Origin of the sequence: Ewingella allii (assembly GCF_044430645.1) — a bacterium.
GTDB lineage: Bacteria > Pseudomonadota > Gammaproteobacteria > Enterobacterales > Enterobacteriaceae > Ewingella > Ewingella allii.
Window position 1 is genome coordinate 167,991 of the sequence record NZ_JAWUDN010000003.1, and the last position, 115,343, is coordinate 283,333.

Sequence of the window (115,343 nt, forward strand, 5' to 3'; positions counted from 1 at the left end):
TCAAGCAAAGCAGCGGCCTAAACCGCTGCTTTTTTTGTTATTGATGAAGTTAGAAGGTGATGCAGACTTTACCCAAGTGCTGGCCAGATTGCAGGTGCAGGAAGGCTTCGCGGCTGTTTTCGAAACTATAAATGCTGTCCACCACCGGCGTGATTTGTCGGTCGCTGAACCAGCTGAGCATGGCTTCAAGCATTTCGCGTGAGCCGGTCTCGATCCCCTCAATGCGCAGGTTTTTGAAGAATACCTGTGACACGTTGAAGGTCGCTTCTAGGCCGCCGGTCAGGCCGACGATGCAAATGACGCCATAATGCGCCGCGGCCTTCACTGAGTGGTGCAACGTTGAGGCGCCGCCGATATCCACCGTGACATCGGCCCCTTTGCCCCCCGTTAATGCCAGAACATCCTGGCTCCATTCCGGCCGCTGCTGGTAGTTCACCGTGGCGTGCGCGCCCATGGCTTTGAGGCGTTCAATCTTCGCATCTGAGCCTGACGTCGCAAGAACTCTAGCTCCCGCAGCCAAGCCTATCTGTAAGGCGAACAGGGAAACACCGCCGGTTCCCTGAACCAGCAGCGTGCTGTCCGGGCCGAGCTTGCCGGCGCGCTGCAAGGCATGCCATGCGGTGAGCCCGGCGGTCGGGAAGGTGGCAGCCTGAGCGTCGGTCAAATAGTCAGGGGCCAGAACCAGCGACTCGGCATTCAGCACGCGATACTCGGCCAGTACGCCGTCTACCGCCACACCGCCCAGTGAGCCTCTGGAGTTTTCCTCGGTCATCGGCCCGGCAATCCAATTGGGCAAAATGGTGGTGATGACGCGATCGCCGACGGCGAAACGGGTTACGCCTTCGCCCACTTCCACCACCCGTCCTGCTCCGTCGGAACCCGGCACGCGGCCCGGCGTTGGTCGCCAGTGCCCGTTACCCGTGGCGACCAGCAAATCACGGAAATTGAGCGAAACCGCGCCCATCTTCACCATCACCTCGCCGGGGCCGGGCGATGCCGGTTTCTGGCGTTCGACAATGCGTAAATCATCCAGCTGGTAGCTATCGGCAATCTCAAGCTGTTTCATTTTTCATCCCGTAATTTGTTATTTATAAAGAGAGTAGGTGGAGATTATTATCTTCACAAAAGGGGCGGCATAATATGCAGATAGCAAGGCGATATGGACTCAAAGCTTATTTAAGTAACGTTATTTGGCTATGAATCCTTTTTATTAAAAATAAGCGGGTTTGGTATAAGGCAGAGGAAAAATGAATATTGATAAAATCGACCGATTGCTCTTAAAACTGCTGGCGCAGGACGCGAGACTGTCGATTAAATCCCTTAGCGAGCAGGTGGGGTTATCGGCTCCGGCAACCGCTGAGCGGGTACGCAGGCTGGAAGAAAATCATATTATTGAAGGATTTAGTATCACCATCAATCTTGAAGCACTGGGTTATCCGCTGATGGCGATAGTGCGCGTTAAGCCGCTAGCTGGGCAGTTGCACTATGTGCAGAAGCTGATTCAGCAGATGCCAGAATGCAGCGAGTGCGACAAAGTCACCGGCGAAGATTGCTTCGTGATGCGCCTACAGGTCCGGTCAATGCAGCATCTCGATGAGATCCTGGATCCTATTGCTGATTATGCGCAGTGCAACACGTCGCTGGTTAAAGCTACGCCGGTAAAGCGTCGCCTGCCCCCTCTTTAATCACCTTGAGGGTGAGCACTAACTAAATAGATCAACTGCCATCATCAAGGCTATGCTCAATCTTGATGAACACCAATGAATCCTATAACAGAGGGCAGTGATCCATGTCGGAAAATAACTATCAGCCTCCAAAGGTTTGGGTATGGAATCAACAAGATGGCGGTAACTGGTCGAAGATAAATCGCCCGATTGCTGGTCCAACGCACGAGAAAGTGTTGCCAATCGGCAAGCACCCGTTGCAGCTCTATTCGCTGGGTACGCCAAACGGCCAAAAGGTGACGATTTTACTGGAAGAGCTGTTGGCACTGGGCGTGACCGAGGCGGAATATGACGCGCACCTGATTCGCATTGGCGAAGGCGATCAGTTCTCCAGCGGCTTTGTGGAAGTGAACCCGAACTCGAAAATTCCGGCGCTGTTTGACCACTCGGCAACGCCGCCGATCCGCGTTTTTGAATCTGGCGCGATCCTGTTGTATCTGGCAGAGAAGTTCGGCCATTTCTTGCCAAAAGAGATTGCTGCGCGCACTGAAACCCTGAACTGGTTGTTCTGGTTGCAAGGCTCTGCGCCTTATCTGGGCGGCGGTTTCGGCCATTTCTACAACTATGCGCCGTTCAAAATTGAATACGCCATCAACCGCTTTACCATGGAAGCGAAACGCCAGCTCGACGTGCTGGATCGCCAGTTAGCCAACCATCGCTTTATTGCGGGTGACGAGTATTCGATTGCGGATATTGCGATTTGGCCGTGGTACGGCAGCCTGGCGCAGGGCGGCCTGTACGACGCCGCTGAGTTCCTTGATCTCAAATCCTACAAGCACTTCCAGCGCTGGGCCGAAGAAGTGGCCAACCGCCCGGCAGTGAAACGCGGGCGCAAGGTAAACCGCACCTTCGGTGACCCGGCAGACCAACTCCACGAGCGCCATGACGCCTCGGATTTTGATCTGCGTACTGAAGATAAACGCCAGCCTAAATAGAGACTTAGCCGTTGCGCTGCGCGATATTGTCGCGCAGCGCAACGATCTCCTGATTCAGCCGCTGTAACTCTTTCAACTCCAGATTCGAACTGCAAAACAGCGTTTCGGACAGGCGAATCGACTCTTCTTCCAGCTGCTTTCCTTTGTCCGTGATGGAAATCATCACCTGACGCTCATCCTGCGGATTGCGCACGCGCTCAATAAAACCTTCATTTTCCAAACGCTTAAGTAACGGTGTCAGGGTACTGGTTTCCAGCGCCAGAGTGTCACCAATGCCGCCAATCGACTGCTTCCCCTGTTCCCAAAGTACGTTTAGCACCAGATATTGCGGGTAGGTCACGCCCATGGCATCAAGCAGGGGCTTGTACAGCCGCTTGATGGCGATAGAGGTCGAATAGATGGAATAACAAAGCTGCTCCGCCAGGCGGGGACGATGTGTCACGGGGGGCTCCTTTAGCGTCGGACTATGCACCATCATACCATTGCGGGTAAATATTTATCTATCGCGATAACAAATAGCTTGACACCTAAGCCAATGCTGATAGTTTTAACTTCAATTTAGTTATCGCGATAAACAATATTGCGATAACTAAATAGGTATCCCTTATCCAACCCTAAAATGAAGGAAATCATCATGTTGAAGAAAACCCTGACGACTCTGGCGGCTGGTCTGGCACTGGCTTTTGCGGCACAAAGCGCGGCATTCGCTGAGCCTGTAAAAAATATCGTGTTGGTCCACGGCGCTTTCGCGGATGGTTCTGGCTGGCAGGCCGTAACCAAAATCTTGGACAAGGCTGGTTATCACGTCTCGATTGTGCAAGAACCGCAAACCTCGCTGGCCGATGACGTCGCCGCGACGCGCCGCATTTTGGGCCAGCAGACGGGGAAATCTTTGCTGGTAGGGCATAGCTACGGTGGTTTTATCATTAGCGAAGCAGGGCAGGACCCGTCAGTCGCCGGGCTGGTGTATATCGCCGCTTTCCAACCCGAAAAAGGCGAAACGCTGGCAGGCCTGTCGGCAAAAATTCCTCAGGCGACTCAAGGTATTGCACAAACTAGCGACCACTTCTTATACCTGAAACCTGAGGTCTACCACGCCGACTTCGCCGCCGACCTGCCAGCCGCCCAAGCCAACTTCATGGCCCGTTCACAGGTGATGCCAGCCGCCGCTATCTTCGGCACCCCGGCCGCTGAACCGGCCTGGAAAACCAAACCAAGCTGGGCATTGGTCGCAACCCAGGACCGCGCCATCAATCCAGACTTAGAACGCTTCATGGCAAAACGCGCCGACAGTAAAGTGGTTGAAGTGAAAGCCAGCCACGCCGTCTTCGCCTCACAGCCGCAAAAAGTCGCCGAGCTGATCGAGAAAGCCGCGCAAAGCTTGTCGAAGTAATTGGGGTGATTTAGCTTTCCCAAGGCCCCAAACAAAAGCCCCAAATTCGGGGCTTTTTTGTGTCTTAACGCTGATGCCATTACCCCAGACGCATCGACAATTCGACGTCGTCGGCGAAGGGGACGGAGAGGTATCCGCTGTTCTCGGCGCGGATGTAGGTCAGGAACTCCGGGCTGTCTTCGGCGTCGTCGGCGATGATCAGCGCGCCCGGTTTCAGGCGGCTTTCCACCAGATTTAGGATATCCGGATAAAGTGCTTTGGCGCCGTCGAGCAGCAGCATGTCGATGCTTTCCGGCAGGTCGACGCTCAGGGTTTGCAGCGCGTCGCCTTGGCGGATATCCACCAAATCGCTGACCCCGCCAGCTTGCAGGTTTTCTCTGGCGCGCATCACTTTCGAAGATTCGAATTCGCTGGTGATCAGCAAGCCGCCGCCGTTGTCGCGCAGCGCGGCCGCGAGGTGCAAGGTGGAAATGCCAAACGAGGTGCCGAACTCAACGATGTTTTTGGCATTGCTCGAGCGCGCCAGCATGTAGAGCAGCGCGCCGGTTTCGCGCGATACCGCAAGGGGGAAATCCTTCAGCATACTGTACAGATTGACGTATTTGGTTTTGCTTTGCTTGAGGCGTTTTCGCTCGTCGTCAGACATGTTGAGCAGCGCCGGATCGACTGCCGGTAAGTTTTCTCGCGCCTCGGCAAATAAGCGATCAAGTAGGGGTGCCAGTGGGGCGGAAGTCAGAGTATTCATGGCTTATTTCCAGTCTGAGATTGAGTGCGACGTTGCACGCCACTATAATATGACGAATTATTCGCATTTAACTATTCGCATTCCGAGACCCCGATGACTGAACGCCGCGCCCCACAAATTTCATCAAGAAAACAACCACTTCAGGCGAGATCGACCGAGCTGGTGGCGACTATCCTGACGGCGGCTACTCAGGTTCTGGCGAAGGAAGGGGCGCAGCGTTTCACTACCGCGCGGGTGGCGGAGAAGGCCGGGGTGAGCATCGGCTCGCTCTACCAATATTTCCCCAATAAGGCGGCGATTCTGTTCCGTTTGCAGCGCGACGAGTGGCAGCAGACCACCGATATGCTGCGGAGTATCTTGAATGATGATGAGAAAACGCCGTTACAGCGGCTGCGCAACTTGGTCCACGCTTTTATTCATTCGGAGTGCGAAGAGGCTGAAATGCGCGTGGCGCTCAATGACGCCGCGCCGCTGTATCGCGATGCGCCAGAGGCGCAGGAAGTGAGGGTGAAAGGGGACGCCATCGTCGACGTTTTCATGCAAAAAGCCTTGCCCGACGCCAGCCCCGAGACGCGCGCACTGGCAGGCGACCTGATCACCAACGCGCTAAGCGCCACGGGTAAACAGTTCTCCGAAACCCCGCGCACTGCCGCAGAAATCGACACTTATGCCAATGCCATGGCCGACATGTTCTGCGTTTATCTGGCTAGCCTGCAAAAATAGCGCGGCTACGAGAGGTGGCCGGAGCCGAACTCGCCCGAGTCATACAGGCTGCGAATGGTGTGCTTCAGCCATTTCAGCTTCGAGCTGTAAGCATTGCGTTTATGCCAAATCATGGTGAAAGGGATAATCAGCTTGTCCTGATGCGCTTTGGCGAGGGGAATGGGCCGGGTGACCAGGCCTAAATTCAGCTGTTGGGCGTAGCGCCCGCAATAGCTCGGCGCGGTCGCCAGCATGGTATGGCCGGGCTGGGCCGCCATAAACAGCGACTGCTCGAAGCTCGGCAGGGTCAGCGACACGCTGCGCTGTGTGCCCATCTCTTGCAACACATTGTCCAGCGCCCAGATCTCGCTATGTTCCCAAAAAACGCCGATATGCGCGTATTGCAGGAAGGTTTCCAGATTCCACTCTTGCTGCAAAGCCGGATGATCCTCACGCAAATAGACCACCGGCAGGTCGCTGAATAACACTTCGAAATTGACGAAGTTGGGCAGTAAATGCAGTGACTCTCTGGAAAGCGGATGGCTCTCCCGCCCGGTAAAGCCAATGTCCGCCTCGCCGCGAATAATCGCCTCCAGCGAGCCGTCATCCCAGTTTCGTACCTTGATTTTGGCCTCGGGATACTGCGCGTAAATACGCTGGGAAAGCTGGTTGAACATCAGCAGCATCAGCGGCGACTCAATCACCAACTCGAATTTCACCCCGCGCGGGATCTCATGGCCCTGCTTATCGGCAATCAGCCCGCAGAGCAGCAGCCAGTCCGCCAGTTCCGCCTCCATGCTCAGCGCCAGCGGCGTGGGTTCCAGCCCCTGCGGCGTTTTGATAAACAGTCGATCATCAAACCAGGTTCTGAGTTTATTTAGCGACTTACTGACGGTTGAAGGGGTGACGTTTAGCCTCTTCGCCGTTCTGGAGACGCTTTTTTCCTGCAACAGCAATTGCAGAATAAACAGCAGATTGAGGTCAAGTCGCGCCAGAGACTTCTTCATGTGGTTTCGCCTGAGGGGAAGTAGGGACCCATAATATGAGGGCCGCGCTGAAAGCTCCACCCGCGATGAGGATCACCAGTAGCATGTTGAGTGCCTGAACCCCCAGCGCGCCCATCAGCCAGATGTACAGCGCTGAGGTACAGACCTGCGTGATGCCTAGCAGCGAACTTGCCATGCCTGCCCGCAGCCTGAAAGGGCTGAGGGCCTGACTCATGGTCACGCCAAAACCCAGTGAGAACGCGGCGCAAATCAGCACAAAGCCCAGCAGCTCGGCGCGCACCGGCAGCAGGGCTTTTTGCGCCGCCAGCAGCACTAAGGCGGCGCCGACGAACATAGCCTGCGCGGTCAGCATCAGGTGCTTCTCTTTGAAGCGCGACAGCCAGTAAGGCGTTGAAAAAGCAGAGATCATGCTCACAAGCGCGGTCAGCGCCATTACCAGCGAGTACTGGCCGCGACTAAATTCTAGCTGTTCCATGACTAAAAAAGGTGAGGCGTTCACATAAGTTAGAATGATGGTGATGCCCAGCGTGGTGATAATTAACCGGCTGATAAAAAAGCGCTGGTTGAAATTTTCATTTGAAACCGGCTTCTGGCGTGGCGTATCGGCTTTGGCGGTGGCTCTTTCTGGCAGCGACTCGGTGAGCACCAGCGAGCAGAGCAGAAACACCAACAGCCCCATTGCGGCCATAGTGAAGAACAGGCTGTGCCAAGGAAATTTGAGCATAATCAGGTAGCCGACCACCGGCGCAATAACCGGAATAATGCAGGTCACGCCGTTAATGACAGACAGCACTTTGGCGCGGCGGCGGTCGTCGAGGGTGTCGCGCAAAATCGCAAAAGCCACTACATAGCAGGAGCCTGCGCCAATCCCCTGAATAAACCGGGTGAGCAAAAATATCTCACTGCTGGTCGCCATGCCCCCAGCCAGCGAGGCCAGCATAAAGACCAGCGAGCCAAAGAGTGTAAGGGGTTTACGCCCGTAGCGGTCTGCTACACCTCCGGCAATCAGCATGGTGGCGGCCATGCCTGCCAGATAAACCGAAAAGGCGATATGCAATTGCGGCTCGGTAGCATGTAAATCCTGAGCAATTTGCGGCAGGCCGACCAAATAGAGGTCAATCCCCGTGGGATAGAGTAAAACCAGAGCAAAACTACAGAGCAAAAATCTAAGCATAGTGACCTCACAACAACGTTGTGAGGAAGATAGAGAGGGGAGCGGCTGGCGGCTAGTGGCTTTTACGACAACGGGTTTTTCCATTGGCGACATAGGTGAAGCGCGGCGAAGAATCGGCTAATCAGCTTATTTGCAGATAGCTTACTCTTTGGCGTACAGATAAATCGAGGCGCGGGACACGCCCAAATGCTGCGCCACGGTATCCATTGATTTTTTCACTTCCAGCAGGCCATTTTCCTGCAACTCGCGCATCAGCAGTTTGCGTTCGGCAGTTTTCAGCGCGCGCGGCGTGGACGCCAGCCGGGCAGCAAACTTATCGATATATTGCCGAATAGCCTCGGTGCCCGCCGGACCCAGCGTCTCGCTCACGCTGTCAGTCGCGATGCTGGTGAACTGCGCCAGCGCGCTCTGCATGCCGCGAAACAGCGTCATATCGACGTTGATGCAGAGCGCGGCGATGTACTTCCCTTGCGGATCTTTAATGCCGATCGAGGTGCTTTTCGCTGGCCTGCCATCCGCGAATTTATTGGCGTAATTGGTGATAAGGCTCGGGTAATCGGGGGAAGCGATACGCGCCAGCCCCATCTCGGTGGTAGGTTCGCCAACCTGTCGGCCGGACAAATTATTGTGTACCGCAATGATCGAATGCTGCGGGTCGCGAAGATCGTGCAGCACCACTTCGGCAAAGGGCGCAAAGGTTTCTCCTAACCCTGCGGCTACCGCGTTGAGCTGGTCGAGTAGCCACTTCTCTGACGATCCTGACATAATTTTTCTCTTGGTTTCCGGCCGGGATGGGCTGATAAGTTATCTATAATTAGATTTTTCGTCAAACTTACAGGCTACAAATATAGACGTTATGTCTAATTTTATATATTTTGTCTTTTCATCCCGCTGACCCTAGGTAGAGAAAAATGAGTGATGTTGCCTTGCCTGTTTATGCTGATGTTGCTGCCGCTGCCCACCGAATCGAACCCTATGTGAGAAAAACCCCGGTCATGACATCACGCACCGCCGATGAAGAGCTGGGAGCCAAGCTATTCTTCAAATGTGAAAACTACCAGCACATGGGCGCTTTTAAATTTCGTGGCGCAATGAACGCCCTGTTGCAGTTTAGCGATGAGCAGAAGCGGGCGGGCGTGGTGGCGTTTTCATCGGGCAACCACGCGCAGGCCATCGCGCTGTGTGCCAGAATGCTGGGGATCCCTGCGACCATTTTGATGCCGAAGGACGCGCCGCAGGCCAAAATCTCTGCCACCGAGGGCTATGGCGGCAAGGTGGTGTTGTTTGACCGTTATACCGAAGATCGCGAGCAGATCGGCCGCGATCTGGCGCAAAAGCACGGCCTGACGCTGATCCCGCCTTACGACCATCCGCACATAATTGCCGGGCAGGGCACGGCGGCCAAGGAGCTTTTCGAGGAAGTGGGCGAGCTGGACGCGCTGTTTGTCTGTCTGGGCGGCGGCGGTTTGCTCTCCGGCTCGGCGCTGGCTGCGCGGGCGCTTTCACCAAATTGCCGGGTCTACGGAGTCGAGCCGCTGGCGGGTAATGACGGTCAGCAGTCGTTTCGCAGCGGCAAGCGGGTGAAGATTGAAACGCCGAAAACCATTGCCGATGGCGTGCAGACGCAGCAACTGGGCCATCAAACTTTTGAAATCATTCGCCGCAACGTGGACGACGTGCTGACCGTCACCGATGAGCAACTGGTGCAATCTATGCACTTCTTCGCCGAACGCATGAAGATGGTGGTAGAGCCGACCGGCTGTCTGGGCCATGCCGCCGCGCGCACGGTGAAAGAGCAGCTTGCAGGTAAACGAGTCGGGGTGATCATCAGCGGCGGCAATGTGGATATCGCCCGCTACTGTCAGCTGTTGGCCGGGGTTAACTGAGGCTAATTCGACATTGAAGAGACAAAAAAAGCGCTGAACCCGGCGCTTTTTTTGTCTCTTCAGGACAGCCTCAATACTTCTGCTGGAACATGCGCAGCAGGCCGCCGACGTGCCAGCGCAGGTGCTGCTCGGCGTCGGCGTCTCGCCCTTCGCGCAGCATGGCGACGAAATCCTCATGATCTTTTTGCGAACCCGACAGCTCCTCAGTGGTTTTCGCGAGGCGGTTGAGCAGGGCACGGATGCGATTGATGATGTTGTGGTAGGCGTAAATCAGTTCTTGATTCTGGCTGAACTCAATCAGGGCCATGTGGAAGCCGGCGTCGGCGGCGCGGAAGCTGTCTGGGTCGCCATTTAACGCTTTGTTGCCGAGCTTAAGCTGCTTTTCCAGCGCGGCAATCAGGCCTTGGCGGTCACGCGCCAGCGCAATGCCTAAAGCACCGGACTCTAAAATCTCGCGCATTTTGCAGGTTTGCTGCATCTCTTGTTCATTGAACTGGAAAACGTAGGTGCCGCGCTGGGGAATGATTTGCACCAGACGCTCGGTTTCCAGCTTTTGCAGGGCTTCGCGCACCGGGGTGCGGCTCACTTGCAGCTTACTGGCAATGTCGTTTTCGGAAATCAGCGTGCCTAATTCAATTTCACCATTGACGATCAGCTCGCGGATTTGGTCCGCCATCCTGAGTGCTAGCGACTGCGGGCGAACGATTTTTTTCATGGTCCAACTGGCGGCGCTTTTCCCTGTACTCATGACGTGGTGTGCCTTTACAACAAGAATCCGAAGAGGAAGAAATACTTACATGCTTGCTTCTTATATGCAAGTTTACCCCGGCCAATGTGGGCGCTAGTACCGGCCACCGCCCACATGTCCGATTAAGCGGGGAAAATCAGCGTCTCTTTGTGAATATTCTCACGGTTCAGCGCCATGCCCATCCCCGGCGTTTCCGGCACGCGAATCACACCGTTTTCCGGCACTAATGGGGATTGCAGGAAGTGCTGGTGGATGTCATTCCACTTCACCAAATACTCCTGAAACGGCGTGTGGATTGGTGATTGGGTGACGGTGAAATGCGCCGTGGCGATGGTCGAATGGCCGTGCGGCACCACCTGTAGATCATGCATAGTGGCCGCCGCGGCGATCTTCAGCGTCTCGGACAGCCCGCCGCACCAGTAGATATCGGGCTGGATAATATCCAACACCTGAGCGTCGAAAAAGCGTTTGAAGCCCCAGCGGGTGTACTCGTGCTCGGCGCCGGCCATCGGGATACTCAGTTTGTCTTTCAGGCGGCGCATGCTGTCGAGGCGGTCGGCCATCACGCACTCTTCCAGCCAGCGCGGGCGATACTGCTCGATAGCCTGCGCCAGCTCCATCACGTAAGTGACATCCATCGACTGCCAGCAGTCGAACATCAAATCATAGTCTTCTCCCACCGCGTCGCGCAGCGTTTTGACCAGCTCAATGTTCTGTTTCAGCCCTTCGCGGCCGCTCATGCTGCCGTGGCGGAAGAACCATTTCTGCCCGCAGTAGCCCAGCGATTTATAGTATTGCGCGCGTTCGCGCACCAGCCCGAGATCTTGCACCGAGAAGCCGAGCATGGAGGCGTAAACCGGAATGCTTTCCCGCGCCGAGCCGCCGAGCAGGCGATACACCGGCTGCTGCATCCACTTGGCGCGCAGGTCCCACAGGGCGCAGTCCACGGTGCTGATAGCCATCATCGCTTCACCCTGACGGCCGTGCACCAGCGCGCGATGCATCTGATCCCACAGGCGCTCACTGTCGCGCGGATCCTGGCCAATCAGCAGGCGGCGCAGGTGGCTGGCGATGATCGAGGCAATAGAGCGCGGGATCGGCCCGGCCAGTCCGTCGACGCCTTCATCAGTGGCGATCTCCAGATATACGGTGCTAATGGCAAAGCCGTCTTTAAGCTGCTCGCCGCCCTCGTGGTCATCGCGCACGCGGTAGTCGGCATAGATATCCAGCGGGCGAGCCAGCCGCTCCTCCCAGATTGGGCCTTCTGTGGGTAAGACGCCTTCTAGCTGGCGCAAACGCACATCAATAATCTTCATCAACAGACTCCTTTTGGACTTTTCAATTTTTCAGCGTTAGGACTTTCATCGCGCTGGGAAGGGGTTTTCCACAGGCGGAAAATCAGGGTGAGGGTCAGCACGGAGAGTAGCGCCATGGCCGCCAGCCAGAAGAACCCTGCGTTGTAGTTGCCGGTTTTGTCGCGAATGGTGCCGATGATCCACGGGTTGATCACGCTGGAAAGGTTGCCGAGCGAGTTGATCATCGCGATACCGCCCGCCGCGACCGAGGCGGAAAGGAACTGTGAAGGCAGTGACCAGAATACCGGCATCGCGCCGAAGAAGCCGAACGCCGCGCCGCACAGGAAGGTCATGCGCACCAGTGGTTCGCTGAAGTAACCCGCGCCCAACAGGCCAAACATGGAAATAAACAGCGCCAGATAGTTGGCTAACAGCCTTGAGCCGGGGCGGTCAGAAAGCTTGCCGAGCAGCAAAATGCCCGCCAGCCCAAACACATAAGGAATGATGGTGACGAAGCCCGTCTGGATATGGCTCAGGCCGGTTTCGCTCACAATACTTGGCAGGAAGGTGCTGATCGCGCCGTTCAGGTTGGTCAGCCCGTAATACGCCAGACAGAACAGCAAAACGCGCGGACTAAACAGCATTTTCAATAAGTTACCGTGCTTACGCGGCGGCAGCAGGTTGCGCTCCGCCGCCAGCGTCGTCAGCAGCCACTGCTTCTCATCTGCGGCTAAAAATTTGGCGTCTTCCGGGCGATTGGGCAGGGTGAATAGCACCACAAAGGCCAGCACAATGGCCGGTAAGGCTTCCAGCAGGAACATCCACTGCCAGCCTTTCAGCCCCAGCAGGCCGTGCATTTCCAGCAGCATGCTGGAAATAGGCGTGCCGATGATCAGCGCCACCGGAATACTGGCCATAAAGGAGGAGACGATGCGCCCGCGCCACGCAGCCGGGAACCAGAGTGTCAGGTAGAAGACGATGCCCGGGAAGAACCCGGCTTCTGCCGCACCCAGCAGGGCGCGCATCACGTACAGGCTGTTGTCATTCCAGACGAACATATGCGCGCCAGAGATGATCCCCCAAGTGAACATAATGCGGGCTATCCACCAGCGCGCGCCGACCTTCTCCAACGCCAGATTGGAAGGCAGCTCAAGCAGGATGTAGGGGATAAAGAACATCCCGGCCGCCAGCCCGAAGGTCGCTGCCGTCAGCCCGATGTCGGCATTCATGGTCAGGGCCGCGATACCAATGTTGGCGCGGTCGATAATGGCGATGAGGTATCCGGCGACCAGTATCGGCAGGAGCCGCCAGGAGAGTTTTCTAATAACCTGTTTTTCCATAGAAGAATCAGCAAGTTGCATGTTCATTACCCTTATTTTTAGGATTCTTAATTGATCCACATCTTGTATGTGAGGTACTTGCATACAAGTTTGAATAATGAACAGAGATCACTGAAGGATCAACGGGCAAAGTTGCAGATTTAGAGCTGAAAGGATTTAGCAGAAATTTAGTGAAATGGGCTGAGAGCACAAGCCTTTAGAGGCGCTGAAGGGCATGACGTTCGATTCGCACTTATTACATTCGCGGCTGGAACATATCCTGCTTCTCAGCCAATTAACGGGCGCGAATCGCCGAATTACAAGCTCTTCATAACCATAAACAATTGCTTATTTCCTATCCTTTATTGTCAGGGTAATGTTATCAACGAGTACCTGTTTTCGTAGCACAAACGCGCGACGTATTAATCGGAAAATTAGGGTGAATAATAATGAACAGTTATCTGACGGTGGCGGCCATTGCAGGGACAATCAGTATCGGGGCGATGAGCCCTGGGCCAAGCTTTGTTTATGTCGCGCAAAACGCGATTGCGAAATCTCGTAAACACGGGCTGGCGACAGCGCTGGGGACGGGGACCGGCGCGGCGATTTTCGCCATCATCGCACTCTTAGGGTTGCAGGCATTTTTACTCGCCGTGCCGCTGGCATACTGGGGTTTGAAGGTGTTTGGCGGGCTGTATTTGCTCTATCTGGCCTATAAAATCCTTAAACATTCTAAAGATCCTATGGTGGTGGAAACGGCCATAGCGGGGCAGTCTAAGCCGCGCTATTTGAAGACCTTCCGCGACGGGTTATTTACTCAGTTAAGTAACCCTAAAACGGCGGTAGTCTTTGCCAGTATCTTCACCGCGCTGCTGCCCGCGCACATTCCGGCTTACTATTATGTTGTCCTGCCTTTAGTCTCTTTTATTATCGACGCAGGCTGGTACTCCTTCGTGGCTTATGTGCTGTCGGTTGAGAAATCGCAAAAAGCCTATATTAGATTCAAGACGGTGATTGACCGCATGGCGGGGACCGTTTTAATGCTGTTAGGCTTAAAATTGATCCTTTCCAGCAAATAAATCCAAGATTAAGAACAACATAAAACAGCAAAGGCCGCCGAGGGATGCTCACTCAGGCGGCCTTTTTGTATTGATATCAGGGCTTACTGGAAGAAAATATCGCCAGATTCCGCTTTAGTGATGGTGCCGTCGGAATTGGTGATAAGTGCGTAGTTGCCGCCGATGTAGGTCCAGTGAGTGTCTGGCGTCGGCGCTGGCAGATTGCGCTTTTGCCATTCAACAATTTCATAAGGCTTGGTGCGATAAAGCGCCGGCACTTTGCTGCCGATCGAGTATTGAATTGAGTCGCTGAAGAACGATTGGATCTCATGTGAGTTTGACGCGGCGTTGGCGGCCTGAGCGGACAACAGCGTGAAAGACAAAGCAGAAGCCGATAACAAAACCCATTTAGAAAGACGCATAGTGTATCCCGTTTAAAACCATTAACCGTGGCAATAGTCATTCGTGAAGCAGTGCTTCATCTGTAGACAGGATAATAGCGAGAAAAGCACCTCAGGACGGGGCGTTTAATTGTGTCGAAATGCAAATGCTGGTGGTAAGAGCTATCTAGTCGAGCAAAATGAAAAGCCGCCAGCTAGCCTAAAAAAGGGAGCTGGCGGATTAGTATTACTCAAGGCCGAGACGATGACTGACAGTTTCTTTCACGATACTGACCAACTCGGGATCCATGTACTGATAATCGTCGGGAATATCTAATACATGGACCGACTTGTGCTCAAGAAAACGAGGAAAATCAGCGACAAGACGATTCTTATGTTTCTGCTCCATGGTAAAAACCACGTCAGCCCACTTCAGCATGTCTGCCGTAACGCTTTTTTTGGCGTTACGGCTGGTTCCGGCGGACTTCACCGATAGACCAGGGTAATTACGCCAAACCTGTTCAGCTGTCGGGCTGCGCCATTGATTCCGGCTACAGATGAAAAGAATATTCATAGTTACCTTAAATCTCATCCTTGGCATTCAGTAATCGCTGAGCCTTGGTTATTCGTGGATATTCAATCCCTAACTGAGCTGCACGCGCCAATTTTATTGAACGTATGGCGGAATTAACTGGCTGGGCAAGGGCAATATTCTCGGCAAACAATATATGTTACAGGTGAATTACTTTAATCCACAGGTCATCGCCGCCCTCAATCATGCACAATAACGTTTCAGTCGTCACCGATTCCCCGTTCTGGTCGGCTGGGAAATTATCCTCTTCGGCTGGGTTCACGCCTTACCTTCTCTCTACTCCTTTTTTGCGACTCGACTATTATTTCCAGCTTGAGACAAAGTTTTGAGGCTTATTACGGTAAGTCAATGTGTTATCGGGAATAATGAATCTCACCTGCGTGATGGACGCGCCGCTGAAACTGGCTAAAGGAAAGGATGTGAACAGTAACGTTTCTCTATTTACCAATAAGAAATTTGCCTGGATGGGGGCCGCGTTTTGTTGTTTGCTGTGGGGCAGTGCTTACCCGGCGATTAAAAACGGTTATGAGATTTTCCAGATAGCGACGGACGATTTGCCGGGCAAAATTGTCTTTGCGGGTTACCGTTTCATCATTGCGGGCCTGCTGCTGCTGGCATTTGCTTTTTTACAGGGCAAACCTATTGCGCGCTTATCGCGCCATCAGTACTCACAGCTTGCTGTACTGGGCGTAACCCAGACCGCGCTGCAATACATCTTCTTTTACATAGGGCTGGCTTACACCACGGGCGTTAAAGGCTCGATTATGAATGCCACCGGCACCTTCTTCAGCGTTCTGCTGGCGCACTTTATTTATCAGAATGACAAACTCAGCATCAACAAGGTGGTGGGCTGCGTACTGGGCTTTGCCGGGGTTATGGTGGTGAACTTCAACAGCCAGCTGATGGATTTTAGTTTTAGCTGGATGGGCGACGGCTTCGTGGTATTAGCGGCATTTATCCTCTCTGCCGCCTCGCTCTACGGCAAACGCATCTCGCAAACCACCGATCCGACGGTGATGACCGGCTGGCAGCTGGGCATTGGCGGCGTGGTGTTGACGCTGGGCGGCTATGCCTGCGGCGGCACGCTAGAGTTTCACGGTTGGGAATCAGCTGCGATCCTCGGCTATCTGGCGCTGTTATCCTCCATCGCCTTCGCGCTGTGGAGCCTGTTACTCAAGCATAACCGCGTCGGGATGATTGCCCCGTTTAACTTCTTAATCCCGGTCTCCGGCGCAGTGCTCTCGTCGATTTTCCTGCAAGAAAGCATCTTCGAATGGCGCTACGCCATCGCGCTGGTGCTAGTGTGCTTTGGGATTTGGCGAGTGAACGTGGTGCGTCAGCGCCGATGAACAGCGCTTGCGCTGTGCCCGAAGGTGTGAGTCTCAGGATGAGACGAATAATCGAACCAAGGACATGGGGGGTCTTCAAAACTCGTGCTTAAATTGGTGTAATTTAAACAACTCATGGTTAATTTGTCATGCTTTCTTGCGTTCTTCAACAAGTTGCTCAGGTGTCGAGATAAGAACTGACAGTATATGTTTCCATTGCCCTATAACCTCGAAGTCGAAGTGAATCGCCACGGGTTCATAGCTCCCTCCTGAATCTGTGATATCCTATGACAAATTAAATTGCTTTAGACTTAGTTAATGATTAATTTCCATATTTACCTGCATCAATTATTTATTATGTCTAATGAATAATTAAATCTATTTATTATGCAACATGAAAAGCGCTCTCTCTCAATGTGTTATATTAATAACAATTAGCTTATGGTATTTAGTTGCGATATTTTTTCATTTTATGAAAGCATCCAGATGATGAGATAAACATAAGAATTGTTTTCAGCAGTGGTAAATGCTTAACGACACCCATTGAAAATCGAATAGAAAAATGGGAAGTTTTAGATAAGGCGTTGGTACACAAGGAGTTCGCGGATCTCCGGCGCAGGGAAATAACGATAATGTTACGGGGAAATGACGGAAGATTCTGACCGTTGATGGCAATACATAGCATTCTTGAGAAAATGAAACCGTAACTATAGTCGATTATATTCATGAGCGTGTTTTTTCATCGAATAATCATTTTAAATAAAAATAACAGAAAAAGCACAATGAAATTTATTGTATTGATGATTCCCAATTCAAGATTTTTTCTTATAACTGCTATGCAATAACACAAGATAAAAAGCACTACAGAAACAATGGGCAAAGTTAAGGCATAAATTAAGTAAAAATAGTTTTGCATAGGATCTTTAAGTACATATCCTGTTATGAAAAAAAATGATGCCATTGCAATATATAGCTGCGATAAGGAAAATAAAATTTTAGAAAAAGTTAGCATGATTGTAAGTTATTCCTGTTATTGCCGGGGAGGGGAGATCTAGCGATGCTAGGTAAATTAATTGCCTTGGTCAATGAATCTAATGTAGATTGGTTTACCGTTAATCTCTCCTGTGATATCACTACCTAAAGTAGATACCCTCAGCCCAACATAAAATAAACGATCTTCCCATGAAATACACCCTCCGATTGAGCCATTCAAGCAAATTTCATTATCGGCTATCCAAAATTTAACGTCTCCGCTATGTTTGATATGTCCAATATTGTTTTTAACAAAAAGAACATCATCACACTCATCTGTAAAGGGATTCCATTTTTCGATAATTTCTTTGCTATTTTTTTGCCAGAACTTTTTTTGTGAATAATGAGAAATTGGCACATTATCAACTAAAATAACAGTGGACTTGCAATCCTTACTCCAAATTTCACTGTGCTCTGTAGTTTGATAGATTTTATTTATATATCCTTGGCGCATATAGAACGTATAGGACATATAAAATGCACCAAAAAGCAATGCAATGATGATTGCTTTAAAACTTTTCATTCCGTTATCCTTCTATCCAAATACTGAATTTTGATTCATTGATGAAAGGCTTAAAGCCATAACTTCTGTATCGCTGAAGAATAAACCAAGAACAAAACCAAGGAGAAAGTTCGAAGATTTTCCCATTTAAATCAGCAATATCCAATCCGAAATGATCCTGAATCTGAAATGTTAATCGTGCTTTAAAAATCTTACGATGAAATCCACCAGTTTCAGTTTCCATAATTTCGAAATCATCAAGATATATCTTCGTTGAGTATGTATCATGGATGGTTATACCCAAGCCGTTGAACCAATCAAAATCTGTGAATTTTGGAAGAGTAACTTGCTCCGCAATGTCTGATGTAATTTTATTAATATCATTACTTTTAAAAATTTTATATTCATTGCCATAAAATATTTTCTGCATAATTTTTTTAATTACATCAACGCATTCTTTAGTAGTTTTATGCTCCAGAAATGCCTTGTTCAGCAATCCGTGTTGCATTATCCCACCTTCATTTTTTCTGAATTTTTCAAGCATGATCTTGATAAGGGGGGCATACTCACCACTTGCCGTCCAGAAAGCCATGCTGTCCATGCTGGCGAAGTGCTCATCCACTGTTTTGTTAAAATTAAACAGGTTGATCTTAAATTCTTCACCAAATACGTTTACCCGGTTCAGCTTCCCCTGCGCCAGTATCTGATCTTTGGATAAATCCCCGTAACGCATATCGTCAGCAGTAAAATCATTCATCATATTTTTTGTACTATAGATGAGTCGACGCTCTGCTTTTTGTAGCTGGATCATCAGGCCGCGAGGGTCGAAATGCCAGACCAAACCCGTTAGCTCCTTCTGAGTGTCCACAGGGAGTTTATCGAAAAACGACAGCGCCTTCGCATGCTCCCTCAGCTCGGTGTAGCTCTTCTCAGTCATGGGTTCAGGCAGCGAGTCATTCGGTGCTTTCAGCCATGAAAAACGTGTATCGAACGACGCAAAATCCCACTCAAGAGGGAATTTACAGACAAACCGGATAAAGTCGGTATCCTGCTTTTCCCGTGCTTTCTTCATTGTGGCGGAATTGCACTGACCGTCTGGAGTTGCGTCATCATCAATAAGTGCCCAACCCGCCCAGTCAGGGAAATCGGCATCGGTCCAAGCATTCACCGTCGGAGAGGAGACATCCACCCATCCTTCATCGCGTAGGTAGGCCACACGTACCCACTCACTGTAGGTTTTATGTCCGCCGACTGTTGGTGTGGGTTCGCAGATATAGTCCACCGCGATGGCTGTTTCCCCGATAGGCTGGTAATTATCACTGACCTTAATCAGAGTCCGGGTTTTAGTACCTTCATGGATAACATAGAGTGCTTCTGTGGTGACGCAGCAAGGGTGGGCTGACAGCCCATAGGGTGTGCTCCCTTCATAAATAGCGGTACCTTCAGGAAGAAAGAAATAGCGATTGCCATAAGTCGGTTTTGCTCTGCCCGGCTCGCTGACATCAAGGCGACCGTAGTCGCGGCCACACAATATCTTCAGCATCTCGGAAGAGCAGCACATCTGAAAATGGTAGGCGTTGCGCCCGCTGACCATGCCGGTGGTGCCAATGACTTGGCCCCGTCTGACGCGCACTCCCGCTTTATCCTGAATTTCGGGACGCACCTGCTTCATGTGCATGGTCAGCGAATAAAACACGCACGCTACAGGCTCTTCACCAATGAGTATTTCATGGCGAATAAGTACACATCCGTTATCCGTTGGGCCATCGTAATTCAGCGGTTTTGTATCACGTTTCTCCGTGAGCGCAGGATAGCTGGCATAAACCACCACACCGTCAGCAACGGCTCTCAGAGGATTGGTTATAGCGCCGGCATCGGTATGGGGAATATGGATGCCACCGTGCCATGACTCCACCCCATTTACCGGAAAACCACGGCGCGGGTCGACAGGCATCGTCCGCATGACCCATGCGGCATACTCTTCATTATTCTGGCGGGGAAACAGAATGGGTGGTGATATGTGCATCAGTGCATTCCTTGCATATGCAAATGAAAACGTGTTCAGAGCTGGAGGCAGGTCTGCCACTTTATAGTAAGAAGGCAAATCTACGGACATCGAGGCTGATGCTCCAAGATACGTGCGCTTCACTTTACGTACATAGTTCCCTGTGGTGCCATATTCTATTTTTCCTGCTTCAATTCTCAGGTAGCTGCCACCACCGATAAGTCTGAAGCGTTTCTTCCTTGCAAACAGGATATCACCCACTGCTGTTATGCTCAGTTACTGCCCTGCAAAAGTCACATATTGCCGTTCTATGCCTAGATATCCACCGGCCCTTCATCACTGATGAGGCTGAGTTTTCCGGTACGGGCGAACAAGCCGATTTTTTCCCGGACAGCAGGGTAGTGTTCTCCATAGAGCCCGTACTGATATCACCGCCAGCATTCATCACGATGTTTCTCGCCGCAGTGAATTTCAGGGCGTGCATAGTTAATTCCATCAGCGGGACACCTTCCAGGGGGAGTGCAGACCACAGCCAGTTAACACATGTAGCAAACAGGGGTTATTGTCTAATGTATGAACAGCTCAGACAATAATTTTTTTGATAAACATCCTGAAAATCAGAATATTGACGCAACTGGGGGGGCAGTCTTTTCAGTGCCGGACGGATCAGACAATGACTGGATAAGGTCATATGTTGATGAATACACTGGGGGGAGAATAATAAGCACCGGTAGTTTGCCGCCTGTCAAACGTTGGTAGCGAGAACTGGAAGCAGGAAATCCTAAGACTGGATAGAAGAGTGGGATTGTGGGGGCTGGGTTCAGCACGACCAGAAATCCACGGAGCCCAAAGCAAAAAACCAGCTGTTAAGCTGGTTTCTTTAAATTAGTGGTGCCCGGACTCGGAATCGAACCAAGGACACGGGGATTTTCAATCCCCTGCTCTACCGACTGAGCTATCCGGGCAACGGGGCGCATTAAACCGTATTGGGCCTACGTCGTCAACGGCTTTTTTGCGTAAGCGTTAATCGAATCATCCGAATGGTGTTTTTTAATCCAATACGGCTTGGTTCGCCGCCAAGGGGGTGAAAACTCTGGGTTAGCGCCTTAGGAAATTCAGTCAAATGAATAGCTTAAAAATGTTGCATTTTGAGAGGAATTTGGTGACTTATCCAGCTTGAAACAGGGGGGGAATAGTGACATTATTGCGCCGATTTCTACGCTAAGAACTTTCCTTTTTCGCGACAGCTCATGAGGGTTGCGGCATGACCGGTTTATCACATCGCGCTTCCTGCAAGCGTCACCCATCGCTGATGAACTCCTCCGGGCGTGGTGAACGTCGCGTTCGCCGTTTTTCTACTTCAGAAGTTCCTTCCATGCGGTAAGGCTACCTTGCTTGCTGTTAGGCATGATTAAAAACAGAGCGTTCTCTGGTTTTACTGATGTCTACCAGACGTGGCTGAGCCTGACCTTCGAACCGTAATCCCTTTGCCTGTTGGCATCGCACTCGCTCGACATCACGCTCACGTACACGTCACTTTGCCGGGCTGGATCTTTGCGTTTCGCTTTAAGAACCCGCCCATTGCCGTGCCGATTGGCACACCCTCTTACTTAACCGTTTGAGAGTCCTATGAAACTTTTAAAACTTGCAGCAAGTGCCTCCGTGGCCCCTTACATAGAGTCGCACCGCGCGGTGGTGGATCTGCGCCGTGCTGACTACGCCGACGTGGCGGCCATTATTATCTCCGTGAGTGATTTGAACAGCGGCAAGCTGTCGGAGATAAATTCGCTGGGTTTTGGTATCCCGGCATTTGTTGCAGTGCAGGGGGCAGAGCAGGTTTCTCCTGATTATTTGTTGATGCTCAAAGGCGTGGTGACGCTGTCGGATGCCAATCAGGCGTTCTATGCGGCGCAGATTGAAGCCGCCGCGCAGGCGTATGAAGAGGCGCTTTTCCCGCCGTTCTTCGACACTTTAAAGAAGTACGTTGAGATGGAAAACGCCACCTTTGCCTGCCCTGGGCATCAGGGCGGTGAGTTTTTCCGTCGCCATCCGGCGGGCCGCCAGTTTTATGACTTTTTTGGCGCGAATATTTTTCGTTCCGACATGTGCAACGCCGATGTGAAGCTGGGCGACCTGCTGATCCATGAAGGTTCGGCCAAAGATGCCCAAAAATATGCCGCCAAGGTATTCAGCGCGGATAAAACCTATTTTGTGCTTAACGGCACCTCGGCGGCCAATAAAGTGGTCACCAACGCGCTGCTGACCCGCGATGATTTGGTGCTTTTCGACCGCAACAATCATAAGTCCAACCACCACGGCGCGCTGCTACAGGCCGGGGCAACGCCGGTTTATTTGGAGACCGCGCGTAACCCGTTTGGCTTTATTGGCGGCATCGACGCAGCCTGTTTCGACGAGTCCTATCTGCGTAAACAGATTCAGGCCGTCGCTCCGCAGCGTGCCAATGAAAAGCGCCCGTTTCGTTTGGCGATCATTCAGCTTGGCACCTATGACGGCACGATTTACAACGCCCGTCAGGTGGTGGATAAGATCGGCCATCTGTGTGATTACATCCTGTTTGACTCGGCGTGGGTCGGCTACGAGCAGTTCATTCCGATGATGGAGCAGTGCTCGCCGCTGCTGCTGGAGTTGAATGAAAATGATCCGGGCATCATCGTGACCCAGTCGGTACACAAGCAACAGGCCGGATTCTCCCAGACCTCGCAAATCCACAAAAAAGATAACCATATCAAAGGCCAAAAGCGTCATTGCAGCCATAAAAAGCTGAACAATGCGTTTATGATGCACGCCTCGACCAGTCCGTTCTATCCGCTGTTTGCCGCGCTGGACGTCAACGCGCGTATTCACGCCGGCGGCAGTGGCAAGCATATGTGGATGGAGTGTGTGAAGCTGGGGATTGAAACGCGCAAAATGCTGCTCGACCAGTGTTCAATGATCCTGCCGTTTGTGCCGCCGTTGATTGATGGCAAGCCTTGGCAGCATCATGAAACCGAGAAAATGGCCAATGATGTGCGCTTCTTTGACTTCGTGCCGGGGGAAAACTGGCATGCGTTTGAAGGTTACGCCGAAAAGCAGTATTTCGTCGATCCTTGCAAACTGCTGTTGACCACCCCGGGCATTGACGCTGCCAGCGGCAAATACACCGAGTTCGGCATTCCGGCCACTATTCTGGCTAACTATCTGCGCGAGAACGGCATTGTGCCGGAGAAGTGCGACCTAAACTCGATTCTGTTCCTGCTGACTCCGGCGGAAAACCCGGCCAAGATGCAACTGCTGGTGGATGAGATTGCGCGCTTTGAGCGTTATATTGAAGAGGATGCCTTGCTGAGCGAAGTGCTGCCGACGGTGTATCGCAAAAACGAAGAGCGCTATCGTGACTACACCATTCGCCAGCTGTGTCAGGAAATGCACAACCTTTATGTCAGTTTTGATGTGAAAGAACTGCAAAAGGAGATGTTCCGTGAGGCCAGTTTCCCGAAAGTGGTGATGAACGCCCAGGACGCGCACAGCGAATTTATTCGCGATAACGTCGAGTTGGTGCCAATTGGCCAGGCAGAAGGGCGCATTGCTGCCGAAGGTGCGTTGCCGTATCCACCGGGCGTGCTGTGCGTCGTTCCCGGCGAAATTTGGGGCGGGGCGGTGCAGCGTTACTTTATGGCGCTAGAGGAAGGAATCAACCAGCTGCCGGGCTTCTCGCCTGAGTTACAGGGCGTTTATATCGAGAAGAAACCGGTGGGGTGGAAGCGCATCATGGGGTATGTGATTGCCAAATAAACACTCTTTTTAGATATACAGCGTGAGCGCGGCTAGGATAATAGCCGCGCTTTTTTATTGATATCTATAAGTGGTGGTTATTAGTTGATTGTTTAATTGCTGTTGTTTTTATTGTTTACTGCTGTTTATTATTTCATTTTATTTTAGTTGATGGTTTTATTTCTTACCCCGTTCCCATCAAGTTGTATTTAATTTATCATTGCTGTAGTTAGCGAAATCTAAGTGCCAGTTCAGGACGAATGCAGGGTTGTTGATTTTTATGTGTTGCTTATTTTATTTCAATTACTTCTCAAATTAACAATCGATTGCATTAGATATTCTAATGAATAAGTCGAAGGATGCCCGACTTTTATCAATTCATAATAATTATTTAATCAAATTACATAACTATTTTTTTACTTTTCGATATCAATGGACATGAAATGGAAAAAATTAAAAATATACAATTAATTACCGCCTTAATTGCAGCAATGTCAGTCAGTGGTTGTCAGATCACTCCCGGCGCTAAACTCTCCACCTCAGATAAAAATGTTATTAAATCCACCGGACCTATTGAGGACATAAATAAGTTAGTGGATGTCTATCCCATTACGCCCAAGCTGGTGGATACATTACGGCGCTCGCCCGTGTCAGCTAAATCCAATAATCAATTGGATGATGAGGTAAAGAATTACGAGTATGAGATTGGTGTGGGTGATGTCCTGATGGTGACCGTTTGGGATCATCCTGAATTGACCACGCCGGCAGGACAATATCGTAGTGCTGGCGATACGGGGAATTGGGTGCATTCCGACGGGACGATTTTTTACCCTTACATCGGTAATGTGCATGTGCAGGGAAAAACGGTTTCTCAGGTTCGCAATCTAGTCACTCGCAAACTCGCCCAATTTATTACGTCGCCGCAAGTCGATGTGAGCGTTGCCATTTTCCGGTCACAAAAAGTGCATGTCACGGGTGAGGTCAATCGCAGCGGACAGCAACCTATTACCAACGTGCCCCTCACGGTGGTCGATGCCATTAATCAGGCTGGCGGAATAAGTGAACATGCTGACTGGAATAATGTTGTATTAACTCGCCAAGGGAAAGAGCAGGTCATTTCATTATATGAGTTGTTTAACAAAGGGAATTTAAGCCAAAACTATTTATTATTGAATGGGGATATTTTATATATCCCGCGTAACGATAATTTAAAAGTGTTTGTGATGGGGGAGGTGAAAAAGCAAACTACATTAAAAATGGACCGCAGCGGAATGACATTGACCGAGGCGTTAGGAAACGCTGAGGGCATTGACCAAATGACCAGCGATGCCAAGGGAATTTTTGTTATTCGCTCCCATCGTGGACAAGGTGAAAAGATTGCCTCTATTTATCAATTGGATGCGCGAGACGCCACTTCACTTATTTTAGGAACGGAATTCGTACTCCAGCCCTATGATATTGTGTATGTCACCACTGCACCAATTAGCCGTTGGAATAGAGTTATTAGTCAATTAGTCCCAACCATAACCGGTATCCATAGCATGACAGAATCGATCCGCTGGGTGGGAACTTGGAAAAATTAAATTTAAAAACTATTCTGGTGGTCTGCGTTGGTAATATTTGTCGCTCGCCGATTGGGGAGCAGTTATTACAAGATTTCCTCCCTGACCATTCGATTCGCTCTGCGGGGCTGAGTGCTCTAGTAGGCTATGATATTGACCCTATCATGGCTGAAAGCGCAATTCGGCACGGTATCACTTTAAAGAGTCATTCTGCTCGCCAGCTGACACAGGAGTTGTGTCGGGATTGCGACTTAATACTGGTAATGGAAAAACAACATATCTCTCAGCTTGCTCATATTGCACCAGCAGCTCAGGGGAAAACGTTACTGTTTGGTCACTGGAATGATCAAATGGATATATGTGACCCTTTCCGTCGAGCGCAAAGCTTATATGACGATGTTGTATTGCAGCTGCGGCGCTGTGCTCAACAGTGGCGTAATGCTTTAACAATGGCCAAAAAATGAATGCCAAAGGAATAAATATGCTTGCTAAAGGCGTACCGCATCAGGATGTGCACCAAGAAAACGACATTGATTTGCGCTATTTGCTAGGGGTATTAATTGACGCTAAGAAAATGCTGATAGGCATTACGCTAACAGGTTTTCTATTGGGTTTTCTCTGTGTATGGAGCATGCCTACCGTCTATAAGGCTGATGCTTTGATTCAACTCGATAAAAGCACCGGCAGTAGCTTACTTAATGGGATATTTGATTTTGCCAATGGCCATGCGTCGCTTGCAACCACAGAAATTACCTTAATAAAGTCTCGTTCGATATTAGGCAATACGGTATCAGTGCTTGCGCTGGATAATGTGGTGCGAGAGAAGAAATGGCCACTCATCGGCGGGTTATTTCCCCAGCCCACCACGCGCCTCAAGGTGCCATTATTTACCCCACCCGAGAAGATGCAGGGCAAACCTTTTACGCTGACGCTATTGGACTCTGGCCGGTTTCATTTGCAAGGAGAAGGGGTCTCTGCCGAAGGGGAGGTTGGCAAAGAATTAACCTTGCCGGATCTGCGCATTCTGGTTCAGGCCGTTGATGCGCCAGTCGGCTCAATCTTCATCTTAAATAAAATCAGTCAATTTGCGGCAATGGAGGCGATCAATAAAAACCTGACCGTTGCCGAAACATCCAAGGACAGTGGCGTTTTGCGCCTGAGCTTGTCGGGGACGGATAAGATATTAATCCGTCAAATTGTCGATGAGCTGAGTGTCGCCTATCTGAAACAAAATATTGGTCGTAAGTCAGAATCCGCCAGTAAAAGTCTAGCGTTTTTGCAGCAGCAGCTTCCCAAAATAGAATCGCAGTTGGAAAAAAGTGAAGCCAGCCTCAGGCATTACAGGCAGCTAAACGAATCTATTGATTTACCCATGGAGGCTCGTGGCATCTTGGAGGCAGAAGTCGCGATAACCACGCAATTGAACGGTCTGACTTTCGAAGAGGCCGAACTCTCAAAACGCTACACCAAAGCGCACCCGGTGTATCGCGCACTGGCTGAAAAGAGAAAGACGTTATCGGCGAGTAAAGCCGCGCTGGAGTCAAAAATTAACGGCATGCCGAAAACGCAGCAGGACATCTTGCGATTAACGCGCGATGTGCAAACGGCGCAAGAAATGCATTCTTTGTTAACTAGCAAACAACGAGAAATGGAGATTAAGAAGGTCAGCACCGTAGGGAATGTCCATATCATCGACTCTGCTCAGACATTACCTAACCCCGTGGGGCCAAATAAACCGATGTTGCTAGTGCTTGCGCTGATGTCCAGCGTATTTCTGGCGTTAGCTAGCGTACTGCTACGCAACGCGTTGAAACGCGGTATTGGTTCCTCACATGAACTCGAGTTGCTGGGTTTAAAAGTATATAGCAGCCTGCCTCATTCCAAGCACCAAAGCATCACGAGATTATTTAAGGCGAAAAAAAATCTACCGCGAAAACATAGTTTATTGGCTATAGAAAATCCCGATGACTTGGCAGTAGAAGCGATCAGAAGTTTGCGCACCGGTCTCTACTTTCTACTCAAAGAGGCCAACAATAAGATTCTGATGGTGGTTGGGCCTACCAGTGGAGTGGGTAAAAGCTTCGTGATTAGCAATTTGGCCGTGGTGCTTGCCCAGTCGAACTTACGTGTCTTATTGGTTGATTGCGACATGCGCAAAGGTTGCTTACACCTTCCCTTTAAGTTGAAAGAGCATCGGGGGTTGGCGGAGCTACTCTCAGGACAGAAAAAGATTGCGGAGTGTCTCTACAAAACCTGTCTTCCGCAGCTTGACTTGGTTCCTCGTGGCATCGCACCCTCGAATCCGTCTGAGCTACTGTTGACGCCGCGCTTTGGCGAATTCTGCGATTGGGCGACTAAAAACTATGATGTGGTCTTATTTGATACTCCGCCGATCCTCGCCGTCAGCGATGCTGTGATTATCAGTAAATATGCCGGCACCAGCTTAATGGTGGCTCGCTTTGAAATGACATCCGCTAAGGAAGTTGAACTGGCTATGCAGCGTTTTGAGCAGCAGGGACACACCATCACCGGCGTGGTGCTCAACTCGGTCGAGCCACGGGTGGCGCAATTTTATCAGTATGGTCATTTTGAGAATTACCAATACAAATCTGATACCCACTAAGCACAAAAAACGGAGGCCAAAGGCCTCCGTTTTCTTTCATGCCAACTAGCACCAGGCTAATCCACCCGGCGATAGCTCTTCTGCGTGGTATTAACCTTATACAGATAGCGGCGTGACTCACCCGATGGGTGTTTGGTGGTCAGCGTGGTGTAAACGTCGCCCGGCTCCATGCTGTTGATGATGCTAAACGCACGGTTTTTATCGCTGGAGAAGACGCGCAACACGCTGCCCGCGCCGCCGTTGTAGGCGGTGATCACAGCATAACGTTTGGAGGTTGGGTTGGTGATATTACCCAAGTAGACGTTTTGCAGCATCGCCAGATAGGCAGTACCGGTGTTGATGTTGTTTTGTGGATCAAACAGATAGCTGCGACTTGGTTTGCCCCATTTGCCCTCTGATTTGAACACGTCAACGCCCGCAGTGTGCTGAACAACCTGCATTAAGCCCAGTGCATCAGCATGACTGACGGCATATGGGTTGAATGCGGATTCAGTTTGCATAATGGCGAGGATCAGCGACTGGTCTACGCCGTACTTGGCGGAGGCTTCGCGCACCATTGGCAGGTATTTATGTGCACGTTTGTTCAGGTGGTTTGGCACCATCTGAATAGTAACGGAATAGATGATGTGTAGCCCCGACTGGCGGCGCTGCAGCTTGTTCTGTACCAGATAATCGGCAAAATTAGACGCCCGACCCTGCCAGCGGATTGGCTGCCCGGTGTTGTCCAAAACCTGACCGTAAAGCATCGGCTCTTTACTGATCTGAATATCGTTGGCGTCGGAATAGAGGTCTACATTGCCCGGATCATCGCCTACCAGCAAGGTGCTGATAATCGCCTGACGAAGGTTAGCGGTCGGGTTAGTTCCGGCAATGGTTTCAATAGTGATGGTACCCGCATCAAAGTTGATGTGGCTACGGGTGTAATATTGATCGCTGTATTTTACGTAGTCTTTAGGACCGGCGATAAGGACTTCATTCAGCCCCCAGATATTCTCGATATTGTGAGCAAATTGGCCCATCAAAATATCGAAGCCATTGGTATCCTTGACGTAAGCTTCATTGAACTGGTCTTTTTTGCTCGAGCAGGAGATCAGGAGCGGGGCGATGACCAACAGCGCTAAAATTTTCTTCATCTTCAAAGCCGTATCGTGATGAAAGATGTCAGGCGGTTAATTTCGCGAAATAACGGCCTGACGGGGTTTCTAAATGGAGTGTTATCGACGGCAATTATTTTGACGGCGGCGTATAGCCTTCGATATGCACGTCCTGCCCTTCAAACAGGAAATTCACCATTTCCTGTTCCAGCAATTTGCGGTCATCGGGATTCATCATGCTGAGTTTTTTCTCATTAATTAGCATGGTTTGTTTGCTCATCCACTGTGACCAGGCTTCTTTAGAAATCTCATTGAAAATGCGTTTACCCAGTTCGCCCGGATAAAGCTGGAAGTCTTGACCTTCCGCATCACGTTTTAGAAAGGTACAAAAAATCGTTCTGCTCATGTTGATTCCTTATCGATCATGCTGTTGGGCGACTCTTTCGCCAACTGCGTTAACAAACGCTCTACCGGCGCGGCGAGCCCAACGGATTGTGGTTGCGCTAAGTTATACCAGAGACCCGCACCTTCATCCATGCAACCCGGCACTGAGCGCAGATTTAGCCACATTGGAACGATATCCAGATGGAAATGGCTGAAAGTGTGACGAAAAGCCACCTGCTGCTGCAACTGATTAAGGGTAACACCGTATTTATGTAGGCCACTTTCCAGCTCTTCTTCACTGGCAAATTGTGGGAAACAGAACAAACCGCCCCACAGGCCAACCGGCGGGCGCTGCTCCAGCCACACATTGTCTTTATGTTGAATCATCAACATAAAGGCCGTTTTCTCTGGCAGGGTCTTTTTCGGTTTTTTGCCGGGATATTTCGCCCAGCTGTTCTGTGCGTATGACTCACACTGGGTATTAAGCGGGCACAGCTCGCATTTTGGTTTGGAACGCGTGCAAACCATCGCCCCCAAATCCATCATCGCTTGGTTAAATTGCTCAACCCCCTTGGCTGGCGTGACCTCTTCGGCGATGGCCCATAAACGGTTTTCGACCTTTTTCTCACCCGGCCAGCCTTCGATGGCGTAACAACGCGACAGCACGCGTTTGACGTTGCCGTCGAGAATCGGGTGGTGCTGGCCCAGTGAGAGAGACAGCACGGCTCCGGCAGTCGAGCGGCCGATTCCCGGCAGTGCATTCACGGCCTCAAAATCGGTGGGGAACACGCCACCGTGCTCGCTGGCGATGGTCTGAGCGGCTTTATGCAAGTTGCGGGCGCGGGCGTAATAGCCCAGCCCGGTCCACAAATGCAGAACCTCATCCTGTGGCGCGGCGGCGAGATCGCTAACGGTCGGGAAACGCGCCATAAAACGTTCAAAATAGGGGATCACCGTCGCAACCTGTGTTTGTTGCAACATCACCTCGGAGAGCCATACTTTGTAAGGCGTTTTTTCGAGCTGCCACGGTAATGTTTTGCGGCCAAAGCGCTGGTACCATTCGAGTACCGCTGGCGCGAACTGGTTCTGCGCTTGCTTCATAAATGAGTGATGGGTCCGGCAGGATAAATTCAGGGCGGGATCACATCACAGAGTCTGGTGGGTGTAAACCGGAAGTTTCCGACCTGTTTCTGGCCGCAACGCTTGCTTATCACCCCTAGGTTTGGATAATGCGCCATTCCTGAATTTGTTGCCCAACCGCGCACTGCTGAAAGAGCACTGCCCAATAGAGTGAAAGCCCTATGAAAAACGACGTCATTTCACCGGAGTTCGATGAGAACGGTCGCGCCATGCGCCGTATTCGCAGTTTTGTCCGCCGCCAGGGCCGCCTGACTAAAGGCCAGCAACACGCGCTCGACAATATCTGGCCGGTAATGGGCGTTGAATATCAGGCAGAAGTTCTGGATATCGATGCGCTGTTTGGCCGCGCCGCGCCAACCGTGTTAGAAATCGGTTTCGGCATGGGTACCTCTCTGGTCACCATGGCACAGCAAAATCCTGAGCAGAACTTTATCGGCATTGAAGTCCACTCACCGGGCGTGGGCGCATGTTTGATGACGGCTCAGGAAGAAGGGGTCAGCAACCTGCGCGTGATGTGTCACGACGCGGTTGAAGTGCTGGAAAAGATGATCCCGAATGGCTCACTGGACATGGTGCAGCTATTCTTTCCTGACCCATGGCACAAAGCGCGTCATAATAAGCGCCGTATCGTGCAGCCAGCCTTCGTTGAGCTGCTGCGTAGCAAATTAAAAGTCGGTGGCGTATTCCACATGGCGACCGACTGGGAGCCGTACGCTGAACATATGCTTGAGGTGATGACCAGCCTTGAAGACTGGAAAAACCTGTCGCAAGACAGCAACTATGTTCCGCGTCCAGAATCGCGCCCGGTAACCAAGTTCGAAATGCGTGGCCAGCGTTTAGGCCACGGCGTATGGGATCTGATGTTTGAGAGGAAGCAATAATGGCCACGAATCGTAGTCGTCGTTTACGTAAAAAGTTACACATTGCCGAGTTCCAGGAACTGGGCTTCTCAGTAAAATGGCGTTTCGCGGAAGGCACCCCGGTTGAAACTATCGATGAGCAGCTTGATGCGTTCATCGAAGGCGTTATAGAGCCAAACAAGCTGGCGTTTGACGGCAGCGGCTACCTGCAGTGGGAAGGTTTGATCTGCCTGCAGGAAATCGGTCACTGCACCGACGAGCACCGCGCACAGGTTAAAAAATGGTTGGAAGACCATAAAATGGAAGATGTAGAAGTTTCCGACCTGTTCGATATCTGGTGGGATTGATTCTGTCGTCATCCTTCGCACGACATCTGCTGCCTTGATGCAGCGCGAATGATTTTGGCAGAATGAATAACGGAATTATTAAAGGTGCCTTCGGGGCACCTTTGTCATATCTGGAGTCGAGACGTTGGTAACCGAATTAGATAACCGTTTACTGGAAGATATTCTTGAGCAAGTCCGCCCGCTGATTGGTCGCGGCAAAGTGGCGGATTACATTCCGGCGCTGGCTGAAGTCAATCCTGACAATCTCGGTATTGCGGTCTGTACCACGTCTGGAGAGATTTTTAGCGCTGGCGATGCCAACGAGCGTTTTTCCATTCAGTCGATTTCCAAAGTGCTAAGCCTGACGCTGGCGCTGACCCGCTATCAGGAGAGTGAAATCTGGCAGCGCGTTGGCAAAGAGCCGTCGGGCCAGCCGTTTAACTCCTTAGTCCAGCTTGAGCTGGAGCAGGGCAAGCCGCGCAATCCCTTTATCAATCCTGGCGCGCTGGTGGTGTGCGATTTACTGCAAACTCGCCTCGCCGCTCCTAAGCAACGCATGCTCGAAGTGGTCCGTCAATTGGCCGGACAGCCAGATCTCAACTACGATCGACACGTGGCGCGTTCAGAATTTGATAATTCCGACCGTAACGCCGCGATTGCCTATTTAATGAAATCTTTCGGTAATTTCGAAAACGACGTCATTACCGTGCTTCACACCTATTTTCATTATTGTGCGCTGCGCATGAGCTGTGTCGAACTGGCACGAACCTTTGCTTATTTGGCGAATAAGGGCCAGCCGCTCGACAGCGACGAGCCGCTGATTGACGCGCGACAGGCCAGACAAATCAATGCGTTAATGGTGACGAGCGGCATGTATGACGGCGCGGGGGAGTTTGCCTATCGCGTAGGGATGCCGGGCAAGTCTGGCGTCGGCGGCGGCATCATCGCCATCGTCCCAGGGGAGATGTGCATTGCAGTTTGGTCACCCGAACTTGATGCCGCAGGGAACTCTTTGGCCGGAACCGCTGCCTTAGAGAAACTGGCGCAACGAATTGGCCGTTCGATTTTTTAATTGTTTGCTGTTGGAAGGGAGAAAACATGGAATTTAAGACCGGATTGAAAATGAGCATCGCAGGGCTGTTGGCGATGACCGCATGGAGTGCGCAGGCGGACTACCAGTGTAGCGTTAATCCGCAAGATGACGTGGTGATTAAGCCGCAAACCGTGCAGGTGGTGGGTGCCAGCGGCAATTTGCTGATCACCCCTAACGGTGATGTCACGCTAAATGGCAAACAGCCGACGCTGAGCGCCAAACAGCGCCAAGAAGCGATTGATTATCAGGCCGCGCTGCGCCGCGACCTGCCGTGGATTGACCAAGGTGCCACCGCGCATCTGGAAAAAGGCCGCGTGGCGATGGATAAAGTCATCGTCGAGAAGCTGGGGAGCGACAGCAACGTGCGCAATCGCCTGACCACTCTCAACACTCAGCTTAAGCAGCAGATGAACCGCATCATCGAGCACCGCAGCGATGGCCTGACTTACCACTATAAAGCCGTGGATCAGGTGAAAGAGGATGGTCGTCGTATTCTCGAGCAGAGCATGGGCGGCGTCATGCAGGACAGCCTGAACGAAATGGGCGTCAAGCAGGCAACCAGTGGCGGCAACCCACTGCAAGCCGTGATGGGCAATCTGGGCGGCTTACAGCAGGCTGTGCAGAATGAGTGGAGCAAACAGGAACAGGACTTCAAAAACTTTGGTGACGACGTCTGTAAACGCGTAACCTCACTCGATACCCAGCACAAGACATTAATGGCGAGTTTGAAGTAATCGCGCCATTAATTGCGCCATCATAAATCTCTAATCCCGCCACAATCGCGCCATATTCGCCAACAAAAGTGGCGCGATTAGGGTGTGAAAGTGGCGCAATAGTGGCGCGACTTTGATAATCGCGCCACTCTCAACTCGCCAGCGCAATCAGCTGTGCATCAAAACTTGATGGCGTTGCCATCCGCCACATGCGGCTATAGAAGTCGCTTTCTATCTTATCTTTCAGCAGTGCGCCGGGTTCCAGATAGTAGTAGATATCCGCGTAGACCTTGATTTCCGTTGACGTGATGCGGCGCAGCATATGGTGTGACGTAAGCTGCTCTGGGCGGCTGACGCCCGCTGCGGCCAGCATCTCGGCCAATGCTTTGACGGTATTTTGGTGGAAATGGTAAACCCGCTCGGCCTTGTCCGGCACGACTAAGGCTTTCTGCCGCAGACTATCTTGAGTGGCGACGCCGGTCGGGCAGCGGTTGGTGTGGCAACTCTGCGACTGAATGCAGCCGACGGCAAACATAAAGCCGCGCGCCGAGTTCACCCAGTCCGCGCCCAGCGCCATGACGCTGGCGATATCAAAGGCGCTGATCATCTTGCCGCTGGCACCAATCTTGATTTTATTGCGCAGGTTACAGCCGGTCAGGGTGTTGTGTACAAACAGCAGCCCCTCGCGCAGCGGCATCCCCATGTAGTTCGACAGCTCGAGCGGTGCTGCGCCGGTGCCGCCTTCTTTACCATCAACCACGATAAAGTCCGGCAGGATCTTGGTTTCCAGCATGGCTTTGGCGATAGCCACGAACTCCCACGGATGGCCGATGCACAGCTTGAAGCCGACAGGTTTGCCGCCGGAGAGCTCGCGCAGCTTGGCGATGAAATGCATCATCTCGCGCGGATTGCTAAACGCGCTGTGAGAAGCCGGAGAGATGCAATCCACGCCCTGCGGCACGCCGCGCGTTGCGGCGATTTCGGCATCCACTTTCTTGCCCGGCAGGATCCCGCCGTGGCCGGGTTTAGCCCCCTGACTCAGTTTTATCTCGATCATTTTGACCTGAGAGCTTTTTGCCTGACGGGCAAACTGCACCGGGTCAAACTCGCCGTTCTCCGTGCGGCAGCCGAAATAGCCACTGCCCAGCTCCCACACTAGGTCGCCGCCGTGTTCGCGGTGGTAGCGGCTGATGCTGCCTTCGCCGGTATCGTGGTAGAAATTGCCCATTGCTGCGCCTTTGTTCAGGGCGCGAATGGCGTTAGCGGAGAGCGCGCCGAAGCTCATGGCGGAGATATTAAATACCGAGGCGGAGTAGGGCTGCTGGCAGTCCGGCCCGCCAATCTCGACGCGGAAGCTTTCCGGGTCCGACACCGGCACGGGCTGCATTGAGTGGCCGATGCACTCATAGCCGGTTTGATAGACGTCCAGCAAGGTGCCAAAAGGCTTCTCGCCCATCTCGTTTTTGGCGCGGCGATAGACAAGCGTGCGCTGGGTACGTGAGAACGGGATCTCTTCGTTATCTTCTTCCAATAAATACTGGCGCAGCTCGGGGCGAATAAATTCAATCAAAAAGCGTATGCGGCCAATCACTGGATAGTTACGGCAAATCGAGTGGCGCTTCTGCACCACGTCCCAGCAGCCAAGCAGGCTCAGCACGGCGAAGATCAGGGTGACTATCCACATGCCTTCAATGCGTGAGAGGTAAAACAGGCTGACGAAGGTGATAAGCAGGCACAGCGTAAAGCAGGTGTAGCGGCTGAATAGAGAGACTTTCATGACAGCTCCTGTCGTTTTGTCTTGCGGATGCAGTTGTCTACTGCTTAACCACAGAGTACTGACAGGAGCTGAATGTTATTTGATTGTTAGTGGCAGATTGCTTTTGGTTACATTTAATTAACTTCTATTCATCCAAAAACAGTTCCAGCAAGGAGTTGAGGAACAGCTTGCCGTGCTCGGTGATTTGCCAGTGTGAATCCGTTTCGAGCAGATAATTCTTGGCGATAGCCTCATCCAACTGCGGGCGAATGGTGGATTCTTCCAAACCGGTATAAATCGCAAACTCCTCGCGCGGGGCGGCTTCCAGCAGGCGGAAACGGTTCATAAAGAACTCAAACGGCAGCTCGGCGGTTTCCACCTGATGCTGTTTATCCATGTAGCGCCCCTGCATATAACCCCGTGGATGCTTGGTTTTCACGGTGCGCAAAATCTGCCCGTCGGGTTGAGTGAGCTTGCCATGCGCGCCACAGCCAATGCCGAGGTAGTCGCCAAAACGCCAGTAGTTGAGGTTGTGCTGGCACTGATAGCCAGGCTTGGCGTAGGCCGAGGTTTCATATTGCTGGTAGCCCGCGGCGGTCAGCAGCTGGTCGCCCTGCTCGAAGATATCCCACAGCGCGTCGTCGTCTGGGAGCTTTGGCGGGCGCGAAGCGAACATGGTATTAGGCTCGATGGTGAGCTGATACCAAGAGAGGTGCGGCGGATTGAGAGCAATCGCCTGTCGCAAATCGTCCAGCGCCTCTTCCAGCGTCTGATCGGGCAAACCGTGCATTAAGTCGAGGTTGAAGCTGCGCAGCCCGAGGCCAGTCGCCAGATGCGCGGCGCGTTTGGCTTCATCAGGGCCGTGAATACGCCCCAGACGCTCCAGCTTTTGCGCACTAAAGCTTTGCACGCCAATTGAGATGCGATTGACGCCAGCGCGCTGGTAGCCGCTGAAGCGGTCTGCTTCCACCGTGCCGGGGTTGGCTTCCATGGTGATCTCAGCATCAGCCGCCAACGGCAGGCGCGCACGCACACCGTCGAGCAGGTTTTGCATCGCTTGCGCATTGAGCAAACTTGGGGTTCCGCCGCCGATAAAAATGGTCTTCACCTCGCGGCCCGCGGTCAGATGCAGGTCAGCATCCAGATCTGCCAGCAAGTGCGCCACATAATCGTCGTGCGGCACTTCGCCTTTCAGCGCGTGTGAATTGAAATCGCAATACGGGCATTTCTGCACGCACCACGGGATATGGATGTAAAGACTTAGCGGCGGTAACTTACGCATTCTTCTGGGTTTTCTCTTTCATAGCGGCAAGCAGTAATTTCAGTGCCTGCCCGCGGTGGGATACCGCGCTTTTCTCTTCACGGGTCAGTTCGGCGGCGGATTTACCCAGCGCCGGAACGTGGAAGATAGGGTCATAGCCGAAGCCGCCTTTGCCCGCTTCAGCAAACAGGATTTCGCCGTCCCAGCTGCCGTGGCAGACGATGGGCGTCGGGTCTTCGGCGTGGCGCATATAAACCAGCACGCAGTGGAACTGGGCGCTGCGCTGGCCCTGCGGCACGTCTTTCAGCGTGACCAGCAGTTTATCGAGATTCTGCTGATCGCTGGCTTCTAAACCGGCGTAACGTGCCGAGTAGATGCCCGGCGCGCCGCCCAAGATATCCACGGCTAAGCCGGAATCATCGGCGATGGCAGGCAGGCCGGTGATGGCGGCGGCGTGGCGCGCTTTCAAAATGGCGTTCTCAATAAAGGTCATGCCGGTTTCCTCGGCTGACTCAACGCCAAGTTCGGTTTGAGCCACAACATCAAGGCCGAAGTCAGCTAACAGGTGGGCGAGTTCGCGCACTTTGCCGGGGTTGCCGGTCGCTAAGACTACTTTTTGCATGAGATTTTATCCTGATAAAGCGACTTACTTGCCCTTTACGGGCGTCAGTCCGGCTTTATTGTCCTGAGAGTTAACGATTATTTTGCGAGCAACGTCGCGACTTCGGTCGGTATCTGTTGCGGATTTTCAATGCGGACTTGTTTGTGACGGCCCAATTCGCCTTTCTCAATACTGACCTGACTTTTGGCGACTTTAAACTGTTTGGCGAGGTATTTCACCAGATGCGTATTCGCTTGACCATCAACGGGCGGGGCGGTGATGGCGACTTTGAACTCGTCGCCATGCAAACCTATCAGGCCGTCGCGGCTGGCTTTCGGCTGAATAACTAGCCGTAAAACCAGTGCGTCGGCCTGCCAGCAGACCGGGTTTAGAGCAGGAACCACAGCTCACCCAGCAGATCCATACCAAGATAATTCAGCATATAGAGGATAAGGATCACCACCATCGCTGAGAAGTCGATACCGCCCATCGCAGGCAAAAAGCGGCGAATCGGCGACATTAGCGGCTCGGTCAGCTGCATCAATACATAGTCCATCGGCCCACGGCCCTGGCTAACCCAGCTCATCAACGAGCGGATAATGATAAGCCAGAACACCAGATAGCCCGCCGACTTCACCAGCGCAATCAGGCCGAACAGCAGGTTATAAGGGCTAAGTGAAATTCCTCCGCCCTGAATCAACAGCAGCAGTGGATATTTGATAGTCATCAGCAAGAAAGCCAGCAGCAGCGAGGCGCTGTCAATCGGCCCCAGCGGCGGAATAATGCGACGCAGCGGCCCAATGATTGGCTGGGTGATTTTCACCACGAACTGTGAGAACGGATTGTAAAAATCGGTCCGCGCCCACTGCATCCAGATGCGTAATAGTAAAACCATGACATACAGGTCAATCAGGGTTTTAACCAAGAAAGTCAGCGTTAACATGCGTTACCCTTGTGTTTGCCCTGCATCGTGCGAGACGGCTCGCAGGAGCTAGGGCATCAATATTTTTATGTGTTCAGAATGATGAATTAGAACAGTTTTTCCATTTCCTGCGCGCGTTTAATGGCAGCTTGCATGGCTTGCGAAACAATTTCTGGCAACTTCTGATCGGTAAAGACTTTTAGCGCTTCGAAGGTCGTGCCGCCTTTGGAGGTGACGTTCTCGCGCAGGGTGGACAGCGGCGTGTCCGGGCTGGCGGCCACCAGTGCTGACGCGCCGCTTGCCGCTTGTTCAACCAGCATACGGGCGGTGTCGGTACTAAAACCTAAACGCTCGGCTTCGGCTTGCATCGCTTCCATAAACAGGAAGAAATAGGCCGGCGCACTGCCCGCGGCGGCGATAACGTGGTTAATACCTTCTTCGCTATCAACCCAGCACACTTTGCCGACGGCGGTCATCAGGTCGCTGGTGTAGTCGCGATCCTGCTGGCCCACGTCTTCTGGCGCATACAAACCGCTCATGCCCTGACCGACCAGCGACGGGGTATTTGGCATGATGCGCACGATCTTCAGATTGTCGCTAAGCAGCTCTTTGAAGCGCGCGACCTTCACGCCTGCGGCGATTGACAGTACCAGTTTCCCGCTAAAATCCACGTCCTTTTGCAGTGTTTTACATACATCTGCCATCAGTTGTGGTTTAACCGCCAGCACAACAACCTCGGCTTCTTTGGCGCAGCCAATATTGTCGTCGCTGCTTTTTACGCCATATTTTTCCGCCAGTGGGTCACGGTTTTTGCCCGAAGGGGCGCACACGCTGATTAAGTTTGCCGGATAGCCGCTTTCGAGCAGGCCAGAAATGATGGCACCTGCCATGTTACCGGCGCCGATAAAACAGAGTTTGCGATGTTGCATGAGGCTCCTTGCTAGCTTGATGCTGGATTTTTATAGGATATGGGGATGAATGTGACTAAGCGTAGTCACGCGCACCAAATATTGCGGTACCAATTCGCACCATGGTACTGCCAGCGGCAATCGCGGCGGGCATGTCATCGGTCATCCCCATCGACAGCGTGTCGGCCTGCGGGTAGCGCTGGCGCAGCGCGTCAAAGGCTTCGCGCATCTCGGTGAACACCGCCAACTGGCGCTGATAATCGGTTTCTACAGCCGGAATGGCCATCAAGCCGCGCAAAACAAGATTGGGCATCTGGCTTATCTGTTCAGCCAAGGCATCGACTTCACTTAGCCCAATGCCAGACTTACTGGCTTCATCGCTAATGTTTACTTGAATCAATACGTTAAGCGGCGCTAAGCCTGCCGGACGCTGTTCATTCAGTCGCTGGGCGATTTTCAGACGATCGACGGTGTGGCACCAGTCGAAATTCTCAGCCACCAGACGGCTTTTATTGGATTGCAGCGGGCCGATAAAGTGCCATGTCAATGCAGGCTGATGTCCGGCAAAGTGCGCAATCTTCTCCACGCCTTCCTGCACGTAGTTTTCACCAAAGGCCAACTGCCCGGCTTCAATGGCTTTTTCGACGTCGCTCGCAGGTTTAGTTTTACTGACTGCAAGCAGCGTAATTTCTTCCAGAGGCCGCTCGCAGCGCTTTGCAGCGGCTGCGATTTTCTCACGGACATCCTGTAGGTTCTTCCCAATAGCGTTGTGCTGACTAAGGCTCATAGTGACTCAGGAGGTTTTAAAGTGGATATCAATGGATTTGTGGAGCGTAGTGTAAAGCAAAATGCGTCAGATCTGCACCTCTGCGCCGGACATCAACCGATGTTACGCACGCAGGGAGAATTACAGCCGTTGCAGGGGACGCCCAAAATCAGTGCCGAAAACATGCGCTGGCTGAGTGACATCTGGCTGGAACCCCAGCAGTTGGAGGCGTTACAGCGAGAAGGGCAGGCCGATTGCGCCATCACTCTTGGCACGGGCCAACGCATCAGGGTGAATTTCTTCAAACAGTTGCACGGCCTGTCAGCCGCGTTGCGCCGCGTGCCGGAGAAATGCCCGCAGCTGGAGCAGCTCCACGTGCCGCAGGTCTTAGCCGAGCTGGCAACCCAAGAGGACGGGTTGATTCTTGTCACCGGCGCTACCGGCAGTGGCAAATCCACCACCCTTGCGGCGATGATTGATTACCTTAATCGCAGCCGGGCGCGGCACGTCATCACGCTGGAAGACCCGATTGAGTTTATTCACCACAGCAAGCGTTGTCTGATTCAGCAGCGCGAGTTGGGGCGACATACGCGCTCCTTTATTGAGGCGATACGCGGGGCGCTGCGTGAGGACCCGGACGTGCTGCTGCTTGGCGAATTACGCGACGCAGAAAGCATCCGTCTGGCCCTGACCGCCGCCGAAACCGGCCACTTGGTGCTGGCAACCTTGCATACGCGCAATGCCACTCAGGCCGTCGACCGGCTGGTGGATGTTTTCCCGGCGGAAGAGAAAAACTTTGTGAGAACTCAGCTGGCAGGCAGCCTGCGCGGGATTATCGCGCAAAAGCTGGTAGCCGGAAATGAGGGGAAAAGAGTGGCGCTGTTTGAAGTGCTGACCTCGACGCCAGCCGTAGCCAATTTAATTCGTGAGGGGAAGACACATCAACTGGCGGATGTTTTGCAAACCGGCGGTAAGGCCGGAATGCAAACCTTCGAGCAGAGTCGCTTGCAGCGCGTCGCTACCGGGCTTATTGCTCCGCCGCAGGCTGACTCCACTGCTTCTCAAACCAGCTTTCCAGAATGATGACGGCGGACGCGGCGTCCACGCTGCCTTTGTCTAACGCACGGAATCCGCCGCGATCGAACAGGTCGGCACGGGCTTCGACGGTGCTCAGGCGTTCGTCATGTAGTTCAACCTGAACGCCAAAACGGCCATGCAGGCGATTAGCAAACTTGCGGGCGCGGGCGGTCAGGGGCTGCTCGGTGCCGTCCATATTGAGTGGCAGTCCAACCACCACCAGATCGGGCAGCCACTCTTTCAGCAGCTTCTCAATCTTTTGCCAGTCGGGGGTGCCATCTTGGGCTTTGAAGGAGGTCAGCGGGCGAGCCGTGCCGGTGACTTCTTGACCGATAGCCAGACCGATGCTTTTGGTACCGAAGTCAAAGGCGAATACCGTGCGGTTAGCCATTATGCGTGACCTGCGTGGGTGGCGAGCTGGCTGACGTTGATACCAATCATCTTGGCCGCTTCGCGCCAGCGCTCGGCAATCGGCGTGCGGAACAGGATGTCGCTGTTGGCTTCAATGGTCAGCCACGCGTTGTCCAGCAGCTCTTTCTCCAGCTGGCCCTGCTCCCAGGCGGCGTAGCCCAGCGCGACTAAAACATCTTTGGGCTGATCGGGCGTGCCCAGAGTCTCAAGGACGTCCTTGGAGGTGGTGATCATGGTGGTGTCTGAAATCTGGATGCTGGAGCCAAATCCGGCGCGCGGCGTGTGCAGAATAAACCCGCGATCGTCAGCCAATGGGCCGCCAGAAAATACCGGGCGGTCTAAGCGGATTGCAGGATCGCGCGGTGAAGGCGTTATCTCTAATTTATCGAGGACGTTTTCGACGGTGAAATCTTCCACCAGTTTATTAATCACCAGACCCATTGCGCCGTCTTCGTTATGTTCGCAAACATAAACGACCGAACGCTTGAACGTGGGTTCATCCAGTCCGGGCATGGCAATAAGGAAGTGATGTTGTAAGTTCATGGTATGTAAGATTTAACCTTCTAAAATAAGCGCCATGGCGTAGGAGTACGCCATGGCTTAGGTATGACATTAAAGCAGAATGGCTGAAATTAGCGATTTGCCAAACGCTTTTCGATAGCGTCCATCAGCATTCCGGTAACGGAAATCGGGAATGCGGCTTCAATTTCACGGGCGCAGGTCGGGCTGGTCACGTTAATTTCCGTCAGGCGGTCACCAATGATGTCCAGGCCGACGAAAATCAAACCTTTCTCTTTGAGGATTGGCGCGACTTTGCGAGCAATGGCCCAATCGCTTTCGCTTAACGGACGGGCTTCGCCACGGCCACCGGCGGCCAGATTCCCACGGGTTTCGCCCTGAGCCGGGATACGCGCCAGGCAGTAAGGTACAGGTTCGCCGTCGACCACCAAGACGCGTTTGTCACCGTCTTTGATGGCCGGCAGGTAGTTTTGCGCCATGCAGAAGCGGCTGCCGTGTTCGGTCAGGGTTTCAATGATAACCGAGACGTTGGCGTCTTCTGGTTTCAGACGGAAGATTGACGCGCCGCCCATGCCGTCCAGCGGCTTGAGGATCACGTCAGTGTGCTCTTTATGGAAAGCTTTGAGTTGTTCCGCATTGCGGGTCACCAGCGTGTCTGGCGTCAGCTCTGGGAACCACGCGGTAAACAGCTTCTCGTTGCAGTCACGCAGGCTCTGCGGTTTGTTCACAATAAGCGTGCCTTTCTCTTCAGCGCGCTCAAGGATGTAAGTGGCGTAGATAAATTCGGTATCAAACGGCGGATCTTTACGCATCAGGATCACGTTCAGATCTTGCAGCACGATATCCTGCTCTGAGCCGAACTCATACCAATTGTCGTAGTCCTGTTTCACGCTCAGCTTGCGGGTCAGAGCACGACCTTCACCGCCGCGCAGATACAGAGAGTTCATCTCCATATAGTGCAGTTCATAACCGCGACTTTGTGCTTCCAGCAGCATGCCGAAGCTGGTGTCTTTTTTGATATTAATGGACGAAATTGGGTCCATTACGATGCCAAGCTTGATCATGGGTATTCTCCGACACGTTTGGGTCTGTATGACTTGCCATTTAATCTGGCTGCGATTTTGCGTAATAGGACAGTGATGAAGCCCGAACTTGGTGATTTTGTCTATGCCCCTGATGCTTCAAGCGCATAGACAATGCTTAACCTAAGTCGCCGAAGCGAACCTGCAAAGCAGTGATGGCCGTCAGCGCCGTGGTTTCAGTGCGCAGCACGCGCGGCCCGAGCAAAATATCCGTAAATCCGTAGCCACCGGTCATGGCTATCTCTTCGGCAGATAAACCGCCTTCCGGGCCAATCAGCAGGCGAACATTATCCACCGGCAGCGGCAGAGTATTGATGCTGTGGCTGGCGCGCGGGTGCAGATTGAGCTTCAGGCTATTGTCTTGCTCGGCACACCAGGCCTCAAGTTGCATGGCTTCGCGAATTTCTGGAATGCGGTTGCGGCCACACTGCTCGCAGGCCGCGATCGCAATTTTCTGCCACTGCTGGAGTTTCTTCTCCAGCCGCTCGCCGTCAAGTTTAACCCCACAACGCTCGGAAAACAGCGGAGTGATGGTATTGACGCCCAGCTCGATAGATTTCTGGATGGTGAATTCCATCTTTTCGCCGCGCGAAATCACCTGCCCGAGATGCAAATTTAGCGGAGATTCATTATCGGCCAGCACGCCCGCTCCCACGCTCACGCGCACGCTCTTTTTATCGACGTGGGTGATGGTGGCTTCAAAGGTCTGATTGCTGCCATCAAACAGCTGAATAGTCTGACCCGGCTGCATACGCAATACGCGGCCAGTATGGTTTGCCGCATCTTCGCTAAGCGCAATGTCGCTGTGATCGATAATAGGTTGCGGGTGAAAAATGCGAGGTATGCGCATGTCGGGCTGCTGTCCTTAAAGTCTTCAGTAGGTGGGTATCTTAGGTTAGCCCTTTTGCTGCATGCAAGCCTGCTGCACGTAAGGATTATGATTTCCCTGTACTTGTGCAATGCGATTATCGCGTAAGCATTCCCACGAGGTCACCGGATACTGCTTGTTCCACGCGGTAAATAGCTGAGTCTGCTGGCGCGATAAGTTGAGCTGGTAGCGATCGCGCATATAAAAATAGGTGCGCGCAATGGCACCGCGGGCGCGGGCTGGCGGCTCGGCGGACTTGGCTTTGAAATCCACTTTCATCTCGCAGCGCCCGTACTGGCCGCCGCCGCCGTTCCACTGGCTGTACATAAAGTTATTGCGGTCGCCATTCACCTCGCCAATCGCCGGTTGCAGGTTATGCAGGTCAGTTTCAATTTGGCGATAGCCCGCGTCTTTCGCGCAGCTTTTGCGCCCGCCGTCCTGCCAGCACTGGCGTAAGTGGCCGAATTGCCAAGCTGGCATCACGTGCTCCCACTCAATGCGTTCCGCACGAGACAGATTCTTGCGTGGCTGATAGCCGCAGGATTTCAGGTCTGGCGTGCCTTTCTTACCTTGCCAATTGATGTCGCAGCCGCAGTAAAAGGTCGGCGCGCCCTGATTGATCTTCACCGCCTCGGCCTTGGCCTGGCTGAAGTTGTTAATGCTCTTGCTGATGGCGAGAAAAGGAAGAAATACGGCGATGAGCCCCAGTGAGGCAATGAGTTTGCGAGACATATTTATGATTAACCTGGTGTGCAAAGCAATCTGATGCGAAAGGCGGGCAGGGTACCCAAAGCTGGCGGGGCTGACAATCAGGAAATGCTGATTTTATTGTTTAATAATCAAACCATTAACCCGATCCTTTGACGTGAAATCGTAGCAGTTCGCCACAGTGGCGACAGCGATATTCCGACTCTTTGCGCATGACGCGGTTGTGGCGTCTGACTGTCAACTGGTGCTCCTGACAGGCGCAGAGATAAGGGTAGGTTTTGCTTTGAACCGAGGCCGTTTCGAACTTGTGTGTGCGACTGGCGGAGACGCCGAGCACCTGCTCCATCATCCAGCGCCACTCTTTGCCGTGGGGCGCGGCGGCGCGGCCAAAACGCCGGTAAACCAACAGGTGCGCCAGCTCGTGCGGCACCACTTCGTCAATAAACGGCTGCTGGTTTTCAATCAGTAAAATTGGATTGAGGCGGATTTGCCAGTGTTGCAGGTAGGCACTGCCCGCACTGGTTCCACGCTGCTGATAGCTGATTTCTGGCTCTGAATAGTCAGTACCGAAATAGGCGTTAGCGAGCTGGAGTTTTTCCCGCAGGCAGCGCATAACGGCTTGTTGCAGGGCGATAGGGAGGCGTGGGTTTTTCATCAGGCGAAGAATAAATCGCGGCGCGGGGAGATGCAAACAGTTAGTGAAAGCTCCCCCCCAGCGGGCGGGAGGAGCCGTTTTATGACTTATTTATTTACCGATGTCGCGCAGTGCTTCGCCTTTCATCAGATTGCGTTCGATGTGTTCCAGGGAAACGTTTTTCGTTTCAGGAATCAATGCAATGGTGATGAAGATGAACACCACGTTCAGCGCGGCGTAGACCCAGAAGGTATTGGCGTTGCCGAGGCTGTCCAGCATGGTCAGGAAGGTGGCACCGACAATCATGTTGGCAATCCAGTTGGTGGCGGTGGACACGGTGATACCAAAATCACGACCGCGCAGCGGCTGGATTTCAGAACACAGTACCCAAATCAGCGGACCGGCGCTCATCGCAAAACCGACGATAAACATCAGCAACATGGCGATGGAGAAGTATTTCGCCGCGTCGGATTCCACGCCGATATGCAGCATGGTGCCGAGGATACCCATGCCCAGCGCCATCACCAGGAAGCCCAGTTTCAGCGTAGGTTTACGCCCCCAGCGGTCAACCAGACCAATGGCGATAAAGGTGGCGAGAACGTTAACCAAACCGACAATCACCGTGCCCCACATCTGCTGAGACGTGCTGGCAAAGCCCGCGATCCCGAAGATTTTTGGCGCGTAGTACATGATGACGTTCATCCCGGTGAACTGCTGCATTACCTGCAACAGGATGCCGAGGAACACCGCGCGGCGGAAGTTCTTGTTACTGGTGAACAGGCCCCAGCCACTCTGTTTGATCTTCAGGCTTTCGCGGATTTCATCCAGCTCGTTTTTCGCTTGAGCACTGCTATCACGCAGTCTTTCCAGCACGCGTCGCGCCTTGTTGTCATCGCCACGCGCCGCCAGCCAGCGTGGGCTATCCGGCAGGAAGAACACGCCAATCAACAGCAGCAGGGCAGGAATGGTGATCACACCCAGCATCCAGCGCCATGCGCCGGTGTAGCTAAAGGCGGTGTCAGACAGGTAGGCTGCCAAGATACCGATGGTGATCATCAACTGGTACATGGAAATCATGCTGCCGCGGATTTTCTCTGGCGCGATTTCTGACAGATAAATTGGCGCGGTGTAGGAGGCAATACCCACTGCCAGACCCAATAATACGCGTGCGACGATCAGCACTTCGGTGTTAGGCGCGAAGGCAGAGCACAGGGAGCCGACCACGAACAGCACGGCGCCAATCATCAGGCTGAATTTACGCCCAAGGCGGAAGTTCAGCCAGCCACTGCCGATAGCACCCACGGCTGCACCAAACATCATCGAGCTGACCACCCATTCTTGCTGGTGGCTGGTGATTTGGAATTCATGACTGATGAAGGGAAGAGCGCCAGCGATGACCCCGATATCAAGGCCGAACAGCAGCCCCGCTAGTGCAGCGAGAAAACAGACAAAGAAGGTCACGCTTTTATTCGAGCGTTTTCCTTTGCTAGACGTTGAGTTACTCATACTGCCTCCGAAAGATAGCAATAATGCTTAGCTTGTTATGTTATTTACCCTTGCCCACGCATAAAGTGAGCCGGATCACAGCGTTGTAATCGTTTACACTTATCGAATCAATTGCATATCAGGTTCGTAAAGCTTTTGCGAGGAGCCATGCCGGGGAAAGGGTTTGTGATGAAGAGTAATACGGAATTCTTTGACTTTAATCAATCAGTATTGACTTATAAGTCACTGATTTTATCCCTAATAGTATGATTGTAAAGAAAATATACTTTGTAATCGCTTCCATTTTAATGTTTTTTTCGTTTACCACCCCGGTATCCGCTTTTTAGTGTAGTCGCTAATGCTTAGTGCGCTTAGTTTACGGCGCAGGGCAACCGGCAGGGTACGATGAAAATTCAGGCATAAAAAAGCCCGATGCGTTAACACCGGGCTATTTGCACTCTGTAATGAAAAGCGATTACAGGTTGGCAGCTTCGCGCAGTTGCGCTGCCTTGTCAGTTTTTTCCCAAGGGAAGTGCTCGCGGCCAAAGTGGCCGTAGGCTGCAGTTTCTTTATAGATTGGGTGCAGCAGGTCCATCATCTGGATCAAACCGTATGGGCGCAGGTCGAAGAATTCACGCACCAGCAGCGTTAACTGCTCGTTGGAAACTTTACCGGTACCGAAGGTTTCAACCATGATTGAGGTAGGTTCTGCTACGCCGATAGCGTAAGAAACTTGGATCTCACAACGGTCTGCCAGGCCCGCTGCCACGATGTTTTTCGCCACGTAGCGCGCAGCGTAGGCCGCAGAACGGTCAACTTTAGACGGGTCTTTACCAGAGAACGCACCGCCGCCGTGACGCGCCATGCCGCCGTAGGTATCAACGATGATTTTACGGCCAGTCAGACCACAGTCGCCCATTGGTCCACCGATAACAAAGCGGCCTGTTGGGTTGATGTGATATTTGGTGCTGGCGTTCAGCCATTCTGCTGGCAGAACGGGCTTGATGATCTCTTCCATCACGGCTTCTTGCAGGTCTTTCAGCGCGATGTCTTCAGAGTGCTGAGTCGACAATACAACGGCGTCGATACCGACGATTTTGCCTTCGTCATACTGGAAAGTGACCTGGCTTTTCGCATCAGGGCGCAGCCATGGCAGCGTGCCAGATTTGCGAACTTCAGCCTGACGCTGAACCAGACGGTGTGCATAAGTCACGGGTGCAGGCATCAGCACGTCGGTTTCATTGGTCGCATAACCAAACATCAGACCCTGGTCGCCTGCGCCTTGCTCCAGCGGATCAGAACGGTCAACACCCTGATTAATATCAGGAGATTGCTTACCGATAGCGCTGAGAACGGCGCAAGAGTTGGCGTCAAAGCCCATTTCTGAATTGACGTAACCAATCTCACGAATGGTCTGACGGGTAATTTCTTCTACGTCTACCCAGGCGCTGGTGGTGATTTCGCCACCTACTAATACCATGCCGGTTTTAACGTAAGTCTCACACGCCACGCGTGCTTTTGGATCTTGCTCTAAAATCGCGTCGAGGACGGCATCGGAGATTTGGTCTGCGATTTTATCTGGATGTCCTTCTGAAACAGATTCGGACGTAAAGAGGTGTTTAGCCATTATCTTCTTTACCTTCATACGACGGGTTAGAAATCACTGCATAGCGATGGGAACACGGCAGATAAAGAGTCCGGCTCTTATATCGTCGAATGCATCCTGCACGTCCCCACAAGGCAAAGACCTTCAGCAGTTTGACAGTTAATCCACAACATCGTGTAAGAATAATCCATAAGAAGGATATAGACGGATTAACATCTGGACGGCTATTTTAGGATAGCAGCTGTTACAAAAGCCAGTCATTTTTGTGATAGAAGTAGCCATTATGTGCGGCTTTAGCGTGACATTCACGGATCGAAACAATCCTCTGCGCAATTTCATTTTGCAATTACAGCGGGTTGTCGGTATAACGGCCCGCGCACTGAATGTTTCATTCATCCAGCGTATTCCAGTGTTTACTGTTTCTCAGCAAGACTGCCCGCCGGTGATGCGTGGCACGTGTGGAGGTGGTTAGATTAATGACCCACTTTTTACCGTTTGTAACATTTCTACAGCATCCCCTGCAGGCCGGTTTAATTGCTGCAGCACTCCTTTCTGAAAAATTTCTGTCATCTATCCGATGTTATAAACAGCTGGTCCGTCATTCGGCAGCGTTTAGACAGCCTGACTATAGACAGCTCAGTCCAACATTTCTGAGCGCTACTCAGCGACATCGGGCCGGTTAATATCTTTTCTCCCGTTAAAACTGACGTAGCCCGCCATTGAGGGGCGATAGCCCTATGGGTGGGTTCTGGCTCGTTCACCGGAGTCCGGCATCATGTTTACAAGCAAAAGAATTCTATAATCATATGAGTGATAAACAGTTTGCGAACGCGGCTTTGCAGGGTTTTCTCCTGTCGCAAAGCCCGCTGTTTGGGTTGTTCTCACTTGTTGTTACTGCGATAGTGGCTGGCGATGTGGTCAGTGTTACAAGAGGATTTACTTATGTCTGATGACATCCAGTCCCACCGTCCGTCACATGCGGGCGATTCTGTTTCTTTGCGCTCCATGCAGGAGGTTGCCGTGAACGATCGTGATGCCAGCAAAATGCTGCGCACTTACAACGTTGCCTATTGGGGTAACAATTATTATGACGTCAACGAACTGGGCCACATCAGCGTCTGCCCGGATCCAGATGTTCCGTCTGCCCGCGTGGATTTGGCGAAGCTAGTAAAAGATATGCGCGAGCAGGACGGCCAACGTCTGCCAGCGCTGTTCTGTTTCCCACAAATTTTACAGCACCGTCTGCGCTCGATTAACGCCGCGTTCAAACGCGCCCGTCAGTCCTTCGGCTATGAGGGTGACTACTTCCTGGTTTATCCGATTAAGGTCAACCAGCACCGCCGCGTCATTGAATCACTGGTTGAATCCGGTGAGCCACTGGGTCTGGAAGCCGGTTCTAAAGCCGAGCTGATGGCCGTTCTGGCTCACGCAGGGATGACCCGTTCGGTGATTGTTTGTAACGGCTATAAAGACCGCGAATACATTCGTCTGGCGCTGATTGGCGAGAAGCTGGGCCACAAGGTTTACTTGGTTATCGAAAAGATGACTGAGATTAAGCTGGTGCTGGAAGAGGCTGAGCGCCTGAACGTGATCCCACGTCTTGGCGTACGCGCGCGTCTTTCCTCCCAGGGTTCCGGCAAATGGCAGTCGAGCGGCGGCGAGAAGTCTAAATTCGGTTTGGCGGCCTCGCAGGTTCTGCAACTGGTTGAAATGCTTCGTGAGGCTGGGCGTCTGGAAAGCCTGCAACTGCTGCACTTCCACTTGGGTTCCCAGCTGGCGAACATCCGTGATATCTCCACCGGCGTGCGTGAATCTGCCCGCTTCTACGTCGAGCTGCACAAGCTTGGCGTGAACATTCAATGCTTCGACGTGGGCGGCGGCCTCGGCGTGGACTATGAAGGGACGCGCTCCCAGTCAGATTGCTCGGTCAACTATGGCCTGAACGAATACGCTAACAACGTGATTTGGGGTATCGGCGACGCCTGTAATGAGCACGGCCTGCCGCACCCGACGGTGATCACCGAGTCTGGCCGCGCCGTGACTGCGCACCACACCGTGCTGGTGTCCAACGTGATTGGCGTTGAGCGCAACGAGTTCCGTGATCCGGTAGCGCCGGGTGACGACGCGCCGCGCGCTCTGAGCAGCATGTGGGACACGTGGAATGAAATGCATGATCCGGAAAATCGCCGCTCTCTGCGCGAATGGCTGCACGACAGCCAGATGGACCTGCACGACGTCCATAGCCAGTACGCGCACGGGATTTTGGATTTGACTCAGCGCGCCTGGGCCGAAGATATTTATCTGAATATTTGCAATATGATTCAGGATCAGCTGGATCCGAGTAACCGCGCGCACCGCCCGATCATTGATGAGCTGCAAGAGCGCATGGCGGACAAGCTGTACGTCAACTTCTCGCTGTTCCAGTCAATGCCGGACGCGTGGGGTATAGATCAGCTGTTCCCCGTTCTGCCACTGGAAGGGTTGGATAAACCGCCGGTAGGCCGCGCGGTGCTGCTGGACATCACCTGTGATTCCGACGGCACCATCGACCATTACATCGACGGTGACGGCGTGGCGACCACCATGCCAATGCCGCCGTATGATCCAGAGAACCCGCCAGTGCTGGGCTTCTTCATGGTCGGCGCTTATCAGGAAATCTTGGGTAACATGCACAACCTGTTCGGTGATACCGCCGCGGTTGACGTGTTTGTCTTCCCTGATGGCAGCATTGAAGTTCAGCAATCAGACGACGGCGACACAGTGGCTGACATGCTGGAATACGTGCAGCTGGACCCTAATGTGCTGCTCGCCCGCTTCCGCGATCAGGTGAAAGAAACCGATCTGGATGAGGCTCTTCAGGCGCAGTTCGTCGAAGAGTTTGAATCCGGCCTGTACGGTTACACCTATCTGGAAGAAGACGAGTAAGGCGGCTGATATTCCGGCTTGAAGGTAAGCCGGAATAGGGTAAAATCCGCGCCATTAGCAAGACATATTGATTCTGAAGATCCCTTCCTCGTCGGGTAAACGACGCGGTGGGGATTTTTTTTCATCTATACTTCACCACTCCGTCATGGCTGCCGCCCTGCGGCGTAGCAAAAGAGGATCGTTTAATGAGCACTTTAGGTCATCAACCTGATAACTCCCTGGTTTCCAACGCGTTTGGTTTCCTGCGCTTCCCACTGAATTTTCAACCTTATGAAGCTGATGCTGATTGGGTTATCACCGGCATTCCTTTCGATATGGCGACTTCTGGCCGTTCTGGCGCACGTCTTGGCCCGGCGGCAATTCGTCAGGTATCTGTGAATCTGGCGTGGGAAGGCAAACGCTGGCCGTGGGATTTCGACCTGCGTGACCGTCTAAAAGTGATCGACTGCGGCGACGTGGTGTTCAACTTTGGCGATGCACAGGACCTGACCGACAAGCTGCAACAGCACGCTGAAAAAGTGCTGGCCTCCGGCAAACGCATGCTCTCTTTCGGCGGCGACCACTTCGTGACTCTGCCACTGCTGCGCGCCCACGCGAAGCACTTCGGTAAAATGGCGTTGGTGCATTTCGATGCCCACACCGACACCTACTCTAACGGCAGCAAATTCGACCACGGCACCATGTTCTTCCATGCGCCGAACGAAGGTCTGATCGATCCAAACCACTCGGTGCAGATCGGTATTCGTACTGAGTTCGACAAGGATCTGGGCTTCACCGTGCTCGACGCCGCGCAGGTTAACGATCGCACCGTTGACGACATTCTGGCGCAGGTTAAGCAGATCGTGGGCGATCTGCCGGTGTACCTGAGCTTCGACATCGACTGTCTGGATCCGGCACATGCTCCGGGTACCGGCACTCCGGTGATTGGCGGCCTGACCTCAGATCGCGCGCTGAAACTGGTTCGCGGCCTGAAAGATTTGGATCTGGATATCGTCGGCATGGACATCGTTGAGATTGCCCCCGCTTATGACCAGTCGGAAATCACCGCGCTGGCTGCCGCCACTTTGGCGTTAGAAATGTTGCACGTACAGGCTTCTAAAAAAGCGTAATTGTTTAAGCTAGAAAGCTAAGCTATTGCAAAATAAGCTGTTCTGAAGCCCGGTCTTTACCGGGCTTTTTTTCTTTGTGATCTTCGCCTCACTATAAGTTTTTCCTCTTTGATTAATACCTTCAAATAAATGAATATTTAAATCATCAAATTGTTGAAGATTTTTATGTTATTTTCGACCTTCTCTAGTGCGTCGCGGAAATTGCCAAAATGAGTATGACATTCATCAAGAAAGAAGGTATTGCCCTCGTTAGCCTCGCCAGATATTTGCTGGTTATGAAAGGAGGCGAGCGTCTTAGAACCATTGATGAGATGTCGGATGAATTCTCGCTATCAGTCGGAGTGGTGCAGAACGCGCTGAAAACCCTGGAAGCGAACGATTCAATCAAGCTTGAGCGTCGCGGGCGTAACGGCACCATTTTGAAAGAACTGGATATGTCCAAGCTGCTGCAACAGGCGGATTTAGGCAATCTGGTTTGCGCCATGCCGCTGCCGTACACCAAATTATATGAAGGGCTGGCCAGTGGCCTGAGATCGCAATTCACCACTTTGCCGCTGTTTTTTGCCCATATGCGCGGTGCCGAAGTGCGTATCAACTGCCTGATCGAAGGTATTTATGATATCGCCGTAGTGTCCCGTCTGGCGGCTGACAGTTACATCGAGCAAGGCAAAGTGGTGACGGCGGTGAATCTGGGTCCTCGTTCGTATGTCGATGGCCACCAGTTGATTTGCCGCCAAGGGGAATCGGGCGAAATTCGCCGCGTAGGCTTTGACCCAAGCTCCCCTGACCAGCGGCTGCTGAATGATATCGCTTTTGCTGGCAAGGACGTTGAGTGGGTCGAAACCCCCTATAGCGAGTGCTTGCGCCACATCGAAAACAACATGATTGATGCCGCGATTTGGAACGTCAGCAATGCCCAGCCGAATCCGGTGCTTGAAGCCCACCCGCTGACCGGCGATCCGCGTTATCAGCAGGCGTCGGAGGCGGTGATTTTGGTAAGAAAAGACAATGCGCCGATCCTGCGATTGCTCACCACCCTGGTGGACACTTTTGCCCTGTTGAATCATCAGCAGGCTGTTGAACGAGGCGAGATCGAACCTCGTTATTAGTTTTTAGACTACAGGCGCTTCGGTGCTATACACAAAGAGGAAGTTATGGAAACAAGACTCGCTATTCTGGCCGAGGCCGGGGTGATTGATGAAGACATTCATCAGGCAATGAGATTAGTCACATTGCGTCTGGAGCGTCACTGGCAGTTGCCGGTGAGAACCGAGCAGGGGATTTTGGCACTGACCCACCTGGCTAACGCCGTGATGCGTGCGCGTCGCGGTGAAGAGATTCAGGGCATTGATGACGAACTGCGCGCCGAGCTGGAAAGTCTGGAAGAGTTCACGCAAATCGCCGCCATCCATCAAGACGTAATGGGCCATTTTCCATTGAATGTGCCGGAGCATGAAGTGGGTTACCTGCTGGTGAACATTGCGGGTTTGTATCAGAACCGCTAAACGAGTGGCACTGACAAGTTGTCGCTATTTTTCACGATTTAAATATTCAAAAAAATGATTATTTAGACTGTAAGCAGAAAGGGAAAGCCAACTCATGTTTTTACACGCTTTGGAAAAACAGAATCCAGCTCTCATCGACGCCGCCGTCGCGCTGTGGCGCAAAGGCGAAATTGCACCGGATACCTGTGTGATTGATGTCGATCAGATGCTCAGTAATGCCCGACTTTTGCTGGCCGAGGCCAAGCGTTTAGGCATTACGCTCTATGCGATGAGCAAGCAGGTCGGGCGCAATCCGCATCTGTGCCGTTTGCTGATTGAAAGTGGTTTTACCGGCATTGTGGCGGTGGATTTTAAAGAAGCACGCCAGCTAATGCGCCACGCCATCCCGGTTTCTCACGTGGGGCACCTGGTCCAGCCGCCGGAAAGCATGATTGCCGAAGTGCTACGCCATCGCCCGGAGGTGGTAACGGTATTTTCGCTGGAGAAAGCCCGTAGTATTTCTGCCGCGGCGCTTGAGGCCGGGATTGTGCAGCCGTTGCTCTTAAAGGTTACTCATGCCGGTGACGCTTTGTATAGCGGCCAAGAGGGCGGTTTTGAACTTAGCGAGCTGCCGCAGGTTGTGGCGCAATTAAATACGCTGGCGGGCGTGAGCATCGCCGGTGTGACGCACTTTCCGTGCATGCAGTATGACCCTAAACAGCAGCGCACCGTGCGCACCGCCAACATGGACACTCTGCTGTCGGCTCGCGACATTTTGGTCGAGCAGGGCGTGGACGTCATCCACGTCAACGCCCCGAGTGCCTCGAGCTGTGAAACCTTTGCCGAGTTGGCACAGTTGGGCGTCACTCACGCCGAGCCGGGCCACGCCTTAACCGGCACGACGCCAGCTAACCAGCGCGGCACCTGTCAGGAAAAAATTGCCATGCTGTATCTCACCGAGGTATCGCATCAGTACGAAGGGCGCGCTTACTGCTTTGGCGGCGGATATTACCGCCGTGGCAATCTGGAGAATGCGCTAGTCATTGACGGGGATGACCGCCGCCGCGACCGCGTTATCGCACCGGACATGACCAGCATCGACTACTGCTTACAGCTTACCGAGTCACACCCTATCGGCAGCGCAGTGGTGATGTGTTTTCGAACCCAAGTGTTTGTCACCCGTAGCGATGTGGCATTGATCAGCGGCGTTTCAACCGGAAAGCCGGTGTTAATCGGCCTGTACGACAGTGTGGGTAATTCCATTAAGGCGGAGGCGAAATGAGTAAATATATTGTTTTGGTGATCGACAGTTTCGGTATCGGTGAGATGCCCGATGTGCCAGACGTTCGCCCGCAGGATATCGGTGCTAACACCTGTGGTCATATCCTTGAACGCCTGCCTGAACTGAATTTACCCGTGATGCGCAGTATGGGTTTGATGAATGCGCTGGGCTATCCGGTGGGTTGTATGACCCCTTCTGAGACCGCGACTTTTGGCCGTATCGGCTTGCAGCACGAGGGCGGAGACACCTTCGTCGGCCATCAGGAGATCATGGGCACGCTGCCATTGCCGCCGTTGACCATGCCGTTCTCGGCGGTGATTGATGAAGTCGAACAGGCATTGCGGTTGAAAGGTTTTGTGACAGAACGTATTGTTCTCAACGATTTAAGCTACCTGTGGGTGAACAACGCGGTGGCAATTGGCGACAATCTGGAAGCCGATGTAGGTCAGGTTTATAACATCAGCGCCAATTTGTCGCAGGTCAGCTTCGCGCAAACGCTGGACATTGGCCGCTGCGTTCGCGCCTGTGTCAAAGTCGGGCGGGTGATTGCTTTCGGCGGTGAAATCGACGATAGCAGCTCGATTCGCGATGCTGCCGAAGTGCGCGATGGTAAATACATTGGCATCAACGCGCCGCGTTCCGGTTTGTATCGCAAAAACTTCCAGGTGGCCCATTTGGGTTACGGCGTTGACGAAAAGACTCAGGCTCCGGCGAAATTGCACGATGCAGGTATCAAAACGGTGCTAGTGGGCAAAGTGGCGGACATTGTCTCCAATGAGCATGGTACGAGTTACATGCAACTGGTTGACTCGCAAACCATTCTCGACATCACGCTGCAAGAAATCAGCCAGTCGGGCGACGCTTTTATTTGTACTAACATTCAGGAAACGGATTTGGCAGGGCATGCAGAAGACGTAGAGCGTTACGCCGATCGCTTGCAAGTCGTCGATAAGTCGCTGGCGCAGTTTATTGACGCCATGCAGCCTGAAGACTTACTGGTGGTGATTGCCGATCACGGCAATGATCCAACGATTGGCCATAGCCGCCATACCCGTGAGCAGGTTCCCTTGTTGGTCTATCAACATGGATTACCGCCGGTTGAGCTGGGCTGGCGCACTACGCTTTCAGACGTAGGTGCCAGTGCCTGTGACTTTTTCGGCGCTGAACCGCCGCAAAACGGTCGCTCTTTCTTGCCTTTATTGTCGCTTAAAACCACGACGAGTACTTCGCCAAAACCGGAGAAAAAACCATGATCAATCCACTGGGATATACCTATGCTCACGAGCATTTGCATATCGATTTGTCCGGTTTTAAGGACAATATCGACTGCCGTTTAGATCAGTACGAACCTCTGTGCGCCGAGATGCGCACTCTGGTGAGCAAAGGCGTGCTCAATATTGTCGAAGTGACCAACCGCTATATGGGGCGCAATGCTCAGTTTATGTTGGATTTAATGCGCGATACCGGCATTAACGTTTTGGCTTCAACGGGTTATTACACCGACAGCTTCTATCCGGGCCACGTGCGTAACACCAGCGCCCAGCAGTTAGCGGCAGAAATGATTGGTGAGATTGAAAACGGTATCGATGGCACTGCGCTTAAGCCTTGTGTCATCGCCGAAATCGGCACCAGCGAAAACCTGATCACCGATGATGAGGCCAAAATGTTCCACGCTGCGGCGCTGGCTCATCATGCAACAGGTTTGCCGATTTCAACCCATACCAGCTTCAGTACCATGGGGCCGGAGCAGGTCGTGATGCTGGAAAATCATGGCGTTGCGTTAGAGAATGTGGTGATTGGTCACTGTGATCTGAAAGACGATCTGGACCAAATTTTCCGTATGCTCGACAAAGGCGTTTATGTACAGTTCGACACAATCGGTAAAAATAGCTACTTCCCGGACACCCGTCGGGTCGAAATGCTGCACGCGCTGATTGAACGCGGATTCTGCGACAAAATCATGTTGTCGATGGACATCACGCGTCGTTCTCATCTGCAAGCCAATGGCGGCAGTGGCTTTAGTTATTTGGTTGATACTTTTGTTCCCATGTTACTCGGCGCGGGCATTACTCAGCGTCAGGTTGACACTTTACTTCGCGATAATCCGGCGACTTTCTTTGGTCGTGCCGGCGCACTCTGAGCATTAAGGTAAATAAAATGAAAAAAATTGGTATTGCAGGACTACAGCGCGAGCAGATTCAAAAACTGGTAGAAGCCACAGCACCCGGCGAATTCGAATGTCACATTTTAAGTGATATGGAAGCCGCCTCAAAAGTGAAAAAAGGCGAGCTGGATTACTACATTGGCGCCTGTAACACCGGCGCGGGCGCGGCACTGTCGATGGCCATCGCCATCATCGGGTACAACAAAAGTGCCACCATTGCTAAGCCGGGTATTCAGGCGAAAGCCGATCAGGTTGCGAAATTCATTGCTGAAGGCAAAGTGGCTTTCGGTCTGTCGGTCGAGCACGTGGAACACGCAATCCCACTGTTGATCACCCAGTTACGTTAATCGTGAGATAACCACTATGGAATACGTACACATTGTTGTGGTGGCGTTATTAACCGGGATGACCGCCTTACTGGCGCACAAATCGGTTGCAGTGTTTCATGACGGTATCCGACCAATTCTTCCGCAACTGGTAGAAGGTAATATGAGCCGCCGTGAGGCGGGCAGTATTGCATTTGGTCTGAGCGTGGGCTTTATCGCGTCGGTGGGGATCTCCTTCACCCTGTCGACCGGCCTGCTTAACTCATGGTTACTGTTCCTCTCCACCGATATCATCGGCGTGCTGGCGATTAACGCCTATCTGGCCTTCGGCTTAGGGGCTATCTGGGGCGTGTTGGTGTTCACCAGCCTGCCTGCGGTAAACAGCGTGCTGACCTCGCTGCCGGTTAACTTTATCGGTTCGCTGGGCGAGCTGAGTTCGCCCGTTATCTCCGCGTTTGCACTCTTCCCGCTGGTGGCTATTTTCTATCAGTTTGGCTGGAAGTCGGGCGCTATCGCGGCGCTGCTAGTGCTGCTGACTCGCCTGCTTATCGTGCGATTCACGCCGCTCTCTCCAGAATCTATCGAGATTTTCGTCGGTATGATTTTGCTGATTGGCATCGCGATTTACAAAGATATCAAAGCCAAAGCACACCTCGGCGGTGGTGGCGAGTCGATGTTCGAAGAGCGAACCTCGCGCATTATTAAGAACTTGCCGCTCATCGCGATTGTCGGTGCACTGATCTCTGCGGTGGCCAGCATGAAGCTGTTCGGCGGCAGCGAAGTGTCGATTTATACCTTGGCAAAAGCCTATGCGGCGGGCGTGTCTCCGGCGGACTCTGCGAGCCTTATCCATCAGGCAGCACTGGCTGAATTCATGCGCGGCTTGGGCTTCGTGCCAATGATTGCCACCACGGCGCTGGCGACCGGGGTCTACGCCGTAGCCGGTTTCACCTTCGTCTTCGTGGTGGGTTATTTGGTGCCGAACCCGTGGTTAGCTGCACTGCTGGGCGCAATTGTGATCAGCTTAGAAGTGCTGCTGCTGCGTTCAATTGGTAAATGGATGGGGCGTTTCCCGTCGGTGCGTAATGCGTCTGACAACATTCGTAACGCCATGAACCTGCTGATGGAATACGCGCTGCTGATTGGTGCTATCTTCGCCTCGATTAAAATGGCGGGTTACACCGGTTTCACCATGACCACCGCGATTTACTTCCTCAACGAAGCCTTGGGTCGCCCAGTACTGAAAATTGCAGCGCCAGTGGTTGCGGTTATCATTACCGGTATCGTGCTTAACTTGTGCTTCTGGGCGGGTATTTTTATCCCAGCATAAGATAAAGCCAGTAATGCAGATATCAGCCTGGTCGCGTCATTGAATGACGGGAAATCAACAGGTTGGAAAGCCAAAGGCGCGGATCACACCGCGCCTTTGTGCTTTTAGTGCAGAGTTGTTGTGAGGTGTTACTGTCCGGCAGCAATGCGTTCGCGAATGTGCTTGGCGCGAGCTTCGGAAGAAGGATGGTCGTCAAACCAGCCAATGCTGCTGCCTTGTTCCATTTTTGCCAGTTTTTCGAAGCTGGTGGCGAGGCCAGTCGGGTCGATGCCGCGTTTCTTCAATAAGTCGAAGGAATAATCATCCGCTTCTGATTCTTGCTTTTGCGAGAACTGGGCGTTGACATATTTTTCACCCAGATCGGCGAGTTGTGACTGTGACAGCGTAGCGCTGATGCCGCCCAGTGACGAAGCCGCGGAGCGCGCGGCGGTGGCACCATAGGCAACCTGCATCGCTTTGCGGGTATGGCCGAGGGCGACGTGGCCCATTTCGTGGCCCAGCACGCCTTCTACTTCGTTGTCATTCATCATGTCCATCAGGCCGCTATAAACGCGAATACAGCCGTTGGCCATGGCCCAGGCGTTGACGTCTTTGGTCAGGTAAACCTTATAGTTGGCCGGGGTGCCGTTGATGTTGTCACCCAGCGCGGCAGAAATTTTCTTCAGGCGTTGAGCGTATTCGCTGTTGTCTGGCGCGATTTGGGCTTTCTTGTCCATCTCTTCGCAAGACTGCACGCTGAGAGTTTTAACATCAGCGTCAGACAAGGTGGCAGCCTGATAAGCCTGAGAGCCGGATTGCATCAGGGTGTCGGTATTCAGATTGGCGCAGCCAGCCAGCAGGGTCGCAAGGCTTAGGCTCAACAGCGCAGGAGTCATTTTCATCAGTTTTGGTTCCCAAAAGTAACAATCAGAAGCAAAGAAAAAGCCTTCAAAAAGGCATTATTGATAAGGATAGCGGTAAATTAGGCTTTTAGGGCTTGCCGTTCTATAGTTGATATCCTAAAAATTGCACTGATTCAAAAGTCTTTTTTGTGAAGTTCATCACGCGTGTGAATAGAGATTGCCGTTTTAATGCCTAGTCTGAGAAAATGATTTTCTTGACTGCTTTTTTAATCCGACCTGGAGTAGAACATGTCCTCTCGTAAAGAGCTTGCGAACGCTATCCGTGCATTGAGTATGGACGCCGTGCAGAAAGCGAATTCCGGCCACCCTGGCGCCCCTATGGGCATGGCTGATATTGCCGAAGTCCTGTGGCGTGACTACCTGAACCACAACCCAACCAATCCACACTGGGCTGATCGCGACCGCTTCGTGCTGTCTAACGGTCACGGTTCTATGCTGATTTACAGCCTGTTGCACCTCACTGGCTACGACCTGCCAATCGGCGAGCTGGAAAACTTCCGTCAGCTGCACTCTAAAACCCCGGGCCACCCAGAATATGGTTACACCCCAGGCGTTGAAACCACTACTGGTCCACTGGGTCAGGGCATTGCAAACGCAGTAGGTTTCGCTATCGCAGAACGCACGCTGGGCGCGCAGTTCAACAAGCCGGGTCACGACATCGTTGACCACCACACCTACGCCTTCTTGGGCGACGGTTGTATGATGGAAGGCATCTCCCACGAAGCCTGTTCACTGGCTGGCACCATGAAACTCGGCAAACTGACCGCGTTCTATGATGACAACGGTATCTCCATCGACGGCCACGTTGAAGGCTGGTTCACTGATGACACAGCTAAACGTTTCGAGTCTTACGGCTGGCACGTAGTGCGTGGTGTTGATGGTCATAACCCAGACTCCATCAAAGCGGCTATCGAAGAATCCCACAAAGTAACCGACAAGCCATCCCTGCTGATGTGCAAAACCATTATCGGTTTCGGTTCACCAAACAAAGCCGGTACCCACGACGTGCACGGTGCTGCGCTGGGTGCTGCGGAAGTGGCTGCAACGCGCGAAGCGCTGGGCTGGAAATACGCCGCCTTCGAAATTCCACAGGACATTTATGCTCAGTGGGATGCTAAAGAAGCCGGTAAAGCGAAAGAAGCCGCGTGGGACGCTAAGTTCGACGCGTACGCGAAAGCTTACCCAGAACTGGCAAAAGAGTTCAAACGCCGTATCAAGGGTGAACTGCCAGCTAACTGGGAAACTGAAGCACAGAAATTCATCGAGCAGTTGCAGGCTAACCCTGCCAACATCGCAAGCCGCAAAGCGTCACAAAACGCGCTGGAAGCTTTCGGTAAAGTGCTGCCAGAATTCCTCGGCGGCTCTGCTGACCTCGCGCCAAGCAACCTGACCATGTGGTCTGGTTCTAAGTCTATCGGCGACGATCAGGCGGGTAACTATATTCACTACGGCGTGCGCGAATTCGGCATGACCGCAATCACCAACGGTATCGCTCTGCACGGCGGTTTCCTGCCGTACTCTGCGACCTTCCTGATGTTCGTTGAATATGCCCGTAACGCGGTGCGTATGGCGGCACTGATGAAGATCCGTAACGTGTTCGTCTACACCCACGACTCTATCGGTCTGGGCGAAGATGGCCCAACGCACCAGCCGGTTGAGCAGATCGCCAGCCTGCGCGTTACGCCAAACATGAGCACCTGGCGTCCAGCGGATCAGGTTGAATCTGCGGTAGCCTGGAAATACGCTATCGAGCGTAACGATGGCCCGGTGACTCTGATATTCTCTCGTCAGAACCTGACCCAGCAACCACGTACTGCTGAGCAATTGGCAAACGTGGCGCGCGGTGGTTACGTGCTGAAAGACAGCGAAGGCACGCCAGACGTGATTCTGATCGCGACTGGTTCAGAAGTGGGCATCACCGTAGAAGCCGCTGACAAGCTGGCCGCTGCGGGCACCAAAGTGCGCGTAGTGTCTATGCCTTCTACCGACGCCTTCGACAAACAGGACGCGGCTTACCGTGAATCTGTCCTGCCGAAAGCCGTGACTGCTCGTGTAGCAGTAGAAGCGGGTATCGCTGATTACTGGTTCAAATACGTTGGCCTGAACGGCGCTATCGTGGGTATGCACAGCTTCGGCGAGTCTGCACCAGCTGATCTGCTGTTCAAAGAGTTCGGCTTCACCGTCGACAACGTTGTCGCTCAGGCTCAATCTTTGCTGAAGTAATTCGCTAAGAGACCGAGCCAAAAGGCATCCTTCGGGATGCCTTTTTTATGGCGGGTTTGCAATGAAAGAGTATGACCCGGCTCGCAGTTCTCGTTAGCAATGACGTAGGTCAAACTGCGTGGCCGCCGCCTCGGCTACACTCAAATTCCCTAATCAGTATTTAATGTTGTCCGTTGAATGATAAAAAGGCTGACGTAAATACGATGTAAACGTTAAAGCGGGGGATCGAAGGGCTTGGCTGTGGCGATTTTTTCAGCGATCGCTTCAGGAAATGCGCCGAAATCGGGCGGATTATTCCTTTTGCATACGCTTTCGTTTATGCTCTGCTGAACCGTTTCAGTTGCAAAGTTAGTGGTTAACTTCGCCGCTGAGTGGTTAACGTGTTTTTACAATAATAGCGAAACGCCGTCCCGGCATGCAGAAACGTTGTTGAGAATGATTCACCGTTACTGCGCACTGCATTACTATAGGGTTACCACCATTAGGTAACAACCGTGTAACAGGGAGAAGTATGCCAATACGTATTGCAATTAATGGCTTTGGTCGCATCGGCCGTAGCGTATTGCGCGCGTTATATGAATCCGGGCGTCGGGCAGAAATTAGCGTTGTCGCTATTAATGAACTTGCCAGCCCCGAAGGCATGGCTCACCTGTTGAAGTACGATTCCAGCCACGGGCGTTTCCCATGGGATGTCAGACAGGAAGGCGAACAGCTCTACGTGGGCGATGACAGCATCCGCTTGTTACACCAACCCGATGCAGCCAAGCTGCCGTGGGGTGAACTGAGCGTTGATGTGGTGCTGGATTGCACCGGCGTCTACGGCAGCCGTGAGGATGGCGAGATTCAGCTCAAAGCCGGTGCCAAGAAAATCCTCTTCGCCCACCCAGGCGGACACGATCTTGATGCCACCGTGGTCTATGGCGTTAACCACCAACTGCTTGAACCCCAGCACCGTATTGTCTCCAATGCTTCCTGCACTACCAACTGTATTATCCCAATTATCAAGCTGTTGGACGATGCTTATGGCATTGAGTCCGGCACCGTAACCACCATCCATGCGTCGATGAATGACCAGCCGGTCATTGACTCTTACCATGCCGATTTACGTCGCACCCGCGCAGCAAGTCAGTCAATTATCCCAGTAGATACTAAACTTGCTGCTGGTATCACGCGCATCATGCCGAAGTTCTGCGATCGCTTCGAAGCTATCTCAGTTCGCGTGCCGACCATCAACGTGACGGCGATAGATTTAAGCGTTTTTGTCGAGGGAAGTGTGGCGGTCGAAGAGGTCAACCAGCTGCTGCAAAAGGCCGCACATGGTGCTTTTCGTGGTATAGTTGACTATACCGAACTACCATTAGTCTCGACAGATTTTAACCATGATCCACACAGTGCCATCGTGGATGGCACCCAAACGCGGGTCAGTGGTCAGCACCTGATTAAGACACTTGTCTGGTGCGACAATGAGTGGGGTTTTGCTAACCGAATGTTGGATACAACATTGGCAATGTCCGCTAGCGGTTTCTAGTACGGCACTCCCAGCTTGTTGCTGGAATTGCCCTCAAGCAACTTTAAAGAGAATCAACGAGAGGATTCACCATGTCTGTAATTAAGATGAGCGATCTGGATTTAGCGGGTAAACGCGTACTGATCCGTTCAGACCTGAACGTACCAGTAAAAGACGGCAAAGTGACGTCTGATGCCCGTATCCGTGCTTCTTTGCCTACTATCGAAGCCGCCCTGAAACAAGGCGCTCGCGTGATGGTAACTTCGCATCTTGGTCGTCCGACTGAAGGCGAGTACAACGAAGAGTTTTCTCTGCTGCCAGTAGTTAACTACCTGAAAGATAAGTTGTCTTCTCCTGTTCGTCTGGCTAAAGATTATCTGGACGGCGTTGATGTTGCTGAAGGTGAGCTGGTTGTTCTGGAAAACGTTCGCTTCAACAAAGGCGAAAAGAAAGACGACGAAACCTTATCTAAAAAATACGCTGCCCTGTGTGACATCTATGTGATGGACGCATTCGGTACTGCGCACCGCGCGCAGGCTTCTACTCACGGTGTGGGTAAATTCGCACCAGTAGCTTGTGCAGGTCCACTGCTGTCTGCTGAGCTGGAAGCACTGGGCAAAGCGCTGGGTAATCCAGCTCGCCCAATGGTTGCTATCGTGGGTGGTTCTAAGGTTTCTACCAAGCTGACCGTGCTGGAATCCCTGTCTAAAATCGCTGATCAGCTGATCGTAGGTGGTGGTATTGCTAACACCTTCGTTGCCGCGCAAGGCAACAACGTGGGCAAATCCCTGTACGAACCAGACCTGTTAGACACCGCGAAAAAACTGCTGGAAACCTGTGATATCCCAGTTCCAACAGACGTTCGCGTAGCGACTGAGTTCTCTGAAACTGCAACGGCTACCGTTAAGCAAGCTTCAGAAATCAAAGACGACGAACAAATTCTCGACATGGGCGACGTTTCTGCAAATCGTCTGGCCGAGATCATCAAAAACGCGAAAACCATTCTGTGGAATGGTCCGGTTGGCGTATTCGAGTTCCCTAACTTCCGTAAAGGGACTGAGATTGTCGCGAACGCGATTGCTGACAGCGAAGGTTTCTCCATCGCAGGCGGCGGCGACACTCTGGCAGCTATCGACCTGTTCGGTATCGCTGACAAAATTTCCTATATCTCCACTGGCGGCGGCGCATTCCTTGAGTTCGTTGAAGGGAAACAACTGCCAGCTGTTGTGATGCTAGAAGAGCGTGCTAAGAAGTAATGAACTTGAGTAGGCGGCATAAGGCTGCCTACTTTTCTATTTCGCGCGAGGGGCTGCACAGTGGAACTCAGGCGAGATAGCAACCGATTCAAATCCATCTACGGCCGACGAAAAAGGACACCGAACTATGTCTAAAATTTTTGATTTCGTAAAACCAGGCGTCATCACTGGTGATGATGTGCAGAAAGTTTTCGCTATTGCTAAAGAAAACAACTTTGCTCTGCCAGCAGTTAACTGCGTAGGCACCGACTCCATCAACGCCGTTCTGGAAGCTGCTGCTAAAGTTCGCGCTCCAGTTATCGTGCAGTTCTCTAACGGTGGCGCTGCGTTCATCGCGGGTAAAGGTCTGAAAACTGACGTGCCACAAGGCGCGGCAATCCTGGGTGCAATCTCTGGCGCACACCACGTTCACCAGATGGCTGAGCACTACGGTGTTCCAGTTATCCTGCACACCGACCACTGCGCGAAGAAACTGCTGCCATGGATCGACGGTCTGCTAGACGCTGGTGAAAAACACTTCGCGAAAACCGGTAAGCCACTGTTCTCTTCTCACATGATCGACCTGTCAGAAGAATCTCTGGAAGAAAACATCGAAATTTGCAGCAAGTACTTAGCTCGCATGGCAAAAATCGACATGACTCTGGAAATCGAACTGGGTTGCACTGGTGGTGAAGAAGATGGCGTTGATAACAGCCATATGGACGCATCAGCTCTGTACACTCAACCACAAGACGTTGATTACGCTTACGAAAAACTGAACGCCATCAGCCCGCGCTTCACTATCGCTGCGTCATTCGGTAACGTTCACGGCGTGTACAAACCAGGTAACGTTAAACTGACTCCGACCATCCTGCGTGATTCTCAAGAGTACGTTTGCAAGAAACACAACCTGCCACACAACTCCCTGAACTTCGTATTCCACGGCGGTTCTGGTTCTACTGCTGCTGAAATCAAAGAGTCTGTGGGTTACGGCGTGATCAAAATGAACATTGATACCGACACCCAATGGGCTAACTGGGACGGTATTCTGCAGTTCTACAAGAAAAACGAAGCTTACCTGCAAGGTCAGTTGGGTAACCCGGAAGGCGCGGACAAACCTAACAAGAAATTCTATGACCCACGCGTATGGCTGCGTGCTGCACAGTCTTCCATGGTGACTCGCCTGGAACTGGCATTCAAAGAACTGAACGCCATCGACCGTCTGTAATTCAACCATTCTGATCTTTGGGTCAGAGAGTGGGAATTACCTTAAAAGGGGCTTCGGCTCCTTTTTTTATTGTCTATAATCCGGCAGATATATGCCTGACTCTCCTCAGGCTGGCTCTTTATAGGCACTCCACAGGCTCTCCATAGGAAAACAGGAAAATGCGTCTTACCGCTCTGCTGACTTTGTTAGCTTTGACCCCGCTGGCCCACGCCGCCGAGGTTGATTGCAAAAATGCCAACACCCAAACTGACATGAATATCTGCGCCGCGCAGGACTTCAAACACAGCGATGCCCTGTTAAATCAGGCCTATAAGCTGAAGATGTCGCAACTCAATGCTGGCCAGCAGAAGAAGTTGAAAGTGGCGCAGCGCAGCTGGATTGCTTTTCGCGACAGCGATTGTGACTTCCAATCTTCTGGCGTTGAAGGCGGCTCAGCGCAGCCGATGGTGTATTCCCAATGTCTGCAAGCGAAGACCGAGCAGCGCACCAAAGAAATTAATGACATTATGCACTGCGAAGAAGGTGATTTAAGCTGTCCATAACATGAGGTCCGAAGGTAGAAAGCCATGAAGCCAAAATCTGTCACTCTTGATGATGTCGCGCGCCATGCGGGTGTGTCCTATCAGACCGTTTCTCGCGTCCTGAATCAGGCGGCGCACGTGTCCGTCAGAACGCGCGATAAAGTCGAACAGGCGATGGCTGAGCTGAATTACGTCCCCAACCGTGTTGCTCAGCAACTGGCGGGCAAAAAAAGCTTCACTCTCGGACTGGCGACTACCGAACTGGCGCTGCACGCACCTTCACAAATCGCATCTGCGATGAAAACTCGCGCGAATCAGTTGGGTTTCAACGTTGTGATTTCGATGATCGACAACCTGAGTCTGACCGCCTGCCGTACGGCGGTGAACGAACTGATGTCACAGCGGGTGGATGGGATTCTGATCAACGTGCCGCTGTCAAATGATGATGCGACAGCAATAGCTCAGCTTTGTGGCACTTTGCCGGCGCTGTTTCTGGATGTGGATCCCGAAGCCGACGTCTTCAAAATTCTGTTCGATCCGCATTGTGGGGCTGAGCAGGGGGTGGAACATTTGCTGGCGCTTGGACATCAGCAAATCGCGGTGCTGACTGGTCCGCTCGAATCTATCTCTGCGCGTTTGCGTTATGAAGGCTGGCTAAACACGCTGGCTACGCGTGATATTACACCCTGTGCGATTCAGCACGGCGACTGGAGCGCGGCGTCGGGTTATCAGCAGGCGTTTTTACTGCTCAATCAGCCGAAGCGTCCGACAGCCATTCTGGTCGCCAATGACCAGATGGCGCTCGGTGTCCTGCGTGCCGTGCATGAGTTTGGTCTGCGGGTGCCGGAACAAATTTCGGTGATTGGCTATGACGATACTGAAGACAGTGCCTTTTTCTTCCCGCCGCTGACCACCATCAAACAGGATTTTCGCCTACTGGGGCATGAGAGCATCAATCGCCTGCTGGGTAATCTGCATAATCATGACAATCATCACGGTGACTCCCTGTTGTTGCCCACTTCTTTGGTCGAGCGCCATACCACTGCCAGACCAGGCGCAGAAAATGTGTCACAGGAAACATTGTCTCAGGAACTGATCCGCATCGCGCATCAGCTTAGTGCCCTGTAAACCTTCTTTGTAAACACTGACTGGCGCGGAATTTGTGATCCGCGTCCCTTTCCTGAATTCCTCCGCTTTACTTACTTTCTTCAGATAAGCATGTTTACATTATTGTGAGCGTATAACAATTTGCCGAGAAGAGAGTATGAACCCATCTGCTGAAGATAAATTATCATCGCTGGCCACCGTTCTGGCCCGCCGTGACTGGGAGAAACCTGCCTCGACGCAGTGCAATAGATTATCTGCGCATCCGCCGTTTAACAGTTGGCGTGATGCTCAGGAAGCCAGAAAAAATCAGCCTTCAGCAAAAATCCGCTGCCTCAATGGCGAATGGAGTTTCAGCTATTTTAACCGCCCGGAAGCGGTTCCTGAGCAATGGTTGCAACAGGATCTGGTTGACGCCGATCGCCTACAGGTGCCATCAAACTGGCAGCTGGCAGGCTATGACGCGCCAATATACACCAACGTTCAATATCCGATCCCGGTGGATCCGCCGTTTGTGCCCGAAGAAAATCCCACAGGTTGTTACTCGCTCACATTTTCTGTGGATGATGACTGGCTGAGCAGCGGACAAACGCGCATCGTGTTTAACGGCGTCAATTCGGCGTTCTATTTATGGTGTAACGGCAAGTGGGTCGGTTACTCACAGGACAGCCGTTTACCGGCTGAATTCGATCTCAGCAATGTTTTACACACTGGAGAAAACCGTCTGGCTGTGATGGTGCTGCGCTGGAGTGACGGCAGCTATCTGGAAGATCAGGATATGTGGCGCATGAGCGGCATTTTTCGAGATGTCACGTTACTGCATAAACCGGTGGAGCAAATCACCGACTTTCAGGTGCGCACGCATCTATTCCACGGTTTCACGCAGGCGGAGCTGGAAGTCCAGGTCAGTGCCGCCGTGCCGCAGGAAACTGCGACTGATTATCAGGTACGCGTCGAACTTTGGCAGGGTGATAAAGCGGTAGCAGAACATCAGCAACCGCTAGGCAGCGAAATTATTGATGAGCGGGGTGCAGCGTATGACCGTACTACGCTGCGCCTGCCAGTTAGCCGGCCGAAATTGTGGAGCGCAGAACAACCGGCTCTATATCGCGCGGTGATTTCACTGATTTCACCTAAAGGCCAACTTATTGAAGCCGAAGCGTGCGATGTCGGTTTCCGTCAGGTTGAAATCAGCAACGGATTGCTGAAAGTGAACGGTCAGCCAGTGCTGATCCGAGGCACCAACCGTCACGAGCATCATCCTGAAAACGGTCAGGTTATGGATGAAGCCACCATGCGTCGCGATATTGTGCTGATGAAACAGCACAACTTTAATGCCGTGCGCTGCTCGCATTATCCGAATCATCCGCTGTGGTACAAGCTGTGCGACGAATACGGCCTGTACGTGGTGGATGAAGCGAATATCGAAACCCACGGCATGCAGCCGATGAATCGCCTGTCGGACGACCCGCTGTGGTTTAACGCTTTCAGCGAACGCGTCACGCGCATGGTTCAGCGCGACCGCAACCATCCCTGCATCATCATCTGGTCACTGGGCAACGAATCAGGGCATGGCGCAAACCACGACGCGCTCTATCGCTGGATCAAATCTGTCGACCCTACCCGTCCGGTGCAGTACGAAGGTGGGGGGGCTAACAGCGCAGCAACCGATATTATCTGTCCGATGTATTCCCGCGTTGAACAGGATCAGCCGTTCCCGGCGGTACCAAAATGGTCGATTAAAAAGTGGATCAGCATGCCGGATGAAACACGCCCGCTGATCCTCTGCGAATACGCTCATGCTATGGGCAACAGCTTCGGGGGATTCGATAAATACTGGCAAGCTTTCCGCCAGTATCCGCGTCTGCAGGGCGGTTTCGTCTGGGACTGGGTTGATCAGAGCCTGACCAAAACCTCGCCGCAGGGCAAAAGTTATCAGGTTTACGGCGGCGACTTCGGCGACACGCCTAATGACCGCCAGTTCTGTATGAACGGTCTGGTATTTGCCGATCGTACGCCGCATCCGTCCTTATTCGAAGCGCAGCGTGCACAGCAATTCTTCCAGTTCTCACTGATCTGCACCTCACCTTTGACGATTGAAATTCAAAGTGAATATCTGTTCCGCGACAGTGATAACGAGCAGTTAGTCTGGCGTATTGAACATGACGGCGAAGTGATTTCACAGGGGGAAGCGGCACTGAATATAGCGCCAAACGGTAAACAGACGTTAGAGCTGGGTGATATCCCGCAGGCCGAAGGTGATGTGTGGCTGAACGTTGCCGTACATCAGCCACAGGCGACCGCGTGGTCTGAAGCCGGACATCGCAGCGCTTGGGATCAATGGCAGTTACCACAGCCTCTGAGCCAGCCGGTGGCGGAAAGAATCCGCGCTGCTGCGCCGGTTTTGGATCAGCAGGGCGATCTGATTTCTGTGGCACACGGCGCGCAACGCTGGCAGTTCAGTCAGCAAACCGGGCAGCTTGAACAGTGGTTTGATGGCGAAACGCCGCGGCTGCTATCGGCGTTGCGCGACCAGTTTGTCCGCGCGCCCGTCGATAACGATATCGGCGTCAGTGAAGTGAGCCGTATTGATCCGAATGCCTGGATTGAGCGCTGGAAAGCCGCTGGAATGTATCACCTGGAATCGCGGCTGCTGAATATCAGCGCCGATCAGTTGCAGGACAGGGTGGTGATTACTACCACTCATGCGTTTATGACCGGTGAAGAAACGCGCCTGCTGAGCCGCAAAATTTTCAGCATCAATAATCAGGGCGAGTTGCATATCAGTGTCGACGTTCGTGTGGCGTCAAACGTGCCGTCACCGGGACGCATCGGCCTGACCTGTCAGTTAGCGGACACCGCTGAGAACGTCAGCTGGCTGGGGCTAGGGCCGCACGAAAACTATCCCGATCGCCGTCTGGCGGCGCAACACGGTCGCTGGGATTTGCCGCTGGCTGAGTTGTATACGCCATATGTTTTCCCAAGCGAAAACGGCCTGCGCGGTGAGACCCGCGAGTTGGATTACGCCGGATGGAAGTTACGCGGCAATTTCCACTTTGGTCTGAGCCGCTACAGTCTGCGCCAGCTGATGAATACCAGTCATCGTCACTTATTGCGTGAAGAAGAGGGCACATGGCTGAACATCGACGGCTTCCATATGGGCGTCGGCGGCGATGATTCGTGGAGCCCAAGCGTCAGCCCGGAGTTCCTGCTGACAGCCGGTCAGTACCATTATTCGTTCATTTGGAAACGTGCCTGACAGCCTGTGCCGCTGGGTTAATTCCCAGCGGCGCAATATTCAGACGTAAGGAAACTGCTTATGTATTACCTGAAAAACACTAACTTTTGGATGTTCGGGCTGTTCTTCTTTTTCTACTTTTTCATCATGGGCGCCTACTTCCCGTTCTTCCCGATCTGGCTACATGACATCAATCACATTAGCAAAAGCGATACCGGCACTATTTTCGCCAGCATTTCGTTATTCTCGCTAATGTTCCAGCCGGTGTTTGGTTTACTTGCCGATAAACTCGGGCTGAAAAAACATCTGCTGTGGATCATCACCGGCATGCTGGTTTTGTTCGCGCCGTTCTTTATTTATGTTTTTGGCCCGTTACTGAAAATAAACATTTATCTTGGCTCGGTGGTTGGGGGGATTTACCTCGGACTGATTTACAACGCCGGTGCCCCCGCTATCGAGGCTTACATCGAAAAAGTCAGCCGTCGCAGCAGCTTTGAATTTGGCAGGGCGCGTATGTTTGGTTGTGTCGGCTGGGCGCTCTGCGCATCAGTGGTCGGCATCATGTTTACCATCAATAACGAATTCGTGTTCTGGCTCGGCTCCGGCTGTGCGGTGATCCTCGCCATTCTGTTACTGCTCGCCAAACCGGAGGTGACATCAAGCGCCCGGGTGGCCAACGAACTGGGAGTGAACTCCAAATCGTTCAATCTCAAATTGGCGCTTGAGCTGCTGAAAGACAAAAAACTGTGGTTTCTTGCCCTGTACGTGATTGGTGTTTCCTGTACTTATGACGTATTCGATCAGCAGTTTGCCAATTTCTTTACCTCGTTCTTTTCTTCATCTTCAGAAGGGACGCGCGTCTTTGGCTACGTCACTACCCTGGGCGAATTGCTGAATGCCTGCATCATGTTCTTCGCGCCGCTGATTGTGAACCGCATAGGTGGTAAGAATGCTTTGCTGCTAGCCGGGATGATTATGTCGGTGCGTATCATCGGCTCTTCATTTGCTTCTTCACCGCTGGAAGTGGTGGTACTGAAAACGCTGCATATGTTTGAAATACCTTTCCTGATTGTGGGCTGTTTCAAATACATCACGTCGGTATTTGAGGTGCGTTTCTCGGCAACGATTTATCTGGTCACCTTCTGCTTCTTCAAGCAGCTGGCAATCATGTTTATGTCCGTCTTTGCCGGGAACATGTATGACCGTATCGGTTTTCACGGAACGTATCTGATCCTTGGGTTGATCGCACTGACCTTCACGATAATCTCAGCCTTCACGCTGAGTGGTCGCGGGCCACTGCAGGCCTTTAAATCTCCTGAACCGCTGAAAAACAACCATGCAAATTCCTAATTTTACTGAAGTCTTTCCCGCAGGGTTGGCACTTCAACGCATTGTTAGTTACCCTTAAAAGCTTGAGGAGTCCATCCGCTGGTTTTTTCAGCGTGGTTTTTCTGGTTACCCGCGTGGGTACTTTTAGGGGTGTTTCGAATGGAAGATTTGAACGTTGTAGGCAGCATTAACAATGCTGGAAATTGGCTAGTGCGCAATCAGGAATTATTGCTGCACTATGCCGTGAATATTGTCGCCGCGATCTTTATCCTGATTGTCGGTTTGATTATTGCTCGCGTGCTGTCAGGTGCAGTGAGCCGTGTGATGAAACTGCGTGGCATTGATCTGACGGTGTCAGACTTCCTTGCTGCGCTGGTGCGTTACGCCATCATCGCCTTCACGCTGATTGCCGTGCTGGGCCGTATTGGCGTGCAAACCACCTCTGTCATCGCGGTTATCGGTGCCGCCGGTTTAGCCGTAGGTTTGGCGCTGCAAGGCTCGCTGTCGAACTTCGCTGCGGGCGTGCTACTCGTTATCTTCCGTCCCTTCCGCGCCGGTGAGTATGTCGATTTAGGCGGCGTTGCGGGTACCGTGACGCAGGTGCAGATCTTCTCCACCACGCTGCGTACCGTTGACGACAAAGTGATTGTGGTGCCGAACGGCAAAATTATCGCGGGTAACATCATCAACACCTCTCGCGAGCCAAACCGCCGTACCGAGATCATCGTTGGCGTCGGTTATGACTCCGATATCGACACGGTGAAGAAGGTGCTGGGCGACATTATTGCGGCCGACAAGCGCATTCAACACGACAAAGGCGTTACCGTTCGACTAAACGAAATGGCGGCTTCCACGCTGAATTTCGTAGTGCGCGTATGGACCACTAACGGCGATGCGCAGGAAGTGAACTGGGATCTGCTGGAAGCCTTCAAACGCGCGCTGGATAAAAACAACATCAATATTGCTTACCCGCAGATGGATGTTCATCTCTATCACGTGGCCGATGCCGCGGCGAGCCAGCAGGAAGATCAGCGTTCAATCGAGCAAAAAGGCGTGGCGGAATAAGCCTCCTTCAGCTCGAACCCAACAGGCGCCTGCGGGCGCCTTTTTTATGCCTGAGACTCAGGAAACTAGGTAATTAGCGGAGCTTATGAAGGATTAGAATTATCAATTTCCGCTAATGACCAAGCTCGCATAAACTGCGCGTCATTCCACTTTGGATTTTTAAGGATTTCGACGTGCTGGCAATATTCTTTCAAGGGTTAGCAATGAGCGCGGCCATGATCTTACCCATCGGGCCGCAAAACGCTTTTGTAATGAATCAGGGGATTCGTAAACAATATCACCTGATGATCGCCTCGCTCTGCGCCATCAGCGACGCCCTGCTGATTTGCGCCGGCATCTTCGGCGGCAGCGCGCTGCTCAGCCAGTCACCGACCATTCTGGCGCTGGTGAGCTGGGGCGGGGTGGCCTTCCTGCTGTGGTACGGATGGGGCGCGTTTCGCACGGCCTTTGCCAAAAATCCTGAACTCGCACAGGCGGAAGTGGCGAAGCAGAGCCGCTGGAAAATCGTGGTCAGCGTGCTGGCCGTGACCTGGCTCAATCCGCACGTCTATCTCGATACCTTCGTGGTGCTGGGCAGCCTCGGCGGCAGCCTGAGCAGCGACGAGCGCTCGTGGTTTGCGCTGGGTGCCGTGATGGCGTCGGGTATCTGGTTCTTCGGCTTGGCCATACTGGCCGCGATGCTCTCCCCTTGGCTCAACAGTGGCAAAGTGCAGCGAGTGATTAACTTCGTGGTCGGCGCGATTATGTGGGGAATTGCCGTTCAACTGGCTCGCCAAACGCTGCACATGTAAACTTTCCCGCCGGGCATTTTTAAGATTTTGTCTCTAATCTTCCCCTGTTAATTGCTCTACTATGCTAGGGTTTTGAGGTTAGTGAACGAGTTTAATGCCAAATCTGGAATGATTAATGGAGGCACTGTGAAATTAAAAGCATTGGCGATGGCTGCAATGTTGGGATTAGGGACGTTACCTGCTGCACTTCAGGCTGCTGAGGTACCTGCGGGTCCCCACGTAGTAACGTCAGGGACTGCCAGCGTGGACGCAACGCCGGATATTGCGACACTGGCGATTGAAGTCAATGTATCGGCCAAGGACGCCGCGTCAGCGAAGAAACAGGCTGACCAGCGCGTGGCAGAGTATTTTGCATTCCTACAGAAGAACGGTATTGAGAAGAAGGACATCAACGCCGCTAACCTGAGCACCCAACCCGAATATAACTACCTGAAAGATGGCGGCACCGAGCTGAAAGGCTACCGTGCAGTGCGTCAGGTTCAGGTGACTTTGCGTCAATTGGATAAGCTGAATGACCTGCTGGACGGCGCGCTAAGCTCCGGCCTAAATGAGATTCGCTCGGTAGAGCTTGGGGTGGCGAACCCAGCAAGCTTCCGCGATCAGGCTCGTCAGAAAGCGATTGATAACGCAACAGAGCAGGCTAAATCACTGGCCGAAGGCTTCCACGCCAAGCTCGGCCCGGTTTACAGCATTCGCTACCACGTCGCCAACTACCAGCCAATGCCGGTAGCGCGTATGTACAAAGCGGCTGAAGCCTCTGCCCAGAGCGACGCGGCGCAAACGTACGAGCAGCAAAGCATCCACTTTGACGATCAGGTCGACGTAGTGTTTGAGCTGCAACGCTAAGTCGTTGAATGCTTAAGTTTAATGCTTAAAAAGAAAAACCCGCCTCGGCGGGTTTTTTGTTGGCTAGAATGCCAATCAATCCTGACGCAGCACCTGACGGCCGTGGGCCAGCAGGGCGTCAGTGACTTTACGCATCATGCGGCTTTCTGGCGCGAAACGGTGCCAGAACAGCATCCGGCGCTGAAACAGGCCCGGCGTCAGGTCGATCAGTTCGCCACTTTCCAGCTCTTTCTCGATTTGCAGATGTGGGATCATACAGCAGGTGGTCCCCTGACGAGCCAGCTGCACAAAGGCTTCTGACGAGTTAACGATGTGGCACGGCACGCTGCCCGGCGATAAATCGAAGTTCTGCTGCAAGAAGGCTTGATGCATATCGTCGAGATGGTCAAAGGCCACGGCCGGGGCTTTGAGCAGCGCCGAGCGGGTCACGCCGTTGGGGAAATAGCGATCGGCAAAGGGCTTGGAGGCGACAAACAGATAGTCCAGCGCGCCCAGTTGGTCCACCAGACAGCTCGGTAAAGGCTGCGGTTGAATACTCACTGCGCCCACCACTTCGCCGCGACGCAGGCGCTCTTGGGTGCGCGTTTCGTCTTCCACCTGCAAGTTCAGGCGAATGGGCGAGTCGACCAGCACGGATTTCAGCGCGGGCAGCAGCCAAGTCGCCAGACTGTCGGCGTTGACCGCCAGCGACAGCAGCAGCGGAGTGTCATTGCTGTCGGTGCCGCTGTCATTGCCCAGCCACTCCTCCTCCAGCAGTTCCACCTGATGTAACAGCGCCAGCAATTTTTGCCCTTGCTCAGTCGGGCGCGGCGGTACGGTTCTGACCAGCAGAGGCTGGCCGAACAAATTCTCGAGCTGCTTGATACGTTGAGATACCGCCGATTGAGTGATGCAAAGCTTCTGCGCGGCGCGCTCAAAACCGCGCTCGCGGATCACAGCGTCCAGCGCCTGAAGCGTTCTATAGTCTGGGCGTTTCATCGGAGTTCTGTCCCTTGGATTTAATTTATTAAAACACTATGCCACAGATTTAGCGCATTTGGGGTGGACTAAAACGGCTCTCCCCGCAAGTTATTGCCAGCTGACGCTGCGCCATAACTTGCCCTGCCGACTTATATAAGTGTGATCTGGCTCGGAAGGCGACTGCCCAATTTGCGGGGACATGCTTTATAATCATTGGCGTCGTTCCCCGTATGCAAAACAGCAGAGAAGCCATGATGACTCAGGAAGAATTAAAGAAAGCAGTTGGTTGGGCCGCGCTTGACTACGTGACTCCAGGCACCATTGTTGGTGTTGGCACCGGCTCTACCGCCGCCCATTTTATTGACGCATTAGGCTCCATCAAGCATCAAATCGAAGGTGCGGTTTCCAGCTCAGACGCCTCGACCGCCAAACTCAAAAGCTTGGGTATCCACGTTTTCGATAGCAACGAAGTGGATGAACTGGCGGTGTACGTTGACGGTGCCGATGAAATTAACCACCAGATGCAGATGATCAAAGGCGGCGGTGCGGCACTGACGCGTGAAAAGATTATCGCGGCGATCAGTAAGAAGTTTGTTTGTATCGTTGACGCGTCCAAACAGGTCGACGTGCTGGGCAAATTCCCACTGCCGGTCGAAGTGATCCCGATGGCGCGTTCTTACGTGGCGCGCGAATTGGTCAAGCTGGGCGGCCTGCCTGAGTATCGCCAAAATGTGATCACTGATAATGGCAATGTGATTCTGGACGTGCACAACTTGTCGATTCTCGATGCCATCGCGCTGGAAAATAAGATCAACAGCATCGCGGGCGTGGTTACCGTCGGTCTGTTTGCTAACCGTGGCGCGGATATCGCGCTGGTCGGCACCGCAGATGGGGTCAAAACCGTCACGCTAAAGTGATCTGACTGCCTGAGCGATAAGTAGAAGATCTGGCTGCGCGAGTTTCGTCGCAGCCAGTCATGCTGCGGTCATAATGCAATGTTATGAAGATGATAATTTACCGCCTGAATCATCTTTTCTTCGCAAGGCCGAATTTGGTGACTTATGTCACATTCCTGCCCCATACCTCGGTAACATCCGGCTGCAAATTTCTTCCTCAGCATTAAATTCTGTAAAGCCCTCGGCTGACTGAGGCTTCTGCTAGCCACGAGGCAATCGTTTGTATTGATGATGGCGAATTTTTTGTTATGTTGGCTATGTTGCTGCCTCACGGCCGCCACGTCAGCTTTAAAAACACCATCGTTTGCACACGTCGTCAGTCAGAATAATCAGTCAGAACAAATAGGGTCGGGAAATGGCAAAAGTATCACTTGAGAAAGACAAGATTAAATTTTTGTTAGTGGAAGGCGTCCACCAAAGTGCGGTTGATACACTCCGCGCCGCGGGTTACACCAATATTGAATTTCACAAAGGTGCTTTAGATAACGAATCGCTGAAAGAGTCGATCCGTGATGCGCACTTTGTTGGACTCCGATCGCGTACTCAACTGACTGAAGAAGTATTCGCCGCCGCTGAAAAGCTGGTTGCCGTAGGCTGTTTCTGCATCGGGACCAACCAGGTTGACCTGAATGCAGCCACTAAGCGCGGTATTCCGGTCTTCAACGCGCCGTTCTCTAACACTCGGTCAGTGGCTGAAATGGTGCTGGGCGAAATGCTGCTGATGATGCGCGGTATTCCTGCGGCCAACGCCAAAGCACACCGCGGCGTGTGGCACAAACTGGCCGTCGGCTCGTTCGAAGCGCGCGGTAAGCGTCTGGGTATCATTGGTTACGGCCATATCGGTACACAGCTGGGTATTCTGGCCGAAGGGCTGGGGATGCGCGTCTTCTTCTACGATATCGAAAGCAAACTGCCACTGGGCAATGCGCAACAGATCGCCAGCCTGAACGAACTGCTGCAAACCAGCGACGTCGTCACACTGCACGTACCAGAAACCCTGAACACCAAAGATATGATCGGTGCCGATCAACTGGCACAGATGAAGCCGGGCGCACTGCTGATTAACGCCTCGCGCGGCACGGTGATTGACATTCCGGCGCTGTGCGACGCTTTGCGCAGCAAGCATCTGTCCGGCGCGGCTATCGACGTTTTCCCGGAAGAACCAGCCACCAACAGCGACCCGTTCGAGTCTCCGCTGTGCGAGTTTGATAACGTGATCCTGACTCCGCACATCGGTGGTTCAACCATGGAAGCGCAAGAAGGTATCGGCCTGGAAGTGGCGGGCAAACTGGCGAAATACTCTGACAATGGTTCCACCCTATCAGCCGTTAACTTCCCAGAAGCCTCTCTGCCAGCACATGGCGCAAACGTCAGCCGCTTGCTGCATATCCATGAAAACCGTCCGGGCGTGCTGACCAGCATCAACCAGATCTTCGCCGAGCAGGGGATCAACATTGCCGCGCAGTACTTGCAGACCAGCCCGCAGATTGGCTACGTGGTTATCGATGTTGAAACCGATACCGCGACGCTGTCGACTGCGCTTCAGCTGATGAAGGCCATTCCAGGCACCATTCGCGCGCGTCTTTTGTACTGATTTGATTGGCTGAAATGAATAACAAAGCCGCCGCAAGGCGGTTTTTTTATGTCTAAAATTTGGCGAGTTTTGGGTTTGGAGAGAGGGGAATTGCGGGAAAAGCGAAAGCTGAGTATTAGAGCACTTCGAACTGCATCAGGAAGGAGAGGGTGATCAGACCACAGAGGATCAAAGAACTGAGTGTGATTTCAAAAAGGTAGCGGCGCAGCATCATTATCAGCCCCTCAAGATAGTAAACCAGAGAAAAAAACACCCGGCGAACCGGGTGTTGAATAATCAGTCTTACTAACAGTGAGTGAATAATCTCACCAAGACTTCTTACTTATTTAGCTGCTGGAGCAGCTTTTTTAGCATGTTTCACGTGTTTTTTAGCAGCCTGAGCTTTCTGTGCTGGAGCAGCTTTTTTAGCGTGTTTTACGTGCTTTTTAGCAGCCTGGGCTTTCTGTGCTGGAGCAGCTTTCTTAGCGTGTTTTACGTGCTTTTTAGCAGCCTGGGCTTTCTGCGCTGGTGCGGCTTTCTTCGCTTTTTTGTGTTTCTTAGCAGCTTGGGCTTTCTGGGCCGCTTTCTTGTGTGCTTTCTTATGCTTAACAGCATGCTTAGTTGGTGCTTTTGCAGCTGGAGCAGCAGCCGCTGGAGCAGCGGTAGTTGCAGCTGGCGCAGCAGCAGGAGCTGGTGCAGCAGTAGTGTCAGCAGCGAAAGCTACAGAAGACAGACCCATTGCAGCGGCAACAACCAGAGCTAATACTTTTTTCATGTTTAATTCCTCAAGAATTTCGGTTTAAGTGTCTACCCCACTGCGGGGCCGATGGAAGAATAATAGGCGTGTCGAACCGCGTTGTCCGTGAGTGATTGGTTTCGGCGTGTAACGCTCTGTACAATTCTAAAAAACCATTAATATCAATTAATTAAAGTTTTCATGTGACTTTGGTTATGTACAAAATACTATCTTAGTTACAACATACTGAACTTATTGCATACATAAGGAGAACATAAAGGGTTAGAACCAGGGGGAGGGGGCGAAAAGATGAAGGTTAAACCGCGGGATTAGACGAATCCTACCACTGCCACTCTTTGCCAGGGGTGATCACTTCAGGCAGAGGCACATCCCAATGCTCTACTGGCAGGCTTTCCACCTGCTGGCAATCATGCGCCAGCCCGATGGGATAGGGACCGCCGTCCTGCCAGTTTTCCAGCGTGCGGTCGTAGAAGCCGCCGCCCATGCCTAAACGCTGCCCGTGGCTATCAAAGGCGACCAGCGGCGTAAGGATAATGTCCAATTGGGATAAAGGTACAATCTGCGTGGCGTCGAGGGACGGCTCGAGGATCTTCAGCTTATTGCGTACCAGAGTGGTGTCGGGGTCATAGCGCAGAAAAAGTAAGTTGCCGGGTGTGAAAGGGTGCAGCACCGGCAGGCAGAGGTGCTTGCCTTCTTGCCATAGTCGCTGAATCATCGGCGCGGTATCCAGTTCGCCATCAAAAGAGAGAAACACAGAGATCGTGCTGGCAGCTTGAATACGCGGATGTGTCGCCACGCGTTCAGCGGCTTGCTGGGCAAAGAGACTTTGCTGCTCGGACGTAAGATTTTTTCTGCGTTGACGGACTTCAGTGCGAATCTGTTGGCGGATTGATGCGTGCTGGGGAGTGTTCGACATAGATACAACAACCAAAATGGGGTGTACCGACTAGAAAGGGGAATCTCCGAGATGCCGTCGCAGGCTGTAACCCTTGAACCCATGGTTCAAGGTGAACGTGCTGTCGCAATCTTTAGGCTTCTCGGACGGACCGAGCATGCGCACCGATTACGGATCATCACATTCTGTTGGTACTAATTATCGGCTCAGGGGACGGGCCCGCTGGCGAACATCTCAGAGAAATTTTTTTACTCATTGCTGACTGCCTGTGACGAGCAAATCAACAACTTAGTATGAGTCATCGAACTTATTCGAAAGGAGCCCCTTCGCGTTCCGATATCTTACCTTGTTCGAGCAAAGCTTGCTCGATGGTTTGTTGCAGCATCCGAATACGTTGTTCCATATTGGAGGCATAGTCACGGGTTTTCAACCGTTCTTGAGCAAGTTCGTGACACACATTCAGTGCCGCGATGAAAACTAACTGCTCTGTATTGGTGACTCTAGTGCGAACTTTAAGATCTTGCAACCGCTGATTAAGATCCTCAGCAGCCATGTTCAATGCTTCTTGTTGTTCTGGCGGACAATTCACTCTTAACGAGCGGCCAAAAATTTGAATATCTACCGGTTGTGCAGACATGCCACCTTCCTGCCTTCTTTGAACGCCGCGCCAACACAAGCACTGTGACTCGCACAGGTCGTTGGAAGCGGCCTCACTATAACTATCTCAATACCAGGTTACAACCCCATGACGAACTGATTGCTGGATGTTTGTCCAGTGCATTTGCCGGCCAAAGAGAGGCTCAACAACTGCCATTCGCTGGTCTGCTAATCTGGTACTACGACTGACCTTGGTGGTAGCATAACACGAACTTAACCGACCAACGATGGCGAATACGCATGTCTATTGAGAATACTTATCCTACTTATGATTCGTTGGATCACGCGCTGAAACAGCAATCTGTCGCGCTGACCGCGGCGGAAATGCACGGACTTATCAGCGGCCTGCTGTGCGGCGGTAATCGTGACGGCAGCTGGCTGACGCTGGTGCATGACCTGACCAATGAAGGCATGGCCTTCCCCCACACGCTAGCGGACCTGCTGCAACAGCTGCGCAAAGCCACTGCTGACACGCTGGAAGATGACAGTTTTGAATTCAACATGTTAATGCCGGACGACGAAAAGCACATTTTCGAACGCGCTGACGCCTTAGCTGGTTGGGTAAATCACTTCTTGCTGGGTCTGGGCATGATGCAGCCGAAGCTCGCCAAAGTGAAAGGCGAAGTGGGCGAAGCCATTGACGACCTGCGCAGCATTGCCCAGCTCGGTTATGAAGAAGATGAAGACCAAGAGCAGCTGGCTTCTTCTTTGGAAGAGGTGGTCGAGTACGTTCGCGTGGCGGCTATCTTATGCTTCGGCGAATTTGGTCACAGCCACCCGCTGGCACCGGAAAGCCCGCGCACGCTGCATTAATTAGTCATATAACAATAAATTAAAACCGTTTCGGGAGATGAAGTGATGACTCAGCAGGAATTCGAAAATCGCCGTCAGGCTCTGTTAGCCAAGATGGCACCGGGCAGCGCGGCAATTATCTTCGCTGCGCCAGAAGCATTGCGCAGTGCTGACAGTGATTATCCTTTCCGTCAAAACAGCGACTTCTGGTATCTCACCGGGTTTAACGAGCCGGAAGCCGCGCTGGTGCTGGTGAAAAGCGATGAGAATCACAACCACAGCGTGCTGTTCAACCGCGTGCGTGATTTGACTGCTGAGATCTGGTTTGGTCGCCGTCTGGGTCAGGACGCGGCATCCGCTAAGTTGGGCATCGACCGCGCACTGCCGTTTGACGACATCAACACCCAACTTCATCTTCTCTTTAACGGTCTTGACGCGCTGTATCACGCGCAGGGCGAATATGCCTATGCTGACGAGATCGTCAATCGCGCTATGGACAAGCTGCGCAAAGGCTCACGCCAGAGCCTGAGTGCGCCGGACACCGTCATCGACTGGCGTCCTATCGTGCATGAAATGCGCCTGTTCAAATCGCCGGAAGAGATTGCCGTGATGCGCCGCGCCGGTGAAATCACCGCCATGGCCCATACTCGCGCCATGGAAAAATGCCGCGCAGGCCTGTTTGAATATCACCTTGAAGGCGAAATTCATCACGAATTTAATCGCCACGGCGCGCGTTTCCCTTCCTATAACACCATTGTTGGCAGCGGCGAAAACGGCTGCATCCTGCACTACACCGAAAATGAATCCCAGCTGCGCGACGGCGACTTAGTGCTGATTGACGCGGGCTGTGAGTTCCAAGGCTACGCAGGTGATATCACCCGCACCTTCCCGGTTAGCGGCAAGTTCAGCAAAGCGCAGCGCGAAATCTATGACATCGTGCTGGCTTCAGAATACAAAGCGCTGGAAGTGTTACGTCCGGGCAGCAGCATCCAAGAAGCCAACGAAGCCGCCGTCCGTGTGATGCTGGAAGGTTTGGTCAAGCTCGGCATCCTGCACGGCGACGTCGACACCCTTTATAGCGAGCAGGCGCACCGCCCGTTCTTTATGCACGGCCTGTCCCACTGGCTGGGGCTGGATGTGCATGACGTCGGCAACTACGGCAGCCCTGAGCGCACCCGCACTCTCGAGCCGGGCATGGTCCTGACCGTCGAGCCGGGCCTGTATATCGCGCCAGACGCCGATGTCCCTGAGCAGTATCGCGGCATTGGTATCCGTATCGAAGATGACATCCTGATCACCGCCGACGGCATTGAAATCTTCACCGGCGACGTGGTGAAAGAGGCCGATGACATTGAAGCCCTGATGGCGGCGGCCCGTAAATAATATGAGCATTATTATTGTTGGCGGCGGGATGACCGGCGCCACGCTGGCACTGGCCATCTCCGCGCTGACTCATGGTCAACTGCCGGTGCATCTGATTGAAGCTTCTTCGCTGGGTGGCAGTGGTCATCCGGGGTTTGACGCCAGATCCATCGCGCTGGCCCAAGGCACTTGCCAGCAGCTGGCGCGCATCGGGCTGTGGTCTGCCTTATCCGATATCGCCACGCCAATCAGCGACATTCATGTCAGCGATCGCGGCCATGCGGCCTTTGTGAATCTCAATGCCGGACATTACGGCGTGGAAGCGTTGGGGCAGGTGGTTGAGCTGCACGGCGTAGGCCAACGGCTGTTTGCCCGGCTGAAAGAGGCACCCGGCGTCACGCTGCACTGCCCGGCGAAAGTCACTGACGTGCAGCGTAGGGTTGAAGGTGCCAGCGTGACGCTCGACAACGGCGACGTGCTCGACGGCAAGCTGCTGGTGGCGGCAGACGGCTCTCACTCCATGCTCGGCAAAGCCTGCAACATTCGCTGGCAGCGCGAGGATTACGGCCAAATTGCGGTGATCGCCAACGTCGTCACTGGCGAACCTCATCGCGGCCGGGCTTTTGAGCGTTTTACCGAGCACGGGCCGCTGGCGCTGCTGCCGATGTCGAAAGGGCGCAGCTCTTTGGTCTGGTGCCACCCGCGCGAGGCGCAGGCTGACATTGATAGCTGGAGCGAAGAGAAATTCCTCGCCGAGCTACAGAAAGCCTTTGGCTGGCGCTTGGGTAAAATGCAGCAGGCGGGCAAGCGATTCAGCTATCCGCTGCAATTGCAGACCGCCAACAGCCATATTAGCCATCGACTGGCGCTGGTCGGCAACGCCTCGCAAACCCTGCATCCAATAGCTGGGCAGGGCTTTAACCTTGGCCTGCGTGACGTCATGACCTTGGCAGAAACAGTGGCGACGGCGCATCTGGCCGGCAATGACATTGGCAGCTACCGCGTGTTGAGTGGCTATCAGCAGCGTCGCCAGCCAGACCAGCAGGCGACGGTCGGAGTGACCGACGGCCTGATCCACCTTTTCGCCAATCGCTATGTTCCCTTGATGGTCGGGCGCAATCTCGGCCTGATGGCGATGGAAGGCATTACACCTTTACGCGACGCCTTTACCCGGCGCACGCTAGGTTGGGTAACCCGCTGAATCTCTTCCCACAGGAAAATTTATGCAATCTTTTGATGTAGTTATCGCCGGTGGCGGCATGGTTGGCCTAGCGCTGGCCTGTGGGTTACAGGGCAGCGGCCTGCGCGTTGCCGTGGTGGACAGCCACCAACCCGATCTCGACTCTCCTCTGCCAGCAGCGCCGGGTCTGCGCGTGTCGGCCATTAACGCCGCCAGCGAGCGCCTGCTGAAATATATCGGCGTATGGGACAACATCACCGCCCAGCGCGTCAATGCCTATCAAGGCATGGAAGTGTGGGACCGCGACAGCTTCGGGAAAATTGCTTTTCGTGGCGAAGAGTATGGTTTCAGCCACTTGGGGCACATCATTGAAAACGACGTGATCCTGCGCGCCCTGTGGCAAAAAGCCGAGCACTCCTCTGACATCACTTTGCTCTGTCCGGCGACCTTGAAAAACGTGGCCTGGGGCGAAAACGACGCCTTTATTACCTTGAACGATGACCGCCAGCTCAGCGCCCGCCTAGTGGTTGGCGCGGATGGCGCGCAGTCCTGGCTGCGCCAGCATGCGGATATCCCGCTGACCTTCTGGGACTATCGCCACCATGCGCTGGTCGCCACTATTCGCACCGCCGAGCCTCATCAGTCGGTGGCGCGGCAGGTGTTTCATGGCGAAGGCATTCTGGCATTCCTGCCGCTGGCTGACCCGCACTTGTGTTCCATCGTGTGGTCGGTTTCTCCGGATGAGGCCCAGCGGCTGTCGGCGTTGTCCAAGGAAGCCTTTAATAAAGTGCTCGCCAGCACCTTCGACCTGCGTCTGGGGCTGTGTTCCGTTGAAAGCGAACGTCTGACCTTCCCGCTGACCGGCCGCTACGCGCGCAGCTTTGCCGCCCAGCGTCTGGCGTTGGTGGGCGACGCCGCGCACACCGTGCACCCGCTGGCCGGGCAGGGGGTGAACCTTGGCTTTATGGACGCCGCCGAATTAGCGTCTGAAATCAGACGCTTGCAGCGCGCGGGCAAAGACTTCGGCCAGCACATGTATCTACGCCGCTATGAGCGCCGCCGCAAACACAGCGCCGCGCTGATGTTGGCGGGTATGCAGGGCTTCCGTGAACTGTTCAATGGCGATAACCCGGCGAAAAAATTGCTGCGCGATATCGGCCTGACGCTGGCGGACTCCCTGCCTGGCGTGAAGCCAAAACTGGTGCGTCAGGCAATGGGACTGAATGATTTACCCGAATGGCTAGAGCAGGATCCTGTTCGATTGAAATAATCTAATTTCAGCGCCTTTTTCCCATTACTTTTTATAATGCGAGGCCGGATATCCCATTCTGCAAATGGTGAGATATCCGGCCTCTTCGTTATATAACATCGAGATTTTTGTGGTTCATTTGTAGATTTTGCGCCATAAACCCCATTTTTCTAGTCAGAAACTCTGCACAATACTCCTCGCTTATCCCTGCTGTTTCTCCAGATACTGATATTTTAACTTATGGTTAGCAGGGGGATTCGGTGATAAGTTCGACCTATAGGATAACGTTTGCGTCACCCTGTGATCCTTCACGCTATTTTGGCGTTGGCTGCTCTTATTCGGCCCAGTCACATACTTGAGTAAGCTTTTAAGACTCGCTCAGTTGCCGCCTTGATACAGCGCGAATGATTTAGGGGAAACGAGAGCAATTTATATTCCGATATTCCGACTTCGTTTTTGCATTCGCAGGTTAATGAGGATCAAGATGGTTAAGCAGACTCAGCTTTATGAACAACACGTGGCGTGCGGTGCGCGCATGGTGGATTTCCACGGTTGGATGATGCCGTTGCACTACGGCTCACAGCTTGATGAGCACCACGCGGTGCGTCAGGACGCTGGCATGTTCGACGTCTCCCACATGACGATTGTTGATCTGCACGGCGCCCGCACTCGTGAATTCCTGCGCTATCTGGTGGCCAACGACGTCGCCAAACTGACCGTCCCCGGCAAAGCGCTTTATACCGGCATGCTTAACGCCTCCGGCGGCGTGATTGACGACCTGATTATCTACTTCTTCACTGAAGACTATTTCCGCCTGGTGGTGAACTCTGCCACGCGCGACAAAGATCTGGCATGGATTTCGCAGCATGCAGAAGCCTACGGCGTTGAAGTCACCGTGCGCGATGATCTGGCGCTGATCGCCGTCCAAGGCCCGCAGGCCAAAGAACGCGCTGGCACGCTGTTCACTGAAGAGCAAAAACAAGCCGTCGCTGGAATGAAACCTTTCTTTGGCGTGCAAGCCGGTGACCTGTTTATCGCCACCACCGGCTACACCGGCGAAGCGGGCTACGAAATTGCCGTGAAGCAAGAACAAGCCGCTGACCTGTGGCAGAAACTGCTGAAGGCTGGCGTCAAACCTGCCGGGTTAGGGGCGCGCGACACCCTGCGTCTGGAAGCCGGCATGAACCTATACGGTCAGGAGATGGATGAGGGCGTTTCTCCATTGGCGGCTAACATGGGCTGGACCATCGCCTGGGCGCCGGAAGATCGCGACTTCATCGGCCGCGCCGCGCTGGAAAAGCAGCGTGAGCAGGGGACCGAAGAACTGGTTGGATTGATCATGACCGAAAAAGGCGTATTACGTAATGAGCTGCCGGTGCGTTTCACCGACGCTGCGGGCAACCAGCAGGAAGGCGTTATCACCAGCGGCTCATTCTCACCGACTTTGGGTTACAGCATCGCGCTGGCTCGCGTTCCGGCTGGCATCGGCGAAAACGCCATCGTGCAGATCCGTAACCGCGAAATGCCAGTAAAAGTAACCAAGCCTGGTTTTGTTCGTAACGGTAAGCCGTTGGTTTAATAACGAATTCATTAATATCTGAAAATTTTTGGAGATTCTTTCATGAGCAATGTTCCATCAGAATTGAAATACGCCGCGTCGCACGAATGGGTTCGTTCAGAGGGTAACGGCGTTTACACCGTAGGCATTACCGAGCACGCGCAAGAATTGCTGGGCGACATGGTTTTCGTCGACCTGCCAGAAGTGGGCCGCGAAGTGACGGCCGGTGAAGACTGCGCCGTTGCCGAGTCCGTTAAGGCGGCGTCTGACATCTATTCCCCAATCAGCGGCGAAATTATTGCCGTTAACTCTGAGCTGGAAGGCTCACCTGAACTGGTGAATAGCGCGCCCTACGGCGACGGTTTCCTGTTCCAGATTAAAGCCTCTGACGAAAGCGAAATCGCTAAGTTACTCAGCGCTGACGCCTATCTTTCAGGTATCGACGAGTAATGAAGTGCTGCCCCGTAAGCCGTTTACGGGGCAGATTTAGTCCCCGCTTGCCCGTTATCGGTTGTCCTTCGACACCACCATGCAGATTCAGGAATGCGTAGCAAATGACTCAGACTCTCAGCCAACTTGAACACAGTGAATCCTTTATCGGCCGTCACATTGGCCCGTCTTCTCAGCAGCAACAACAGATGCTGGAGACGGTCGGTGCCGACTCGTTAAATGCCCTGATCCAGCAAATCGTGCCGGTGGACATCCAATTGCCGGGCCCGCCAGCCGTGGGTGATTCCGTTACCGAACATCAGGCACTGGCTGAGCTGAAAGCTATCGCCAGCCAGAATCAGCGCTACAAATCTTACATTGGTATGGGCTACAGCGCGGTGCTCACCCCGCCGGTTATCCTGCGCAACATGCTGGAAAATCCGGGCTGGTACACGGCGTATACCCCTTATCAACCAGAAGTTTCTCAGGGCCGTCTTGAAGCCTTGCTGAACTTCCAACAGTTGACCCTCGACCTGACGGGTCTGGACCTCGCGTCTGCTTCTCTGCTTGACGAAGCGACCGCCGCTGCCGAAGCTATGGCTCTTGCCAAACGCGCCAGCAAACTGAAGAACGCCAATCGCTTCTTCGTGGCTGACGACGTGCATCCGCAAACGCTGGACGTGGTTCGCACCCGCGCTGAAACCTTTGGTTTCGACATCATCGTGGATAAAGCCGAGAAAGTGCTCGAGCTGGAAGGCGTGTTCGGCGTGCTGCTGCAACAGGTGGGCACCACCGGGCAGGTGCACGACTATCGCGCACTGCTGGCAGAGCTGAAATCACGCAAAATCATCACCAGCGTTGCCGCCGACATTATGGCGTTAGTGCTGCTTGCCGCACCGGGCGCGCAGGGGGCGGACGTGGTATTCGGTTCCGCCCAGCGCTTCGGCGTGCCAATGGGCTACGGCGGCCCGCACGCGGCATTCTTTGCCTGCGTTGACGAATTCAAACGCTCCATGCCGGGCCGTATTATCGGCGTATCGCGCGACGCCGCGGGCAACACCGCGCTACGCATGGCGATGCAGACCCGCGAGCAGCATATTCGCCGCGAGAAAGCCAACTCCAACATCTGTACTTCGCAGGTTCTGTTGGCGAACATCGCCAGCCTGTACGCGGTATTCCACGGCCCGGTTGGCCTGAAACGCATCGCCAGCCGTATTCACCGTCTGACCGACATTCTGGCCGCTGGCCTGAAAAAAGGTGGCCTGACGCTGCGCCACGACACCTGGTTTGACACCTTAACGGTTGAAGTGAAAGACAAAGCCGCGACGCTGGAGCGCGCCCTGAGCTTCGGCCTGAACCTGCGCACCGACATCCACGGCGCCGTGGGCATCACGCTGGACGAAGCTACTTCACGTGAAGATGTGCAAGTGCTGTTCGCCGCCCTGCTGGGTGACGACAACGGTCTGGACATCGATCAGCTTGATAAAGCCGTGAGCAGCGATAATGCCTCGATCCCTGCCGCTATGCAGCGCGTAGAGCCGATCCTGACTCATCCGGTGTTCAACCAGTACCACAGCGAAACTGAGATGATGCGCTACATGCACCGTCTGGAGAAAAAGGATCTGGCGCTGAATCAGGCGATGATCCCGCTGGGTTCTTGCACCATGAAACTTAACGCCGCTGCCGAGATGATCCCAATCACCTGGCCTGAATTCTCCGAGCTGCACCCGTTCTGCCCGGTTGAACAAGCTGCGGGCTACCAGCAGATGATCGGCCAGCTCTCCCAGTGGCTGGTGCAGCTGACCGGCTACGACGCGGTTTGTATCCAACCAAACTCCGGCGCGCAGGGCGAATATGCTGGCCTGCTGGCTATCCGCCGTTACCACGAAAGCCGTAACGAAGGCGGCCGCCACATCTGCCTGATCCCAAGTTCTGCTCACGGCACCAACCCAGCATCGGCGCAAATGGCCAGCATGAGCGTGGTAGTGGTAGCTTGTGACAAGCAGGGCAACATTGATTTAAGCGACCTGCGCGAGAAAGCCGCTCAGGCCGGCGATGAGCTGTCGTGCATCATGGTGACTTACCCGTCAACCCACGGCGTGTATGAAGAAACCATCCGCGAAGTGTGCCAGATTGTTCACCAGTACGGCGGTCAGGTCTACCTCGACGGCGCGAACATGAACGCACAGGTGGGGATCACCACGCCGGGCTACATCGGCGCGGACGTGTCGCACCTCAACTTGCACAAAACCTTCTGTATCCCACACGGCGGTGGCGGTCCGGGCATGGGCCCAATTGGCGTGAAATCGCACCTGGCTCCGTTCGTTCCGGGTCACAGCGTGGTGCAGATTGACGGCGTACTGACTCAGAATGGCGCGGTTTCTGCGGCGCCGTTCGGCAGCGCTTCTATCCTGCCAATCAGCTGGATGTACATCCGCATGATGGGTGCGCAGGGGCTGAAGCAGGCAAGTCAGGTAGCGATTCTGAATGCCAACTACATCGCCACTCGCCTGAAAGATGCTTACCCAGTGCTGTACACCGGCCGCGACGGTCGCGTGGCGCACGAATGCATTCTGGATATCCGCCCGCTGAAAGAGAGCGTCGGTATCAGTGAAATGGATATTGCTAAACGCTTGATTGACTTCGGTTTCCACGCGCCAACCATGTCATTCCCGGTCGCGGGTACGCTGATGGTTGAGCCAACCGAGTCTGAAAGCAAAGTGGAAATCGACCGTTTTGTTGACGCTCTGCTGGCGATCCGCGCTGAAATCGACCGCGTTGCTAAAGGCGAATGGCCGCTGGAAGACAACCCGCTGGTCAACGCGCCACACGTACAAGCCGAGCTGGTCAGCGAGTGGTCCCACCCGTACAGCCGTGAGCTGGCGGTATTCCCGGCGGGCAGCGACAACAAATATTGGCCTAGCGTGAAGCGTCTTGATGACGTCTACGGCGACAGAAACCTGTTCTGCTCCTGTGTACCGATGAGTGAATATGAGTAATTAGCCAAAAGCCGTTTTGCTCCTCTCCGGATAAGGGGGGGAGCAAAAAAGCAATCAAAACAACGCCCTTCAACCCCGCAGCAAAGCATCCCTAAACGACAAAATATGCGCCTCGGCGGCGGCTGCGGCGGCTTGGGTATCTTGCGTTTCCAGCGCGGAAATAATGGCGCGATGCTCCTCGATAACCTCAATCATATGCCCCTCTTTCGACAGCGAACTGGCCCAGAAGCGTTGCGCTCTGGCGTGTAGCACGCTGAGGATATCCTTGAGCATCAGGTTTCCGGCGATCTCGGCCAGAAGCTGGTGAAAATGGTGGTCCAGCGACACCATGCGGTTGCGATCCCGCGTCTGCACGGCGACATTCATCTCTTCATTTACCGCCGTTAATGTGGCGATATTCTGCTTTGAGACGTGCTTACAGGCCAGCTTCATGCACAGCATCTCATTGGCGAGACGCACTTCGATCAGCTCCAGCGCGTCATCAATCGACAGCGGAGAAACCATCACCCCTTTGCGCGGGATTATCTGCAATAAGCCTTCATTGGCCAGCCGGTGGATCGCCTGATTAATCGGCGTGCGGCCCATTTCAAGCTCCGCCATCACCTGCGCGGTATTCAAATATTCACCCGGCTTATAGCTCAGAGTGACCAGCGCCTGCTTAAAACGACGATAAGCCAGCTCATTTTGCGATAAACCCGCGTCATCCAACGCCGACTGTGGGCGGCTTTCTGCTGCAACAGATTTCACGCATAACTCCTGCGATGGAAATTTTTAGACATTCTACACAAAATCATGGCACGGAAATCGCTTATTTAATAACTGAAGCTATAGTGAAATTTCACTGTGCTTTCTAATAAAACAGTTAATAAGCGAGCCTTAAAAGATGAAATTAACCTTTACCTTACCTGCAAACACTGGCGAAACCTCACTAAACGTTCAGATTGATCAACTGGTGATCGCTGGCTGGACCGGGCGCGATCACGATGCCATCTTGCACCATATCAGTGAACTTGAGGCGCTGGGCGTGCCCCGTCCGAGTGCAGTTCCCCTGTTTTATCGCGTCGCGACCAATCAGCTCACGCAAAGCGAAACTATCGAAGTGGTCGGCTGCGCCACGTCTGGTGAAGCCGAACCTTTTATTTTCACTCACCAGGGCGAGCAGTTTGTTTCGCTGGCCTCCGATCATACCGATCGCGAGCTTGAAGCCCATAGCGTGGCGCTTTCCAAACAGATTTGCGTCAAGCCCGTCGCCCGCCAGGTATGGAAAATGGCCGATGTCGCCGATCACTGGGATCAGCTGATCCTGCGCTCGTGGATCAAAGAAGAGGGCGAATTCCGCCTGTACCAAGAAGGCCGATTGTCCAGCCTGCGTAAGCCCGATGACCTGCTGGGCCGCTATCTCGACGGCAGCGCCCAGCCGGAAAACGGGCTGGCGATGACCTGTGGCACGGTAGCTGCGATAGGTGGCATCCGTCCTGCAACGCAGTTCCGCATGGAGCTGGTAGATGAAGTGCTGGGCCGCACCATCAGCCATGCCTATCAAAGTGCTGAATTGCCGGTAGTGGCGTAATGACGAAGGAGTTGACGATGAAACAGCTCACCCTGAGTCAGGCGCTGCAACAGCTGGCGGCGCAGGAAACCTCCTCGCTGGCTTTGACCGAGGCGGCGTTAGCGCGCAGTGAAGACCCGCAGGGGGAAGGCGCGAAGGTCTTCACCCACGTTTATCATCAGCAATCCTTGCAGCAGGCGGCGGCTTCCGACGCGCGTCGCAAAGCGGGCAAGCCGCTGTCCGCGCTGGATGGCATTCCAGTCTCCATCAAAGACCTGTTCGACGTGGCGGGCGAAAGCACCACGGCTGGCTCGAAAGTGCTGCGCGATGCCCCGGCCGCCAAAACGGATTCCGCCGTGGTCCAGAAGCTGTTGGACGCGGGTCTGGTGATCATCGGCAAAACCAATATGACCGAATTCGCCTACTCGGGGCTGGGGATCAACCCGCACTACGGCACCCCGGCTAACCCCTTTGATCGCGCGATGCGCCGCATTCCCGGCGGATCTTCTTCCGGCGCGGCGGTGTCGGTCAGCGACGGCATGTCGCTGGGGGCGATTGGCAGCGACACCGGCGGCTCGGTGCGTATTCCGGCGGCCTTCTGCGGTTTGACCGGCTACAAGCCGACGGCGCGACGCATCTCGCAACAAGGCGTACTGCCGCTGTCGGCGGCGCTGGACTCTATTGGCGTGATCGCCCATGACCTCGCCTCCTGCCTGGCGCTGGATGGCGTGATTGCCAACTCGCCGGTGAAAACCAGTGAAAAATCTCTGGCGCGGGGGCGTTTTGCGATCCCACAAACGCTGGTATTAGACGGCGTCGATGCCGACGTGCAGCGCGCTTTTACCCGCGCGGTTGAGAAGCTAAAGCAGGCGGGGGCGCAGGTTGAGGAGATCCCCTGCCAAGAGTTCGCCGAGCTGGCGGAGATCAACGCCACCGGCGGCTTTACCGCGCTGGAGTCATGGGCGTGGCATCAGAAATATATCGAACAGCAGGGCGAGCAGTATGACCCGCGCGTGGTGTCGCGCATTCGCCGCGGCGCGGCGCTGGGGCCGGCGGACAGAGAGCGTCTGGAGCAGCAGCGCGCCGACTGGCAGCAGCGGGTGGCAAAAACCATCGGCCAGTTTGATGCCCTGCTGATGCCCACCGTGCCGATGATCGCCCCGAGCATCGCCGAACTGGCCGCCGACGATGAGACCTATTTCAAGGCTAATGGCGCTGCGCTGCGCAACCCTTCCGTGATCAACTTCCTCGATGGCTGCGCGGTTTCACTGCCTTGCCATCAGGCGGGAGAGGCTCCGGTAGGGCTGATGGTGGCCGCGCTGTCCCAGCAGGATGACGCCTTGCTGAGCTGGTCACTGCAAATCGAACGCTGCCTCAAAGCCCAATAACAGGAGAAAAATCATGAGCACTTTACCCAATGGCATGCTGTTTGTGGCGACCAACGTCGCCGAGCAAGACGAAGCGGATTTCAACCAGTGGTATGACCGCGAGCACGTGGAAGAGCGCGTACGCATTGACGGTTTTTTGTCCGGCACGCGATATCAATTGATCGGCACTGCGGGACAAGGGCGCAAGTATCTGGGGCTGTATCAGACTGAATCTCTCAACAGCTTCTCAACCGACGCTTATCGCGCGGCCTTCACCCGCCAGACGCCTTGGTCCGTCGCCAGTCTGGATAAAATGGTTAACCCGATGCGCCGCGTGTGCGCCGTCGAAGCGGTGACTGGTTTTGGCAGCGGCTGCCATCTGGCGATCATCCCGCTGGCGTCTCATGTCGCCGGAGAAGCCCTGACGGCGCGCATTGCGCATCTGGGCGAAACCCTGTTTGCTCAGCCCGGTTTTATCCGCTCACGGCTGTTAACGCCGGATGTTTCACTCAGTTCCCCTTTACCCAAAGAGTCGGCAGAAGACCGCCCGATGATCCCCATGATGTTGATTGACAGCAGCAGCGCCGAGTCCTGCCAGAAACTGACTGAACTGGCATGTCAGGCTTTGCATATTCCCAATACTGAGGCGCTGCACTACGGTCTCAGCTGGCAACTTACCGCGCAGGAGTTGAAATCATGAGCCTTTCCACCACTGAAAATGCAGGAATCAAGGGCAGCACGCATCAGGCCGATACCACTCACAGCCCGCCGAAAACCGGACGTTTGGCGGCTGCCAGTTCAATCGGTACCGCCCTGGAGTGGTATGACTTTACGGTCTACAACATCATGGCGGCGCTGATTTTCAACCACGTCTTCTTCCCGTCGTTTGACCCGCTGGTCGGCACGATTTTGGCGTTTTCCACCTATGCCGTGGGCTATGTGTCGCGGCCTATTGGCGGCATGGTGTTCGGCCATCTCGGTGATGTGCTTGGGCGGCGCTTCGTGCTGGTCACCACTCTGGTCATTATGGGCGTGACTACCGCGCTGATGGGCCTATTGCCGGGCTATGCGAGCTGGGGGATTTGGAGCCCGCTGCTGCTGGTGACGCTGCGTTTTGTGCAGGGTATTGCGCTCGGCGGCGAGTGGGCGGGGGCAGTATTGCTGTCGATGGAGCACGGCAAGCCGCACCAGCGCGGGCGCAACGCCTCTTTCGCGCAGGTCGGTCCCTCTTGCGGCACCCTGATTGGCACTGGGTTGATTACCCTGATCACCGTGCTGCTCTCTGCCGATGATTTCCAGAGCTGGGGCTGGCGTATCCCTTTCCTGCTAAGTCTGGTGCTGGTGTTCTTCGGCCTGTGGCTGCGTCGCGGTATTGGCGAAACGCCGGCATTTCTCAAGCTGGAGCAGAGTAAAAACACCACCCATACGCCGCTAAAAGAGGTGTTCACCCAGCATCCGCGTGCTCTGCTGATTGCCGGTGGTTCGCGCATTGGTTCTGACGTGCTCTACGCGCTGGTGGTGGTGTTTACGCTGACCTACGTCACCACGGTTCTGCATTTACCTCGCCCGCTAGCGTTGACCGCGACCATGCTCGGTGCGCTGGGGAATGCCGTGACGGTGCCGATGTTTGGCGCGCTGTCTGACCGTTTCGGCCGTCGCCCGGTGTATATCTTCGGCGCCGTGGCGGCGATGATCTGGGCGTTTGTGTTCTTCGTGTTGCTCGACAGTACCCAGCCAGTATTGATCTGTCTGGCGGTCATCGGCGGATTGTTGATTCACGCCATCATGTATGGCCCGCAGGCGGCGTTTGTCACCGAACAGTTCCCAACCCGCGTGCGCTACGCCGGTTCCTCTTTAGCCTACACGCTGGCAGGTATTCTCGGCGGAGGCTTTGCTCCACTTATCATCACCACGTTGTTTAAAGAGTACAACAGCACGTTAGCAATCTCGCTCTACGTCGCGCTGGCTCTGCTCATCACGCTGGTTTCAGTTTTCGCCGCCAAAGAGACGGCTCACAAACCGCTATAAAATGAAAACCCATCAATTGATCGACAGAACGGGGAAGGATCCCTGTTTTGCGATACCCCTCGACAAATATAAGTATTAATTTGATAATATAAGTATTGAGCCTTATATTCCCTTACTTGGAAATGGAGAAGGTTTAAGGAATCTAAGGGAAATTATGGCGACTCTGAATTGGTCCATGAGGTCGATTAAAGAGCTTAAAAAGGATGTTCCAGCCAGCCAAAGGAAAAAAATAGTGAGCATGGTTGCCGAGTTAGCTGATTTTCCCCATGTGCGACCTAACCTCGACATCAAGCCCCTCTCTGGCGCGAATGGAAGGTACCGAATGCGCGTTGGGGAATACCGAGTCTTATTTATCGTGGTAAAAGGCACGCCAATTATTCTCACCATTGAGCATGTGCTAAGGCGAACGTCTAAAACCTATCAATTGCCAGCGCGCGAAAGGCTATGAAGCTACTTGGCAGCTACCTTACTACTTGAAATATAAGCCATACACCGGAGTCAAAATCATGAGAGGTATTCAATTTATTACCGACGAGCAGGGCGTTAAAGTGTCCGCCGTGGTGCCGATTAACGTGTTTGAGCGGTTGATTAAACAAGTGGATTTAGCGGCGTTGGCACCAGAATTATATCAGGCTGAGGGAGGGCAAAATGATGAACTCATTCCGCACGAGGTAGTTGAAATCATGGTCAATAAAGATGTGACTATCCAAGCCGCGTGGCGACTGCACCGTGGGATGACGCAAAAAGAAGTCGCGGCGAAGCTGGGCATAAAACAAGCCGCCGTATCGCAATTTGAAAAGTCAGATAACCCGCGCCCAGAGAACCTACTTCGGCTGGCTGAACTCTACGGCTGTCGCCCGACTCAATTGGTCATGAGCTAAATCACATTGCATGTAAAGAAGCCGCCCCTTTCGGGCGGTTTTTTTGTTTTCCCTCCCCAAAACGGTCATCCCCACACAAACGGTCACACTCGGTCATTTTTTATCACGAGGATTTGTGACCGTTTGCTGAAATCTTTTTGTCCGTTTGCAAACCCAAACGCGATTTATTGCCGTGAGCGCCACAGATCTGAAATTTAACATTTCATCTTTTCATCGATTTTTTTGACAACTATCACATGGTCAGCGCAGCGCAAAGAGTGCGCGGCCGCTTTTGAGGAAGCCCGCATTCCACATGCCGTGGTCTGCGTATCCTATTGAACATCGGGAAGAGGAAAAAACCATGCTGCCTGTAGAACGTCACCGCTTTATTACCGAAGTCCTTGCGCAGCGAGGGCGCGTACTGGTTCAGGAAGTGGCTGAGCTTTGTCATATCTCGCTGGAAACGGCGCGTCGTGATTTGGCTCTGTTGGAAAAGCGTGGGTTATTGGTTCGCAGTCACGGCGGCGCGGTGTTTGTTGAACACCCTCATGGCGAGAAGCAGTACGTTCCGTCGCAGATTGAGCAAGGTGAGTCATTCCGCGACCGCAGCAATCAGGCTCCAGACAGCAAAACGCGGATTGCCAAACGCGCCTTGCAGTTCATCAATCCGGGAGACTGTTTGCTGCTCGACAGTAGCTCGACCAGCTGGTTTTTGGCGCGCCAACTGCCGGATATTCCGCTGGTGGTGCTGACCAACTCGCTGCACATCATTCAGGCGCTGGCGGCGAAAGCCAACGTCAGAACCATCGGCTTAGGCGGCGAATACTCGGCCAAGTATGAAGATTTTATCGGTGTTTACGCCGAACAGATGCTGAAAGAGTTTGTGATTAACAAATTGTTTTTCTCCTGTCACAGCATCAGCCATGACGGGGGGATCAGGGAAAGTAATGAGCACCATGCGCGATTAAAACAGCAAATGCTGCTCTCCTCAGAACACAAAATTTTGCTGGCGGATGCCAGCAAATTCGGCCGCAGCTCGTTTGCGCGGATATGCCACTACCGGGAAATAGACACACTGATCACCGACCATCTGGATGATGAAGAGTTTCGGCAGGAGCTGGCCTGGAGCAACGTCAATGTCATTGAAGTCGCCCCTTTACCCCTACAAAAGAAAACCAAAAAACAACCGTAGCGACTGAGCATGTTGCTCAACGACTGCGGCATAAATTGAACATCTGTGGAGAAACATCATGAAAAAGTCTGTACTGGCCTGTTTGTTTGCTTCAGCTCTGTTATCCGTTTCAGCAGCGCACGCCGCGGACAAAATTCGCATGGGCGTGGTGGTCAAAGTGGGCGGCAACGCCTGGTTCAACGCCATGGAAGTGGGCATCAAAAACGAAGCTGCCAAAGAGGGTATCGATGCGTGGCAGGTCGGCCCAACCAGCGATGACCCAGCCCTGCAGGTGCGTGCGATTGAAGACCTGATCGCGCAGAAGGTAGACATCATCGGCGTGGTGCCAAATGACGCCAAAGTGCTGGAGCCGGTGCTGAAACGCGCCCGCGATGCCGGGATCAAAGTCATCACCCACGAGTCACCGGATCAGAAATACGCTAACTGGGACTTCGAAATGGTCGATGCCACCCAGCTCGGCGTGAGTCACATGGTGGCGCTGGCGAAATGCATGAAAGAGACCGGCGATTATGCGGTTTACGTTGGCAGCCTGACCGTGCCTCTGCACCAGAAATGGGCCGATGCGGCGGTCAATTACCAGAAAGAGCACTATCCAAATATGCATCAGGTCGGCGACAAGTTTGGCGTCGGCGAATCCCTCGATGACACCATCCGCACCACCAATGACCTGATGTCGAAAGACCAGAATCTGAAAGGCATTCTGGCGATTGGCTCCCAAGGCCCAATCGGTGCCGGACGCGCGGTGCAAAACCGTGGCAAAAACGGCGACATCTGCGTCTTCGGCCCGTTCAGCCCGGGTCAGGGGGCATCACTGGTTAAAAGCGGCGCCATTAACGGCGGCTACATCTGGAACCCAATGGTGGCCGGTGAAGTCTTCGTGCGCGTCGCGGGCATGATCTCCAAAGGCACGCCGATCACGGACGGCATGGATATCGAAGGCATGGGCAAAGTGAAAGTGGATGAAGCCACCCACACCATCCTCGGTAACAAAACCGAAAGTCTCGACAAGGCGAACCTGCCAAAACTGGTGAAAATGGGGCTGTAATTATGGCGATCTCCGAGACATTTGATACCCAAAAGATGCCGCTGATTGATGTGCAGAATCTGTCGGTGACCTTTGGCGGTCAGCGTGCATTGAATGATATTTCACTACAGCTGATGCCCGGCGAAGTTCACTGTCTGGCGGGCACCAATGGCTGTGGCAAAAGCACGTTGATCAAGATTATCTCGGGGGTCTACCAGCCGGACAACGGTTGCAGCATCACCCTCGCGGATAAAAATTTTAACCCGCAAACCTTCAGCCGCCTTAGCCCGGAGCAGGCGCGCAGCTTCGGGGTTCAGGTGATTTATCAGGACCTGTCGCTGTTCCCCAATCTGAGCGTGGCGGAGAACATCGCCTTCGACCACAACCTGCACGGGCTGATGGGCTGGTACCGCCCGTCACGCCTGCGCGACACCGCCAAGCGCATTCTCAGCGAGCTGAATTATCAGCTGGATGTGGATGCCAAAGTGGCGTCGCTGCCGATTGCCCAGCGCCAGCAGGTGGCTATCTGCCGCGCGCTGGTGGCCGATGCGCGGCTGGTGATTATGGATGAGCCGACGGCGTCTTTGACGCGCACCGAGGTCAACCAACTGCTGCGCACCGTGCATTACCTAAAAAGCAAAGGCATCAGCGTGGTGTTCGTCAGCCACCGACTGGACGAAGTGCTGGAGATTTCCGACAGCGTGACGGTCATTCGCGACGGCAAGCGCGTCGGCACTTACCCAGCATCTGAAGTCAGCAGCGAACGCCTGACCGAGCTGATGACCGGCCTCAAACTCGACTATCGCCTCAAGGCCGCTAACCAGAATGACCAGCGCATCATGCTCGAGCTGGACAAGTTGAGCCGCGAAGGCCAGTACCACGACGTCAGCCTCAAGCTGCACGCCGGGGAGGTGCTCGGCCTGTGCGGGCTGCTCGGCTCCGGGCGTACTGAACTGGCGTTAAGCCTGTTTGGCATGACCAAGCCGGACAGCGGCAAAATCTATCTCGACAGCAAACCGGTGCGTTTTCGCGGCCATGAAGATGCCATTAAGTCTGGCATTGGTTATGTCTCGGAAGACCGCCTGACGCTGGGGCTGATTCAGCAGCAGTCGGTGGGGGACAACACCGTGCTGGCGATCATGGATCAGCTGCGCAGCCGTTTTCATCTGATCGACGAATACCGCAAAAACAAGATTATCCAACAGTGGATCGAAAAGCTGGGGGTCAAGGTCGCCAGCCCGGATCAAGCCATTTCCACGCTGTCAGGCGGCAACCAGCAAAAGATCGTTCTGGCGAAATGGGTGCTGACTCAGCCGAAGATCCTGATCCTCGATTCGCCAACCGTTGGCGTAGATGTCGGGGCCAAAGCCAGTATTTATCAGTTGATCCACCAACTGGCGGAAGAGGGGATCTCCATCCTGCTGATTTCCGACGAAGTGCCGGAAGTCTATTTCAACTGTGACCGGGTGCTGCACTTCAGCGAAGGCACGGTGAAAGGCGAGTACCTGCCCGCCAATATCAGTCAACAACAACTTGCGGAGGCGGTGAATGCTTAATCTCAACCGTTTACGCCCGTCCACCAACGAAGGCTATCTGGCCTGGGTGCTGGTCGTGGTGATCGTCACCTTCTCGCTGCTGACTAACCAGTTTTTGACCCTGCAAAACCTGCTGGACCTGTCTGAAAGCTACGCCGTCAGCGGCATTTTCGCCCTCGGGCTGTTCGTGGTGCTGGTCACCGGCGGTATCGACATCTCCTTCGCCGCCGTGGCCTCGGTGGTGCAATACACCATCGCCACGCTAGCGATCCACTACGGCCTCGCTAGCCCAACCGGCACGATTTTGCTGGCGATCGCCATCGGCTCCGTCTTCGGCATGATCAACGCCATTCTGATCTACTGCCTGCGCATCGTGTCGATCATCGTCACCATCAGCATGCAGTCGCTGCTGTTCGGCATGCTGATGTGGCTGACCAACGGCACCAGTCTGTATGACCTGCCGGACTGGCTGGTGACGCCGCTCAAGGTGCTGCCGTTCAGCGTCGGCACTCAGCACTATCAGATTGGTTTGCCGCTGATGGTGATGCTGGCGGTCGCGGCGCTGACTTGGGTGCTGCTGAATAAAACCCATCTTGGTCGCCAGCTGTTTGCCGTCGGCGGCGATCAGGAATCGGCGCGGCGCATTGGCATTCGCGTCGGCGTGCTGCACCTGTTTGCCTACGGCTATCTCGGCGCAATGGCGGCGATTGGCGGGCTGGTGCAGGTCTATCGCGTGGGGGAAGTGGTGCCTAACGCGCTGGTCGGCGGCGAACTGGACGTTTTGGCGGCGGCCGTACTCGGCGGAGCCAGCCTGAATGGCGGCAAAGGCAGCGTGGTCGGGACGTTAATGGGCGTATTCCTGATTGGGATTCTCAAGAACGGCCTGAACCTGATTGGCGTCTCCAACTACTTCATGAACATCGTTATCGGCGTGGTGATCGTGGTGGCTATCACCGTCACTCACTACAAAAAACGCAAAGAAACCGATGTCGGCTTCGCGTGAGGAATCTGCAATGTTAACCAAAACCAAGAGCCTAAAAATGAAGCCCGGCGGCGCGGGTCCGCGCTTCAAATTTGATAACACCACGCTGGGCCTGAGCCTGCTGCTGGTGGTGGTGATTGTCGGTTTCAGTCTGGCGATGCCCGGCCGTTTTTTCAGCGACTCTACCTTTATGAGTGTGGCTTTCCAGTTGCCGGAGCTGGGCCTGCTGACGCTGGCGATGTTCATCCCAATCCTCAGCGGCGGCCTGAATCTGTGCATTATCGCTACTTCCAACCTGACCAGCTTACTGATGGCGTGGGTGTTTCTGACCTACCTGCCGCCGGACGCTAGCCTCGGCCTGCAAGCCGTCTGGCTGACGCTGGCGCTGGTCGGCGCGATGGTGCTGGCGATCGCCATCGGCATGTTGACCGGCGCGCTGGTGGCCTATGTTGGCGCGCACCCGATTTTAGTAACGCTGGCGACCATGACCATGGTTAACGGCATTGGTATCTATCTGTCACGGGGCGCGGCGATCAGCGGCATGCCGGACATCGTGCGCTACATCGGCGCGGATACCCTGCTGGGCATTCCGGTGCCGCTGATCATCTTCTTAGTCACGGCGGTGCTGATCGCGGTGTTTCTCGAACGCACTCGTCTGGGCAAATACATCTACATGAGCGGCAGTAACATCAACGCCACCCACTTCAGCGGCGTCAATACCCACCGCGTGCTGATCGCCATCTACGTGCTATCGAGCATGCTCTGCGTGATTGCCGGGTTAGTGATGATGGCTCGCTTCAACTCGGCGCGCATGGGCTACGGCGACTCCTACCTGCTGCTCACCGTGCTGGCGATTATTTTGGGCGGCACCGACCCCTTCGGCGGCTTCGGTCGAGTGACCGGCGTGGTGCTGTCACTGGTGGTGCTACAGGTGATTTCCACCGGCCTCAACCTGTTGAACGTCAGCCCGCACTTCAGTCTGGCGATGTGGGGCGCGGTGCTGATTGTGGTGCTCGGCCTGAAGTTCTTCCGCAATCGCTATATGCAGAAAAGAGCAGGGCGGATGAGTGCCGCGAAGGCCCGAGCCGCCGCGCCTTAGACCTCATTTTTAATGGCTTAACAACACGCATTTTCAATCTCTCTGAACCCAGGAACAGACTATGGAATACAAAATCTCTCCGTCGCTGATGTGCATGAGCCTGATCGACATTAAACAGCAGCTGGCGGTGCTGAACCGCCGCGCTGACATGCTGCACATCGACATCATGGATGGTCACTATGTGAAAAATATCACCCTGTCGCCATTCTTTATCGAGCAGATCCGCCCGCACACGCCGCTGGTGCTCGACGTACACATGATGGTGGAAAATCCGACCGATTTTATTGAGCCGATTGCCAAGGCCGGGGCGGATTACATCTGCCCGCATGCCGAAACCATCAATCGCGACGCCTTCCGGGTGATCAATCAGATTCGCTCGCTGGGTAAAAAAGTGGGCGTGGTGCTTAACCCGGCCACGCCGGTGGAGTTCATCCAGCACTACATTCACCTGCTGGACAAAATCACCGTCATGACGGTGGATCCGGGCTATGCGGGCCAGCCGTTCATCCCTGAAATGCTGCATAAAATCGCTCAACTGCGCGATCTCAAGCAGCAGAAGAACTACCGCTATCTGATCGAAATCGACGGATCCTGCAACGTGAATACCTATCAGGATCTGATGGGCGCGGGGGCGGAAGTGCTGATCGTCGGCAGCTCCGGTCTGTTCAATCTGGATAAGGATTTGGACAGTGCGTGGGACAAAATGCTCGACCAGATGCGTCAGGCGCGTCAAGCGGCCTAAGGGCGGGAGAGGCTATGGAGCATTTTCTCGGCGTAGACATTGGCGGCACCAACACGCGGCTGATGCTGATGAACGACCAACAGGTTTTTCAGGGATATCAGAAAGTGCCGACCCGCTCTTGGGCCGAACTGGCTGACCCACTCGGCGGGCTTGAGCAACTGCTTGCCGCGTACCTGCAAGGCACTGCTGCACAGGTGTCTGGGGTGATGCTCGGATTGCCGGGGATTTTGTCCCGCGACCGCAATACCGTGTTATCGCTGCCTTTTATTCCGGCGCTCGATAACCAGCCGGTGGCGAAGCAGCTTTCTGCGCGTCTCGGCCTGCCGGTGAGTATGGATAAAGACGTTAACCACTTGATGTGGTGGGACTTAACCCGTCTCGACGTGCTGCCCGACGTGGCCGTTGGAGTCTACCTCGGTACCGGGTTTGGCAACAGCCTGTGGCTGAATAATGATTTTTATCACGGGGCCCACGGCGGCGCGGGGGAGATTGGCCATATCCCGTTAAAAGACAATCACTTGCTGTGCCCTTGCGGCAAAGCTGGCTGCGTCGAAACCCTGACTTCTGGCAACTGGCTTAGCGGCTGGGCCAGACAACACGCGCCACAAACTGCGATGTCAGACTTGTTCGTCAAACACGGCGAACATTCGGATTTGCTGGAGTTTATCGAGCGTCTGGCGCGCACCGTCGCCAGCGAAATGAACATCCTCGACCCGCAATATCTGGTGCTGGGCGGCGGCGTGCTGTCGATGACGGCTTTTCCCATCGAGAAGCTACAGCAGCTGATTCGCTCACATTTGCGCAGCCCGCATCCGGCCAACGGCTTAACTATCGCTATTAGCGGCGTCTCGGACGAAACGGGCTGTCGCGGAGCCTGTCTGGCGGCGCAGCGGCGTTTCGAGCAGCAGCGACCTTCACCGCGACATTTTTCACTCAGGAGAGAGGCATGAACAGAGGCAAGGTATGTGTATTTGGATCATTCAACCTCGACATTGTCGCCGGAATGACCCGTTTTCCTCAGCCGGGTGAGTCGCTGATTGCCCGCAACAGCATGATGGGCGCGGGCGGCAAAGGGGCCAATCAGGCCGTCGCCGCGCTGCGCGCCGGTGCGCGAGTTCACTACATTGGTAAAGTCGGGCGAGATGACTTCGGCACCTTTGCGCGTCGCCATCTCGACAGCGCCGGATTTGATGCCGTGACCCTGTTCTCTACCGCCGAATGTCCGACCGGCAACGCGCTGATTTACGTGGCAGGGGCCGATGCGGAGAACATGATTGCCGTCGACCCCGGCGCGAATCTCACCGTGACTGACGACGAAGTGGAGCAGTGCCGCCCGGCCATTGCCGCCGCCGACATCCTGCTGACCCAGCTGGAAAACAACCTGTCGGCGATTGAGAAGCTGATTGGCATCGCCAATGATAACGGCACCTTTATCATTCTCAACCCTGCGCCTTTCCAGCCAGTACCTGACAGCCTGCTGGCGCAGGTCGATTTGTTGACGCCGAATGCCACCGAATGCACTTTGCTGACTGGCATTGAAGTGCACGACGTGGCCTCCGCCAAAGTGGCCGCAAAAGCATTGCACGCCAAAGGTATTAAGGCGCTGATCATCACCCTCGGCACCCAAGGTGCGCTGCTCTCGGTGGCGGGGAAAACGGACTTGGTTGCCGCGTTTCCTGCTGTTCCGGTTGACACCACGGGTGCAGGCGACGCCTTCAACGGCGCGCTCGCCTCCCAACTCGCCGCCGGAGCCGAGCTCGCCGACGCCGCGCAATTTGCCTCAGCCTACGCCTCAGTCTGTGTCGAACGAGCCGGCGCCGCCTCATCAATGCCAACCTACGCCGAAGCCAAAGAGAGGCAGATGGCGGTGGTTTGAGTTAACTGCCGGTTTCCTGATTTGTCGCCTCTGTGGCGACAGATTAGGGAAGTTTAACACTCAGGTTTCCCCACTTCGTTCAGTAACATTCGCTCGATTTTCATACAAAAAAGTATCATCTGACTGACACATGGCTGAAACACAGAAAGCTTAGCGTAACGGCTTATTTGACTGCCCGGTAATGAGAAATGCGCCGTTCGCTGTTCCCCTGGTTGGTGCTAATGCCCACCTTGATCTTCCTGTTTTTATTCACCTATTTCCCTTTATTCCGTTCTGCGGCCGACAGTCTGTATGACAGCCGGATGAACTCCGATAACCCGCCGTTTGTTGGTTTGCAGAACTATGTTCGCCTGCTGCAAGACGACGTGTTCTGGCGCGCGCTGCTCAATAACCTGTCTTACATTCTGATGACGGTGATCCCCGGTATCGTGCTGGCGCTGCTGCTGGCGGTGGCGCTATGGGAAAATACCGTGCTCAATCGCTGGCTGCGCACGGCCTTTTTCTTCCCGATGATTATCCCGCTGGTTAGCGCCGCCACCCTGTGGTTGTTTATCTTTATGCCGGGGCTGGGGCTTATCGACTATTACCTGGCGAAGTTTTTCGGGCCGATGAACAACAACTACCTTGGCGCGAGCGACAGCGCGTTGATTGCGCTGAGCGTGATTGGCGTGTGGAAATTCGCGGGTTACTACATGCTGTTTTTCCTCGCCGGATTGCAGTCGATTCCCGCTTCGGCGCGCGAAGCGGCGATGATGGAAGGGGCATCGCGCACCCAAACCTTCTTTTATGTCACCTTGCCGCTGCTGCGCCCGACCATCAGTTTTGTGGTCACCATCGCGCTGATTTACGCCATCACTCAAATCGATCACGTGCCGGTGATGACGCAGGGCGGGCCGAATAACGCCACCACCGTGATGCTCTATTACATCCAAAGTTTAGCTAACGACACCCACGATTTAGGCAAGGCCTCGGCCGCGACCTTCCTGACGCTGATTTTGCTGTTTGGTTTCTCGGTGATGAACCTGCGAGTCCTGGAGAGAGGGGCGCACTATGAGCGTTGAAACGTCTGACAACCTGCTGGTGACCGGCACGAAGAGCCGCAGCCGCCATCCTTCCCTGTTACTGCGTGGCGCGCGCCGTTCTACGCTGCCGCTGCTGCTGGTGTGCGGCGCGCTGCTGTGGGTCGCCCCTTTTATCTGGATGCTGTCGGCCTCCTTTAGCGAAAGCAGTTTCGGGCCGGGCATGGCGTCGCTGCTGCCGCGCTTCCCGCTTACGCTGCAAAACTTCCGCGACGCGTGGGACAGTGCCGACTGGCTGCGGCTCTACGCCAACACCATCTTCTTCTCCTTCGGCACCTTCTTGGTCCAGCTGGTGACCATCACCACGGCGGGCTACGTCTTCGCCTACCACGAGTTTCGTGGCAAACAGACGCTGTTCTACCTGCTGCTGATCCAACTGATGATCATGCCGGTGGTGATGATGGTGCCGAACATGATGATCCTCAAACAGTTCGGCCTGCTCAATACATTGACCGGCGTGATGATGCCGTACTTCGCTTCGGCGTTCGGCGTGTTCTTAATGCGCCAGGCGTTTCTCAGCATCCCGCGCGAAATCGAAGAGGCGGCGCTGATGGAGGGCTGTCGCTGGTGGCAAGTGGTGTTCCGCGTGCTGATCCCGATGTCGTGGCCAGCCATTTTGGCCTTCGCCACCGTCAGCATCACCTATCACTGGAATGAATACCTGTGGCCGCTGATGGTGCTCAACGACCCGGATAAACAGGTGCTCACCGTCGGGCTGGTCTCCTTCGCCATGGGCGCGGAGTCGGGCGGGCAGTGGGGGCTTATCACCGCAGGAACGCTGATGGTGTGCTTGCCGCTAATGCTGGCATTCGTTCTGTTCCAGAAACAATTTCTTAAAAGCTTTGGCTTTTCAGGCATTAAATAAACTGCCGTTAAATAAAGGGGTTACCGATGTTTCTCGCTCAAATTTCCGATATGCATTTCCGTAGTCAGGGCCGCAAGCTGTATGACTTTATCGACGTCAACGCCTGCAATGCCGAGGTGGTAAACCAGCTAAATGCGCTAGAAGAGCGCCCTGACGCGGTAGTGATCACCGGTGACATCGTCAACTGTGGACTGCCCGCCGAGTATCTGGTGGCGCGCCGCACGCTGCAAAACCTGCATTACCCGCTGTACATCATTCCGGGCAACCATGACGACAAAGCGCAGTTCCTCGAAGCACTGCACCCGCTGTGCCCTGAACTGGGCCATGACCCGCAAAACATGCGTTACGCAGTGGATGATTTCGACATGCGTTTGCTGTTTATCGACAGCAGCCTGGCGGGCGAGTCCAAAGGCTTTTTGACGCCAGAAACCCTGTCATGGCTGGAAGAGCAGCTGAAAGCAGGCGGCGATAAGCCAACGGCAGTGTTTATGCACCATCCGCCAGTTAAAGTCGGTTCGGCGCAGATGGACTCCATTTCTTGCGAGAACGGCGACGAACTGCTGGCGCTGATTGACCGTTTTCCGTCGCTGTGTCGCGTCTTCTGTGGACACACGCACCGCCTCATTTTCACCCAGTATCGCCAGGCTATCATCACCACTATTCCGGGCACCGTGCATCAGGTGCCGTACTACCACCACAATCCGGCGCCTTTCTACAACCTCGAACCGGCGGCCTGCGTGATGCACCGTCTGGTGGAAAAAACGGGCTTAGTCAGCTACTTGCACCCGCTTTCGCAATATCCGGGACCGTACCTGTACGACGCGACCATCAGCTGCCCGGTGGATGACGAATAATGTCGCGAATTCGTCTTGAGAATATCTGCAAGCAGTTTGAAGGCAGCACGGCGGTGAACAATCTTTCGCTGGAGATCGCTGACGGCGAGTTTCTGGTGCTGGTGGGGCCGTCCGGCTGTGGCAAAAGCACCTTGCTGCGCCTGTTGGCGGGGCTGGAAAACGTCAGCAGTGGGCGAATTTGGCAGGATGGCGAAGACATTACCGCGCTGGAGCCGCGCGAGCGCAACTTCTCGATGATTTTCCAGAACTACGCGCTGTTTCCGCATATGACCGTCGAGCAGAACATCACCTTCGGCATGCGGATGCGCAATGAGCCGAAGTCGCAGCATCGAGCGCGCGTCGATCGCGTGGCTGCGCTGTTGCAGCTCGAGCCGCTGCTGGATCGCAAACCGGGGAAACTCTCCGGCGGCCAGCGCCAGCGCGTGGCAATGGCGCGCGCGATTGTGCGCGATCCCAAGCTGTTTTTGATGGATGAGCCGCTGTCGAACCTTGATGCGCGTCTGCGTACCGAGGTGCGAGATGGCATCATGGCACTGCATAAGCAGTTGAAAACTAGCACATTTTACGTGACTCATGACCAGATGGAAGCCATGACTATGGCCGACCGTATCGCGGTGTTGGACAAAGGCCACTTGCAGCAAATCGGCGCGCCGGAAACCCTGTATGCCCAGCCCGCCAATCTGTTTGTTGCCGGATTTATCGGCACGCCGTCGATGAACATCTTCAAACTGCCTTGCCAGCAGGGCGTGGTGCAGTTTGGCGATCATGCCATTGCCTTGCCAGAGAGCGAGCACGCGCATGGCTTGAACGAAGTCTATTTGGGCATTCGCCCTGAGCACTTGAGCGACCAGCCGAATGAAGAACGCACTTTAGCCCTTAGCGTCACGCTGACCCATCGCGAGCTGCTAGGCGCTGAGTACCTGTGTCATGCCGATACGGGCTATGGACATATCCGTTATCTACTGAAAAATCAGAATGTTAAAAATCTGCGGCGCATCCAGGCCGAGGGGGAATCCACCTTGAATATCCCACAGCCGGGCGACCGCGTGACCTTGTACTTCTCTTTGCACGACCTTCATCTTTTTTCGGGCCAAAACCAGCAAAATCTTCACCAGGAGATCCAACATGCGTTGCACTATGCCTAAACTCCACGCGCTGACACTCGCCCTCGGGCTGCTGTCGGCTGGCGCGGCGTCAGCAAAACAGAATATCGACTTCATGTTCCCGGCGCCGGTTGACGGCAAGCTGACCATGGAAATGACCCGTGTTATCAAAGAGTTCAACGATTCTCAAACCGATGTCGAAGTGCGCGGTATCTTCACTGGTAACTACGACACCACCAAAGTGAAAGCGGAAGCGGCGGCTAAATCAGGCCAGCCTCCGGCGCTGGTGATTATGTCTGCCAACTTCACGGCGGATTTAGCCATCAAAAATGAAATTCTACCGATGGACGACCTGTTCAAATACGGCAACCAAAAAGCCACGCCTTTCCTGACTGAAAACTTCTGGCCCGCCATGCGCCAAAACGCGCAGGTTAACGGCGTGACTTATGCGATCCCATTCCACAACTCGACGCCAATTCTCTATTACAACAAAGACTTGTTCGCTAAAGCGGGCATTTCTGCGCCGCCGAAGAACTGGGATGAACTGCTTGAAGATGCCAAAAAGCTGACGGATAAAGCCAAAGGGCAGTGGGGCATTATGTTGCCATCGACCAACGATGACTACGGCGGCTGGATCCTCTCTGCGCTGACCCGGGCCAACGGCGGCCAATACTTCAACGCCGATTATCCGGGCGAGGTGTATTACAACACTGCCTCGACCGTGGGTGCATTACAGTTCTGGCAGAACCTGATTTATCGCGACAACGTGATGCCATCCGGCGTGTTGAACTCCAAGCAGATCAGCGCGGCGTTCTTCTCCGGCAAGCTGGGGATGACCATGCTGAGTACCGGCGCGCTGGGCTTTATGCGGGAAAACACCAAAGATTTCGAGCTGGGCGTGGCGATGATGCCGCAGAAGGTGCGTAACGGCGTAAGCATCGGCGGGGCAAGTCTGGTGAGCTTCAAAGGCATCACTGACGACCAGAAAAAGGCGGCTTATACCTTCCTGCAATATCTGGTTAGCCCGAAAGTGAATGGCGCGTGGAGCCGTTTCACCGGCTACTTCTCGCCGCGTATTGCCTCTTATGATTTGCCGGAAATGAAGGATTATTTGGCGAAAGACCCGCGTGCCGAAATTGCTCTGCAACAGCTGAAATACGCCTATCCGTGGTATTCAACTTATGAGACGGTAGCCGTGCGTCAGGCGATGGAAAACCAGCTCGGGGCCTTGGTTAATGACCAGAAAGTCACGCCACAGGCTGCTGCGGCTGCAGCGCAGGAAAAAGCGGATGCCATCATGAAGCCCTATGTTGACCAGACGGCGCTCAGCGTACCGAAATAAGTGTTAACGACTCCTCCCTCGCAATGGGGGAGGAGGCAAGATTACTTCAACCAGCCCTGGGCGTGAGCATGGTCAAGATGGCCGCGAATGTGTTGCCACAGCTCTGGATTGATGTCGCCAATGAAAGAATTGCGCGCCAGAACCTGCTCCAGACGGATATTGTTCTCCACCCAGCTTTGACCTTTATTGTTCAGGTTCATCACCACCGGCAGAATACGGTCAATCACCAGCGCAAAGCGCGCTTCCGGGGTTTCACCTGCTTCGTACTCATTCCACAAATCAAGGAACTGCTGATCGAGTGGCGCAGGCAGCATGCCGAATAGACGTTTAGCCGCCAACACTTCTTGGTCATGCACGGCTTCGCGGGCGGCAAGGTCATACACCAGCACGTCGCCGGCGTCGATCTCCACGATGTCGTGCACCAGAGCCATGCGGATCACTTTCTGAATATCGACATCTTTAGGCGCGTAGGGCGCGAGGGACATAGCCGCCACAGCGAAATGCCAACTGTGCTCTGCTGAGTTTTCCTGACGCTGAGTGCCAAGCACCTTAGTGCGGCGTTGTACGCTTTTCAGTTTGTCGATTTCCATCAGGAACTGAAAAACGTCGGTCATTGGGCCGAAATTCAGCGCGGAAGAAGCTACAGACATAATCAAACCTCAGTCATTGGCAGGGAATTCCCCCCTACGATAATCCGATGAGGCGAAAAAATCATGTCTTTACATAAATCAGCCAAGGTTTTTCTCGAATGATAATTCACCGAAATTATTAATAACTTGAACGATTAGAAAGGCTTCAGACTCGGCTTGTTCCGAAATGCTTACCAAGCTAAGAGTATGTTACAACAGTTAATACTAATTTTTGGCTTACACGTGTACACTGGAATTATTCTCAGTTACCCTACTGAGTAGGTAAATTTTTGACCAATTTTTCTTCTCAATCTTTTATCAAAATTACCTCGAGGGTTAGTAATTTATGACTAAATCGTTGCCTCAGGCTTATCCCTGGGCCGAAGAGATAGCCAACAGCCTGAGCCATGGCGTCGGGTTGGTGTTGGGTATCGTAGGACTGGTTTTACTTCTGGTTCAAGCTATGGCGACCAATGCTGGCGCGATGGCAATCACTAGTTATAGCCTCTACGGCGGCAGCATGATCCTGCTGTTTTTGGCTTCCACGCTGTACCATGCCATTCCGCATGAAAAAGCCAAATACTGGCTTAAAAAGCTCGATCACTGCGCCATTTATATCTTAATCGCCGGCACCTATACGCCATTCCTGCTGGTGGGGTTGAACTCGCCGCTGGCAAGAGGCCTGATGGCGGTCATTTGGGGGCTGGCGCTGTTTGGCGTGATTTTTAAAATGGCCTTTGCACATCGGTTTGAAGTGCTGTCGCTGATCACTTATCTCACCATGGGCTGGCTGTCACTGATTGTTATTTATCAGCTGGCGGTACGTCTGTCTGCGGGCGGAGTGGCATTGCTGGCTATCGGCGGGTTGTTATATACGCTGGGGGTGATTTTCTACGCCTCTAAGCGAATTCGCTTCGGGCATGCTATCTGGCACGGCTTTGTGCTGGGCGGGTGCGCCTGCCATTTCTTCGCCGTCTACTTCTATATCTGATTTACCGTCATCCTTCGCACTGTCTCAGCGTTGGCTGCGGGGACTCACCCTGGTCACTTACCAGTGTAAGCTCCCAGGGATTCATCCCCTAGCCGCCTTGATACAGTGCGAATGATTTAGGTAAATCCAGCGTCTGCTATTGAGGGAGGAAAATATCTTTCCTCCATTATTTCAATTACTTCTCTTCCACCAACGAATACGGCAGTGGCTGAATGTTCAACTGGCTTGCGGCGTCGTCGCGTACGCGCAGGTTGGCGTCGGCCTCGAGGTCATTGTTGAGCACGGCTTGTACCCACAGTGAACCGTCGTTGAGCTGGCTGGCGGCCAGAATGGTGCCGGTACGACGCCAGTTCTCACCCAGTTGTAACTCTAAATCATCCCCGGCAGCTGGAACCTTGCTGGCTTTACCCGCCAGCCAGTACAGAGCGCGTTTATTGGCTCCGCGGTATTTGGCGCGCGCCACCATCTCTTGACCGGCGTAGCAGCCTTTACTGAAGCTGATGCCGTCCAGCGCCTGAATATTGGTGGCCTGCGGGATGAATTGCACGGTGTTGACGGTATCAATTACCGGATAACCAGCTTCAATATCCAGCGCCAGCCACTGTTGGCTGTCATTCAACTGGGCCTGATCGCCAATCTCCGTTACCACTTGTTCCGCCTTTTCAGGGCTGGTGACAATCAGATAGCGCTCGGCCGGCAGCGGCAGGTACAGCAGGGTGCTTTCATCTTGCTGAACCACCGGCTGTTCGGCAGTAGGCAAGCTGGAGAATACGCCTTTCAGCGCGGCGTTGGCCTGGAAACCGGCCACGCCCAGCAGCACCACGTCGTCGTCTTCAGTGAACGTCACTTTCGAGAACACGGCGTACTTTTTCATTTCGGTCATCTGCTGGTTACGCAGGTTGCGGCGCTCGATGAAAGCCATACCGTCACCGCGCTTGAACAGACGCATATTGCTCCACATTTTGCCTTTCGCATCGCAGTGAGCACACAGGATGTGTTGGTCTGGAGAGAGCGCCTCGACGTCGGCCGTGACCTGACCTTGCAAATATTTCACTGTATCTGCGCCGGTCATGGTGACCATCGCCCAGTCTTCCAGTGAAATTAAAGTCAGCGGCAGATGTGATGAAGCTGAAGGTTTTTGCGGTGGAAACGGAAACTTGTACGCCATGATGCAATCCTAGGCTGAGGTAAATGGACAATAACTTCATGGTAAAAGAGCTAGCCTGCTTTGCAAACTCAATTTATGCCATTTCCAAGACACCTCGCAGGAGAATGGCGCGTTACTTCACCGTTGCTTGTCTTTATGCGAGGCGTGATGAAGATATGAACATTGAGGCATGTAAAGGTTACGCCTGAGGTGTGCAGGCTGGTAGAATCTTCCCAGAACGATTAAATAATCATTAATGTACTCCAATAAAGAGCCAGCCTATGGAAAGCAAAGCCCCACTGGATATTCATAACAAGTCCCGCATTCACTGGGCTTGTCGTCGCGGTATGCGCGAGCTTGATATCTCCATCATGCCTTTTTTTGAATATGAGTATGACAGCCTTGATGATACCGATAAGGCGCTATTTGCCCGTTTGTTGACCTGTGATGACCCGGATTTATTCAACTGGTTGATGAATCACGGCGAACCAAAAGATGCCGAGTTACGACGGATGGTGGCCCTCATTCAGACGCGAAATAAAGACCGTGGCCCTGTGGCAATGTGATTTACGGGTTTCATGGCGATCGCAGCTCATCTCACTGGGGATCCACGGTGCGATAATGTTGCTTATTCTGCTGGCGCCTTGGTCTGCGGGCTATTGGCCAGTGTGGATGACGCTACTGCTGGTGGTCATTTTCGAATGTATTCGCAGCCAGCGGCGCATTACGTCGCGTCACGGTGAGATAAGCCTGCTCGATAACCAGCGGGTTATTTGGCAGCAGCAAGAGTGGGTTATCACCAAACCGGCGTGGATGCTGAAAGGCGGTATGCTTTTGTCATTGCAGCGTGAAAAACGCAAAGGTGGCTTAAGGCAGGCGATGAAGAGTTCACGGCAGAAGCTGTGGCTTTCATCAGACAGCATGAGTCAGGAAGAGTGGCGGCGTTTGCGCCAGCTATTGCTGAGTGCTCAGCAGCAGGTAAACGGCCAGCAGTAACCCGCTTTGGATGTGCGCAAAGGGTATAGCCCAAGAGGCTCGAGTGCTGAGCCTCCTGTGGCGGGCGGCATTAGCTGAGTAGCGCGTCCATCTCTATCAAGATTTGGTCGCACCAGTCTTGCAGACGTTCTTCGCTCAAATCGTACTGGTTGACTTCATCAAGCGCCAGGCCGACGAAGTGCTTGCCGTCGGCACTCAGCGGTTTTGGACTGGTGAATTCAAAACCGTCAATCGGCCAGAAGCCAATAAACTGCACGCCCAGCGGCAGTAAGCGATCGTAAAGCATGCCGAGTGCGTCGAGGAACCATTCGCCGTAGCCCAGCTGGTCTCCCATGCCGTACATGGCGATAATTTTTCCGTTGAGATCCAGCGTCGGAAGTTTGTCCCAAATGGCTTCCCAATCTTCCTGTATTTCGCCGAAATCCCACGTCGGAATGCCGAGGATCAGAATGTCATACTCTTCCATTTTGACTGGATCGACATCTTTCAAATTGTGCAAATCGACCAGCTCTTCACCCAGAATTTCGCGAATTTTCTCCGCGGCCATTTCGGTGTAACAGGTGCTTGAGCCGTAAAAAAGACCAATCTTCATGCTTGTTGCCGTAACGTCATAAGAATGTGAATGGCAGATAGTGTAACAGATTTGCTCAGCACTCCGTCACAATGGCAGGCATAATGAGGGCTAATCGCCGGACGCTGAAACCCTCTTCGAGGACGCAGCCGAATGAAATTAAGGAGTCAACGTGCCGAATGCTGATCATGATCAGGCTCTTTGCGAGCAGTTTTTGGATACGCTATGGATAGAGCGTAACCTCGCGGAAAATACGCTGGCGTCTTATCGTCTGGATTTGAAATCCCTGCTCGGCTGGCTGAGTCATCATGAAACCGACCTGACGAACGTGCAGGCTGCCGATCTCCAGGCTTTTCTGGCTGAACGCGTCGAGGGCGGCTATAAGGCCACCAGTTCGGCTCGCCTGCTCAGCGCGATGCGTCGCCTGTTTCAATATATGAACCGCGAATCGCTGCGCCACGATGACCCGACGGCGCTGCTCTCCTCGCCAAAACTGCCTCAGCGTTTGCCAAAGGATCTTAGCGAGGCGCAGGTCGACGCGCTGCTGGCCGCCCCCAACGTTGATATTCCCTTGGAGCTGCGCGACAAGGCAATGCTGGAATTGCTCTATGCCACCGGCCTGCGTGTCTCGGAGCTGGTCGGTTTAACGCTCAGCGATATCAGCCTGCGCCAAGGCGTGGTGCGTGTCATCGGTAAAGGCGACAAAGAGCGGCTGGTGCCGATGGGCGAAGAGGCGGTGTATTGGATTGAAAACTACTTCGAACATGGTCGCCCGTGGATGCTCAATGGGGCTTCGGTAGATGTGGTATTCCCGAGCAACCGCGCGCAGAAAATGACCCGCCAGACTTTCTGGCATCGCATCAAACACTATGCGATCCTTGCGGGTATTGATGCCGAGCGGCTCTCTCCGCACGTCTTACGTCACGCTTTTGCCACCCATTTACTGAACCACGGGGCTGACTTGCGTGTCGTACAAATGCTATTAGGTCACAGCGATCTGTCGACCACTCAAATTTATACCCATGTAGCGACTGAACGACTTAAACAGCTACATCAACAACATCACCCTCGCGGCTAACGCGCGAGGAGATAAAGGACGAAATGATGAAAAAAGGTTTAATGCTGTTAACGTTACTGGCTGCCTGTATTACTGGCGCGGCCCAGGCTGACGATGCGGCAGTCCAGGGAACCCTGAACAAGCTCGGAATGAAAAACGTTGAAGTTCAGCCCTCGCCGGTCGCCGGTTTGAGAGCGGTAACGACTGACAGCGGCGTGATTTATGTCACCGAAGACGGTAAACACGTTCTGCAAGGCCCGATGTTTGATGTCAGTGGTACCCAGCCTGTGAACGTTACTAACCAGATGCTTATCAAGAAGTTAGATTCGCTTAAAAGCGAAATGATCATCTATAAAGCGGCGAAAGAAAAACATGTGATCACGGTGTTTACCGACATCACCTGCGGCTATTGCCACAAGCTGCACCAGCAGATGCAGGACTATAACGATCTCGGCATTACCGTGCGTTATCTGGCTTTCCCTCG

At 53.6% G+C, this 115,343-nt stretch carries 108 protein-coding genes, 1 tRNA gene and 1 other RNA gene (1 of these 110 only partly in view); 68 read left to right on the forward strand and 42 right to left on the reverse strand.

Annotated features, from left to right (window positions below):
• Positions 1-49 precede the first annotated feature (49 nt).
• Positions 50-1,066: a zinc-binding dehydrogenase gene (locus SBO83_RS09605; RefSeq protein ID WP_396131348.1), complete on the reverse strand. Its 1,017-nt coding sequence runs from the start codon at positions 1,064-1,066 to the stop codon at positions 50-52.
• A 181-nt stretch (positions 1,067-1,247) separates the two neighbouring features.
• Here SBO83_RS09605 and SBO83_RS09610 point away from each other — a divergent pair, with 181 nt between their 5' ends.
• Entirely contained in the window at positions 1,248-1,685 is a 438-nt protein-coding gene (locus tag SBO83_RS09610) for an Lrp/AsnC family transcriptional regulator (protein WP_353503401.1), read from the forward strand.
• 104 nt (positions 1,686-1,789) lie between these two features.
• Positions 1,790-2,659 carry a glutathione-dependent disulfide-bond oxidoreductase gene (yghU, locus tag SBO83_RS09615; RefSeq protein WP_396131349.1) on the forward strand — a complete coding sequence of 290 codons (870 nt, stop codon included), beginning with the start codon at positions 1,790-1,792 and terminating at the stop codon, positions 2,657-2,659.
• A 4-nt stretch (positions 2,660-2,663) separates the two neighbouring features.
• Here the strand turns inward: yghU and SBO83_RS09620 are convergent, their stop codons facing one another.
• Positions 2,664-3,101 (reverse strand): MarR family winged helix-turn-helix transcriptional regulator, encoded by a 438-nt coding sequence (locus SBO83_RS09620; RefSeq protein ID WP_034793198.1) that lies wholly within the window; start codon positions 3,099-3,101, stop codon positions 2,664-2,666.
• 192 nt (positions 3,102-3,293) lie between these two features.
• Between SBO83_RS09620 and SBO83_RS09625 the strand changes: the two genes are divergently transcribed.
• Positions 3,294-4,052: an alpha/beta fold hydrolase gene (locus SBO83_RS09625; protein WP_396131350.1), complete on the forward strand. Its 759-nt coding sequence runs from the start codon at positions 3,294-3,296 to the stop codon at positions 4,050-4,052.
• Between the two features lie 79 nt (positions 4,053-4,131).
• Here the strand turns inward: SBO83_RS09625 and SBO83_RS09630 are convergent, their stop codons facing one another.
• Positions 4,132-4,797, reverse strand: a complete 666-nt coding sequence (locus tag SBO83_RS09630; protein WP_396131351.1) for a class I SAM-dependent methyltransferase — start codon at positions 4,795-4,797, stop codon at positions 4,132-4,134.
• Positions 4,798-4,890: 93 nt separating this feature from the next.
• Here SBO83_RS09630 and SBO83_RS09635 point away from each other — a divergent pair, with 93 nt between their 5' ends.
• Positions 4,891-5,520 (forward strand): TetR family transcriptional regulator, encoded by a 630-nt coding sequence (locus tag SBO83_RS09635; RefSeq protein WP_396131352.1) that lies wholly within the window; start codon positions 4,891-4,893, stop codon positions 5,518-5,520.
• A gap of 5 nt (positions 5,521-5,525) precedes the next feature.
• Here the strand turns inward: SBO83_RS09635 and yidZ are convergent, their stop codons facing one another.
• The 3 genes from yidZ to SBO83_RS09650 form a co-directional block, all read right to left on the reverse strand.
• Positions 5,526-6,506 (reverse strand): HTH-type transcriptional regulator YidZ, encoded by a 981-nt coding sequence (gene yidZ, locus SBO83_RS09640; protein ID WP_396131354.1) that lies wholly within the window; start codon positions 6,504-6,506, stop codon positions 5,526-5,528.
• Positions 6,481-7,680, reverse strand: a complete 1,200-nt coding sequence (locus tag SBO83_RS09645) for an MFS transporter (protein ID WP_396131355.1) — start codon at positions 7,678-7,680, stop codon at positions 6,481-6,483. The genes yidZ and SBO83_RS09645 overlap by 26 nt, the downstream gene beginning before the upstream one ends.
• Before the next feature lie 141 nt (positions 7,681-7,821).
• Positions 7,822-8,445, reverse strand: coding sequence for a helix-turn-helix transcriptional regulator (locus SBO83_RS09650; RefSeq protein WP_353503396.1), 624 nt, complete (start codon positions 8,443-8,445; stop codon positions 7,822-7,824).
• 146 nt (positions 8,446-8,591) lie between these two features.
• Between SBO83_RS09650 and SBO83_RS09655 the strand changes: the two genes are divergently transcribed.
• The gene (locus SBO83_RS09655; RefSeq protein ID WP_396131356.1) at positions 8,592-9,566 is read left to right on the forward strand and encodes a threo-3-hydroxy-L-aspartate ammonia-lyase; all 975 of its coding nucleotides are present in this window, start codon (positions 8,592-8,594) and stop codon (positions 9,564-9,566) included.
• A 70-nt stretch (positions 9,567-9,636) separates the two neighbouring features.
• On the opposite strand, the gene SBO83_RS09660 is transcribed toward SBO83_RS09655, so the two are convergent.
• The 3 genes from SBO83_RS09660 to SBO83_RS09670 form a co-directional block, all read right to left on the reverse strand.
• Positions 9,637-10,314: an FCD domain-containing protein gene (locus tag SBO83_RS09660; RefSeq protein WP_396131357.1), complete on the reverse strand. Its 678-nt coding sequence runs from the start codon at positions 10,312-10,314 to the stop codon at positions 9,637-9,639.
• A gap of 122 nt (positions 10,315-10,436) precedes the next feature.
• Positions 10,437-11,630, reverse strand: coding sequence for an enolase C-terminal domain-like protein (locus SBO83_RS09665; protein ID WP_353503393.1), 1,194 nt, complete (start codon positions 11,628-11,630; stop codon positions 10,437-10,439).
• Complete coding sequence (locus tag SBO83_RS09670; protein ID WP_396131359.1) at positions 11,630-12,970, reverse strand: MFS transporter; 1,341 nt, start codon at positions 12,968-12,970, stop codon at positions 11,630-11,632. The genes SBO83_RS09665 and SBO83_RS09670 overlap by 1 nt, the downstream gene beginning before the upstream one ends.
• A 407-nt stretch (positions 12,971-13,377) precedes the next feature.
• On the opposite strand from SBO83_RS09670, the gene SBO83_RS09675 reads away from it, so the two are divergent.
• Positions 13,378-14,007, forward strand: a complete 630-nt coding sequence (locus SBO83_RS09675; RefSeq protein ID WP_396131360.1) for a LysE family transporter — start codon at positions 13,378-13,380, stop codon at positions 14,005-14,007.
• A gap of 83 nt (positions 14,008-14,090) precedes the next feature.
• On the opposite strand, the gene SBO83_RS09680 is transcribed toward SBO83_RS09675, so the two are convergent.
• Together SBO83_RS09680 and SBO83_RS09685 are read right to left on the reverse strand one after the other, a co-directional pair.
• Entirely contained in the window at positions 14,091-14,408 is a 318-nt protein-coding gene (locus SBO83_RS09680) for an RcnB family protein (RefSeq protein ID WP_034793172.1), read from the reverse strand.
• 205 nt (positions 14,409-14,613) lie between these two features.
• Positions 14,614-14,940: a low molecular weight protein tyrosine phosphatase family protein gene (locus SBO83_RS09685; RefSeq protein ID WP_396131361.1), complete on the reverse strand. Its 327-nt coding sequence runs from the start codon at positions 14,938-14,940 to the stop codon at positions 14,614-14,616.
• A gap of 482 nt (positions 14,941-15,422) precedes the next feature.
• On the opposite strand from SBO83_RS09685, the gene SBO83_RS09690 reads away from it, so the two are divergent.
• Positions 15,423-16,307, forward strand: a complete 885-nt coding sequence (locus tag SBO83_RS09690) for an EamA family transporter (protein WP_396131499.1) — start codon at positions 15,423-15,425, stop codon at positions 16,305-16,307.
• A gap of 1,048 nt (positions 16,308-17,355) precedes the next feature.
• Here SBO83_RS09690 and SBO83_RS09695 read toward each other — a convergent pair.
• The 3 genes from SBO83_RS09695 to SBO83_RS09705 form a co-directional block, all read right to left on the reverse strand.
• Positions 17,356-17,841 carry a hypothetical protein gene (locus SBO83_RS09695; protein ID WP_396131362.1) on the reverse strand — a complete coding sequence of 162 codons (486 nt, stop codon included), beginning with the start codon at positions 17,839-17,841 and terminating at the stop codon, positions 17,356-17,358.
• A gap of 4 nt (positions 17,842-17,845) precedes the next feature.
• The gene (locus tag SBO83_RS09700; protein WP_396131363.1) at positions 17,846-20,086 is read right to left on the reverse strand and encodes a DUF3289 family protein; all 2,241 of its coding nucleotides are present in this window, start codon (positions 20,084-20,086) and stop codon (positions 17,846-17,848) included.
• 628 nt (positions 20,087-20,714) lie between these two features.
• Positions 20,715-20,790 (reverse strand) — tRNA-Phe (locus SBO83_RS09705).
• 664 nt (positions 20,791-21,454) lie between these two features.
• Here SBO83_RS09705 and speF point away from each other — a divergent pair.
• The 4 genes from speF to SBO83_RS09725 all read left to right on the forward strand — a co-directional run bounded on the left by speF (position 21,455) and on the right by SBO83_RS09725 (position 27,781).
• The gene (speF, locus tag SBO83_RS09710) at positions 21,455-23,617 is read left to right on the forward strand and encodes an ornithine decarboxylase SpeF (protein WP_396131364.1); all 2,163 of its coding nucleotides are present in this window, start codon (positions 21,455-21,457) and stop codon (positions 23,615-23,617) included.
• Between the two features lie 422 nt (positions 23,618-24,039).
• The gene (locus SBO83_RS09715; RefSeq protein WP_396131366.1) at positions 24,040-25,179 is read left to right on the forward strand and encodes a polysaccharide export protein; all 1,140 of its coding nucleotides are present in this window, start codon (positions 24,040-24,042) and stop codon (positions 25,177-25,179) included.
• Positions 25,167-25,622: an arsenate reductase/protein-tyrosine-phosphatase family protein gene (locus SBO83_RS09720; protein WP_396131367.1), complete on the forward strand. Its 456-nt coding sequence runs from the start codon at positions 25,167-25,169 to the stop codon at positions 25,620-25,622. The genes SBO83_RS09715 and SBO83_RS09720 overlap by 13 nt, the downstream gene beginning before the upstream one ends.
• 17 nt (positions 25,623-25,639) lie before the next feature.
• Positions 25,640-27,781, forward strand: a complete 2,142-nt coding sequence (locus tag SBO83_RS09725; RefSeq protein ID WP_396131368.1) for a polysaccharide biosynthesis tyrosine autokinase — start codon at positions 25,640-25,642, stop codon at positions 27,779-27,781.
• A 56-nt stretch (positions 27,782-27,837) separates the two neighbouring features.
• On the opposite strand, the gene mltC is transcribed toward SBO83_RS09725, so the two are convergent.
• The 3 genes from mltC to mutY form a co-directional block, all read right to left on the reverse strand.
• A complete protein-coding gene (gene mltC, locus SBO83_RS09730; protein ID WP_353503384.1) occupies positions 27,838-28,914 on the reverse strand; it encodes a membrane-bound lytic murein transglycosylase MltC in 1,077 nt (358 codons plus the stop codon).
• A 94-nt stretch (positions 28,915-29,008) separates the two neighbouring features.
• A complete protein-coding gene (locus SBO83_RS09735) occupies positions 29,009-29,281 on the reverse strand; it encodes an oxidative damage protection protein (RefSeq protein WP_034793128.1) in 273 nt (90 codons plus the stop codon).
• The gene (gene mutY / locus SBO83_RS09740) at positions 29,278-30,360 is read right to left on the reverse strand and encodes an A/G-specific adenine glycosylase (RefSeq protein WP_396131370.1); all 1,083 of its coding nucleotides are present in this window, start codon (positions 30,358-30,360) and stop codon (positions 29,278-29,280) included. The genes SBO83_RS09735 and mutY overlap by 4 nt, the downstream gene beginning before the upstream one ends.
• 200 nt (positions 30,361-30,560) lie before the next feature.
• On the opposite strand from mutY, the gene trmB reads away from it, so the two are divergent.
• The 4 genes from trmB (at position 30,561) to SBO83_RS09760 (ending at position 33,412) form a co-directional block, all read left to right on the forward strand.
• Entirely contained in the window at positions 30,561-31,280 is a 720-nt protein-coding gene (gene trmB / locus SBO83_RS09745; protein WP_396131371.1) for a tRNA (guanosine(46)-N7)-methyltransferase TrmB, read from the forward strand.
• Complete coding sequence (locus tag SBO83_RS09750; RefSeq protein ID WP_353503381.1) at positions 31,280-31,606, forward strand: YggL family protein; 327 nt, start codon at positions 31,280-31,282, stop codon at positions 31,604-31,606. The genes trmB and SBO83_RS09750 overlap by 1 nt, the downstream gene beginning before the upstream one ends.
• Before the next feature lie 124 nt (positions 31,607-31,730).
• Positions 31,731-32,657, forward strand: a complete 927-nt coding sequence (gene glsB, locus SBO83_RS09755; RefSeq protein WP_396131372.1) for a glutaminase B — start codon at positions 31,731-31,733, stop codon at positions 32,655-32,657.
• Positions 32,658-32,683: 26 nt separating this feature from the next.
• Positions 32,684-33,412, forward strand: a complete 729-nt coding sequence (locus tag SBO83_RS09760) for a YggN family protein (RefSeq protein WP_353503379.1) — start codon at positions 32,684-32,686, stop codon at positions 33,410-33,412.
• A 130-nt stretch (positions 33,413-33,542) separates the two neighbouring features.
• On the opposite strand, the gene SBO83_RS09765 is transcribed toward SBO83_RS09760, so the two are convergent.
• From SBO83_RS09765 to SBO83_RS09795, 7 genes are all read right to left on the reverse strand, one after another.
• Complete coding sequence (locus SBO83_RS09765; protein ID WP_396131373.1) at positions 33,543-35,168, reverse strand: glutamate synthase-related protein; 1,626 nt, start codon at positions 35,166-35,168, stop codon at positions 33,543-33,545.
• A gap of 124 nt (positions 35,169-35,292) precedes the next feature.
• Positions 35,293-36,429: a radical SAM family heme chaperone HemW gene (gene hemW / locus SBO83_RS09770; protein WP_396131374.1), complete on the reverse strand. Its 1,137-nt coding sequence runs from the start codon at positions 36,427-36,429 to the stop codon at positions 35,293-35,295.
• Complete coding sequence (locus SBO83_RS09775; protein WP_396131375.1) at positions 36,422-37,030, reverse strand: XTP/dITP diphosphatase; 609 nt, start codon at positions 37,028-37,030, stop codon at positions 36,422-36,424. The genes hemW and SBO83_RS09775 overlap by 8 nt, the downstream gene beginning before the upstream one ends.
• Positions 37,031-37,107: 77 nt before the next feature.
• Positions 37,108-37,413 carry a DUF167 family protein YggU gene (gene yggU / locus SBO83_RS09780; RefSeq protein ID WP_034793106.1) on the reverse strand — a complete coding sequence of 102 codons (306 nt, stop codon included), beginning with the start codon at positions 37,411-37,413 and terminating at the stop codon, positions 37,108-37,110.
• Positions 37,398-37,952 (reverse strand): YggT family protein, encoded by a 555-nt coding sequence (locus SBO83_RS09785; RefSeq protein WP_034793103.1) that lies wholly within the window; start codon positions 37,950-37,952, stop codon positions 37,398-37,400. Before SBO83_RS09785 ends, yggU begins: the two co-directional genes overlap by 16 nt.
• An 86-nt stretch (positions 37,953-38,038) precedes the next feature.
• Entirely contained in the window at positions 38,039-38,860 is an 822-nt protein-coding gene (gene proC / locus SBO83_RS09790) for a pyrroline-5-carboxylate reductase (protein WP_396131376.1), read from the reverse strand.
• A gap of 55 nt (positions 38,861-38,915) precedes the next feature.
• Positions 38,916-39,626, reverse strand: coding sequence for a YggS family pyridoxal phosphate-dependent enzyme (locus SBO83_RS09795; RefSeq protein WP_396131377.1), 711 nt, complete (start codon positions 39,624-39,626; stop codon positions 38,916-38,918).
• Between the two features lie 21 nt (positions 39,627-39,647).
• Here SBO83_RS09795 and SBO83_RS09800 point away from each other — a divergent pair, with 21 nt between their 5' ends.
• The gene (locus SBO83_RS09800) at positions 39,648-40,688 is read left to right on the forward strand and encodes a PilT/PilU family type 4a pilus ATPase (protein WP_396131379.1); all 1,041 of its coding nucleotides are present in this window, start codon (positions 39,648-39,650) and stop codon (positions 40,686-40,688) included.
• Here the strand turns inward: SBO83_RS09800 and ruvX are convergent.
• From ruvX to metK, 8 genes are all read right to left on the reverse strand, one after another.
• Positions 40,633-41,073, reverse strand: a complete 441-nt coding sequence (ruvX, locus tag SBO83_RS09805; protein WP_034793092.1) for a Holliday junction resolvase RuvX — start codon at positions 41,071-41,073, stop codon at positions 40,633-40,635. The genes SBO83_RS09800 and ruvX overlap by 56 nt on opposite strands.
• Positions 41,073-41,636: a YqgE/AlgH family protein gene (locus tag SBO83_RS09810; RefSeq protein ID WP_353503371.1), complete on the reverse strand. Its 564-nt coding sequence runs from the start codon at positions 41,634-41,636 to the stop codon at positions 41,073-41,075. The genes ruvX and SBO83_RS09810 overlap by 1 nt, the downstream gene beginning before the upstream one ends.
• A gap of 89 nt (positions 41,637-41,725) precedes the next feature.
• Positions 41,726-42,676: a glutathione synthase gene (gshB, locus tag SBO83_RS09815; RefSeq protein ID WP_396131380.1), complete on the reverse strand. Its 951-nt coding sequence runs from the start codon at positions 42,674-42,676 to the stop codon at positions 41,726-41,728.
• Between the two features lie 136 nt (positions 42,677-42,812).
• Positions 42,813-43,544: a 16S rRNA (uracil(1498)-N(3))-methyltransferase gene (gene rsmE / locus SBO83_RS09820; RefSeq protein WP_353503369.1), complete on the reverse strand. Its 732-nt coding sequence runs from the start codon at positions 43,542-43,544 to the stop codon at positions 42,813-42,815.
• 45 nt (positions 43,545-43,589) lie between these two features.
• Positions 43,590-44,294: a deoxyribonuclease I gene (endA, locus tag SBO83_RS09825; protein ID WP_396131381.1), complete on the reverse strand. Its 705-nt coding sequence runs from the start codon at positions 44,292-44,294 to the stop codon at positions 43,590-43,592.
• A 115-nt stretch (positions 44,295-44,409) separates the two neighbouring features.
• Complete coding sequence (locus SBO83_RS09830; RefSeq protein ID WP_353503367.1) at positions 44,410-44,925, reverse strand: SprT family zinc-dependent metalloprotease; 516 nt, start codon at positions 44,923-44,925, stop codon at positions 44,410-44,412.
• A gap of 90 nt (positions 44,926-45,015) precedes the next feature.
• Positions 45,016-46,410: a sugar porter family MFS transporter gene (locus SBO83_RS09835; protein WP_353503366.1), complete on the reverse strand. Its 1,395-nt coding sequence runs from the start codon at positions 46,408-46,410 to the stop codon at positions 45,016-45,018.
• Between the two features lie 454 nt (positions 46,411-46,864).
• On the reverse strand, positions 46,865-48,016 hold the full coding sequence (gene metK / locus SBO83_RS09840) for a methionine adenosyltransferase (protein ID WP_353503365.1): 1,152 nt from the start codon (positions 48,014-48,016) through the stop codon (positions 46,865-46,867).
• Positions 48,017-48,937: 921 nt separating this feature from the next.
• Here metK and speA point away from each other — a divergent pair.
• The 9 genes from speA (at position 48,938) to SBO83_RS09885 (ending at position 58,615) form a co-directional block, all read left to right on the forward strand.
• On the forward strand, positions 48,938-50,920 hold the full coding sequence (gene speA / locus SBO83_RS09845) for a biosynthetic arginine decarboxylase (protein ID WP_353503364.1): 1,983 nt from the start codon (positions 48,938-48,940) through the stop codon (positions 50,918-50,920).
• A 185-nt stretch (positions 50,921-51,105) separates the two neighbouring features.
• Complete coding sequence (gene speB / locus SBO83_RS09850) at positions 51,106-52,029, forward strand: agmatinase (protein ID WP_353503363.1); 924 nt, start codon at positions 51,106-51,108, stop codon at positions 52,027-52,029.
• 209 nt (positions 52,030-52,238) lie between these two features.
• On the forward strand, positions 52,239-53,138 hold the full coding sequence (yhfZ, locus tag SBO83_RS09855) for a GntR family transcriptional regulator YhfZ (protein ID WP_396131382.1): 900 nt from the start codon (positions 52,239-52,241) through the stop codon (positions 53,136-53,138).
• Positions 53,139-53,183: 45 nt separating this feature from the next.
• Positions 53,184-53,534, forward strand: coding sequence for a PRD domain-containing protein (locus tag SBO83_RS09860; RefSeq protein WP_034793065.1), 351 nt, complete (start codon positions 53,184-53,186; stop codon positions 53,532-53,534).
• A gap of 94 nt (positions 53,535-53,628) precedes the next feature.
• On the forward strand, positions 53,629-54,795 hold the full coding sequence (locus SBO83_RS09865; RefSeq protein ID WP_396131383.1) for a YhfX family PLP-dependent enzyme: 1,167 nt from the start codon (positions 53,629-53,631) through the stop codon (positions 54,793-54,795).
• The gene (locus tag SBO83_RS09870; protein ID WP_396131384.1) at positions 54,792-56,048 is read left to right on the forward strand and encodes a phosphopentomutase; all 1,257 of its coding nucleotides are present in this window, start codon (positions 54,792-54,794) and stop codon (positions 56,046-56,048) included. The genes SBO83_RS09865 and SBO83_RS09870 overlap by 4 nt, the downstream gene beginning before the upstream one ends.
• Positions 56,045-56,935, forward strand: coding sequence for a phosphotriesterase-related protein (locus SBO83_RS09875; protein ID WP_353503358.1), 891 nt, complete (start codon positions 56,045-56,047; stop codon positions 56,933-56,935). Before SBO83_RS09870 ends, SBO83_RS09875 begins: the two co-directional genes overlap by 4 nt.
• 17 nt (positions 56,936-56,952) lie before the next feature.
• Positions 56,953-57,306, forward strand: coding sequence for a DUF2620 domain-containing protein (locus SBO83_RS09880; RefSeq protein ID WP_034793057.1), 354 nt, complete (start codon positions 56,953-56,955; stop codon positions 57,304-57,306).
• Between the two features lie 16 nt (positions 57,307-57,322).
• On the forward strand, positions 57,323-58,615 hold the full coding sequence (locus SBO83_RS09885; protein ID WP_396131386.1) for a YhfT family protein: 1,293 nt from the start codon (positions 57,323-57,325) through the stop codon (positions 58,613-58,615).
• Positions 58,616-58,743: 128 nt separating this feature from the next.
• On the opposite strand, the gene loiP is transcribed toward SBO83_RS09885, so the two are convergent.
• Positions 58,744-59,496: a metalloprotease LoiP gene (gene loiP, locus SBO83_RS09890; RefSeq protein ID WP_353503356.1), complete on the reverse strand. Its 753-nt coding sequence runs from the start codon at positions 59,494-59,496 to the stop codon at positions 58,744-58,746.
• Between the two features lie 249 nt (positions 59,497-59,745).
• On the opposite strand from loiP, the gene tkt reads away from it, so the two are divergent.
• The 11 genes from tkt (at position 59,746) to SBO83_RS09945 (ending at position 74,604) form a co-directional block, all read left to right on the forward strand.
• Complete coding sequence (gene tkt / locus SBO83_RS09895) at positions 59,746-61,740, forward strand: transketolase (protein ID WP_353503355.1); 1,995 nt, start codon at positions 59,746-59,748, stop codon at positions 61,738-61,740.
• 511 nt (positions 61,741-62,251) lie between these two features.
• Positions 62,252-63,268 (forward strand): erythrose-4-phosphate dehydrogenase, encoded by a 1,017-nt coding sequence (epd, locus tag SBO83_RS09900; protein ID WP_396131387.1) that lies wholly within the window; start codon positions 62,252-62,254, stop codon positions 63,266-63,268.
• A 71-nt stretch (positions 63,269-63,339) separates the two neighbouring features.
• Complete coding sequence (gene pgk / locus SBO83_RS09905; RefSeq protein ID WP_353503353.1) at positions 63,340-64,503, forward strand: phosphoglycerate kinase; 1,164 nt, start codon at positions 63,340-63,342, stop codon at positions 64,501-64,503.
• 127 nt (positions 64,504-64,630) lie between these two features.
• Positions 64,631-65,710 (forward strand): class II fructose-bisphosphate aldolase, encoded by a 1,080-nt coding sequence (fbaA, locus tag SBO83_RS09910; RefSeq protein ID WP_034793046.1) that lies wholly within the window; start codon positions 64,631-64,633, stop codon positions 65,708-65,710.
• Between the two features lie 158 nt (positions 65,711-65,868).
• Positions 65,869-66,252, forward strand: coding sequence for a lysozyme inhibitor LprI family protein (locus SBO83_RS09915; protein ID WP_396131388.1), 384 nt, complete (start codon positions 65,869-65,871; stop codon positions 66,250-66,252).
• A 24-nt stretch (positions 66,253-66,276) separates the two neighbouring features.
• Positions 66,277-67,359, forward strand: coding sequence for a LacI family DNA-binding transcriptional regulator (locus SBO83_RS09920; RefSeq protein WP_396131389.1), 1,083 nt, complete (start codon positions 66,277-66,279; stop codon positions 67,357-67,359).
• 136 nt (positions 67,360-67,495) lie between these two features.
• On the forward strand, positions 67,496-70,594 hold the full coding sequence (locus tag SBO83_RS09925) for a beta-galactosidase (protein ID WP_396131390.1): 3,099 nt from the start codon (positions 67,496-67,498) through the stop codon (positions 70,592-70,594).
• Between the two features lie 60 nt (positions 70,595-70,654).
• On the forward strand, positions 70,655-71,923 hold the full coding sequence (locus SBO83_RS09930; RefSeq protein ID WP_396131391.1) for an MFS transporter: 1,269 nt from the start codon (positions 70,655-70,657) through the stop codon (positions 71,921-71,923).
• Between the two features lie 138 nt (positions 71,924-72,061).
• Positions 72,062-72,967: a small-conductance mechanosensitive channel MscS gene (gene mscS / locus SBO83_RS09935; RefSeq protein WP_396131392.1), complete on the forward strand. Its 906-nt coding sequence runs from the start codon at positions 72,062-72,064 to the stop codon at positions 72,965-72,967.
• Between the two features lie 173 nt (positions 72,968-73,140).
• Entirely contained in the window at positions 73,141-73,758 is a 618-nt protein-coding gene (gene argO / locus SBO83_RS09940; protein ID WP_396131393.1) for an arginine exporter ArgO, read from the forward strand.
• Between the two features lie 126 nt (positions 73,759-73,884).
• Complete coding sequence (locus SBO83_RS09945; protein ID WP_072009911.1) at positions 73,885-74,604, forward strand: oxidative stress defense protein; 720 nt, start codon at positions 73,885-73,887, stop codon at positions 74,602-74,604.
• A 75-nt stretch (positions 74,605-74,679) separates the two neighbouring features.
• Here SBO83_RS09945 and SBO83_RS09950 read toward each other — a convergent pair whose 3' ends face one another.
• Positions 74,680-75,582, reverse strand: coding sequence for a LysR family transcriptional regulator ArgP (locus SBO83_RS09950; protein ID WP_034793031.1), 903 nt, complete (start codon positions 75,580-75,582; stop codon positions 74,680-74,682).
• Between the two features lie 236 nt (positions 75,583-75,818).
• On the opposite strand from SBO83_RS09950, the gene rpiA reads away from it, so the two are divergent.
• Both rpiA and serA read left to right on the forward strand, forming a co-directional pair.
• The gene (rpiA, locus tag SBO83_RS09955; RefSeq protein ID WP_278881272.1) at positions 75,819-76,481 is read left to right on the forward strand and encodes a ribose-5-phosphate isomerase RpiA; all 663 of its coding nucleotides are present in this window, start codon (positions 75,819-75,821) and stop codon (positions 76,479-76,481) included.
• Between the two features lie 394 nt (positions 76,482-76,875).
• Positions 76,876-78,114 carry a phosphoglycerate dehydrogenase gene (serA, locus tag SBO83_RS09960; RefSeq protein WP_353503346.1) on the forward strand — a complete coding sequence of 413 codons (1,239 nt, stop codon included), beginning with the start codon at positions 76,876-76,878 and terminating at the stop codon, positions 78,112-78,114.
• A 322-nt stretch (positions 78,115-78,436) separates the two neighbouring features.
• Here serA and asr read toward each other — a convergent pair whose 3' ends face one another.
• The 4 genes from asr to zapA all read right to left on the reverse strand — a co-directional run bounded on the left by asr (position 78,437) and on the right by zapA (position 80,382).
• Positions 78,437-78,868: an acid resistance repetitive basic protein Asr gene (gene asr / locus SBO83_RS09965; protein ID WP_034790559.1), complete on the reverse strand. Its 432-nt coding sequence runs from the start codon at positions 78,866-78,868 to the stop codon at positions 78,437-78,439.
• 301 nt (positions 78,869-79,169) lie between these two features.
• On the reverse strand, positions 79,170-79,766 hold the full coding sequence (locus SBO83_RS09970) for a 5-formyltetrahydrofolate cyclo-ligase (protein WP_396131394.1): 597 nt from the start codon (positions 79,764-79,766) through the stop codon (positions 79,170-79,172).
• 39 nt (positions 79,767-79,805) lie between these two features.
• Positions 79,806-79,989, reverse strand: a non-coding RNA gene (gene ssrS / locus SBO83_RS09975) — 6S RNA.
• Positions 79,990-80,052: 63 nt separating this feature from the next.
• Complete coding sequence (zapA, locus tag SBO83_RS09980; protein WP_034793021.1) at positions 80,053-80,382, reverse strand: cell division protein ZapA; 330 nt, start codon at positions 80,380-80,382, stop codon at positions 80,053-80,055.
• Between the two features lie 260 nt (positions 80,383-80,642).
• On the opposite strand from zapA, the gene SBO83_RS09985 reads away from it, so the two are divergent.
• The 7 genes from SBO83_RS09985 to gcvP all read left to right on the forward strand — a co-directional run bounded on the left by SBO83_RS09985 (position 80,643) and on the right by gcvP (position 89,971).
• Positions 80,643-81,215 (forward strand): YecA/YgfB family protein, encoded by a 573-nt coding sequence (locus SBO83_RS09985; RefSeq protein ID WP_034793019.1) that lies wholly within the window; start codon positions 80,643-80,645, stop codon positions 81,213-81,215.
• A gap of 45 nt (positions 81,216-81,260) precedes the next feature.
• On the forward strand, positions 81,261-82,577 hold the full coding sequence (gene pepP, locus SBO83_RS09990) for a Xaa-Pro aminopeptidase (RefSeq protein WP_396131395.1): 1,317 nt from the start codon (positions 81,261-81,263) through the stop codon (positions 82,575-82,577).
• Between the two features lies 1 nt (position 82,578).
• Positions 82,579-83,757: a 2-octaprenyl-6-methoxyphenyl hydroxylase gene (gene ubiH / locus SBO83_RS09995; RefSeq protein ID WP_396131396.1), complete on the forward strand. Its 1,179-nt coding sequence runs from the start codon at positions 82,579-82,581 to the stop codon at positions 83,755-83,757.
• Positions 83,758-83,779: 22 nt separating this feature from the next.
• The gene (gene ubiI / locus SBO83_RS10000) at positions 83,780-85,006 is read left to right on the forward strand and encodes an FAD-dependent 2-octaprenylphenol hydroxylase (protein WP_396131397.1); all 1,227 of its coding nucleotides are present in this window, start codon (positions 83,780-83,782) and stop codon (positions 85,004-85,006) included.
• 463 nt (positions 85,007-85,469) lie between these two features.
• Entirely contained in the window at positions 85,470-86,564 is a 1,095-nt protein-coding gene (gene gcvT, locus SBO83_RS10005) for a glycine cleavage system aminomethyltransferase GcvT (RefSeq protein WP_185689255.1), read from the forward strand.
• Between the two features lie 42 nt (positions 86,565-86,606).
• Positions 86,607-86,993, forward strand: coding sequence for a glycine cleavage system protein GcvH (gene gcvH, locus SBO83_RS10010; RefSeq protein ID WP_185689256.1), 387 nt, complete (start codon positions 86,607-86,609; stop codon positions 86,991-86,993).
• Between the two features lie 104 nt (positions 86,994-87,097).
• Positions 87,098-89,971 carry an aminomethyl-transferring glycine dehydrogenase gene (gene gcvP, locus SBO83_RS10015; RefSeq protein WP_396131398.1) on the forward strand — a complete coding sequence of 958 codons (2,874 nt, stop codon included), beginning with the start codon at positions 87,098-87,100 and terminating at the stop codon, positions 89,969-89,971.
• 69 nt (positions 89,972-90,040) lie between these two features.
• On the opposite strand, the gene SBO83_RS10020 is transcribed toward gcvP, so the two are convergent.
• The gene (locus SBO83_RS10020) at positions 90,041-90,718 is read right to left on the reverse strand and encodes an FCD domain-containing protein (protein ID WP_396131399.1); all 678 of its coding nucleotides are present in this window, start codon (positions 90,716-90,718) and stop codon (positions 90,041-90,043) included.
• Positions 90,719-90,854: 136 nt separating this feature from the next.
• Here SBO83_RS10020 and SBO83_RS10025 point away from each other — a divergent pair, with 136 nt between their 5' ends.
• The 18 genes from SBO83_RS10025 to SBO83_RS10110 all read left to right on the forward strand — a co-directional run bounded on the left by SBO83_RS10025 (position 90,855) and on the right by SBO83_RS10110 (position 109,468).
• Positions 90,855-91,541 (forward strand): DUF2848 domain-containing protein, encoded by a 687-nt coding sequence (locus SBO83_RS10025; protein ID WP_396131400.1) that lies wholly within the window; start codon positions 90,855-90,857, stop codon positions 91,539-91,541.
• A gap of 17 nt (positions 91,542-91,558) precedes the next feature.
• Positions 91,559-92,908, forward strand: a complete 1,350-nt coding sequence (locus SBO83_RS10030) for an amidase (protein WP_396131401.1) — start codon at positions 91,559-91,561, stop codon at positions 92,906-92,908.
• 13 nt (positions 92,909-92,921) lie between these two features.
• A complete protein-coding gene (locus SBO83_RS10035) occupies positions 92,922-93,587 on the forward strand; it encodes a hypothetical protein (RefSeq protein ID WP_396131402.1) in 666 nt (221 codons plus the stop codon).
• The gene (locus tag SBO83_RS10040; protein ID WP_396131403.1) at positions 93,584-94,915 is read left to right on the forward strand and encodes an MFS transporter; all 1,332 of its coding nucleotides are present in this window, start codon (positions 93,584-93,586) and stop codon (positions 94,913-94,915) included. The genes SBO83_RS10035 and SBO83_RS10040 overlap by 4 nt, the downstream gene beginning before the upstream one ends.
• Positions 94,916-95,421: 506 nt before the next feature.
• The gene (locus tag SBO83_RS10045) at positions 95,422-95,796 is read left to right on the forward strand and encodes a helix-turn-helix domain-containing protein (protein ID WP_353503335.1); all 375 of its coding nucleotides are present in this window, start codon (positions 95,422-95,424) and stop codon (positions 95,794-95,796) included.
• Between the two features lie 340 nt (positions 95,797-96,136).
• Positions 96,137-96,967 carry a DeoR/GlpR family DNA-binding transcription regulator gene (locus SBO83_RS10050; RefSeq protein ID WP_353503334.1) on the forward strand — a complete coding sequence of 277 codons (831 nt, stop codon included), beginning with the start codon at positions 96,137-96,139 and terminating at the stop codon, positions 96,965-96,967.
• 58 nt (positions 96,968-97,025) lie between these two features.
• Positions 97,026-98,012 carry a substrate-binding domain-containing protein gene (locus SBO83_RS10055; protein WP_396131404.1) on the forward strand — a complete coding sequence of 329 codons (987 nt, stop codon included), beginning with the start codon at positions 97,026-97,028 and terminating at the stop codon, positions 98,010-98,012.
• 2 nt (positions 98,013-98,014) lie between these two features.
• On the forward strand, positions 98,015-99,547 hold the full coding sequence (locus SBO83_RS10060) for an ATP-binding cassette domain-containing protein (protein ID WP_396131406.1): 1,533 nt from the start codon (positions 98,015-98,017) through the stop codon (positions 99,545-99,547).
• Positions 99,540-100,529 (forward strand): ABC transporter permease subunit, encoded by a 990-nt coding sequence (locus SBO83_RS10065; protein ID WP_396131407.1) that lies wholly within the window; start codon positions 99,540-99,542, stop codon positions 100,527-100,529. The genes SBO83_RS10060 and SBO83_RS10065 overlap by 8 nt, the downstream gene beginning before the upstream one ends.
• Positions 100,530-100,566: 37 nt before the next feature.
• Positions 100,567-101,607: an ABC transporter permease subunit gene (locus tag SBO83_RS10070; RefSeq protein ID WP_396131500.1), complete on the forward strand. Its 1,041-nt coding sequence runs from the start codon at positions 100,567-100,569 to the stop codon at positions 101,605-101,607.
• 61 nt (positions 101,608-101,668) lie between these two features.
• Positions 101,669-102,349, forward strand: a complete 681-nt coding sequence (alsE, locus tag SBO83_RS10075; protein ID WP_100936917.1) for a D-allulose 6-phosphate 3-epimerase — start codon at positions 101,669-101,671, stop codon at positions 102,347-102,349.
• A gap of 14 nt (positions 102,350-102,363) precedes the next feature.
• A complete protein-coding gene (gene alsK, locus SBO83_RS10080; RefSeq protein WP_396131408.1) occupies positions 102,364-103,299 on the forward strand; it encodes an allose kinase in 936 nt (311 codons plus the stop codon).
• The gene (gene rbsK, locus SBO83_RS10085) at positions 103,296-104,225 is read left to right on the forward strand and encodes a ribokinase (protein ID WP_396131409.1); all 930 of its coding nucleotides are present in this window, start codon (positions 103,296-103,298) and stop codon (positions 104,223-104,225) included. The genes alsK and rbsK overlap by 4 nt, the downstream gene beginning before the upstream one ends.
• A gap of 188 nt (positions 104,226-104,413) precedes the next feature.
• Positions 104,414-105,286, forward strand: coding sequence for a carbohydrate ABC transporter permease (locus SBO83_RS10090; protein WP_034792974.1), 873 nt, complete (start codon positions 104,414-104,416; stop codon positions 105,284-105,286).
• Positions 105,276-106,169 (forward strand): ABC transporter permease subunit, encoded by an 894-nt coding sequence (locus tag SBO83_RS10095; protein WP_396131410.1) that lies wholly within the window; start codon positions 105,276-105,278, stop codon positions 106,167-106,169. Before SBO83_RS10090 ends, SBO83_RS10095 begins: the two co-directional genes overlap by 11 nt.
• Positions 106,170-106,195: 26 nt before the next feature.
• Entirely contained in the window at positions 106,196-107,023 is an 828-nt protein-coding gene (locus SBO83_RS10100) for a phosphodiesterase (protein ID WP_034792970.1), read from the forward strand.
• The gene (locus SBO83_RS10105; RefSeq protein WP_396131411.1) at positions 107,023-108,168 is read left to right on the forward strand and encodes an ATP-binding cassette domain-containing protein; all 1,146 of its coding nucleotides are present in this window, start codon (positions 107,023-107,025) and stop codon (positions 108,166-108,168) included. The genes SBO83_RS10100 and SBO83_RS10105 overlap by 1 nt, the downstream gene beginning before the upstream one ends.
• Entirely contained in the window at positions 108,161-109,468 is a 1,308-nt protein-coding gene (locus tag SBO83_RS10110) for an ABC transporter substrate-binding protein (RefSeq protein WP_396131501.1), read from the forward strand. Before SBO83_RS10105 ends, SBO83_RS10110 begins: the two co-directional genes overlap by 8 nt.
• A gap of 41 nt (positions 109,469-109,509) precedes the next feature.
• On the opposite strand, the gene SBO83_RS10115 is transcribed toward SBO83_RS10110, so the two are convergent.
• Entirely contained in the window at positions 109,510-110,118 is a 609-nt protein-coding gene (locus tag SBO83_RS10115) for an HD domain-containing protein (RefSeq protein WP_396131412.1), read from the reverse strand.
• 325 nt (positions 110,119-110,443) lie between these two features.
• Here SBO83_RS10115 and trhA point away from each other — a divergent pair, with 325 nt between their 5' ends.
• Positions 110,444-111,088, forward strand: a complete 645-nt coding sequence (gene trhA / locus SBO83_RS10120; protein WP_396131413.1) for a PAQR family membrane homeostasis protein TrhA — start codon at positions 110,444-110,446, stop codon at positions 111,086-111,088.
• A 175-nt stretch (positions 111,089-111,263) separates the two neighbouring features.
• On the opposite strand, the gene ygfZ is transcribed toward trhA, so the two are convergent.
• The gene (gene ygfZ / locus SBO83_RS10125; RefSeq protein WP_396131414.1) at positions 111,264-112,256 is read right to left on the reverse strand and encodes a tRNA-modifying protein YgfZ; all 993 of its coding nucleotides are present in this window, start codon (positions 112,254-112,256) and stop codon (positions 111,264-111,266) included.
• A gap of 278 nt (positions 112,257-112,534) precedes the next feature.
• Between ygfZ and sdhE the strand changes: the two genes are divergently transcribed.
• Together sdhE and SBO83_RS10135 are read left to right on the forward strand one after the other, a co-directional pair.
• Positions 112,535-112,801 carry an FAD assembly factor SdhE gene (gene sdhE / locus SBO83_RS10130; RefSeq protein ID WP_396131502.1) on the forward strand — a complete coding sequence of 89 codons (267 nt, stop codon included), beginning with the start codon at positions 112,535-112,537 and terminating at the stop codon, positions 112,799-112,801.
• Entirely contained in the window at positions 112,782-113,231 is a 450-nt protein-coding gene (locus tag SBO83_RS10135; RefSeq protein ID WP_396131415.1) for a protein YgfX, read from the forward strand. Before sdhE ends, SBO83_RS10135 begins: the two co-directional genes overlap by 20 nt.
• 70 nt (positions 113,232-113,301) lie before the next feature.
• On the opposite strand, the gene fldB is transcribed toward SBO83_RS10135, so the two are convergent.
• Positions 113,302-113,823 carry a flavodoxin FldB gene (gene fldB / locus SBO83_RS10140; RefSeq protein ID WP_396131416.1) on the reverse strand — a complete coding sequence of 174 codons (522 nt, stop codon included), beginning with the start codon at positions 113,821-113,823 and terminating at the stop codon, positions 113,302-113,304.
• Between the two features lie 151 nt (positions 113,824-113,974).
• On the opposite strand from fldB, the gene xerD reads away from it, so the two are divergent.
• Both xerD and dsbC read left to right on the forward strand, forming a co-directional pair.
• A complete protein-coding gene (gene xerD, locus SBO83_RS10145) occupies positions 113,975-114,880 on the forward strand; it encodes a site-specific tyrosine recombinase XerD (protein WP_034792956.1) in 906 nt (301 codons plus the stop codon).
• A 26-nt stretch (positions 114,881-114,906) separates the two neighbouring features.
• On the forward strand, positions 114,907-115,343 hold the 5' portion of the coding sequence (dsbC, locus tag SBO83_RS10150; RefSeq protein ID WP_353504026.1) for a bifunctional protein-disulfide isomerase/oxidoreductase DsbC. The gene runs 280 nt beyond the window's last position; the window shows 437 of its 717 coding nt (coding positions 1-437); it begins with the start codon at positions 114,907-114,909; its stop codon lies beyond the right edge, outside the window.

Coding starts and splice junctions, on each gene's coding strand:
- SBO83_RS09750 (WP_353503381.1), top strand. CDS start 31,280: ATGGCCACGAATCGTAGTCGTCGTTTACGTAAAAAGTTACACATTGCC.
- ruvX (WP_034793092.1), bottom strand. CDS start 41,073: ATGGCTAACCGCACGGTATTCGCCTTTGACTTCGGTACCAAAAGCATC.
- SBO83_RS09930 (WP_396131391.1), top strand. CDS start 70,655: ATGTATTACCTGAAAAACACTAACTTTTGGATGTTCGGGCTGTTCTTC.
- alsE (WP_100936917.1), top strand. CDS start 101,669: ATGGAATACAAAATCTCTCCGTCGCTGATGTGCATGAGCCTGATCGAC.
- zapA (WP_034793021.1), bottom strand. CDS start 80,382: ATGTCTGCACAACCGGTAGATATTCAAATTTTTGGCCGCTCGTTAAGA.
- SBO83_RS09765 (WP_396131373.1), bottom strand. CDS start 35,168: ATGAAAGTCTCTCTATTCAGCCGCTACACCTGCTTTACGCTGTGCCTG.
- serA (WP_353503346.1), top strand. CDS start 76,876: ATGGCAAAAGTATCACTTGAGAAAGACAAGATTAAATTTTTGTTAGTG.
- SBO83_RS09835 (WP_353503366.1), bottom strand. CDS start 46,410: ATGAGTAACTCAACGTCTAGCAAAGGAAAACGCTCGAATAAAAGCGTG.
- rsmE (WP_353503369.1), bottom strand. CDS start 43,544: ATGCGCATACCTCGCATTTTTCACCCGCAACCTATTATCGATCACAGC.
- SBO83_RS10040 (WP_396131403.1), top strand. CDS start 93,584: ATGAGCCTTTCCACCACTGAAAATGCAGGAATCAAGGGCAGCACGCAT.
- fldB (WP_396131416.1), bottom strand. CDS start 113,823: ATGAAGATTGGTCTTTTTTACGGCTCAAGCACCTGTTACACCGAAATG.
- SBO83_RS09970 (WP_396131394.1), bottom strand. CDS start 79,766: ATGTCGAACACTCCCCAGCACGCATCAATCCGCCAACAGATTCGCACT.
- SBO83_RS10065 (WP_396131407.1), top strand. CDS start 99,540: ATGCTTAATCTCAACCGTTTACGCCCGTCCACCAACGAAGGCTATCTG.
- SBO83_RS10100 (WP_034792970.1), top strand. CDS start 106,196: ATGTTTCTCGCTCAAATTTCCGATATGCATTTCCGTAGTCAGGGCCGC.
- gcvP (WP_396131398.1), top strand. CDS start 87,098: ATGACTCAGACTCTCAGCCAACTTGAACACAGTGAATCCTTTATCGGC.
- SBO83_RS09715 (WP_396131366.1), top strand. CDS start 24,040: ATGGAAAAAATTAAAAATATACAATTAATTACCGCCTTAATTGCAGCA.
- gcvH (WP_185689256.1), top strand. CDS start 86,607: ATGAGCAATGTTCCATCAGAATTGAAATACGCCGCGTCGCACGAATGG.
- SBO83_RS09830 (WP_353503367.1), bottom strand. CDS start 44,925: ATGAAAAACCCACGCCTCCCTATCGCCCTGCAACAAGCCGTTATGCGC.
- SBO83_RS09725 (WP_396131368.1), top strand. CDS start 25,640: ATGCTTGCTAAAGGCGTACCGCATCAGGATGTGCACCAAGAAAACGAC.
- speA (WP_353503364.1), top strand. CDS start 48,938: ATGTCTGATGACATCCAGTCCCACCGTCCGTCACATGCGGGCGATTCT.
- SBO83_RS09985 (WP_034793019.1), top strand. CDS start 80,643: ATGTCTATTGAGAATACTTATCCTACTTATGATTCGTTGGATCACGCG.
- SBO83_RS09625 (WP_396131350.1), top strand. CDS start 3,294: ATGTTGAAGAAAACCCTGACGACTCTGGCGGCTGGTCTGGCACTGGCT.
- gcvT (WP_185689255.1), top strand. CDS start 85,470: ATGGTTAAGCAGACTCAGCTTTATGAACAACACGTGGCGTGCGGTGCG.
- SBO83_RS09630 (WP_396131351.1), bottom strand. CDS start 4,797: ATGAATACTCTGACTTCCGCCCCACTGGCACCCCTACTTGATCGCTTA.
- SBO83_RS09690 (WP_396131499.1), top strand. CDS start 15,423: ATGGGGGCCGCGTTTTGTTGTTTGCTGTGGGGCAGTGCTTACCCGGCG.
- asr (WP_034790559.1), bottom strand. CDS start 78,868: ATGAAAAAAGTATTAGCTCTGGTTGTTGCCGCTGCAATGGGTCTGTCT.
- SBO83_RS09610 (WP_353503401.1), top strand. CDS start 1,248: ATGAATATTGATAAAATCGACCGATTGCTCTTAAAACTGCTGGCGCAG.
- SBO83_RS09670 (WP_396131359.1), bottom strand. CDS start 12,970: ATGCAACTTGCTGATTCTTCTATGGAAAAACAGGTTATTAGAAAACTC.
- SBO83_RS09660 (WP_396131357.1), bottom strand. CDS start 10,314: ATGAGTACAGGGAAAAGCGCCGCCAGTTGGACCATGAAAAAAATCGTT.
- yidZ (WP_396131354.1), bottom strand. CDS start 6,506: ATGAAGAAGTCTCTGGCGCGACTTGACCTCAATCTGCTGTTTATTCTG.
- SBO83_RS10035 (WP_396131402.1), top strand. CDS start 92,922: ATGAGCACTTTACCCAATGGCATGCTGTTTGTGGCGACCAACGTCGCC.
- SBO83_RS09675 (WP_396131360.1), top strand. CDS start 13,378: ATGAACAGTTATCTGACGGTGGCGGCCATTGCAGGGACAATCAGTATC.
- SBO83_RS10060 (WP_396131406.1), top strand. CDS start 98,015: ATGGCGATCTCCGAGACATTTGATACCCAAAAGATGCCGCTGATTGAT.
- gshB (WP_396131380.1), bottom strand. CDS start 42,676: ATGATCAAGCTTGGCATCGTAATGGACCCAATTTCGTCCATTAATATC.
- SBO83_RS10045 (WP_353503335.1), top strand. CDS start 95,422: ATGAGAGGTATTCAATTTATTACCGACGAGCAGGGCGTTAAAGTGTCC.
- trhA (WP_396131413.1), top strand. CDS start 110,444: ATGACTAAATCGTTGCCTCAGGCTTATCCCTGGGCCGAAGAGATAGCC.
- SBO83_RS10030 (WP_396131401.1), top strand. CDS start 91,559: ATGAAACAGCTCACCCTGAGTCAGGCGCTGCAACAGCTGGCGGCGCAG.
- mutY (WP_396131370.1), bottom strand. CDS start 30,360: ATGAAGCAAGCGCAGAACCAGTTCGCGCCAGCGGTACTCGAATGGTAC.
- SBO83_RS09915 (WP_396131388.1), top strand. CDS start 65,869: ATGCGTCTTACCGCTCTGCTGACTTTGTTAGCTTTGACCCCGCTGGCC.
- SBO83_RS09655 (WP_396131356.1), top strand. CDS start 8,592: ATGAGTGATGTTGCCTTGCCTGTTTATGCTGATGTTGCTGCCGCTGCC.
- yghU (WP_396131349.1), top strand. CDS start 1,790: ATGTCGGAAAATAACTATCAGCCTCCAAAGGTTTGGGTATGGAATCAA.
- SBO83_RS10055 (WP_396131404.1), top strand. CDS start 97,026: ATGAAAAAGTCTGTACTGGCCTGTTTGTTTGCTTCAGCTCTGTTATCC.
- SBO83_RS09735 (WP_034793128.1), bottom strand. CDS start 29,281: ATGAGCAGAACGATTTTTTGTACCTTTCTAAAACGTGATGCGGAAGGT.
- pepP (WP_396131395.1), top strand. CDS start 81,261: ATGACTCAGCAGGAATTCGAAAATCGCCGTCAGGCTCTGTTAGCCAAG.
- SBO83_RS10115 (WP_396131412.1), bottom strand. CDS start 110,118: ATGTCTGTAGCTTCTTCCGCGCTGAATTTCGGCCCAATGACCGACGTT.
- SBO83_RS09645 (WP_396131355.1), bottom strand. CDS start 7,680: ATGCTTAGATTTTTGCTCTGTAGTTTTGCTCTGGTTTTACTCTATCCC.
- rpiA (WP_278881272.1), top strand. CDS start 75,819: ATGACTCAGGAAGAATTAAAGAAAGCAGTTGGTTGGGCCGCGCTTGAC.
- speF (WP_396131364.1), top strand. CDS start 21,455: ATGAAACTTTTAAAACTTGCAGCAAGTGCCTCCGTGGCCCCTTACATA.
- SBO83_RS10050 (WP_353503334.1), top strand. CDS start 96,137: ATGCTGCCTGTAGAACGTCACCGCTTTATTACCGAAGTCCTTGCGCAG.
- SBO83_RS10090 (WP_034792974.1), top strand. CDS start 104,414: ATGCGCCGTTCGCTGTTCCCCTGGTTGGTGCTAATGCCCACCTTGATC.
- SBO83_RS10095 (WP_396131410.1), top strand. CDS start 105,276: ATGAGCGTTGAAACGTCTGACAACCTGCTGGTGACCGGCACGAAGAGC.
- SBO83_RS09875 (WP_353503358.1), top strand. CDS start 56,045: ATGATCAATCCACTGGGATATACCTATGCTCACGAGCATTTGCATATC.
- endA (WP_396131381.1), bottom strand. CDS start 44,294: ATGTCTCGCAAACTCATTGCCTCACTGGGGCTCATCGCCGTATTTCTT.
- SBO83_RS09605 (WP_396131348.1), bottom strand. CDS start 1,066: ATGAAACAGCTTGAGATTGCCGATAGCTACCAGCTGGATGATTTACGC.
- SBO83_RS10110 (WP_396131501.1), top strand. CDS start 108,161: ATGCCTAAACTCCACGCGCTGACACTCGCCCTCGGGCTGCTGTCGGCT.
- SBO83_RS09680 (WP_034793172.1), bottom strand. CDS start 14,408: ATGCGTCTTTCTAAATGGGTTTTGTTATCGGCTTCTGCTTTGTCTTTC.
- SBO83_RS09950 (WP_034793031.1), bottom strand. CDS start 75,582: ATGAAACGCCCAGACTATAGAACGCTTCAGGCGCTGGACGCTGTGATC.
- SBO83_RS09695 (WP_396131362.1), bottom strand. CDS start 17,841: ATGAAAAGTTTTAAAGCAATCATCATTGCATTGCTTTTTGGTGCATTT.
- SBO83_RS09860 (WP_034793065.1), top strand. CDS start 53,184: ATGGAAACAAGACTCGCTATTCTGGCCGAGGCCGGGGTGATTGATGAA.
- ubiI (WP_396131397.1), top strand. CDS start 83,780: ATGCAATCTTTTGATGTAGTTATCGCCGGTGGCGGCATGGTTGGCCTA.
- speB (WP_353503363.1), top strand. CDS start 51,106: ATGAGCACTTTAGGTCATCAACCTGATAACTCCCTGGTTTCCAACGCG.
- trmB (WP_396131371.1), top strand. CDS start 30,561: ATGAAAAACGACGTCATTTCACCGGAGTTCGATGAGAACGGTCGCGCC.
- SBO83_RS09635 (WP_396131352.1), top strand. CDS start 4,891: ATGACTGAACGCCGCGCCCCACAAATTTCATCAAGAAAACAACCACTT.
- SBO83_RS09665 (WP_353503393.1), bottom strand. CDS start 11,630: ATGAAGATTATTGATGTGCGTTTGCGCCAGCTAGAAGGCGTCTTACCC.
- metK (WP_353503365.1), bottom strand. CDS start 48,016: ATGGCTAAACACCTCTTTACGTCCGAATCTGTTTCAGAAGGACATCCA.
- SBO83_RS09925 (WP_396131390.1), top strand. CDS start 67,496: ATGAACCCATCTGCTGAAGATAAATTATCATCGCTGGCCACCGTTCTG.
- SBO83_RS10070 (WP_396131500.1), top strand. CDS start 100,567: ATGAAGCCCGGCGGCGCGGGTCCGCGCTTCAAATTTGATAACACCACG.
- SBO83_RS09870 (WP_396131384.1), top strand. CDS start 54,792: ATGAGTAAATATATTGTTTTGGTGATCGACAGTTTCGGTATCGGTGAG.
- tkt (WP_353503355.1), top strand. CDS start 59,746: ATGTCCTCTCGTAAAGAGCTTGCGAACGCTATCCGTGCATTGAGTATG.
- SBO83_RS09885 (WP_396131386.1), top strand. CDS start 57,323: ATGGAATACGTACACATTGTTGTGGTGGCGTTATTAACCGGGATGACC.
- SBO83_RS09775 (WP_396131375.1), bottom strand. CDS start 37,030: ATGCAAAAAGTAGTCTTAGCGACCGGCAACCCCGGCAAAGTGCGCGAA.
- SBO83_RS09810 (WP_353503371.1), bottom strand. CDS start 41,636: ATGAACTTACAACATCACTTCCTTATTGCCATGCCCGGACTGGATGAA.
- SBO83_RS09880 (WP_034793057.1), top strand. CDS start 56,953: ATGAAAAAAATTGGTATTGCAGGACTACAGCGCGAGCAGATTCAAAAA.
- fbaA (WP_034793046.1), top strand. CDS start 64,631: ATGTCTAAAATTTTTGATTTCGTAAAACCAGGCGTCATCACTGGTGAT.
- proC (WP_396131376.1), bottom strand. CDS start 38,860: ATGCAACATCGCAAACTCTGTTTTATCGGCGCCGGTAACATGGCAGGT.
- pgk (WP_353503353.1), top strand. CDS start 63,340: ATGTCTGTAATTAAGATGAGCGATCTGGATTTAGCGGGTAAACGCGTA.
- hemW (WP_396131374.1), bottom strand. CDS start 36,429: ATGCGTAAGTTACCGCCGCTAAGTCTTTACATCCATATCCCGTGGTGC.
- loiP (WP_353503356.1), bottom strand. CDS start 59,496: ATGAAAATGACTCCTGCGCTGTTGAGCCTAAGCCTTGCGACCCTGCTG.
- yhfZ (WP_396131382.1), top strand. CDS start 52,239: ATGAGTATGACATTCATCAAGAAAGAAGGTATTGCCCTCGTTAGCCTC.
- SBO83_RS09920 (WP_396131389.1), top strand. CDS start 66,277: ATGAAGCCAAAATCTGTCACTCTTGATGATGTCGCGCGCCATGCGGGT.
- SBO83_RS09650 (WP_353503396.1), bottom strand. CDS start 8,445: ATGTCAGGATCGTCAGAGAAGTGGCTACTCGACCAGCTCAACGCGGTA.
- SBO83_RS10025 (WP_396131400.1), top strand. CDS start 90,855: ATGAAATTAACCTTTACCTTACCTGCAAACACTGGCGAAACCTCACTA.
- SBO83_RS10105 (WP_396131411.1), top strand. CDS start 107,023: ATGTCGCGAATTCGTCTTGAGAATATCTGCAAGCAGTTTGAAGGCAGC.
- rbsK (WP_396131409.1), top strand. CDS start 103,296: ATGAACAGAGGCAAGGTATGTGTATTTGGATCATTCAACCTCGACATT.
- mscS (WP_396131392.1), top strand. CDS start 72,062: ATGGAAGATTTGAACGTTGTAGGCAGCATTAACAATGCTGGAAATTGG.
- SBO83_RS09795 (WP_396131377.1), bottom strand. CDS start 39,626: ATGAGCCTTAGTCAGCACAACGCTATTGGGAAGAACCTACAGGATGTC.
- ygfZ (WP_396131414.1), bottom strand. CDS start 112,256: ATGGCGTACAAGTTTCCGTTTCCACCGCAAAAACCTTCAGCTTCATCA.
- mltC (WP_353503384.1), bottom strand. CDS start 28,914: ATGAAGAAAATTTTAGCGCTGTTGGTCATCGCCCCGCTCCTGATCTCC.
- SBO83_RS09785 (WP_034793103.1), bottom strand. CDS start 37,952: ATGTTAACGCTGACTTTCTTGGTTAAAACCCTGATTGACCTGTATGTC.
- ubiH (WP_396131396.1), top strand. CDS start 82,579: ATGAGCATTATTATTGTTGGCGGCGGGATGACCGGCGCCACGCTGGCA.
- SBO83_RS09760 (WP_353503379.1), top strand. CDS start 32,684: ATGGAATTTAAGACCGGATTGAAAATGAGCATCGCAGGGCTGTTGGCG.
- epd (WP_396131387.1), top strand. CDS start 62,252: ATGCCAATACGTATTGCAATTAATGGCTTTGGTCGCATCGGCCGTAGC.
- alsK (WP_396131408.1), top strand. CDS start 102,364: ATGGAGCATTTTCTCGGCGTAGACATTGGCGGCACCAACACGCGGCTG.
- SBO83_RS09865 (WP_396131383.1), top strand. CDS start 53,629: ATGTTTTTACACGCTTTGGAAAAACAGAATCCAGCTCTCATCGACGCC.
- SBO83_RS09685 (WP_396131361.1), bottom strand. CDS start 14,940: ATGAATATTCTTTTCATCTGTAGCCGGAATCAATGGCGCAGCCCGACA.